Below are 112,643 nucleotides of genomic sequence, written 5' to 3' on the forward strand. Positions count from 1 at the left end.
GCGTGGCTTGCGCTGTGTTCTCCGCGCTATCGACGAAGCGCAGCGGGACGCCGAGTTCCGTTGCGGCCTGCGCGAGCGATGCATCGCGCGTGTGCGCAGCAGGGGCGACGAGCGCGGCGAGCGCGAGCGGCGCGAGGCCGTGCGCATCGAGCGCTCGGTGCACGTGATCGGCAATCGCCTCATGCGGCGCGCCCACGGCTGCGACGATGCTGCGCGGATGAATCACGAGGTCGTCGGGACTGCCGTCCCAGGCGTTCGCGCTCACGCGGATGGCATGGCGCGCCGCGGCGTCGCGCGGCAGATCGACGTTTTCCAACCACGATGCCTGGCCGTCCACGCGTGTCGTTGCGCCTGCAAGCAGATCGGAGACGAAGCGCTTGCCTTGCGCGAGGCTCGCGAGCGCATAGCCCGCGGGCGGATTGAGCAGGCAGGTGCCGAAGCGCAATTCGCCGCTCGTGGTGATGGCGGGCGCAACCGCGAGCGCCGCGCCAATTTCGCGCGCCATGACGTTCACGCCGGTGAGTCCACCGAGCAGCGGCACGACGGCGCTGCCGTCCTCGGCGAGCGCGAGCACCGGCGGCTCCGCGCCCTTGTTGGCAAGGAGCGGCGCGAGGCAGCGGATCACGATGCCCGCCGCGCACAGCGCGACGATGGGCAGGCCGCGCGTGTAGCATTCGCGCAAATGCGCGCCAAGCTCGCCGAACGCGAGATCGCCGGCCACGCGGCCCTGCAGCGCATGGACCTGCGCGCCGGGGTAGAGCGCCTGCACGCGCCGCGCCGTCGCGAGCGCGCCGGGCCCGAGGATGACGATCGCGGGCGGCGTCACGACTGCCATTTCGCCCCCGGCACGACGAGCAGCGAGAAGTAGGGCGAAGCCATCGGATCGACGTCGTCGAGCGGGACGATGCGCTGGTTCGCCATGGTTGCGCGCTCGACATACAGCGCGCGATGCGCGAGGCCCAGCTCGCCCAGCACGCGGCGCACCTTGTCGAAGTTGCGGCCCAGTTTCATGATCACGGCGGCGTCCGCGTCGGCCAGGCGCCGGCGCAATTCGTCTTCGGGCAGCACCCCCGAGAGTACGGCGAGGCTCTGGTTGCGGTAGACGAGCGGCACGCCCAGCACCGCCGCGCCGCCCAGCATCGAGCACACGCCCGGCACGACTTCGGCCTCGTAGTGCGCGGCGAGCCGGTCGTGCAGATACATGTACGAGCCATAGAAGAACGGATCGCCTTCGCAGATCACGGCCACGTCGCGTCCGGCGTCGAGATGGCGCGCAAGCATTTGCGCCGCGCCGTCGTAGAAGTCGGCGATGATCGCTTCGTACGAGAGCGGCGGTTCGAGCGCTTCGGTCGTCACGGGGTACACGAGCGGCAGGCGTTCCTGCTCCGCTTCGAGATGGGCCTCGACGATGCCGAACGCGTTGCCTTTCTTGCCCTTGGCGACGAAATACGCGACCACGGGCGCGGCCTTGAGCAGGCGCAACGCCTTGAGCGTGAGCAGTTCGGGGTCGCCGGGGCCGACGCCAATGCCGTGCAGACGTCCTTTGCGGATCATTTATTCGGTCTCCGAAGCGAGTGCGTTGACGGCGGCGGCGGCCATCGCGCTGCCGCCGCGGCGGCCGTGCACGACGACGAAGGGCACGCCGTGGCTTTCGGCTGCAAGCTGCGCCTTGGACTCGGCCGCGCCGACGAAGCCCACGGGAAACCCGAGGATCAGCGCGGGGCGCGGGGCGCCGGCGGCGACCATGTCGAGCAGATGAAAGAGCGCGGTGGGCGCATTGCCGATCGCAACGACGCTGCCTGCCAGATGCGGCCGCCACAGTTCGAGCGCGGCTGCCGAGCGCGTGTTGCCGATCGCGCGCGCGAGATCCGGGACGGCGGGATCGTCGAGCGTGCAGATCACGGCGTTGTTCGCGGGCAGGCGCGCGCGCGTCACGCCGTAAGCGACCATTTTCGCGTCGCAGAGAATCGGCGCGCCGCCCGCGAGCGCATTGCGGCCCGCCGTGCCCGCGCCTGCGGAAAACGCGAGGTCGGCGGCCACGTCGACCATGCCGCATGCGTGGATCACGCGCACGGCGAGTTTTTCGAGGTCGGTGGGGATGTGCGCGAGGTCGGCTTCGGCGCGAATCGTCGCGAACGACTCGCGATAGATCGCCTGGCCGTCGCGAATGTAATCAGACATCCTGGGTGCTCCGGGGCCGCTGCGCGAGTGCCAGCGCAGCGGCTTCGATCGTCAGGTTGCGCGCGACGAGCCGGCCGAAGCCGCTTCGCTTATCGTCGCGCTGGTACAGGTCGTAGTGGTCCGGGGCGCTGGCGAGCAACGTGAACGGCGCGCAATGCGCGGCCGCGCAGGAGCGCTCGCAGCCGCTCAGGTGGGCTTCGGCGCCGGGCGGCAACAGGGCGGCGAGGCGCTGTGCGTCGCCTTTCGTGTCCGCGCGGCTTTTCGCGCATCCGGTCGAGCCCGTGCACGCGATGAGGCGTGCGAGCGGGTTGGCGCGCGAGACGATCAGGCCGAGCGCGTGCAGGCGTTCGAGCGCGGCGGGCATCGCGTGCGCGGGCACGTTCGGCAGCAGCACGCCTTGCCATGGCGTCACGCGCAGCGTCGCATCGCCCGAGTCTTCCGCGAGCGCGGCGAGTGCGCGCAGCGTCGGCGCGTCGATACGGCCGAGCGCGGGCTGCGCGCCCACGTAGCCGCTGCCGTCGGCGTGCAGCGCGTGCGCGCCGAGGCGCAAGCCGGCGGGACTCTCCGCGCGGCGCCGCGCGCGCAGCGTGGTGTCGTCACGCATCAGCGTGAATTCGCCATGCTGTTGCGCGCGCTGCAGCAGCGCATCGAGCGAGTGAGCGGCCAGCACGTCGCGCATGCGTGTGGTGTCGGTGCCCGCGAGATCGAGGAACGCATGCAGCAGCGCGCGCATCGATGCGCGAACGTCTTCGGCGGCGAGCGTGCCGACTGGCTGCGCCGTGGGGCGGCCCGCGAGGCCCAGCGCGAAGCGCACGGTTGCGCCATGCGGCAGTGCGGCGAGCCAGATGTCGTGCGGATGCTCGAGCATCGCCACGCGCTCGCCGCCGTCCAGTTGCAACGCGAACTTGGGCGAGAGCGCGGCGAAACGCGGCTCGCGCTGCATCATGTCGATGAGCGCGGCGGCGAGCGCCGTCGTATCGCAAGAGGCGTCAGGGTCGAGGCCCGCGAGCGGGCTCAGCATCACGTTGCGCAATTCGTCGGCGGCGCACGCGCGCTCGACCGGACTCGCGGCGTCGATGCCGGCGGGGCCGAGGCCCGCGCCGATCAGCGCAGCGCTCAACGCCGCTTCCTCGCCCGCGCGCACGCCGCGAATCTGCACGTTCGCGCGATTGGTCAGTTCGAGCACGCCGCTCGCGTGCGTCGACGCTGCGTCGGCGAGCGCGCGCGCTCGCGCGGCGCTAAGCACGCCGCCGGGCAGACGGATGCGACACAAGCCGCCGTCGCGCGCGGCGACCGCGCGCACGAGCCCCGGGCACGCCGAGGGGCGGAGCACGGCCAATGCGGCAGCGGGCGAGACGGGCTTCGTTTCGTGTTTCAAGGCATTACCGGGTAAACATCACGCTGGAGCGGCGCGCTGCCCGCGCGGCAGGCGGGCAACGGCAGCGATATCGGTACACCCCGCCCGATTTGGGTTCGCGCGAACAGTCGGCCGGCAGGTCTCCTGGCTCACAGGTCGTCGACCGCATCGGCCTTCCCGGTAATACCAGTGGCTCGGGTGGATGCGGTCTCGCTGCTCACAGTCGCGGGGGCGGCCACAGCTTGCTGTGTTCCCTTTTATGCCTTAACGGCGCCGGCGGACACGGTATTATGCCCGTTTTCGCGCGTGCTCCGCCCCACCATCGGGCTGCGGGCCCGTGGCGGCGTAGAGAAACAGGCAACGAAACAGGCAACGGCGGGAGAGCGAATGCAGGGCAAGCAGGCATGGCTGACGGTGGTGGGCATCGGCGACGACGGCTACGCGGGGCTCCGGCGCGACGCGCGGCGCGCGCTGTTCGACGCGGCCATCGTGACGGGCGGCGAACGCCATCTCGCGATGCTGCCGTCACGTGTGCGTGCGCGGCGCGAGGCGTGGCCCCAGCCGTTCAGCGTGGAGGCGCTGCTCGCATACCGCGAGTCGAATGCGTCCGTATGCGTGCTCGCGAGCGGCGACCCGATGCTGTTCGGCGTGGGCGCGACGCTCGCGCGCCGCGTGCCGCCCGGTGAAATGCGCGTGCTGCCCGCGCCGTCGTCGCTCTCGCTCGCGGCAGCGCACATGGGGTGGGCGCTGCAGGATACGGCGATGGTCTCGCTCGTCGGCCGTCCGCTCGATGCGCTGCGCCGCCATCTCTACGCGCGCTCGCGCGTGCTCGCGTTGAGCGCGGATGGGCGCACGCCCGCGGCGCTTGCCGCGCTGCTCGCCGAAGCGGGCTTCGGCGCCACGCGTCTTGCGGTGTTCGAGCATCTCGGGGGCCCGCTCGAACGCCGCATCGAAGGTCGCGCCGATGCGTTGCACGTCGAACAAGCCGCGGCGCTCAATCTGGTCGCGTTCGAATGCGAAAGCGATAGTGCGCAGACGCCCGCGCGCGGCTGGACGCTCACGCCCGGCCTTCCCGACGACGCCTTTCGCCACGACGGTCAGATCACGAAGCGCGACGTGCGCGCGCTCACGCTCGCGCGTCTCGCGCCGACGCCCGGCGCGCTGCTGTGGGACGTGGGCGCGGGCAGCGGCTCGATCGGCATCGAGTGGATGCGCTCGCACGCCGCTTGCCGCGCGATCGCGATCGAGGCGCACGCCGAGCGTCAACGCTTCATCGAGCACAATCGCGCGGCGTTGGGCGTGCCGGGTTTGCAACTCGTCGCGGGCCGCGCGCCCGACGCGCTCGCAGGGCTCGCCGCGCCCGACGCGGTCTTCATCGGCGGCGGCGTGACCGTACCCGGCGTGCTGGACGCGTGCTGGTCGGCGCTCGCGAGCGGCGGGCGGCTCGTCGCGAACGCGGTGACGTTGCAGAGCGAAGCGGCACTCGCGGCATGGCGCGCACAGCACGGCGGCACGCTCACGCGTATCGGCATCGGCGAGGCGCAGCCGCTGGGCGGCTTCGACACCTGGCGTCAGGCCTTGCCCGTCACGCTTTACGAGGCCGTCAAGCCATGACGGCGCGCATCCTGCTGCTCGGCGGCACCGGCGATGCGCTGGCGATCGCGCGCACGCTAGGCCCGCAGCACGTGTACTCGCTCGCGGGCCTTGGCCGCGTGCCCGCCGATCTCGCCTGCGCGGTGCGGGTAGGCGGCTTTGGCGGGGCAGAAGGGCTCGCGCGCTTTCTCGCCGACGAAAACATCGCACTCGTCTTCGACGCCACGCATCCCTATGCCGCGCAGATCAGCGCCAACGCGGCGCGCGCATGCGTGGCGGCAGACGTGCCGTACTGGGCGCTGCGGCGTGCGCCATGGCAGCCGCAGCCCGGCGACGACTGGCACATGGTGAGCGGCTGGGGCGGGGTAGTCAAGGCGATTGCGCCGTTCGCGCGCCCGCTCTTCACGCTCGGGCGCGAGCCGCTCTCGCATCTGGACGAAGTGCCGCCGCAGCAGCACTGGACGATCCGTTGCCTCGAAGCGCATCCCGGCCACGCCCGCGCGTGCATCATCGACGCGCGCGGGCCGTTCACCGCCGTTGGCGAGCGCGTGCTGTTTACCGAAGCGCGCATCGACGTCGTGGTCAGCAAGAACAGCGGTGGCGCCGCGACCGAAGCGAAGCTCGCCGTCGCGCGCGCAATGGGCCTGCCCGTGGTGATGATGCAACGGCCGCCGCTGCCCGACGCGCAACGTGAATTCACGTCGGCGCAAGCGGCAATCGACGCGCTCGCGAACCCTGTTTAGCGGAGTTTCCACGCATGACCGTTTTCTTCATCGGCGCGGGGCCGGGCGATCCTGAACTGATCACCGTGAAGGGCCAGCGCCTCGTGCGCAGCTGCCCCGTCATTCTCTACGCGGGCTCGCTCGTGCCGCCCGCCGTGCTCGAAGGCCACCGCGCGCACAAGGTCGTGGACACGGCGCCGCTCACGCTCGACGAGATCGTCGCATTGCTCGAAAACGCGCATGCGCAGGGCTTCGACGTGGCGCGCGTGCATTCGGGTGACCCGTCGCTCTATGGCGCAATTGGCGAGCAGATCCGCCGGCTGCGCATGCTCGGTATTCCTTATGAAGTCGTGCCCGGCGTGACCGCGACCGCTGCGTGCGCGGCGGCGCTCGGCAGCGAACTCACGCTGCCCGGCATTTCGCAGACGCTCATTCTCACGCGCTACGCCACGAAAACGTCGATGCCCGAAGGCGAGCAGCTAGGCGAGCTCGCGCGGCACAGAGCGACGCTCGCGATTCACCTGGGCGTGCGCCATATCGCGCGCATCGTCGAGGAATTGCGGCCGCATTACGGCGAGGATTGCCCGGTCGCGGTGATCTATCGCGCGAGCTGGCCCGACGAGGAACGCGTGACGGGCACGCTCGCGGACATCGCGCAGAAGGTGCTGGCGACGGATATCGAGCGTACGGCGCTCATCCTCGTGGGGCGCGTGCTCGCGGCGGAGGGGTTTGCGGATTCGACGCTTTATGGGGCGCAGAAACGCTAAGGCTACGAAAGCGCGCGCAAGTGTGCTCGCAGCTTGTCCACCTCGCCGTCGGCGAATTCCTTTTCGATTTCGTCATGCGTTTGCTGCCAGAGCGGAAACGCCGCGTTGAGCAGCCGATGCCCCTCGTCCGTGAGGCTCAGCAAGCGGCTGCGCTTGTCCTCCGGGTCCTGCTCGATCACGACGAGACCGCGCCGCTCCAGCGGCTTGAGCGCGGCCGTAAGCGTGGTGCGGTCCATGGCCAGCAGCGACGCCACGTCTTTCATGCCGGGCGGATGCGGCCGGTTCAGCGACATCAGCAGCGAAAACTGTCCGTTCGTGAGATCGAGCGGCCGCAGCACGTCGTCGAAAATGCGCGCGAGATTGCGTGCCGCCCGCTGCATATGCAGACACAGGCAGCAATCGCGCACCAATAGCGTGGTTTCGAAGGGAAGTTTCTTTGCGCGTGCCATGTTGCAATTATGTTGATATCAACCTATTCTGTCAAGGCCGGATGGGCGACATGCCGTTGCTCCCGTTTTCAGACCAGCAACCAGACCAGCAGTTGGAGGACACATGAGCGATCAGAAACTGTTTCTCGCTGTTTTTCTCGGTACCAAAGACAACGCGCGCATGAAGGGGTGGGCGGCGCTTTCCGAAGCGGATCGACACGCAAAGGAAAAGGAGGGCATTGCAGCCTGGCACGCGTGGGTCGAAAAGCACAAGGCGTCGATCGTCGATATGGGCGGCCCGCTCGGCAAGACCAAGTCGATTGGCGAGCATGGCATCGCGGATACGTCCAACGCGCTAACGGGCTATACCGTGCTGCGTGCCGCATCGCACGAAGAGGCCGCGAAGCTGTTCGAAGGGCACCCGCATTTTTCGATTTTTCCGGGCGAGGGCGTCGAAGTAATGCCGGTTTTGCCGATTCCCGGTATCTGAACGGAGGCGCGTCATGAAACTCTACGGCTTTGCCGGCACCCGTTCGCAACGCGCGCTATGGGGCCTCAAGGAAGTCGACGCCGATTTCGAATTCATCTCGGTCAATCTGCTCGCAGGCGAGCACAAGCGGCCCGAATACCTGCGCATCAATCCCGCGGGCAAGGTGCCCGTGCTGATCGACGGCGACCGCGTGATTCCCGAATCGGCTGCCATCGTGCTGTATCTCGCGGATAAATACCCGGAGAAGGCGCTGCTGCCCGCCGATCTCGACGAACGGGCGCAGGCGTATCGCTGGACCCTGTTCGCGGTCACCGAGCTGGAGCAGCCGCTCTGGAGAATCACGCGGCATTCGTTCCTGTATCCGCCGGAAAAGCGCAGCCCCGCCGAAATCGAACTCGCGCGGGAGGATTTCAGGACCATGGCCGCGGTGCTCGAGAAGCATCTCGAAGGACGCGAGTTCATCGTCGGCAACCAGCTTTCGGTCGCCGACTGCGTGACGGTGTATCTGATGGACTGGGCCAACGAAGTGCAACTGCTGGACGGCTTCCCGCGTTTGCAGGCATATCTCGAACGCCTCTACGCGCGCCCCGAGGCGCCGCAGCGCATTGCCGAAGCGCGCAAGGCGGCATAAATGGAAAACGGCCCAACCGGATCACGCCGATTGGGCCGCCTCGCTGCCGCGTTACGCCATCTCAATGCGCCCGCGCATGCTCATGATCCACATGCGTGCGCGGCTGCGTCACCGTGCTCACCACCACGAGCACGATCACGTTCACGAACAGCGCAAGGAAGCCGATGTTGACGTCCTTGAGCGCGTCCGGCGCGAACGGAATCAGCTGAGCCACGCTCACATGCGTGAGCGTCGTGACGATCACCACGAGCACGCCCGCCACGATGCCGCAGAACGCGCCTTGCTTCGTCACGCGATTGCGTGCGGAGAGGCTGCACACCAGCGCCGGGAACAGCTGCGTGACGAAGTTGTAGCCCATCAGCAGCAGCGCGACGATGGTGTCGCCCCCCTTGAGCGTAAAGCCGACCGCCACGAGCGCGATAACCGGCACGAAAATGCGCGCGAGCTTCGCGACTTGCGCGTCGTCCGCGCTCTTCGAGAGTGCGCCGCGATAGACGTCGTTGGCGAGCAGCGTCGAAGCCGTGGTGAGGATCATCGAGCCCGGCACGAGTGCGGTGAGCACGCCCGCCGCGCCGATGACGCCCACGAACCACGGATCGAACGTCTGCAGCGCGAGACGGAACAGCGAGAGGTCGATGTCGGAGCCCTTGAGGCCCGGCACCTTGAGCACGGCCGCGAAGCCGCAGAAGAACACGAACAGCAAAATGAGCTGGTAGAGCGGCAGGATCATCGCGTTACGGCGGAAGATGCGCTCGTTCTTCGCGGTGTAGACCGACATGAACGTGTGCGGCCACATGAAGAAGCCCAGCGCCGTGAGCAGCACGGTGGACTGGAACCACGTCACGCTCTGGCCTCGCGCCGGGAACGTGAGGAAGCCGGGCTTGGCGGCGTCGATGGCGCGGAACATCTCGCTCAGGCTGCCATAGTGGTGGATCGGCAGGTAAATGCCGAGGAACACGGCAACGGCGAGAATCATCGTGTCCTTCACGACCGAGTTCCACGCGCAGCCGCGCACGCCCGAAACGATCACGTAGGCCGTGACCACGGCCGCGCCGATCCAGATCGCCGCCGTGGAGGAGATCGCGCCATAGGAGGCCGTCGTCACGATGATGCCGAGGCCCTTGAGCTGCAGGACGAGATACGGCACGAGCGCGAGCACGCCCACGCACGCCACCAGCACGCCCAGCGCGGGGCTCTGGTACTTGCGCGCGAAGAAGTGCGGCTGCGAGACGAGCCGGTGCTGCTTGGCGAAGCGCCATACGGGCGGCAGCATCCAGTACGAAAGAATGTATGCAAGCGTGCCGTAAGCCAGAATGTAGTAGACGGGCGCGCCCTTGCCATAGGCGAAGCCGCTGCCGCCGAGAAACGTGAAGGTGGTGTAGATCTCGCCCGCCATCAGCAGGAACACGAACGCAGTGCCGAAACTGCGGCCGCCCACGGCCCACTGCTCGAGGTTCATGTCGTGCCCGCGGCGGGCACGCATGCCGAGGTAGAGCGCGACGAAGGTCATCGCCGCGATGATGATGAGGGCGCTCATGATCGCACCTCCGCATCCGCTTCGCCCGAAAGCCGGTTGACCGGGTCGAGCCGGTAGACGATCCCCATGATCACCGCGGCCAGCACGACCCACATGACGATCCACGCGAGCACGAGCGGCATGCCGAGCACGAGCGGCTCGGTGCGATTGACGAACGGCACCCCTAACAGGATGCCGATAAAGGGCAAGGCAGCGAGCAACCGCAGTGACATGGCAACTCCTCTTTCATATGAGAAGAAAAGAAACGTCGCGTCGGGGTGCGAAGCCACCCACTCTATGCTTGTGAACGCGCCCCGTAAAGCTGCCAAAAAAACTGAAGGGCTTGCCGTAAAGTTTGGTGCAACGCGCCATTTTCCGGGGCATCGACCGACATCGATCCGGCACGCCTGACGCCGATCCGGCTACACTTCTCGCAGCCCGGCGCGCTTTTTGCGCATGCCCTTAACGGATCGACTCCATGATCGAGAGCCTGATTTCAGACATTCTGTTCGGTTTCACCGGACTCATCAGCATCATCAATCCCTTGAGCGGTGCTTTTGTTTTTCTCGATCGCACCACAACGCTTACCGACGAAGAGCGGCGCCTGCTCGCCAAACGCGTGGCGATCAACGCGTTCTTCGTGCTGGTCGGGGCTTTTTTCGTCGGCACGCCCATCCTGCATTTCTTCGGTATTTCAATGGAAGCGCTGCGTATCGGCGGCGGCCTCGCCGTAGCCGTGGCCGGCTGGCAAATGCTCAACGCGCCCGAGCCGGAGCCGCCCGCGGTCGATCATCCGGTCAAGCCCGTGAGCGCGAGTTCGGCTTCCGGCAAGGCCTTTTTTCCGCTGACCATTCCGCTCACCACCGGCCCCGGCTCCATCGCCACGGCCATTGCGCTGAATGCCAACCGCACGCACAAGCTTTCGGCGTGGCTGCTCTCGAGCTTCGCGTCGCTCGTGATCTCCGCGCTCGTCATGCTGGTGATCTATTACGTGTACAGCCGCGCTGCGCGGCTTTCGCAGTACCTGGGTGTGGAAGGCACGCGCGTGGCCATGCGCGTGTCGTCGTTTCTGCTCCTGTGCATCGGGGTGCAGATCATACTGACTGGCCTGACCGGCTTTCTCACGCCGATCGCCGACCTGCGCGCCGCGAAGTAGCGGCGCTGTCAATCGGGCCGGCGTACACAAGCGTTCTCACGCGAAGGAGACCATCATGTGCCGCTGGCTTGCGTATAGCGGGAACCCCGTGCAACTCGAAACCGTGCTGTTTCACGCACGGCATTCGCTGATCGATCAAAGCCTGCATTCCACCAAAGGCGCGACCACCACGAATGGCGACGGCTTCGGCATGGGCTGGTATCAGGACCCGCACGACATTCCGTATCGCTACCGCAGCGTGCATCCAGCCTGGAACGACCGCAACCTGCGCGAGCTGGCGCGCGCGGTGCGTGCGCCAATGTTCGTCGCGCACATTCGCGCGGCCACGCATACGCCGGTGCAGGAAACGAACTGCCATCCGTTTCGGCACCGGCGCTGGATCTTCGCGCACAACGGCCTGATCCGCAGCTATCCGCTGATGCGGCGCGACCTGTTGGTCGCGATCGATCCGGGGCGCTTCAATGCGCTCGAAGGGTCGACGGATTCGGAAACGATGTTCTATCTCGCGATGACATTCGGCCTCGAAGTCGATCCTGTACTTGCGCTGGAACGCATGGCGGGTTTTGTCGAGGCAACCGCGCAAAAGCATGGCGTCGAGCCGGCGCTCAACATGACGGTTTGCGCATGCGACGGCGAGCAGATCGTCGCCGTGCGGTATTCGAGCGAACGCAATTCCCGCTCGCTTTATCACACCACGGCGTTCCGGCATCTGCGCGAAATGTATCCCGACGACCCGCGCATCATCGCGGCCGGCGACGACGCGTATCTGCTCGTCTCCGAGCCGCTTGGCGATGCGCCCGATGTATGGGCCGAAGTGCCGGAATCGACGGCGATCGTCGTGCGCGGGCCCAAGGTCGAATACCGGCCGTTCGCACCTGTCTCACCTTGAATCGACCTCACGCGCTGCGGCGCCTTTGCCTTGCCGCCGCGAGCGCGAGCACCTCGTCGAACAGCGCGACGTCCACGGGCTTCACGAGGTGCATCTCGAAGCCCGCTTCGTGCGTGAGTTCGATGTCTGCGGCCTGGCCGAAGCCCGTCATCGCGGCGAACAGCGTGTGTTTGAGCGGCGGCAGCGCGCGCAGGGCACGCAGCGTCGCATAGCCGTCGATCTCGGGCATGGCGATGTCGATGAGCGCGGCGTCGGGCGTGAAGCCGTCCACTTGCTCGCACGCGTGGGCGGCGCTGTAGGCCACGCGCACGTCGTGCCCTTTGAGTTCGAGCAGCATGGCGAGGCTGTCGGCCGAGTCGCGGTTGTCGTCGACCACTAGCACGCGCAGCGGCGGCACGCCGGCTTCCGCCAGGGCGGCAAGCTCGGCGGTGTCCGGCGTGAGCGGCGCCGGCTGCACCGCATGCGCGCTCTCGCGCGCGAACGGCAGGCGGATCGTGAACGTGCTGCCTTTGCCGGGCCCGTCGCTCCTCGCGGAGATCGTGCCGCCATGCAGCTCGACGAGCGAGCGGCACAGCATGAGGCCGATGCCGAGCCCGTTTTCCGTGGGCCCCGGCACCGAGCGGTCCTGGCTGAAGAGGCCGAAGATCGACTCGTACGTGCCGGGCCGCAGGCCACGGCCTTCGTCGCGCACCTGGATCTGCACGGCGCGCGCGGCGGAACGTACGTCCACGACGATGCGGCTGCCGTCGGGCGAGAACTTCGAGGCGTTGTGCAACAGGTTCTGCAGCACCTGCACGAGGCGCGTGTGATCGCCCGTCATGGCGAGCGTCGCGTCGGGCATCTGCACGTCCACGTGCTGGCCGCGTGCCGAGGTGAAGGGCTGCGCCGCGTCGATGGCGTGCGCGACCACCTCGCGCAGGTCGAGCGGCGCCTCGCGCAACTCGATCTTGCCTGAGGTGATGCGCCCGACGTCGAGCAGGTCGTCCACGAGCCGCGTGAGGTGGACGATCTGGCGGTCGATCATTTCGCGGGCGCGCTCGATCTCGGGGCTCGGCGCATCCATGAGGCGCATCGTGGCCACGGCGTTGCGCACCGGCGCGAGCGGGTTGCGCAGTTCATGCGCGAGCAAGGCGAGGAACTGCTTCATCTGCTCGCTCGAATGCTCGAGTTCGTCGGTGCGGCGGCTTTCGGTCATGTCGCGCGTGACCTTCGCGAAACCCGTGAGGCGGCCGTGGCCGTCGTGCACCGCGGTGAGCGTGACGTTGGCCCAGAACATCGAGCCGTCCTTGCGCACGCGCCAGCCCTCGGTCACGACCCGGCCCAACTCCTTCGCGCGGCGCAACTCGCGCTCGGGCTGACCGGCGGCGACCTCGTCGGGCGGATAGAACACGGAAAAATGCTGGCCGACGATCTCGGCCGGGCGGTAGCCCTTCAGGTTGGTCGCGCCGGTGTTCCAGCTCACCACGTGGCCCTGCGGATCGAGCATGAAGATCGCGTAGTCGCTCACGCTTTCCACGAGCAGGCGAAAGCGCTCTTCGGTAAGGCGCAGCGCCTCGACCTGGCGGCGCTCCGCGGTGAGGTCGCGCGTGACCTTGGCGAAGCCGGAGAGCGAGCCGTCGCGCTCGCGCAGCGCAGTGATGACGACGTTGGCCCAGAACATCGAGCCGTCCTTGCGCACGCGCCAGCCTTCGTCGTTGAAGCGTCCGTGCAGCGCGGCCTGCTCCAGCTCGTGTTCGGGCCAGCGGCGCGCGTTGGCTTCGTCGGTGTAAAAACGCGAGAAATGCTGGCCGATGATCTCGTGCGCTTCATAGCCCTTGATGCGGGCCGCGCCGCGATTCCAGCTCGCGATGTAGCCGCGCGTGTCGAGCAGGAAGATCGCGTAGTCCTCGATCGGCTCCACGAGCGCCTCGAAGCGGCGTTCGTGGTGGCTTTCGGTCGCGGTGTCGTGCGGGGCGATGCCGGGGTCGGGCGTCGTCATGGTCCTCGGGTCTGTCATGGGGCCTGTTCACAAGTTTGACAGGCTTTGGCCTCTTGAATGGACGTCCCGCGCGCAGCGGGCGCCGCAGCTTACCACGCGCGCTGCCCCGAGCGGTCGTACTTTTCGGCCATTGCCGGAATGCCTGCGCGCACGTGGCGTTCCGCGCGGCGTACCTGGCGGGTGAGCAGCACGACGTGGGGCGGCACTACGCGGCGCGCGCGCAAGGTCCAGAACGCGCCGCGCAGCAGCGCCACGCCCGCGGGCCCGAGCGAGCGCTGGCGGGCGAACACGGCGAGCGCACGGCCGGTCGCCGCGATCGCATCGCGCGCGGGCAGGCGCATCCATGCCACCCAGGCGGTGTTGCGCGCGAGCGCGCATTGCTGCGCGCGCGTGAACCAGTGGTAAAGCGGCTCGCGATGCGCGAGCGCCTGCTCGCAATAGACGATCTGGTGGCCGGCCGACAGCATGTCGAGCGCGGCTAGCTCCTCGGCACCGCCGTGCGAAAGCCGCTCCTCGTAGCCGCCGAGCACGCGGAACACGGCTGCTCGGAAAATGCACGCGCCGGCCATGAAGTTCGCGAGCCCCGGCCCGGCCTCGCCTTCCGCGCCCGGCGACGTGGCGGCGAGCATCAGGCAGGCGGGGTGAATTTCGCGCTCGTCGCCGCTCACCACGCGCGCGTTGAGCACGGCCACCTGCGCGTGGGCGTCGAGCAGCTGCGCCGCGCGTGCGAGCGCGCCGGGTGCGAACCAGGTGCTGTCGTCGCAGCACGCGACATAGTCGGTGCGCGCGAGCAGCACGGCGCGATTGAAGCCGGCCATGCCGTGGTCGCCCAGCGACTGGACGATGCGCACTTGCGGAAAGAGTGACGCCAGCAGGGAGACGGTGGAATCGGTGGAGCCGTTGTCGGCCACGATGACGTCGGGGTGTTCGGGAAGGGCGGTGAGGCGCGCGACGGTATCGATGATTTGACGCACGTGATTGCGCGTGAGGACGACCACCGTCACGCGCGGCGCGCTGGGAGTTCCGGGGGCAGGGGCGGAGTCGTTCATCGCAGCAGGCGGCGGGAGCCGGCCGGTGAGTTGTCGAATTGACCTATGTCAGCATACGCCGATGGCGCGCGACATGCAGTACATGACATGCGCCAGTGGCGGGGCGGCGCGGCGGCGGTGCTGCACTGCACAGCCGGCAACTGCGCAATTTTCGCGCCGCGTGTGGCGGCGCGCGCGATCAACCCCGATCAACCCGATTCGCGGCTCGATCAGCCGCTCAATCGCGCGCGCAGACTTCGTCGAGGTGGCCGAGCAGGTCGGCGGGATCTTCGTACACGCGCAGCGCGCCCGCGCGCTCTAGTTCCTCGGTGCCGTAGCCGCCCGACTGCAGGCCGATGCCGAGCGCGCGGCAGCGCTGGGCCGCGAGCATGTCCCAGACGCTGTCGCCCACCACGAGGCAGCGCTCGATCGGCACGTTCAGCCGCAGCGCCGCGGCGATGAAAAGATCCGGGTCGGGCTTGGCATGGCGCACTTCGTCGCGCGTGACCACCGTCGTGACGGACGGGTCCACGCCGAGCGCCTGCAGGTTCACGGACGCCGTGGCGAGCCGCCCGCTCGTGGCGATCGCCCAGGGCACCTGTGCCGCGCTGAGCGCGTCGAGCAGCGCGCGAGCGCCGGGCAGCGGACGCACCTTGCCAGCGTGGCGGCGGTAGGCGTCGGCGTGTAGTTTTTGCAAGCGCGCGATGCGCTCGGGCGCGATCGACTCGTGGGCCTCGTGGGTCTCGCGCAGCAGCTGGTCCATGAAGAGCCCGCCGCTCATGCCGATGCGCCGGTGAATGCGCCACACCGAGAGCTCGATGCCGTCCGCGTCGAGCGCTTCCTTCCATGCGAGCACATGCTGATACACGCTGTCGACGAGCGTGCCGTCGAGGTCGAACAAAAAGGCCGTTTCGTTGCGCATGGGTGGCTCCTGTTGCTACACGACGATTAAGCGGTGGTGGCGCAAAAAGTGTACGCCGCGCGGCGACGGCGTGCGCCGCGGCGGGTGCGCGGCGTCGCCTCAGGGCGCGCTGGCCGCAGATGTGCCGGACGCCGCCGGTGCGCTTTGCGTAGTGCCCGTCTGCGGATACATCTGCAGCAGCACGCGCAGCACGCCGTTGGTCCATCCAAAGCCGTCCTGCAGCGGATATTCGCCGCCGCCCGCCGACGAGGCCCTGGTGGCCGACGCGCTCACGTCGTACTTCTCGACGAGCTTGTGCGTGCGGGTGTAGTAGGCGAGGTTCGTCGCGATCCAGCGCGTGGCGATTTCCTGAGCGAGGTCCTGCTTGCCGTAGCGGCGCAGCCCCACGACCGCGAGATATTGCAGCGGCGCCCAGCCGTTCGGCTCGTCCCATTGCTGGCCGGTTGCGACCTGGGTGGTGGCGAGGCCGCCGGGGCGCAGCAGTCCGGCGCGCAGCGCGGCAGTCACGTCCTGCGCCTGGGCTTTCGTCGCGACGCCCGCATAGAGCGGGTAGACGGTCGCCGCCGTGAGCCGGTGCGTGAGCGTGTGGTGTGCGAAGTCGTAGTCGCTGTACGCATGCAGTTGCGGGTCCCACAGCACGCGGTCGATGGCGTCGGCGCGTTGTTGCGCGCGCTTCGTCATCAGTTCGGCCTCGCGCGCGTCGCCCTTCAGGCCGTAGGCCTTCGCGAGCGTGCGTTCGAGGATCACCATCAGCGAATTGAGGTCCACCGGCGCGAGCGAGGTCACGTCGATGGTCGAGAGCGTGTGGCCGTCGGCGAGCCAGCGCGAGCTATAGTCCCAGCCCGTTTCCGCGCCCGCGCGCAGGTTGCGCCAGAGATCCGAGGCATCGCGCTGCGGCGTGGCGCGCGCGGTCAGGATGTCCTCGCGGTACGACTCGTCGCGCGGGCGGTTGCGCGCGTCCCAGTAGCGGTTGAGCAGCGTGCCGTCGGGCAGGCGCACGAGGTGGCGCGCGGCGTGGCCGGGCTTGAGGGTCTGCGCGCCGGCCATCCAGTAGTCGTATTCTTTGCGCAGTTGCGGCAGGTAATGGAGGTACACGGCGTCGCCGTCTTTCTCCGCGACGAGGCTCACCATCTGCGCGAAAAACGGCGGCTGCGAGCGGCTCAGGTAATAGGTGCGATTGCCGTTCGCGATATGGCCGTAGCGGTCGATCAGCGCGGCGAAGTTGTTCAGCTCGTCGAGCGCGAGTTCGTGGCGGCCGCTCGCTTCCAGGCCGAGCATGATGAAGTACGAATCCCAGTAGTAGATTTCGTTGAAGCGCCCGCCCGGCACGACGTACGCATAAGGCAGCGGCAGCAGCGACGAATACGGATTCGGCTTCGCGTCGGGGCGGCGGCTCAGCACGTTCCAGAGCGTGTCGATGTGGCCGACGACATCCTGGTTCGGATCGGAGACGTAGTGGTCTTCGGTTTGCGCCGGGGCCGTGAAGTACTGGTTCACGAACTGCGTGAGCGCGGCCTTGCGCGCGGCGTTGTCGTGCAGCCCCGCGCGCTGCTGGCGCCAGCGCTCGTAGGCCGCCGTGATCTGGCTCGGGCGCTCGTTGGGCAGCATGTCGGCAAACGTCTTGCTGTCGGCGAAGATCTGCGCGAGCTGCACGTCGTGATAGAGGCGGCCGTAGAGGTCGGCGGGTGTGGCGGGCTGGCTTTCTTTTGCCGCGTCATGCTGCGCTGGCGAGCGAACCGGCTTTGCCGCTCGCGCGGGCGGTTGTAATTCCTGCGCGTTGACGGGTGCGCTCGCGGAGGCTGCGATGTCGGCGGCCTGGGCGGTTTGCGCGAGCGGCCGAGCGAGGCACAGCGCAGCGGCTAGCGTGGTGGCAAACGGGATGAAGCGGGATTTCGTGGTGGATGCGGGCGTGTGGGAGCGCAACGGGAAAGACATGGTCTTGATGTTTTTGATGGGCGAAGAGCGCGCCCGCGCGAACCAGGAGCGCAGGCGAAGCGTGTCGAAGAGCAATTTCCGTTCCGCGCAACAGGCTGGCGCGGCGGCTGGCGACTGCGTCGCTATTCGAAATCGGGATAGTGCATATTCTCCATATCGCGTTGCGCGATAACGGGTGCAGCGGCGAAACTTGCGAAAAATCAATTCAAGCAACGCCGCATCAGGAGACATCTCATGCGCACTCAGGTTGGCATCATCGGCGCCGGGCCCGCGGGCCTGCTTCTTTCCCATCTTCTGCATTTGCGTGGCATCGACTCGGTCGTGCTCGAACTGCGTGGCCGCGAGCAGATCGAATCGACCATTCGCGCCGGCGTGCTCGAGCAAGGCACGATGGATTTGCTCACCGAAGCGGGCGTCGGCGCCCGCATGAAGGCCGAAGGCGCGCTGCATCACGGCTTCGAACTCGCGTTCGAAGGCAAGCGCCGCCGCATCGATCTCACCGGCCTCACGGGCAAAGCCATCACCGTCTACGCGCAGCATGAAGTGCTCAAGGACCTCGTGGCGGCGCGCGTGGCCGCGGACGGCAAGCTCTTCTTCAATGTCTCGGATACGTCGATTCATGGCGTCGACACCAGCACGCCGTCGATCCGCTTCATGCACGAACGCGAGGCGCACGAGTTGCACTGCGACTACGTGATCGGCTGCGATGGTTTCCACGGCGTATCGCGCGCCTCGATTCCGGCGGCGTTGCGCCAGGACTACGAGCGCGTGTTCCCGTTCGGCTGGTTCGGCATTCTCGTCGAGGCGCCACCCACTTCCGACGAGCTGATTTACGCGCGGCACGAGCGCGGCTTCGCGCTCGTCAGCACGCGCTCGCCGAACGTGCAGCGCATGTATTTCCAGTGCGATCCGAAGGACAACGTCGACAACTGGTCCGACGATCGCATCTGGGCCGAGCTGCACGCGCGCGTCGATTCGCGCGAAGGCCACCAGGTGGTGGAAGGCAAGATCTTCCAGAAGAACATCGTGGGCATGCGCAGCTTCGTCACGACCACGATGCAGCACGGCCGCCTCTTTCTCGCGGGCGACGCGGCGCACATCGTGCCGCCGACCGGCGCGAAGGGCCTCAATCTCGCGGTGGCGGACGTGCGCGTGCTGACCGCGGCGCTCGTGGCGTTCTACCAGGAAGGTCGCACCGACCTGCTCGATGGCTACAGCGAAACGGCGCTGCGCCGCATCTGGCGCGCGGAGCACTTCTCGTACTGGATGACGCGCATGATGCACCGCCTCGACGACGCCACGCCGTTCGAGCAGCGCCTGCAGGTTGCGGAGCTGGAACACGTCACGACGTCGCGCGCCGCCGCGACGGCGATGGCCGAGAACTACGTGGGCGCGGTTGTCGTGTGAGGTAAGCGCAACGCATGAAACGGCCGCGCGAGTCCCGCGGGGCTCGCGCGGCCTTTATGTTTACAGCGTCGCGTTGGACAGCCTCAAATCGCCTTGAGCGGCGCGATGGCCAGTTCGTTGGCGATATCGGCGAAAGGCTTTCTCACGGAGTCGGGCAGCGTGATGGTCTGCATGTGCCGCGCGCGATTCTCCGCTTCGTACTGGCCGGGATACTGCACTGGCTGCGCCGGATCCTGCGGCGGGCAGCTGAGCAGATAATCGAGGAACGATTCGACCTCCTGCGAGCGCCACGTCGTGTTGAAGTCCACCTGCGGATCGAGCACCAGCGCGAACAGATTATTGGTCGCCACGCCATTGCGCGGGTTGTCCGGATGGATCGTGCCGCCGCCCGAGAGCACGCCCGCGAGCAGTTCCGCCACGAGTCCGAGCGCATAGCCCTTGTGCAGGCCGAACGGCAGCAGCGCGCCGGGCGGGTCGGCAAACAGCACGTTGGGGTCGGTGCTCGGCTGCCCGTTCGCGTCGATCACCGAGCCGTCGGGTGCCGGCAGGCCGTTTTCGGCGAGCACGCGCGCCTTGTTCACGGCGATGGCGCTCGTGGCGATATCCACGACGAAGGGCGGCCGCCCGCCCGGCAGCGGGCCCGCGAAGCACAGCGGGTTGGTCGTGAGCCGGGGCTCGCGCCCGCCGAACGGCGCGACGGTCGGCGCGCGATTCACCACGTTGGTGAAGGCGAGCAGTACGTAGCCCTGCGCCGCGACCATTTCGCCGTAGTGGCCCATGCGCCCCAGGTGATGGCTATGGCGCAGCGTCACGATGCACTGGCCGTGTTCGCGCGCACGAGCGATTGCGTCATCCATCACGACCTTGCCGACGTGCTGGCCGAAGCCGCTGTGGCCGTCGTAGCCGATCAGGCTGCCGCGGTCGACGACACGCTCGGCGCGGCCGTCGGCGGTGACGAAACCCGCGGCCAGCACGCGCTTGTAATTCGGCAGGATCGACAGGCCGTGGCTCGCGTAGCCCACGCGGTCGGATTCGATCAGATGGTCGGCCACGTCGGCGGCGATGTCTTCGGGCACCGAGACGTTCGTGAGCACGGCCGTGGCGAAGCGGCGTGCGTCGTCGATCTTGACTTCCATGAGCGGCTCCTTGCTAACCGTGCAGCATTCGGGTGCAGCGTTCAGATCCAGCCCAGCCAGCGCCACCACGTCGCGGCGAACAGCAGCAGCAACACGTAGCCGACGATGGTCAGCACGATGCCCACGCGCGCGAACTGCTTCGCCGTGAACGTTTCGGTGGCGAGGCACACCATGTTTTGCGGCGCGTTGATCGGCAGGATGAAGCCGAAGCTCACCACGTAGCCGAGCAGCATGGTGAGACCGAGCCGGTTGAAGTCGCCCTGCATGGACTGCAGCACCGACACGAGAATCGGCAGCATCGCGGAGGTGAGCGCCGTTGCGCTCGCAAAACCGAGGTGGATGAGGATGAGGAAGGCCGAGAGAATCGCGAAAGCCATGAACGGGGTGGCGGTGTCGAGCCCCGTGTGATGCGCGACGAGGTCGCCGAGCCATTGGCCCGCCTTCGTCGTGAGCAGCGCCGTGCCGAGGCTGATGCCCACGCCGAACACGATCACCGTGCCCCATGGAATACGGCTTTGCACGGTCTTCCAGTCCATCACGCCAAAGCGCGGCAACAGCAGCAGCACGAGCCCGACGTAGGTGACGGAGGTGGTGTCGAACGGGTGCAGCTTGCCTTCGGTCGCCCAGAAGAGCAGCAGTCCGATGGACACCCCGAGCAGGCGCTTTTGCGGGCCCGTCATGGGGCCGAGTTCGCGCAGCGAGGCTTCGACAGCTTCCTTGCCGCCCGCGATGGCGTCGGCCTCGGGCGGCAGCATCTTCAGCACGATGAAGAGCAGCGCCGCCGACATCACGATCGCCCAGGGCGCGCCCGCAATGAGCCAGTCGAGCCACGTGACACGTGCCCCGAGCATCTTGTCCATGAAGCCCACGGTCAGCAGATTCTGTGCGGCGGCGGTCTGGATGCCGACGTTCCAGATGCTCGTCGCCTGCGCGACCACGATCATGATGCCCGCCGCGATGTTCGAGCGCTTGTCCACGCCGAACGCCGAGATCACGCCCACCATGATCGGCACGACGCAGGCGCTGCGCGCGGTGGCGCTCGGCACCACGAGCGAGAGCACGATGGTCACGGCGACCGCGCCGATCAGGATGCGCCGCGTGGTGGTGCCGATCAGCGAGAGCGTGACGAGCGCAATGCGCCGGTCGAGCCCGGTGACGGTCATCGCCGCGGAGATGAAGAGGGCGCCGGCCACGAGCGCGAGCGCGGAATTGGAGAAGCCCGCGAGCGCCATGCTGATGGCTTTGTTGGTGCCGTAATCGACAGCGGGGTTTTCGATGGTGGGCGCAGTGCCCACGAGAAATGCCATGAGCGAGGTGATGATGATGGCGCTCGCTTCGTACGAGACCGCTTCGGTGAGCCACACGACCACGGCGAACGCGAGGATGGCGAGCATGCGCTGGCCGGCGGGCGGGAGGCTATCGGGCAGCGGCAGCAGCAGCACGACCACGAGCGCGATCACGCCCGCGATCAGGCCCACAGGTATGCCTTTTTTCTGCGGCGCGGCGCCCGCGTTGGCGGCTGGCTGGGGTGCGTTCATGGCGATGACTCCATGTTGGGCATGCACGCGGCATGGCTCGCGTGTCGCTTCTGGCAGAGCGCATGCAGCATCGAAAAGCGGCGGTGTGGTGGCTTGCGAACGAGTCAGCGCATTCGCTTCGCGGATGGTACTGCCATTCCACTGATGAAGCGTTTAGTGTGTACAGCGCGAGCGTGAAGGCGGGGGAAGCGCAGCGTTGCAGCATGCTGCGGGTGATGCGGGCGAGTCGAGGGTGAAGGCGTTTTAACCGGCAAAACAGCCGGTTAAAACGGCCGCTGACGCGAATTACTGGCTGGCGCCAGCCGCAGCGTTAGCTTTCTTCTGTGCGTCCTGCAGGTTCTGCGGATAGTTCGGGTCGTTCAGCGCCGGCTTGTAGCCCGCGTCTTCCAGCTTCTTCAACTCGGCATTGTTCTTCGCGCGAGCCTGCTTGCGCTCGGCCTTGCGCTGCGCTTTGGCTTGAGCCTTGGCCTGTGCTTTCTGTTCCTTGGTTAGCGGTTGCGAGGCCGCGGCGGCGGCGGGTGCGCTGGCTTCCGTTTGTGCGAACGCCGGCGCGGCAACGCCGATCAGGAATGCGGCGGTAGCCGCGGCGAGAGTCAGCTTGCTGGTGGTGGAGCGCATTGATTCCCCTAATGTTGATTTGAACGACTTGCCCAGGGCTGGGAGGACGGGCGCCAACGGCTGCGGCGCGCCCGTCCCTCAATGTAATCGATCCCCACCAAAGACGGTAGCAAGCGCTGACCCTGGCTTGCTCGTCACCGCAGCGACGACCCCGGCGGCCTCAACGGGCGTTCAGACGCCGAGCTTCGCGGCCGCCGCCGCGACGACCCGCGCACGTTCGGCGAGCGACGCGGCTGTCTGCGCGCGCAACCTTTCCACGATCGCGCGCGGCGCGCTGGCGGGATCGCCCGCATCGAACGGCGGCGCGGGCGCGTACTCGAGTTCGAGCTGGAGCGCCTGGGCGGCTTCGTCTCCGATCAGCTCGGCGGCGAGCGTCAATGCGAAATCGATACCTGCGGTGATGCCGCCGCCGGTCAGCAGGTTCCCGTCGCGCACCACGCGCGCTTTCACGGGCAGCGCGCCGAGCGGCTCCAGCAGTTCGTGGAAGGCCCAGTGCGTGGTCGCGCGGCGGCCGCGCAGCAGCCCGGCCGCGCCGAGCACGAGCGCACCCGTGCAAACCGAAGTGACGTAGCGCGCCGTGCTCGCCTGGCGGCGCAGGAACGCGAGCGTCTCGTCGTCGGGAATCAGCTGGGAGACGCCGCTGCCGCCCGGCACACAGATCACGTCGAGCGGCGGGCAGTCCTCGAAGGTCGTATCGGGCGTGAGCATGAGGCCGGTGCTCGAGCGCACCGGATCGCGCGTCTTCCAGATGAGCCGCGCCCGGGTGTCCGGCATCGAGGCGAGCACGTCGTACGGACCGGTCAGGTCGAGCTGTTGAACGTTGGGAAATGCGAGAAATCCGATCTGCAGTGCCATGTAGTGTTCCCGGTCAAGGTTGGACGGTCGGAAAGGGCCGACGGTGCGCCGATGATGCGGAAATCACTCTAATCTCGCCCCGGTCCACAACCCTGCCAAAAACCGCGCAAAAACTGCCAGCGGCGCGCGAGCCGCAATCGGGAAGCACTCGGTGACCGGTACATGCGCCGCGTTCAGCCGCCGCTTAATTTGCGGCAGCGGAGGCAGCGCGTTTGCTGCTTCGAACTCAGGCCGGCAGCTTGCGGAACGTCACCGCGATGCGGTTCCAGCCGTTGATCGCGATGATCAGCAGCGTGAGGTCGGCGATCTCCTGATCGCTGAAATGCGGCTTTACGCGTTCCCACACTTCGTCGGGCACGTGCGTTTGCGCGAGCAGCGTGACCGATTCGGTCCATTCGAGCGCCGCACGTTCGCGCTCGGTGAAGAACGGCGTTTCGCGCCACACCGATACCGTGGCGAGCCGGCGATCGGTTTCGCCGCCCTTGCGCGCATCCGCGGTGTGCATGTCCACGCAATAGGCGCAGCCGTTGATCTGCGAAGCGCGCAGGCGCACCAGTTCCGCGAGGGGCTTTTCGATCGAGCTTTTGCTCGCGCGCTCCTCGAGCGCAATCATGGCCTTCGTGCCTTCCGGGTTGGCCTTGTAGAAATCCAGACGTGCTTGCATGAGCGTTCACCTGTCGAGTTGAATGTCGTGGCGCTGTCGGCGACAGCGAGGCTGACAACGATGCGTTGAACTTGCGAATAGCGTCACCACAGGGGCACTTTAGGCGTTGCGCTGGCGCGTTCACATAGCCATTCTGGCAATATTTCGGGTGACCACTTTCACCCTCGTCGGGCGCTACCTGCAGCATCATCATGGAACTCCACGTCACCGTGTCGGGCCGTCGCGACCTCGCGGGCCAGATCTATCGCCAGCTACGCGACAGCATCGTCGATGGCCGGCTGGCCGGCGGCACCCGCCTGCCGTCCACGCGCGATCTCGCCTTGCAACTCGGCGTTTCGCGCAAGACCACGCTCGACGTCTTCGAACGGCTGCTCGCCGAAGGCTATCTGAACTCGCGGCGCGGCTCGGGCACATTCGTGGCGCAGACGCTCGAACGCCTGCCCGCGCGCGAGCACGGTCATCCGAATCCGCAGATACGCGCGGCCACTGCGGCGATCACTTCTGCGCGTACCGGGAAGGTGCCGCGCGTGGCGCAGGCCACGCCGTGGTGGCAGGCGCAAGCCGAGGCGCTGCACGGTTCGTTGCCGCGCCTCGATACGCGGCTCGCCTGCGATTTCGCGGGCGGCGTCACAGACAAGTCGCGCTTTCCGTTCGACATCTGGCGGCGCTGCATCAACGACGCGCTGCGCGTGCAGGCGCGCGGTTACGGCATGTATCGCGATCCGGCGGGCGAGGAGAGGCTGCGCCTTGCGGTGTCGCGCTATCTCGCCTTCAACCGCGCGGTGCAGGGCAACTGGCAGGACGTGATCGTCACGCAGGGCGCGCAGCAGGCGCTCGATCTGCTCGCGCGCGTGATGCTCACGCCAGGCGACGTCGTCGTCATGGAGGACCCGGGCTACCCGCCCGCTCGCGATATCTTTGCCGCACTGGGTGCGAAGGTCGTGCCGGTGCCGGTGGATCGCGACGGGCTCGTCGTCGCACGGCTGCCGAAAGCGGCGCGGCTCGTCTACGTGACGCCCTCGCACCAGTTTCCGCTCGGCATGCCGCTGAGTCTCGAGCGGCGCGTCGCGCTGCTCGAATGGGCGCAGGCGTGCGGCGCGCTCGTGATCGAAGACGACTACGACTGCGAATACCGCTTCGAGGGGCGCTCGATGGAGCCGCTCAAAAGCCTCGACAACGCCGGTCTCGTGGCTTACGTCGGCACGTTTTCGAAGACCATCTTCCCCGAGCTGCGCGTGGGCTACGTGGTGCCGCCTGCCGCGCTGGCCGCACCGCTCGCCCGCGCACGGCAGATCGGCGACGCCCACGGCTGCGTGCTTACGCAGACGGCGCTCGCCGACTTCATGCTCAACGGCCATTTCGCGCGTTATTTGCGGCGCATGCATCAGATGTATGCGCAGCGCCGCGACGTGCTGCTCGCGCATCTGCGCGGACCGCTTGCGCCATGGCTCGAACCCGTCATGCCGAACACGGCGGGGTTGCACCTGGCGGCGCGGCTCGTCGCGCCGCTCGACGCCGCGGCGGTGGCGCAGGCCGCGCGCCGCGCGTCGATCGGCCTGCACCCGCTCGCGCCGTTTCATCTCGAAGCACCTGTGCAGAGCGGTTTTCTTTTCGGTTACGGTGGGGTCGACGCCGAGCGTATCGACGCAGCGCTGACATCGCTCGCCACACTGCTGCGCTCGCTTTGACTGCATTTTGCCGTCGCGGCGACACCGGCATCGCCGCCGAAATCGCGCAAAAACGCCATACGTGTGGCGCTTTCCTGACGAACGCGCCGTGCGCTACGCCCACCGAAGCGTATCGTTCCTCAGTGATCCGGCTACGCCAGGTGCATGTTTACCCCTGTAAACAGGCGTCAAAATGTGATCGGGAGTCAGCGCCGCGCAACAAAATCGTAACGACAATGCAAAAGCTTCACGCAAAACGCTTGCGCGTATGTAGAATCCGCCGTTGAAGCACGTGCATTCCGCAGTGCTTCTTCGATTCACTGACCAACACTGGTAGGAGAAACATGCCGACTTCCGCAAAGAAAGTGGCCGCAAAAAAGGCAGCTGCCCCGGCCAAGAAGGTTGCCGCAAAGAAAGCGCCCGCCACCAAGACGGCCGCAGCTAAGAAGGTCGCCGTGAAGGCGTCCGGCGCACCGACGCCGATCAAGGACACCTTCACGAAGGCCTCGCTGGCTACCCACGTCGCTGAACGTGCAGGCGTCGAGCCGAAGGCTGCCAAGGCCGTGCTCGCCGCGCTGGAAGACACGATCCTCGGTTCGGTCCACAAGAAGGGCGCTGGCGAATTCACGCTGTCGGGTCTTCTGAAGATCGTCGTCCAGGCCGTGCCGGCGAAGAAGAAGCGCTTCGGCAAGGATCCGTTCACGGGTGAAGAGCGCTGGTTCCCGGCGAAGCCCGCGTCGGTCCGCATCAAGGCGCGCGCCCTGAAGAAGCTGAAGGACGCAGCAGCAGCCTGATTGCGCTTGAAGCCGCGACCTTCGGGTAGCGGCTTCCCGTCAGTACCAAAAAATCCCCGTTGGCGTCGAGCCCGCGGGGATTTTTCATTTGGTGCGTGCAATGCGCGCGGGCGCTGCCATGCTATGTTCTTATGTTATGGTAGACATCCGGTATGCTGTTCCAACTATTCAGGAATAGTTGTCACCTGTATCGTATGTAAACGATGCTGTATACCCAATAATTCGAATATCCATAACACAGTGTTATGCAGGCAGCCGACCTCAGTTTGCGCCAGGTGGAAGCGTTTCGCGCGTTGATGCAGTGGCGCACCGTCACGCGCGCGGCACACGCGCTCGGCATTTCGCAGCCCGCGGTGAGCCGTTTGCTTGCCGACTTCGAAGCAAAGATGGGGTTCGCGCTTTTCGAGCGGCGCCATGGGCGTCTGCTGCCGACCGCCGAGGCTCAGACGCTGCAAGATGAAGTCGAGCGCGCGTTCTTCGGCTTCGAGCGCGTGGCCCAGGCGGCCGCGCAGATTCGCGCGCAAAGGCGCGGCACCGTGCGCGTTGCCGCTTCAGCCGATCTTTGCGCCGACTTTCTGCCGCGCGTGGCCGCCGCGTTTGCGAGCGAGCACGAAGGTGTCGATTTCGAACTGCTGACTGGCGAAGCCGCGGATATTGCCGAGCGCGTGGCGGCACAACGCTGCGATCTCGGCTTCGTCGCGCAAGCCGTCGCGCATCCTGGCGCGCGTCTCGAGTATCTGGGCGAATGGCCGCTGCGCTGCATCGTGCCGCGCGGACACCGGCTCGCGCGCAAACGCGTGATTCATGCACAAGACTGCGCGGGCGAACGCTTCATTTCGTTTGCCGCGGCGAGCGAGGCGCGCCTCTCCATCGACCGGCACTTTGCCGAATGCGGCGTGGCGCGCGAGCCCGGCGTCGAAGCGGCGCTCGCGCAATCGGTCGTGGCGATGGTGGAAGCGGGGATGGGCATCGCGCTCGTCGACGCGCTGACCGCCCAGCATGCGAGCGTGCGGGTGAGCGTGAAGCGCTTCACGCCCGCGCTGTCCAGCGCGCTCCATGTCGTGCGCGGCACGCAGCGCGCAGCGACGGCGCTGGTCGACGCGTTCGTGTGGCACGCCGCGGCCGCGCTGGCGCGGCTGCGCTGAACCTTTCGCGCGTGTAAAAGGCGCGTAAACGGCGCGAGTCGTGGCCGTGCGCGAACACGCCCTGGAGGATCGCTCCTAAAACCCCGCGGGCATAAAAAAACCAGCCAGGGCTTGCGCCCGAGGCTGGTTTGTGCAGCGTGTCGTTTGTAGCTGCGCGGTCTCGCTCGCTGCGCCGGAGTGGCTCGTCAGCCAGTTCCGGCGCCGGGCCGAAGCCCGGAGTAAAGCGTTGCTTAGAACTTGTGGCGGATGCCGACGCTGACCAGGGTCTGCGAGCTCGAAGCCGAGTCGAAGCTGTACGAGCCGATTGCTGCGCCAGCGATCGACGTCGTGCCGTCCGCGTTGCGCTGCGTGCCGTTGGCGTGCTGGTAGGCAGCCACAGCGTAGAAGTCGGTGCGCTTCGAGAGGTTGTAGTCCGCGCCGAGCGAAACCTGGTTGTACGTGTTCGACGTGTCGCCAGCGCCGTGCGTCCAGGTGTAGCCGAGGCCGAGCAGCAGGGCCGGGTTCAGCTGGTAGCCGAAGAAGCCAGCAGCAACGTTGTAGCGCTGGTTCGAAGCGAATGCCGAGGCCGAGTCCCGGCGCATCTGGACGTTGCTGTAACGGCCGCTCATCGTGAACGGACCAGCAACGTATTGAATTGCGACCGAAGCGATGCCGACCGACTTCGCCGTGTTGTAGCCAGCGGTGATCTGGTTGTCGCCGAAGATGCCGTCCGACGTTGCGGTCGACGACCAGCCCGTGCGGGCGACTGCCGACGCTGCGTTGTCCATGCGGAAGTAGCCCGCAGCGACGTTCAGCGAGCCGATGCCGTACGTAGCTGCGCCGCCCCAGCTCTGACCCGAGCCGGTTGCGCCAGCGACGCCGCCAAATGCGTACATGCCTTCGAACTGGAAGCCTTGCAGAACCGGCGAAACGTACTTGACGGCGCTGTTCGTACGCGACGTGTTGTCGTTGTTGTCGACGTCACCCGGCGTTGCGAACGTGCTGCCGAAGTAGTTGTCGGCGGTCAGCGGCTGAACCATGTCGACCAGCGGGTCGTACTGGCGGCCGAACGTAACCGTACCGAACTGGTCGTGCGACAGGCCGACGTATGCCTGACGGCCGAACATCTTGCTGCCCTGGCCGAGCTTGCCGGTGTTGATGTCAAAGCCGTTTTCCAATTGGAAAATCGCCTTCATGCCGCCGCCCAGATCTTCCGTACCCTTCAAGCCCCAGCGGTTGCCCGACAGGTTGCCGCCGGCGAGGCCGACCTGGTTTGCATTCTTGCCGTTGGCGTCCATCGTGTTGTGGGCCCACTGGATCGATTCGTCGATCACACCATAGAGGGTCACGCTGCTTTGAGCGTGCGCGGTGCCAGCTGCGGCCAAGAGGGCCAGCGAGAGGGTCGAGAGAGCGACTCGTTTCATTCTGTTTTCTCCACGCAGAAATTGTGTAGTTGTTGCGCGTTGGAGAATAACGCAGCAGGCCAGACGACCTGAAATGAAAAAATAAAGATTGTCGCGAAAACCTGACACCGGCCAGAACCCCTTGTCAGACGGGGCCTCCGTCCATTATGCCGTTTTAAGAAATATTGGATTGTTGACCGAGCATTATTGTTGTTTTTGATAAAAGTTCCGTAAACAACCGTTATTTTTTCGCCTTGCCGCGACCTTTGGTAGCAGCCTCAATTGGCCCGGCGGCGTTGGGATGGCGGCGCCTGCCGGCGGCCGTCATGGCGAGGGCCGCGCTCGCGACGAACAGGACCGAACCCCACGGATGGCGCTTCACATAACGGTCGGCGGCGGCGACCGTGCGGCCCGCGTGGACCAGCGTGAGCGCGGCCGCGTAGGTCGCGCTATCCTCCATGCGCACGACCGAGCGGCGAATCTGCAGCCCCGATGTCAGCCTTCCGAACGCGCCGCCGTGCGCGCTCGCGCGCCCGATTGCGCCCAGCGGCGTTTCCGATCGTGTCGATTTGTCTGCCGAAACAGCCGCCGCCAGGGCCGCAGGCATTGCCGCAGCGGGTGCACTGCCGTTTCCGATCGGCACGGCCGACGGCGCCAGCGCAGCGGCGGGACGGTCCGCTCGCTTCGTGTCGTGCCGCGCGACGATGGTGGAGGCGGCGAGCACCGAGGCCAGCTTGGCGCGGCTGCCGGGCGGTGTTTCCTCAAGGAAACCCCACGCGCCGCGCGGGTCGTGCATGCGCCCGCGCGCGGCGGAGAATTCCGCGCCGAGCAGGAGCACCGCCGCTGAAAAATAGAGCCACATGAGCAGCACCGCGAGCGAGCCGGCGGCGCCGAAGGCCGTGGCCATGCCCGCGTGCGCGAGATAGAGCGCGAACAGCTTCTTGCCCGCCGAGAAGAGCACCGCCGCGACGATGCCGCCCACCATCGCGTCGCGCCAGCGCACCCTGGCGTCGGGCAGGAAGCGCAGCAGGGCGCCGAACGCGACGGCCAGTACCACGAGCCCCACGCCAAGCTGCATCAGGTTGCCGATGATCACATAAGGAGAATCGCCCCAGAGCCACTGACCGACGAACGTAATGGCCGTGTCGAGCACGAGCGAGACGATCAGCAGGAACGCGACGCCCAGCACGAGGCTGAACGAAATGAGCCGCACGCGCACGAGCGCCATCACGCTGGAGGGACGCTGCCCGTCCGGCGGCCAGACGATGTTCAGCGCGGAATTGAGCGAGGAGAAGGTTGCGGACGCGCCGATCACGAGCAAGGCGAGCGAGATGATCGCCGCGACGCCGCCCTTGCCGCCCGCCCGGTGCGCGTTCTGCACGATGGTGGTGATGCCGGCGGCCGCGTCGTCGCCGAGCACATTGTGGACCTGGCGGAAAAGTTCGCCGCGCGCGGCATCGACGCCGTAGAACCAGCCCGCCACGGCAATCACCATCACGAGCGTCGGCGCGAGCGAAAACGCCGAATAGAACGCGATGCTCGCCGCGAGCGACGGGCAGCGATTGGCGATGAACTGGCGCAACGCGCCCACCACCCACGACGCTTCCTTGCGTGCGGCGGACTGCAGTCGTTCGGTGGAAAGCGTTGACATGACGGAGTGCCCCGCGGTGGTGCTTCAGTGGTTCGTTTTCGTCACAAAGATGGCTCGTTCGCCATTCAATACTAGCAAGCGTGGTTCCCGGGCGAGCTCGCGCTGCACGCGCGTCACGCTCGCGAGCATCCAGCGCGATCCGTCTCCCAAAACGTCTTATACTGAAAAAACCCACAACCAAGCCGAGGACGAATCATGCTGCAGATGTCCCGGCGTCAGTTCCTCAAGGTCACGGCAACGTCGCTGGCGGGTTCCAGCCTCGCGTTGATGGGTTTCGCGCCCGACAACGCGCTTGCCGAGGTCCGACAATACAAACTGGCGCGCACCACTGAAACCCGCAATACCTGCCCGTACTGCTCGGTTGGTTGCGGGATCCTCATGTACGGTCTCGGCGATGGCGCGAAGAATGCTACGACGAGCATCATCCATATCGAGGGCGATCCCGATCACCCCGTCAATCGCGGTACGCTGTGCCCGAAGGGCGCGAGCCTGATCGATTTCATTCATAGCGAGAGCCGCCTCAAGTACCCCGAGTACCGGGCGGCCGGCTCGAACGAGTGGAAACGCATTTCGTGGGATGAGGCGCTCGACCGGATCGCGAAGCTGTTGAAGGAAGATCGCGACGCGAACTTCGTCGAGAAAACCGCCGACGGCAAGACCGTGAACCGCTGGTTGACGACGGGCATGCTGGCTGCGTCGGCAGGCAGCAACGAAGTCGGCTATCTCACTCACAAAGTGGCCCGCTGCATGGGCCTGCTCGCATTCGACAACCAGGCGCGTGTCTGACACGGCCCGACGGTGGCAGGTCTTGCCCCGACGTTTGGCCGTGGAGCGATGACGAACCATTGGGTCGACATTCGCAATGCGGACGTGATTCTGGTGATGGGCGGCAATGCGGCCGAGGCGCACCCGTGCGGCTTCAAGTGGGTCACGGAGGCGAAGGCGCACCGCGGCGCGCGGCTCATCGTGGTGGATCCGCGCTTCACGCGCACGGCATCGGTCGCGGACTTCTACGCGCCGATCCGCACCGGCACGGACGTCGCCTTCCTTGGCGCGGTGATCAACTATTTGCTCACCAACGACAAGATCCAGCACGAGTACGTGAAGAACTACACAGACTTCTCGTTCATCGTGCGCGAAGACTACGCGTTCAACGACGGTATTTTTTCGGGCTACGATCCGCAAAAGCATTCGTACCCGGACAAGTCGTCGTGGAACTACGAGCTCGGCGACGACGGCTTCGTGAAGACCGATGACACGCTGCAGAATCCGCGCTGCGTGTACCAGTTGCTCAAGCAGCATTACTCGCGCTACACGCCCGAGATGGTCGAGAAAGTGTGCGGCACGCCGAAGGACAAATTCCTCAAGGTGTGCGAAATGCTCGCGACCACGGCCGTGCCGGGCCGCGCGGGCACGATCATGTATGCGCTCGGCTGGACCCATCACTCGATCGGCTCGCAGAATATTCGTACCGGCGCGATGGTGCAGCTTCTGCTTGGCAACATCGGCATTGCGGGCGGCGGCATGAATGCGCTGCGCGGCCACTCGAACATCCAGGGGCTGACCGACCTCGGGCTCATGTCGAACCTGCTCACGGGCTACATGACGCTGCCGTTCGAAGCGGAGCAGGACTATGACGACTACATCAAGAAGCGCGCGTCGCAGCCCATGCGGCCGAACCAGCTCAGCTACTGGCAGCATTACGGCGCGTTCTTCGTGAGCTTCATGAAGTCGTGGTGGGGCAATGCGGCCACGAAGGACAACAACTGGGGCTACGACTGGCTACCCAAGCTCGACAAGCCGTACGACCTGCTGCAGACCATCGAGCTGATGAATCAGGGCAAGGTCAACGGCTATATCTGCCAGGGCTTCAACGTCATGGCGTCCTCGCCGAACAAGGCCAAGACCGTCTCGGCGCTCAGCAAGCTCAAGTGGCTCGTGATCATGGACCCGCTCGCCATCGAGACGGCCGAGTTCTGGAAGAAGTACGGCGACTATAACGATGTCGATCCGACTTCGATTCAAACCGAAGTGTTCCGTTTGCCCACTACGTGCTTTGCGGAAGAAAACGGCTCGCTCGTGAGCTCGAGCCGCGTGCTGCAGTGGCACTGGAAGGGCGCGGAGCCGCCGGGCGAGGCGAAGAGCGACCTCGAGATCATGTCGGGCCTGTTCCTGCGCATCCGCGCCGCGTATCAGAAGGACGGCGGCAAGCTGCCCGATCCGATCGTCAAGCTCGACTGGCCGTATTCGGATCCCGCGAGCCCCACGCCGGAAGAACTGGCGAGGGAGTACAACGGCAAGGCTCTCGCCGACCTGACCGACGCGAAAGATCCCACCAAGGTGCTCGTGAAGAAGGGCGAGCAGCTCTCGGCGTTCGCGCAATTGAAGGACGACGGCACGACCGCGAGCGGCTGCTGGATCTTCTGCGGCGCGTGGACCCAGGCGGGCAACCAGATGGGCCGGCGCGACAACGACGACCCCACGGGTATCGGGCAGACGCTCAACTGGGCCTGGGCGTGGCCGGCGAACCGGCGCGTGCTGTACAACCGTGCCTCGTGCGACGTGGCGGGCAAGCCCTTCGATCCCACCCGCAAGCTGATCGCCTGGAACGGCAGCGCATGGGCGGGCGCGGACATACCCGACTACAAGGTCGATGAAGCGCCCGATCAGGGCATGGGGCCGTTCATCATGAACCCCGAGGGCGTGGCGCGTTTCTTCGCCCGCGACGGCATGAACGAAGGTCCGTTCCCTGAGCATTACGAACCGTTCGAGAATCCGCTCGGCTATAACCCGTTCCACCCGAACAACCCGCTCGCCACGAGCAATCCGGCGGCGCGCGTGTTCCCCGACGACCGCAAGACGTTTGGCACTGCGCAGCAGTTCCCGCATGTGGCGACCACGTACCGGCTGACCGAGCACTTCCACTTCTGGACGAAACACGCCCGGCTGAACGCGATCATTCAGCCGCAGCAGTTCGTCGAGATCGGCGAGGCGCTCGCGAAGGAGGTGGGCGTGGTGGCGGGCGAGCGCGTGAAGGTGTCCAGCAATCGCGGCTACCTGGTCGCGGTGGCGGTGGTCACCAAGCGCATCAAGCCGCTGACCATCGAGGGCAAGACGGTGCATCAGGTTGGCGTACCGCTGCACTGGGGCTTCAAGGGACTCACGCACCCGGGCTATTTGACGAATACGCTCACGCCGCCCGTGGGCGACGGCAATTCGCAGACGCCCGAGTTCAAGTCGTTCCTCGTGAAGGTCGAAAAGGCATAGGGGGCGACGACATGGCATGGCAATCACTTGACGTCAAACGCCTCTCCGCGACCACCTCGGAGCCGCCCGGCGTGCGCGAGCCGGTGACGGGCACGGTCGCGAAGCTCATCGACGTTTCCAAATGCATCGGCTGCAAGGCGTGTCAGACCGCGTGCATGGAGTGGAACGATCTGCGTGACGAAATCGGTGTCAATACGGGTGTCTACGACAATCCGCACGATCTCACCGAGCACTCGTGGACCGTGATGCGCTTCACGGAGTACGAGAACTCGCAGGGCAACCTCGAATGGCTCATCCGCAAGGACGGCTGCATGCATTGCGAGGACCCGGGCTGTTTGAAGGCGTGTCCCTCGCCGGGCGCGATCGTGCAGTATACGAACGGCATCGTCGACTTCCACCAGGAAAACTGCATCGGCTGCGGCAATTGCATTACCGGCTGCCCGTTCAATATTCCTCGCATGTCGAGCGAACGTCGCGTATACAAATGCACGCTCTGTTCGGACCGCGTGGCCGTGGGGCAGGAGCCTGCATGCGTGAAGACCTGCCCGACCGGCGCGATCGTCTTCGGCACCAAGGAAGACATGAAGCAGCACGCGGCCGAGCGCATCGTGGACCTCAAGGAGCGCGGCTTCGAGAACGCCGGACTTTATGACCCGCCGGGCGTGAGCGGCACGCACGTGATGTACGTGCTACATCACGCGGACCGGCCTTCGCTCTATGCCGGACTGCCCCAGGATCCGCACATCAGCCCGATGGTGCGGATCTGGAAGGGCGTGGCCAAGCCGATCGGGCTCGCCATCATGGCGCTCACCGCGCTGGCCGGTTTCTTCCATTACACGCGGGTAGGCCCGAACGAAGTGACGGCTGAAGACGAAGCCGCGGCGCGCGAAGAGGCGCGGCGCATGCGTGGCGAACCCCCCGAGGAGCGCGGCGATGAAAGACGATGAACCGCAACTGATCGAGCGCTACACGCCCAACGAGCGCAGCAACCACTGGATCACCGCAATCTGCTTCATCCTGCTCGCGCTCTCGGGCCTCGCGATGTTTCACCCGGCCATGGCATTTCTGTACGCGGTGCTCGGCGGTGGCCAGTGGACGCGCATTTTGCACCCGTTCATCGGCGTGGTGATGTTCGTCTCTTTCCTGATTCTTGCGCTGCGCTTCTGGCATCACAACTATCTGGACAAGGATGACATCCAGTGGATGAAACAGATGGGCGACGTGCTGAACAACCGCGAAGACAGGCTGCCCGAGATCGGCCGCTACAATGCGGGCCAGAAGCTGTTATTCTTTGTGATGGTGGTTTGCCTCGTGCTGTTGCTCTTGAGCGGCATCGTGATCTGGCGGCGATATTTTTCGGTCTACTTTCCGATCGAAATTATCCGGCTCTCAGCGTTGGTGCATGCGGTAGCGGCATTCGTGCTGATCTGCGGCATCATCATTCATATTTATGCAGCGATATGGGTGAAGGGCTCGATCGGCGCGATGACGCGCGGTTACGTCACCTGGGGCTGGGCGAGAAAGCATCATCCGCGCTGGTTCCGCGAGAGCATCAAGTAACGCACAGGCTGCGCGCCGCCTGCCGCGCCGTTTGGCCTGGGCAGTGGCGGCGCTAGCGGCAAACCGCCGGCGCCCGCGAGGGCACGGCGGTTTTTTCTTTGTGAAGCCGTTCTGGAGCCGACCCGACGTGACGCAACGCATTCTCGACCCGCAGCAAATCGAATCGCTCGATCCTTCGGCCATTCCACGCATCCGTCTGCCCGAACGGGTCGCCTTTTTCAGCACGCGCGCCGTGCGCTTGCGGCACCTCGCGGACCACAATCCCATTGGCGGCTACGTGCGGCTCATGGCGGCGCTCGTCGACGCGCAGCAGGAGGCCCTCGAACATTGCAGCGCGTCGATGCCCTCGCGCGAAGCCATCGCGAACGCGCAGCATCACTCCATGCCGATCCTGCCGGCGCTTTCGGGCGAGCGCGACCCGCAATGGCGCGTCGTGCTATTGTGTCTCGCCGATCAGGTCGAAGCCGCAGGGGCGGTCGCGCCTGCGCTCGCGAAAGTGCTGGGCGAGTTGCGCGCCATGACAGATACGCAACTCGATGCCCAGGCCGATGCGGTTCTCGCCCAGCGCTACACCGAAGTCGCGCCCGCCACCGCGCCGTTCATCATGGCCGCGCTGCAGGTGGTGTGGACCGACCTCGCGAGCCGCATCGACGTGCGCGACGTGCCCTATGTCGACGCACCGGGCGCGTGCCCCGTGTGCGGATCGCCGCCCGTTGCCAGCATCGTGCGCATCGGCGGCGTGTATCAGGGCTACCGGTTTGCGCAATGCGGCCTGTGCGGCACCGAGGCTCACGTGGTGCGCGTGAAGTGCACGAACTGCGATTCGACCAAGGGCATTGCGTATCACGGCATCGAAGGCGGCAATGCTGCACTCAAGGCCGAATCGTGCGACGAATGCCACACCTACCGCAAGATCGGCTATCAGGAGAAGGACCTCGACTTCGAGCCGCTGGCCGACGACCTGGCGAGCCTCACGCTCGATCTGCTGATGAGCGATGCGGGCTACCGTCGCGCGAGCCCGAATCCGTTGCTTTGGCCCGAAGTGCCTGGCGACCAGTAAGGAGCCGCGCACGCCATGAGTGAAGCCGTGGGACAGACAGCGGAGCACGATGCGCACGCGCTTCATGCGTTGCTCGCGAAAATGCCGGCGGTGGAGCGTGTGATTGCCTCGGAGCAAGCGCAGCCGCTGATAGCGCAGTACGGACGCACCCAGGTGCTCGACGCGATACGCGCCACGCAGGACGGCTGGCGTCGCGATGTGCGCACTGGCGTGCTGGCGCATGAAAACAAGCATACCGAACCATTTTCGCTGGAGCGCGTGATCGAAGCGACCGCGCAACGGTTGACCGAACGCGCGCAAAGCCGCCTGCGTTCCGTCTTCAATCTCACGGGCACGGTGCTGCACACGAATCTCGGCCGCGCGCTGCTGCCCGACGAGGCCGTCAAAGCCGTGGTGCAGGCACTCACGCAACCCGCAAACCTCGAATTCGATCTCGCGAGCGGCAAGCGCGGCGACCGCGACGACCTGATCGACTCGCTGATCTGCGAACTGACGGGCGCCGAAGCCGCGACCGTCGTGAACAACAACGCGGCGGCCGTGTTGCTGCTCTTGAGCGCACTCGCCAATCGCAAGGAAGTTGTCGTTTCGCGCGGCGAACTCGTCGAGATTGGCGGCGCGTTTCGCATTCCCGACATCATGAGCCGGGCGGGCGCGCGCTTGCGTGAGATCGGCACGACGAACCGCACGCATCTCAAGGACTACGAAGCGGCGATCAACGCGCACACCGCGCTCCTGATGAAGGTCCATTGCAGTAACTACGCAATCAGCGGCTTTACCAGGAGCGTCGAACTCGATGAACTTGCGCCGCTGGCGCGTCAGCACGGCCTGCCCGTAGCGGTCGATCTGGGGAGCGGGACGCTCGTCGATCTCGCGCAGTGGGGCTTGCCGGCCGAGCCCACGGTGCGCGCGACCGTGGAAGCGGGCGCGGACCTCGTGACCTTCAGCGGCGACAAGCTGCTGGGCGGCCCGCAGGCGGGGCTGATCGTCGGCCGCAAGGAACTGATTGCGAAGATCAAGAAGCACCCGCTCAAGCGCGCGTTGCGGGTCGGCAAGCTCACGCTCGCTGCGCTCGAACCGGTGTTGCGGCTTTATCAGGCACCCGAATTCCTGCGCGAGCGTCTCACGACGCTGCGCCTGCTCACGCGGCCCGCCTCGCAAATGCAGGAGGCCGCGCAGCGTGGGCTGCCCGCGTTTCAGCGCGCCATCGGCGAGGGGTATACCGCGAGCGTCGAGCCGATGTTCAGCCAGATCGGCAGCGGCGCGCTGCCCGTAGACGTGCTGCCGAGCAGCGGGCTCGTCGTGCGCCATGCCGGGAAGGGCGGCAGTGGCCGCGCGCTGCTCAGGCTCGAGCGCGCCTTGCGCGAGCTGCCGCGGCCCGTGATTGGCCGCATTGCCGACGATGCCTTGCGTCTGGACCTGCGTTGCCTCGAACCCGCAGACGAAGCGGCGTTCTCGGCGCAACTCGTGGAGCTGCGTCTGTGATCGTCGGCACGGCGGGGCACATCGACCACGGCAAGACCACGCTGGTCCGCGCGTTGACCGGCGTGGACACCGACCGCCTGAAAGAAGAGAAGGCGCGCGGCATTTCGATCGAACTGGGTTACGCGTACCTGCCGCTCGCCAATGGCGACGTGCTGGGCTTCATCGACGTGCCCGGCCACGAAAAGCTCGTCCATACGATGGCAGCGGGTGCGTGCGGCATCGACTTCGCGTTGCTCGTGATTGCGGCCGACGACGGCGTGATGCCGCAAACGCGCGAGCATCTCGCCATTCTGCAACTGCTGGGCGTGCAGCGAGGCGCCATTGCGCTGACCCGGTGCGATCGCGTGGATGCGGCGCGGCTCGACGCCGCGCGTGCCGAAGTCGCCGCGTGGCTCCCTGACACGATGCTGGCGGACGCACCGGTATTCGAGACCAATGCCACGCAGCCGCATGACGAAGGCGTGGCGCAACTCGACGCCTGGTTGCGCGAGCGCGCGAGTACATGGCGGGCGAGACGAGACGACGGACTCTTTCGCCTCGCCGTGGATCGCGTATTTACGCTGACCGGCCAGGGGACGGTGGTGACGGGCACCGTATTCGCCGGACGCGTTCAGGCGGGCGACGCGCTCGTGCTGGCACCTGGCGGCACGCCTGTGCGCGTGCGCGGCCTGCATGCGCAGAATCGCGCGGTGCAGGCGGGCGATTCAGGCCACGCCGGCCAGCGTTGCGCGCTCAATCTTGCGGGCATCGACAAGGAGCAGATTGCGCGCGGCGACTGGATCGTCGATGCGCGGCTGGCCGAGCCGGCCGTGCGCCTCGATGTCGAACTGCAATTGCTCGACGATGCGGGCATCACGTTGCAGCACTGGTCGCCGCTCCATGTGCATCTCGGCACGACGCATCGCGTTGCGAACGTCGCGTTGCTCGAAGGCGAAACGCTCGCGCCGGGCGCGGCTGCCCGCGTGCAGCTCGTGTTCGAAGCGCCGTTGCACGCGTTGCCGGGAGACCGCTTCATTGTCCGCAACGCGCAGGCAAATCACACAGTAGGTGGCGGGCGTGTGCTCGATCCGTTCGGCCCATCGCGGCGGCGCCGGACGCCGGAACGGCGTGCGTGGCTCGACGCGTTGCGCGCGTGGCTCGACGAAGCCAGCCTGGCGCCGCTGATCGAAGAAGCGCCGCGCGGCATTGCGCGCGCGACGCTGGTGCAGTTGACCGGTTACGGCGAAACTGCGCTCGCTTTGCCTGCCGATGCGATTGCCATCGCACCGCAAGGACGCGACGACGAAGGCGCAGTGATCGCACACGCGCACTGGACGAGGCTCACCGGGCGCATTGTCGAAGCGCTCGCCGAGTTTCATGCGCGCTCGCCCGATGAGCAGGGGCCGGACGCGGCACGGTTGCGCCGCATGGCGGCGCCGCTCGTGAGCGATGCCGTGTGGCGCGCCGCGATTGAAGCGCTCGAGCGCGAGGGGCGTGTGGCGCGCAGCGGGCCGTGGCTGCATCTGCCGTCGCACGCGGTGACGCTCGACGCCGATGATGAAGCGCTCGCCGCGCGCCTCATGCCGCTGCTCGCGCGGGGGCGATTCGATCCACCGTGGGTGCGGGATCTCGCGCGCGAGACGCGGCAGCCGGAAGAGAAGGTGCGTGCGCTGCTGCGCAAGCTCGCGCGCCTGGGTATGGTTTATCAGGTCGTGCGCGATCTCTTTTACGATCGCGACGTGGTGCAGACGCTCGCGCGTGCCGTCGCACAGATTGCCGCGGAGCAGGGGGGCGCAGTCAACGCCGCGGCGTTTCGCGACGCCACGGCATTGGGCCGCAAACGTGCGATCCAGATTCTGGAGTACTTCGACCGCGTTGGATATACTCGCTTTCAGCGCGATACGCATCTGCTACGGCACGATAGCCGGATGCGAGAATGGTTGTAGGCACATCGATATGTGTGTGCGGTTGCGGTTGGTTGGGTTTGGTGAAGGAAGGCATTCGTATCCGGTGGTACGGCCGGGCTTCAAACCCGGTTGGGGGCGTCAGCCGCTCCCGGGTCAGTTCGACTCTGGCTGCCTTCCGCCAGTTTTTTTGTGGGGACCACGATCCCCATCATCATGTGGAGTTCATCAATTAATGTCGTTTACGACACGAATTGGTTGAACTAGTGAGGGATATTTGCCGGCGGGTAGAATGGGGCGACGTGTTTCTCCAGCAGACCGACATCGGGCGCGGCGGCTGGCTCAAGCGGAGCGCGTCGAGGCGTGGTGAATTGCCTTACGGCTGCCACGACGAATTGGCTATTGCCCAGAACGCGGCTTTCGGTTTCAGGTTCGCGTCGAATAGCAGCGGCAGATTGGTACGCGGCACCGGTATCGAGGTCAGCCACGTGTGCTTGTCCGAATAGCCCCAGAAGGTGACGGCCTTGATGCTCGGCTCGTGCTCGAACAGATCGAACACCGCGCGATACCGCTGCGCCTGCGCACGCATCACGTCGTTCGGCACCGGCTGGCCGAAATCGGGCAAACACGCAGGCGGATGGCTCCAGCATGCGCCCGGGTCGCTGTAGAGACTGACATCGAGTTCCGTCACCTGGTTTTCGAGTCCGAGGGCGGCGACGTCGTCGAAAGCCTGCTTCATATTTTGCAGCGGCGGCCAGTTGATGCTGATATGCATTTGATGCCCGACGCCATCGATCGGCACGCCCTGAGCACGCAAATCGCGTATGACGGAGAGCAGTTTCGCGCGCTTGGCCGCGTCGTCCGTGCTGTACTCGTTGATATAGAGCTTGACGTCAGGGTCGGCCGCGCGCGCGGCGCGGAACGCAATTGCAATGTAGTCCTTGCCGAGCGCGCGATACCACGGGCTGTCTTCGCGATAGACCTGATGCGGGTCGTCGCTGATGACTTCGTTCACGACGTCCCATGCATAAACCTTGCCGCGAAAATGCGTGACGACATCGGTCACATAGCGTTGGAGCCGTGCCGCGACGATATCGTGGTAATGCGGATCTTTGGCGTCGCCTGTAAAGAACCAGTCCGGCGCCTCGGTCCATTCGCCGCTCCTGTAATGCCACACCAGCGTGTGCCCACGCACGGCCAGGCCGTGCGCCTGCGCGAACGCCACGATCTGGTCGGCCGGCGCGAAGTGGTACTCACCTGCGGCCACGCCTATCGTGCCCGGTTTCATTTTGTTCTCGGCGGTCAGGCTCGAGAACTGGACGGCCAGCAGCGCGGCGTCGGCGGGACTGTCGATGGAATCGGGTTCAATTGCCGCGCCTACCTTGAAATGCGCGGCCATCACGCTTTTCAGTTGCGGCACGGCCTGCGTGGGAGCGGCTGCGAGCGGCAATCCATCGCGGGTGGCAGCCGTTTGGTTGTGCGCGCAACCTGAGATCGACGCAATCGTGAGCAATGTGACGCCTGCGTATAGTGCACGCACGGCGATCCCCGATGGACGCATTCCCGTCTCCTTATAGTGGTGTGCCTGGCCAGAAAGCATGTTTGCGTACCATGCGACGTTACCGGTAACGTCGTGGGATGTTAAACATCGGACTTCAAGGTTGCCATGCGGGGTTTACCTGACGCACGCGAGGTGCAGCGGCGGGCTTTGACGAGAGAACGTATGAGGAGGCGGGGAGAGGCCGGGCAGGCCCTGATGCGCTCGCAACTCATTGGGCTGACCTTTTTCACCGGACGTCCTATGCTAATAAAACTGAACGAGGGTCGGAGCTATGGGTACCTTGCGAGTCATGAGGGGCCTGCTTTTGCTCGTCGTTACGCTGGTTGCGGGTTGCCACGGTGGAGGTGACAACGGCACGGCGTCGGTGGCGCCGGCCGGGCTGACCGAACGCGATGTAGCGGTTGTGTACGCGCAAGGCGCTGAAATCGTTCCCGATACCTTCAGCAGCGGCGGAGGAACCATCACGCAATGCAGCGTGTCACCGCCGCTGCCTGCGGGGCTCTCGATCGATCCGCAGACCTGCGCGATCACCGGCACGCCAGGCGGCATCTCCCCGGACACGGTCTACACGATCACAGCCGACGATCCAGCAGGCAGCGAATCCGTGCGGGTCGAAATCGAGGTCAAGCCCGAAGCCGTTGCACCGGAAACTCTGAACTATCTGGACACGTCCGTGATCTTCACGGCCAACACGCCGATCATTCCCGATACACCGATCGCCACCGGCGGAGAAATCACCCAGTACAGTATCTCGCCTGGCCTGCCCGCGGGGCTCTCCTTCGACCCGCAGACGGGCGTCATTTCTGGCACACCCTCGGCGTCAAGCCCACCGACCGTCTACACGATAACCGGCAGCAACAGCGTCGATTCTGTCGAGGTGCAGCTCACGATCGAGGTGCACGCCCAGACCCAGCCGCCGACAAGCCTCAGCTACCGGGATCTGGAGCCCGTCTACGTGGTTGGCCAGCCGGTCTCATATGACGAGCCGCTGTCCACCGGTGATGAGATCACCTTCTTCTCGGTGTCGCCCGCACTACCACCCGGGTTGAGCCTCAATGCCCAGACAGGCGCGATCAGCGGTACGCCGACCACGGCACAGCCACCGACGACTTATACCATTACGGGAAGCAATAGCGCCGGCAGCGTCACGGCGCAGATCGTCATCGGCGTCGACGATCCGGTGACAGGCGAGTGGATGCCTGCTGACTCGATGAATCAGGCGCGTTTCCAGCACACCGCCACGCTGCTGCCCAATGGCCAGGTGCTCGTTGCTGGAGGACAAAGAAAGCAGGTCACTGCCTCTACCGAGCTATACAATCCGGCCTCCAACACCTGGACAGCGACCGGCAGCCTGACCCAGGGACGGCAATCCCATTCGGCGACGCTGCTAAGCGACGGCCGCGTGCTTGTAGCGGGTGGATTCAAAACAGGCGCGGGCAGTGAGCAGTCGACGGCGGAGTTGTACGATCCGTCCAGGGGTAGCTGGTCTGCGACCGGCAGCATGAACGACGCGCGCGATGCACATACCGCTACGCTGCTGCCCAACGGCCTGGTGCTTGTAGCAGGTGGCGAGGGCAAGGCAGGAGCCCTGGCCTCGGCCGAACTGTACAACCCGACCACGGGAAGCTGGTCGCCAACAGGCAGCATGGCGCAGGCGCGCTTTTCCCATACCGCCACGCTGCTGGCCAATGGCCTCGTCCTCATCGTAGGTGGCGCGAGCGATTCAGGCGCCCAGTCTTCGGCGGAACTCTACAATCCGGCGACGGGCACGTGGTCGGCGACGGGGGGCCTCAGTCAGGTACGCATCAACTTCGCTGCGGCGTTGCTACCTGACGGAACGGTGCTGGCAATAGCGGGAACGGACGGAAACGCCGAGCTGTCGTCAGTCGAACGGTACGATCCGGCCACAGGGACCTGGTCACCCACGGGTAGCCTGAACCATGCGCGCGACTACCTGACCGCCACATTGCTGCCCAACGGCCGGGTGCTCGCCGTCGGCGGTCTGGTTTCCGGAAGTGCTCTCTATTCGGACGAGCTATACGATCCCGCTACGGGTACCTGGGCGCTGACGGCCAGCATGAGCCGTGCGCGCGAGCAGCATACGGCCACCCTCCTGCCCGATGGCAGTGTACTTGTTGCGGGAGGCATCGGTCGCGGCATTCTGGCTACAGCTGAGCTGTTCCACTAAGGCGGGGATCCCATTCGAAATAATGATGTGGGTGACGCAAATGGCACTTCTGAGCGGGTGCTTGCCCCACCGCAACGGCAGGCGACCAGGAGCGCGTGAAGCTGTCTTTCCTGGGACTGTGCCAGGTGCACGAGAAAGTATGTTCGCGGGTGAACGCAGTCAGCGGGGAACTGTCGGCCATGGGGGCTTTGACGCGGTACCAGAAGGCCGTTAGCCTTGCTGCCGCGCCTTCGCCATCGCCCTGGCGCGCATGGCCTCGGCCTGGGTGATGAGGCGGTATGAGGTGTAATACTTGTAGATGTTGCGAACGTACGTGGTCGTTTCCATGCCGATCTTCTCAGCGACGACGATCTCCACATTGTTGAACCACTTGTTGGGATCGAGTCCGCGCTTTGCCGCCTCCTTGCGCATTCTGGCAATATTGGCCGGCCCCGCGTTGTAGCTCGCGAAGGCGAACAGAGTCCGGTCATCCTCGCTGAAACGGGCGTCCGGGAAGTAGCGGGTCATCAAATGATCCATGTACTTCGTACCCGCATGGATATTGGACTCCGCCACCCTGATATTCCCCACGTCCATCTGCTTGCCGGTGGCGGGCGTGATTTGCATGATGCCAATTGCCCCGACGGGACTGCGCGCACGCTGGTCGAGCCTGGACTCCTGATAACCCTGCGCAGCCAGCATCAGCGGATCGAACCTGTACTGGTTGCCGTATTGCCGGAAAATCGCCAGGGTTTGCTCAAAACGCTTCAACTCGGCTGCCCTGGAGCTGTTGGAGATCTGCTTGAAGCGGCGCATGTACTGCTCGAGCCGGTATTCCGCAACGCTGCGCAGGTCGACATAGTTCCTGTCGAATCCGGCAATGGCGTCCCGCAACTGCGGGCTGTTCTTGCGGATCGCCCAACCGGTTTTACCTTCCGTTCGCAAGGCGAGGTCATCATGCACCTTGATGTCCGGCAGTACCTGCGCCCACATATCGGCCTTCCAGTTGTCGACCACGAGGATTTGCAGCAGGCCCGCGTTGAGCATTTCTAGCGCGTCCTCGTCTTCGAGCGCATCGGGCAGCAGTACCAGCTTGATCGGCGGCCTGCGGCTTGCACGGAACTGCCTGTCTAGTGCGCTCAGGCTCTCGTAATAGCTCGACGAGCGCCGCACGTGCACCGTCTTGCCGGCGAGGTCATCCACCGTGGCGAGCACGGGGGACTTTGGTCCAGTTACCACCACCTCGCGCACATCGGGACCCTCGATTGAAGCCACGAAATCGACCAGCTTTTGCCGCTCGTCGGTCACCGTGAGGTTGCCTGCCGCGATGTCACCCAGGCCAGCGTTCAGGTCCGGTAGCAGCCGATCGCGTGTGGTAGGGATCAGGACCACGGTGAGCGGGCGCTTGTCGAGACGGTCGGGGTAGGTGTCGTTGACATAGCGCTCGAAATCGCGCACAAGCTCGGCCGTCAGTCCATGCTCGTGGCCCTTGTCGATGAAATAGAGTGTTCGGCTATAAGGCACCAGCACGCGGATCCAGTGACGCTCCAGCATCGCGTCAAAGTCGCCGCGCCAGGGTTTGTTGGTCAGGCTCAGTTGCCTCGCGGCAGGAGGAATTACACGCGGCGGTGCGGCAGGCGGCTCGGCACCGGGCGTCCCGCTCAGGGCAAACGTGCATAGCAGTCCAGCAAGGAGTTGAGTCAAGGAACCGGGTCGCACCGCGAGCCCCCTACACAACGAAATACCGCGTCACACCTCGCCAACGCGCCGCCCGAACGCGAGGTGCGCATGCCTGTCAGCGGCGCGCACGTCATCGGCACCGTTGCGCTGCGATCTGGAACCACTGTTCGGACGGAATGGCGCTCCGGAAACCGGAGGAACCCTGTCCACGTCAGCGCACAACCATGCGGCGCAGGAGTCTATCGGACCGAGCGTGGTTGATCACGAGTCCCTGCGGTAGTGACGCCGCAAGGAACCATATGGTGGCCACAGGAGGAGTTTCCGTCTGGTTTTCGTCAACGTGATCCCAAATTAATTATGGTACGGGCGCAGGCCAGAATCCAGCGCATGCACTTAATGCGGCAGATCTTGCGTCCGTGATTTGCTTGCAAACGTTCACTCGGGCATGGCACAGGCGGTTGTGCCGAATCCGGCAGGTGCAGGGCATTTTCCAGCGCTTTCGCATTAAATAAGGGTATCGAACTGTCGTCTCTTTCATATACTGCTCGTACCAGCAGTCCACGTTGGCAGCTAACGCGAAGTCTCGTTGTCTACCTGGAGGCGAGGCCACATGAGCACGATCACCCCGGCCGGACGCGCCGAACCCGAACGTCGCGAACCAATTCTCAATACGGTTGATCGCGTCTGCGAAATATGTTTTGGTCTGTTCATGGCCCTGACGTTCGTCGGCGCCGTCAAGGCTGTCACCGCGGGCGAAGACGAGGGGTACAAGATGTTCTTCGCCGCGCTCGGATGCAACCTTGCGTGGGGCCTTGCCGACGCCGTGATGTATCTCGTACGCACGCTCGCTGATCGAGGGCAGCGCCTGAAACTCGCATTGACTGTGAAACAGGAGCAGGACCAGGCGGCCGCCGTGCGGGTGTTGCGCGATGCATTGCCGGAAAAGCTGGAGCCGCTCGTCGAGGATGCCGACCTCGAGCGGATCCGCGCGCGTCTGGCGGCCGCGTTGACGCTGCCACCGCGGGCAAATTTTGTGAGTGCTGATTTCGTCGGCGCGATGGGCATCTTTGTGCTTGTTGTTCTAGGAACCTTCCCGGTCGCGGTGCCGTTTCTCGTTTTCAGGGATGTGACAACGGCACTCATCGCCTCGCGCGTGCTCACACTCGCGATGCTTTTCGTCGCCGGCTTTGCTCTTGGGCGCTACACCGGCGCAGGGGCGATGAAGGCAGGCGCAGTAATGATTGCGCTTGGCATTCTGCTTACGATGGCGATCATCAAACTGGGTGGCTAACCGACCCTTCTACACCCCGCCGGACCACTTTCCAGGTGCGAGTGGGGTCCCAGCAGGGCGACCTGCAATATTGTGGGAGGTTTAGCGTCATGAAGAACGCCAGCAATTCCGCGCACACTACGCTGCTTGCTCGCTGTGTCGTGGCAGAATTTCCCAAGGCCCTTTGGCAGCTTCGTGCCCCGATCGCATTTCTGTTTGCGCTTTACTTCGCGCTTGCCGTCGTCATGTACCACTTCGGTGGCCCGGTCGAGTCGGCAAGCGGATTGCCATGCTCCTTTTGGGGAAGCCCTCTATCTTTGCGCGATGAGGGCGATCACGATCGGTTACAGTGGCATCGTGCCCACCACAAGCGTTGGCCATATCGTCTCAGGGTCGCTGGGGGTGCTGGGCATACTGTTGGTGGGTTCCGTTGCTGCTGCGGCGCTCCGCGGTGTCGATGAGGCGATACAAAGAGCTGGCACACGGCGCTAGGTCAGTTGCCGCTGCTGGTAAAGAGTTAGTCCCGGCTCGAATTCTCACGGTTGACGACCCCGATGGAAATCGTCTTCACCGTTTTAATCCTGCTGCTCGCGGTCGCCGTATCGGGCGTCGTCGTACGCCTTCTGCATGGCCTGTTGCCATTGCCGCTCGTCCAGATCGCAATCGGTGCACTGCTTGCCTGGCCAAAGTTCGGTCTATACGTCACCTTCGACCCCCAACTGTTTCTGCTGCTCTTCATCCCGCCGTTACTCTTCGCGGACGGATGGCGTACACCAAAGCGCGAGTTCTTCATGCGGCGCCGGTCGATCCTGCTGCTTGCGTTTGGCCTGGTGTTCATGACGGTGCTCGTGGTCGGCTACTTCGTGCATGCGCTCGTGCCGACAGTTTCGCTCCCCATCGCGTTTGCGCTCGCAGCCGTGCTGTCTCCGACCGACGCCGTCGCGCTGGCCGGGATTGCCGGCAAAAACCGCATTCCGTCGCATCTCATGCATATTCTCGAGGGCGAAGCGCTGATGAATGACGCCTCGGGTCTCGTCGCGCTCAAATTCGCGATCGCTGCCGCGCTGACTGGCATGTTCTCGCTGCGCGAAGCGTCGATCAGCTTCGTGATCATCGCCGCAGGCGGCCTTGTAATGGGCGCCGGAGTGAGCTGGGTGTTCAGTCTCGTGATACGGCGCCTGCGCAGCGTTACACGTGAGGGCGACCCGGCGCCCGGCGTTGTATTGACGCTGCTGATCCCGTTTGCAGCCTATCTGTTCGCCGAACATTTTCATTGCTCAGGTATTCTCGCAGCGGTCGCGGCAGGGATGATGTTGAACTACATGACCCTCGCCGGCGCCGGCACGGTATCGGCACGGGTGAGGGCGAACAGCACGTGGACAATGGTCGAATTCGTCTTCAACGGAATGGTGTTCATCCTGCTGGGACTGCAGTTCCCGCACATCATCGGTCGTGCACTGCTCGACGCTCACGAGACGGGTAATGGTGACGTGTGGCGGCTGATCGGCTACGTCGCGGCAGTCACCTTCGCGCTTTATGCGATGCGCTTCGTATGGGTCTGGCTGCTACGCTGGTTTGCAAGCCTCGGTGCGGCCAGGCACGGAATGATCAATGCAGTGCCGGGGCTCCGTACGGTGACGATCATGACTGTCGCTGGAGTGCGCGGCGCGCTGACGCTCGCGGGCGTATTGTCGATACCGGTTGCGTTATCCAGCGGTGAGGCGTTGCCTGGACGTGACGTGGTGATCTTTATCGCGTCGGGTGTGATCCTGACATCGTTACTGGTCGCAGTGTTCGCACTGCCGCAGTTGCTATACGGCGTACGCGACGGGCACGATGAACATGCGGCTGAAGAAATGCACGCGCGCAAGGTCGCCGCGCAAGCGGCAATACGCGCCATCGACGACATTCATCGGACCGTCGCAGGGAATGTCGACGAGTCGGCAACCGCCTTCGCTGCGGATGCGATTGCGCGCGTGATGGACCTCTACCGTCGGAGGCTCGCCACACTCTCCCATGACAGGATATCCGCCGACGAAGTGCGCCGGGCGGAAGCACTGGAAATTCAGATCAGCCTTGCGGCAATGCGCGCGGAGCGCGGGGCGCTGCTCGAGCTGCGCAGCACGCACGAGATCAATGACGAGACGCTGAGCAAGCTGATGCGGGAAGTGGATCTTTCGGAGACGGCGCTGACCACCCGCGAACCGGCGGCTACGTAACGGAACAGATTGGTCGGCTTTCGAACGCGCTTCGGCCGACGGGAAACATGCGGCGACTGTTGCTCGTGGCCCGACCGACTAATCACGCTTGCCCGGTCGTCACCGGGACAGTTCCACTCGTTATGTACAGGCATACCACGCGCGTCAGATAGCTGCTCCAGGCACTCAGGCGATGCGTTGGCAGTGTCACGTGCCTTCCTGGAGTTTTGGCATGGCCTCGCAGGCAGATGGCATTCTGGAGCGACCGGCGGGAATGGTTCATTTGCAACTATTCGTGCCTGCAAGTAGTTTCGTGGCTTCAGCAGATCTATCGGACGAAAGTCCGATATCACCCCCGACTGCGGGCGCGTAACCTGAGCAATGGCGCCGGAATTTTCCTGTCAGCGCGCTGAAAATCAGATCGACCGCGTTCCTGAAAACGCTTTCCGCCCGCTTCGCCTTTCCGTTTGTGCACTGCCAGATCGTCGCGGTTGCGATGCGCGCCCGGATGCCGGCTGGAAAGAGCAGGGCTCGCGGTCAGAGGGAGGTGAGATGAAGACAAACGATGCTGTCAATCCGATCGAATGTCGTGAGGTCATTCGACAAAAAGCATTCGAGCTTGCGGACAGCGGCATCTTTGACGACTGTGAAGCGGTCAGACGGGTGCTTCATAAGAGTTTTCACGTAGCACATCTGCATCAGATATTCTCCAGCCCGTTCTGCCGTATGGACATCGACCAGCGCTGCCAGGTCGCCCGTATGAGCGGCGCGCCCAATGGACGCGCGCACGCAGCGGATGGCAATTCAAAGCACATCAAGCCGCATCTGGCTGAATGGGCCCTGCTGACGTCGTCGCGACCGCTGGCCGGTTGTCCCCGGCAACGATCCCGTGCTCCGGTGACGCGCAGCGACTCGACGGCGCTGGCGAGCGCAATCTCTGGCCTGCTGGCCGACGGTAAGGAACTGACTGCGATGCAGATGGCACAGCAACTCGACGCTGGGCAGCGCGAAGTGCGGCGCGCCTTGCGGGAAATGCTGGCCAGTCAGGAGGTGTTTGTCGCACGACGCACCCCGCGTTGCCCAAGCAGTCGTCCGGCGCGCATTTTCGCGCTTGCGGTTCGGGTTGACGGGAGCGCTGCAGTTGGCGCCGGCCTGCCTTCCTGTTGGCCGAACGCGGATCTGGTGGTGCTGCGTGCCATGGATGCATTCGTCCGCCACGGATGAAGCATCGTGCTGCGGCCAGAGTCATCATCCGGGAGAGGCCTGCATGAGTTTCGGCCATCCTTCCCTCACGTGGTCGGCCTGTCTTTGATAACAAACTTCCCACGTGGCGCGCTGTGTCAGGAGGGACGCGTGTCTGTCGCGATGCACGAGCCGGCTCCTGGGTGCTCGCCATGGACGAACGACATGTCTGCAAGGTATCTTGCAGCCGAGTATTAGAATTGTGAATTCCGGGTTCTGCACCACCCCCCACGTTTGCACGGGTATCGGGATGGCTAAGGACCGGCATGCACCTACCACCACGTACGTTCCACCACCCAATGTGTTTATCGTCGACGACGACGAGCACGTGCGGAACGCCCTGAACCGTCTGTTGCGGTCGAGCGGCTACATCGTGCACGCGTTCGATAGCGCCGGGGCTTTTACTCGTGGCCGAGGTCCTCGGTGCCGCCGAAAAGACAATCAAGATTCATCGGGGGCGCATGATGCAGAAAATGGAAACCAGGACACTGGCCGAACTTGTCAGTCTCGTCACAAATGCGGGCTTTGAACTTCCGGATCCCCTCGTTCTCTCGCAGACGCACAGGAACCACGTACAGCGCCAACGTCAGGCTTGAACATCCGGTGAGCGCTGGTCCAGCTTCGTGCGTTGCAGTAGCCTGAGTGATAGCTCAAGCTGAACAGCGTCTCGCCGAGCAGTCAATTCTTGCTGGATGCGGTCGAAGTGCTGACGTGCTTCACGAACTTTCTTTGCCTGTCGCGGGTAGCTGATTCCCAGGACCTGATGGAGCCAGTGGTTTTGATTCCGTGGTCTCCGGGGAAAGCAGCGTAGCGAGACGGACACAGTTGCGTCCCGCGCTCTTGGCGGCATAGAGCGCAACATCGGCGCGCTCTTGTGCGCCCACGAGGTCAGCTTCGCCCTTACGATATGAAGCGATGCCAATACTCACGGTCTGCGAGATGGTCTGTCCAGCCTCCACGACAATCGGCGTATTCTGGATGGCGGCGCGAATGCGTTCGGCAACTATCTGCGCTTGCTCTGCTGTGGTGTTGGGCAGTATAACGGCAAATTCCTCGCCTCCGAAGCGCGCTGCCAGATCATGCTCGCGCAATGCGCCTTCGAGGACGCGTGCCACCAACTTCAGCACGCAATCGCTGGCTGCGTGACCGTACGTGTCGTTGACACGCTTGAAGTGGTCCAGATCCAGTGCCAGCAGCGAGAGCGGACTGTGCCGGTCCTGGGCGTCGCCAACCGCGTGTGCAGCGGCCCTGACGAAGCTGCGGCGGTTTGCCAGCCCCGTGAGCGCGTCCACTTCGGCTTCGGTGCGTAACTGCGTGAGTTGCTGTTGTTGATGACTGACGTCGACGAGTGATATCAGGAGCGCGTCGGATGCGTCGGCTTGTATGTCGACGGGGAGTCGCGTGCTGTCCAGCAGCATATGTCGGGGTCCATCGCGCGTGAGCATCGCGACCGCCTCGTTGGCGTTGACCGCGTGGGTCGCGGTCCACGCAGTGGGGGCGACAAACAGTTGCCCCTTGTCCGCGAACTGCTGCGTGCCGTCCAGCGGGGAACGCGAAAAACGGGTCATCGGCGTGGGGCCGGCCGTCGCACGAGAACGTCCGTTCATGGCCGAACCCGGTCCGACACGTCCGGCTCAGTTCGACCCGCCACCGCCGTTCAGCGCCTTCCCTCGGGTGTCCCATGTGCGCTCCAAAGCCGACTCCCGGTAAAGCATTCGATCGTTTGTCAAGATGCGAGCGCTGCCACCTGGACCGCGGACGCAATATGGACACGCGCACAGCCGTTTGCCAATGCCACTTCGTGGTGTGACGAGAGGCCTTTGACGGCCGCCGCCGCGTGCTCGCGCTGCGACGCTCGGTGATGTCGGCAAACCTCGATTGATAACGACAGAACATCAATCGTTCCGAAATTTGCACTTATCGTTTTGCCGGCTCCGGGCGAACATTGCCAAAGCCACGATCGACCGGAACGCCGCGTATGTTCCGGAATTCAGGAGACACCTCGATGCACCCGTCGTCTAACCTTTCGACCAGACATTCAAAGGTCACCGCGGTTTTCCGCGTAACAGCCGGGAATTTCCTGGAGCAGTTCGACTTCTTCCTGTTCGGCTTCTACGCCACGCAGATATCCAACGTTTTCTTTCCCGCCAAGAGCGAGTTCGCCTCGTTGATGATGACGTTCGCGGTCTTCGGTGCAGGCTTCCTGATGCGGCCGCTGGGCGCGATCGTGCTTGGCGCGTACATCGACGACGTCGGCCGCCGCAAGGGCCTCATCGTCACGCTGTCCATCATGGCGAGCGGCACCATCCTGATCGCGTTCGTACCGGGCTATGCGACGATCGGACTTCTCGCTCCCGCGCTCGTGCTGCTCGGGCGGCTGCTACAGGGCTTCTCGGCGGGCGCCGAGCTGGGCGGCGTGTCGGTTTATCTCGCCGAGATGGCCACGCCCGGCCGCAAAGGCTTCTTCACGAGCTGGCAGTCCGCAAGCCAGCAAGTAGCGATCGTCGTCGCTGCGGGTCTCGGCTTCGCGCTCAACCAATGGCTGAGCGCACCGGCCATCGCCGCATGGGGCTGGCGCGTACCGTTCTTCGTCGGCTGCATGATCGTGCCGTTTATCTTCATGCTTCGTCGCAATCTGGAGGAAACGCAGGAGTTCAAGGCGCGCCAGCATCGTCCGGGCATGAAGGAAGTATTCGGCACGCTGGTCCAGAACTGGGCTGTCGTCGTCGCTGGCATGATGCTGGTGGCGATGACCACCACGAGCTTCTATCTCATCACGGTCTACGCGCCGACTTTCGGCAAGGCGGTCCTGCACCTGAGCACTGCCGACAGTCTGCTCGTGACGCTGTGTGTCGGCGTGTCGAACTTCGTGTGGCTACCGATCGGCGGGGCGCTCTCCGACAAGATCGGCCGCCGGCCGCTCCTCGTCGGCATGACGGTGCTCGCCATCGCGACTGCTTACCCGGCATTGTCGCTGCTCGCTCACGCGCCGAGCTTCGTGAACATGCTGCTCGTCCTCCTTTGGCTCTCGTTCATGTACGGAATCTATAATGGCGCGATGGTCGTCGCGCTCACGGAAGTGATGCCGGTGCAGGTACGCGTTGCTGGCTTCTCGCTCGCCTATAGCCTCGCTACGGCCGTGTTCGGAGGCTTCACGCCGGCGATCTCGACGGCGCTCATTCATATGACCGGCGACAAGGCCGCACCCGGCTACTGGATGAGCCTCGCCGCAGCGTGCGCCCTTTTGGCGACGTTCGCGCTCTATCGCCGCCGCGCATTGACACTGACGCCGACGCACTGATGCGCTTCCCCCGCACCCATCGCAACCTGCACGACCACAACCATGAGAAATCTGCTTCTGAAGCTTTGCGCGGCAGCGCTCGTCGCAATCTCGGCCGCTGCGGCGAACGTGCAGGCTGCCGACCTGCACGTCATGAGCTCGGGCGGCTTTACCGCCGCGTACAAGGTGCTCGGCCCAAGGTTCGCTTCCCAGACGGGCAACACACTCGACACCGCGCTCGGCCCGTCGATGGGCAAATCGCCTGAAGCGATCCCCAACAGGCTCGAGCGTGGCGAGCCTGCGGACGTCGTCATCATGGTCGGCTACGCACTTGACGAGCTGATCAAGCAAGGCAAGGTCATCCCCGGTTCGCGGGTCGACCTGGCCGATTCGCGCATCGGCATGGTCGTGCGTGAAGGTGCGGCGAAGCCCGACATCGGCTCTGCCGAAGGCCTCAGGCAGACGTTGCTGCATGCAAAGTCGATTGCCTACTCGGACAGCGCGAGCGGCGTCTATATCGAGCGAGAGTTGTTCAGGAAGCTCGGCATCGTAGCTCAGGTCAGGTCGAAGGCGAAGATGATTCCGCGCATTCCCGTGGCGTCGGTGGTGGCGAACGGCGATTACGAAATCGGCTTCCAGCAGGTGAGCGAACTGCTGCCCGTCCAAGGTGCCACGTTCGTTGGCAAGATTCCCGAGTCTCTGCAGTCCGTCACGCGTTTCGCCGGCGGCATCCCCGTGGGCGCGCAGCATCCGAAGGAAGCGAAGGCGCTCCTCGACTATCTCGCATCGCCCGATGTGCAACCCGAAGTGAGATCGACCGGGCTCGATTCCGTCTCCGCCGATTGAGGCAGAGCCATGGGAAGGCCTGTCTCAGCCAACCTCACGATGCGGTCTTCCTTCTTGTTTTCGTCGTCGTCGCGCTGTTGCCCACGGCATCACCGCGTGCGACGCTGGCGCGCTTCGTCTCGATGATCGTCCGGTGAAACTCCTGTGCGGCCGGTGTGAGCGGCCGTCCGCGCCGTCTTACGATTCCCACGCGTCGTTTCACCACCGGTTCGACGAGCGGCACGCTCGTGAGGATTGGGTGGTCATGTCCGGGCAAGGCCATCGACGGCACCGCGGCGACACCGAGCCCCGCTTCAACCAGCCCGAGCATCGTCGTGACGTGCCGCGTTTCGCAAACGCTCGGCGCTCGCGGCGCCACGGCAGTGAGCGCCTGGTCGAGCAGCAGGCGGTTACCGGAAGTCTTGTCGACCGAGACGTAGTCGTGTTCGTAGAGTTCGTCCCAGGTCACGCGCTTCTTGCGTGCGAGGGGATGATCGCGCCGGCAGGCAGCAACAAACCGCTCCTGCAGCAGGACTTTGAACTCGATCTCGGACTCTTGACTGCCCATGAAGCTCACGCCGAAATCAGCCTCGCCGCTGATGACGGCGCCAAGCACCTCGTTAGCGCTCGAATCGAGGAGCTTGACCCGGATGCGTGGAAAGCGGCGATGATAGCTCGCGATAACGCTCGGCAGAAAGTAATACGCCACCGAAGGCACGCACGCGATAGTCACATGACCCAGGTGGCTCGATGAAACATCGCGAATGCCGAGCAGCGCGACGTCAAGATCATCGAGCAGTTGTTCTGCGCTTTGGGCGAACACGCGGCCGACGGTAGTGAGCGTGACGCTGCGCGTAGTGCGCTCAAAGAGACGCACGCCGAGCGCTTCCTCGAGCTTGTCGATCCGCCTGCTCAACGCTGGCTGGGATATGCTCACCGCCTCAGCGGCCTTTCGGAAGCTTCCCATCTCCACCACTGCGCGAAACGCCTGCAAGTCATTCAAGTCAAAGTTAACGCCCACGACCGGCCTCCTCATCCTGGATGCCGGCTATTTTGCATGATTCAGCAGAGATCCCCTTCAGCCAAATGATGCTCGTATCCGCAGGCCTTTGATGGGGTGCCACTGGCATGAGTGTGACGGACGGGTTTCGCACAATCGGCCGGCATTCATGTTCGGGAGGCAGTTGTCTCTTTGTGGCCGACGGTCCGACGTGGGGGGTAGTAGGGGACCCTGAACAGCCACCACTCGTCGGTCATCCCGGCGCGAGCGTCCAGGTCCACTGGCATCAGCGTAGGCTCGGACGTTGTCCGCGTGTCAAGGCGACAGGGATTGCTTGTATTGGGCGGTCTCGACTCGTCATTGGGTAGGCATTCGCGCTTCAAAACGACAGGGATTGGTGACATGTCACGGATCCGCGAGCGCATGTGTCGATCCGCAGTTCATGTCGAATTTGCTCGCGGGCGATCTCGGCCACGCGCTTGCGCGTGTCGCCCCCGATGTCCGTCTGGAGATGGCATCGATCGCTCCGGCCGGCTTCGCCACAGGGTTCGCCGCGGCGCTGGGCGTCGCCGGTTGCCTCGCGCTGGCGGTCGCCGCGCTGATCTGGCTGCTCGCGGGACGCAACCGGGCGTCCACGCGCTCAGACGCCGTACGACTTTAGGCGGTCAGTCCAGCGAGTTCCCGCGCCACGGCGCCTCGCGCAGGGCATCACCCTGATAAAACGTGGCGAAGCGTTGGAGCTGGCGAAGCGATGTCCCTTTCAGTCGAACTTCAGAGTGATTGATCTACGGGAACCAGCATCATCGCCTTACCGCCCAATTTGGGCGCAAGCTTCTGCTGGACTGCGACCACCGCCGGAAGCGGGCGCCATGCCACGGTCATGCTATCAACGAGGCCCGCATCGTCTAGATGCATATGATCCATGCCATCGATCACGTCGTCACCGAGCCTGATCGTGAAAACGGCAACAAAGTCAGGCCCGTCACGCAGGAGAAGCTTCGGCTCGAAGGCGTCCACCACGTCAAGAAGCTGGGTGAGCACGTTTGCCACACTTTCCCTCCCTTCGAAGGGGGCGGGAGCGATTGGGCTGCGTAGGACGACGTTATCTGCCAGATGGACCTTGGTCCCTTCGACGTCGCGTCTGCCCATGGCTTTGAGGTAGGCGTCGAGATGTTCAGTGGTGGCCATAAGGATTCTCTCCTGATAGAACCGGCGCGCCGGCTCAGCGCGTTCAGTTGCCGAAACTCTGGTGCCTGTGGCGTTCGCTTGGTCCACACAGATGCGCCAGCAGCTAGGAAAGCGCGGACGATACCTCCTACGGGGAGGCGAACCGCCTTTCAAGTCCATAGTAATGCGATTGACTCAGCATCATTAACAGGGGTAGCGTTCATATCCACCATGACAAAAATGTCACTAGTGAAACATCAGGGAGTCCATCGTGGAGAGTTTGAGCGCCTTGGGAGGGCTAGAGGTCTTTGTCCAGACTGCGCAGACCCGGAGCTTTGCCGCAGCGGGGCGAAGTCTCGGGGTCTCAGCATCAGCCATCAGCAAAAGCATTTCCCGACTTGAAGAGCGCGTTGGCGTGCGGCTCTTTCAACGCAGCACGAGGAGCGTCCGTCTTACGTCCGAAGGCGAGGTGTTCCTGGAAAGGTGCAGACGAATCTTCGGGGAGGTTCAGGCTGCGGAAGATGAGCTCAGCGCAATGGCACAACACCCGCGAGGGAGGCTAAGGGTGGGGCTGGCACTTTCGGCGGGGCTACCACTGCCCGTGCTTTCAGCGTTCATGGAGCGCCATCCCGAGATTGAACTCGATCTTGATTTCACTGATCGACTGGTCGATGTAATCGATGAAGGGTTCGACGTAGTCATTCGCGGGAGCAAGCTTCGAGATTCGCGCCTGGTGTCTCGCCCGCTGGGTCCCTGGCGCGCCTGTCTGGTGGCGGCACCAGCGTATCTGGAAAGAATGGGGACCCCCACGAAGCCCGACGACCTCTTGAATCATGCATGTCTGCACTATCGCTGGACACCTACTGGAAAACTCTATCAATGGCCGCTGCGGCATTCCCCATTCACAGCCGCTGGCTCGTCGCTGCCTTTGACGATGGTGTGCAACAGCCTGGACGTCATGCTTTATTTCGCGTTGGCGGGGCGCGGGATCGCATGCGTGCCTGACTTTTCTGTCAAGAACGCGGTCGCAGATGGACGCCTGAAAACTGTGCTGGACACCTATGTGTCGGACTCCAACACTATTCACGTGGTGTGGCCCAGCAATCGAAAAATGACGCCAAAGGTGCGCGTCTTCGTGGATTTTGTGCGTGCCAATTTTGGCAAGCATCTAGTCACTTGGAAGTGGTGACTGGCCTTCCCCCGCTTTCCCGGACGGGTACGCAACTCACGTTCGTCCGCGCTGAATTGCTGGGGGAAGTTGATGTGACGACGAGCAGCCTGGATGTGCCTGAACCTATTGAACGTCGTGACGACGTATTCCCGCTGTTGTGACGGGAAGGCCTATCCTACTAGTCGCGAGGTGCTTCACATTCCGGTGCATGAAAGCTTGGCCACGCCAGAGTTCACCGACCTCCCGCCCGCGCTGGTGCGCTGCAGGGACGATCACCATGCCGATGCCGGAAAATCGGGAATTGGTGATGATGTCGGTAAGAGCTGGCGATACCTGTTTCGAAAACGCAGGATCAAGGCCGACTACCGTGCGCTTGCGCAGGATTGCGGTTCGCGAAGGAGCGAGTGTTTCATTCATTTGCCGCCGTCATCTGTCTGCGCAGGTGCACAGACACGTGTTAGACAGGGGCATGCTAGCAATTCGGTCGCTTCAGGCTCCTGTGCACTTCGAGTGCACTTCGCTCCACCCAGTTGTGCTGGAGCAGACCGTCGTCGCGGACATGCAGAATCGCAGTGCCAGTCATTTCGATCGGCGACCCGCACGGATCGGATCCCATGAAGCCATTATTTTTCCCGGTTACACGCCAGCGGCTGACGACCCGGTCACCGGTTGCATTCTGAAACGTCTCGATGACCTCGAATCCAAAGTCGTCGATGCTCGCGAGGAACGCTGCCACCCACTTCTTGAATTCGGCGCGTGAACTGATCAGCACGCCACCCGACGTGATGCCGAAGTCTTCGGCAACCAGTTCGTCCACGGCGTCGGGGTTGCGCGACTGCCAAACCTGCCGCCAAAAATTATCGACAACCTCGATTGAGTTCCGCTTGTCCATCTTTACACCCCCTAAAGCTATGACCTTGATGCATTGCGGGATCTTCGAACCACCTGAATATCAGGTGCGAGGACGCATTGTGCGGCGTTGCGAACAAGAAGACAAACGACTAATATCAATACCATCTAGTTGATATTCGAATAAATAAAGGTATGACTCTCGATCTGGATTTGCTACGTGCGTTCGTCGCGGTAGCGGAGTCAGGCAGCTTCACCGCAGCCGCCTGTGTCGTCGGGCGTTCGCAATCCGCGGTGAGCCAGAAGGTGTTGCGGCTCGAAGACGCATTGAATATGCGTGTATTCGAGCGCACCAGTCGCTCGCTCAAACTGACCCACGAAGGCGAGCGCGTGCTCGCCGCCGGGCGCCGTCTTCTCGCGCAGTACGACGACTTCATGCGCGAGTTGCGAGAACCCGTGCAGCCGACGCGCTTGCGACTGGGCGTATCCGAAAACCTGGTGCAATCTCAATTGCCGCTCATTCTCGCGCGCTTCACCGAGCGCTTCCCGTCGGTTCAACTCGAGCTGACCACGGGGTCGAGCAACGGGCTCATTGAAAGCCAGCAAGCGGGGCTTCTCGACGTGGTGTTTGCAAGACGCAAGCGCGAGGGCTCGGCTCATCGCGGGCGGGTGATCTGGCGCGAACCCCTGGTCTGGCTCGCCGCGAAAGGCTACCGAAACGACGCGTCGCGGCCAGCGCGCCTCATCATGATGCCGCCACCGTGCGCCTATCGCGAAGTAATGACCGACACGCTGGACGCCGCGCGCCGCGCATGGACGGTGGCATGCACGGCCAGCAATTTGATCGGCGTGCAGGCCGCGGTTGCCGGAGGATTGGGCGTCACGGTACTGGGCAGATCCTTCCTGCAAAGCGGTATGAAAGTTCTGCCTGTATCCGCGCAATGGCCGGCGTTACCCGCATCCGAAGTTGCGGTCATCGGCGAGGATCCCGCGACTCAGTTCATCGTGGAGCCGCTGGTTTCCATGTTCATCGAGGTGTTGACGACAGGGTCGTCCGTGACATCGGACGAAGAGACCGCGTCGGTGAACAAGCCTGTTTGAAAGAATCAATGTTTCGATCAATTGAAGCTCTGGCCCGCCGGGCGCTTGAGCAGCGGGGATATCGCCTGATCTGGCCGTTACGCTGCTAGCATGGCGTCAAGCAAACGACCGTTCGAATCGATGTGGAAAGAGGCACATGAATCGACGGGGGAAAGCACCGATAAAAGCATGCAAAAAAGCGCCGCGCACGCGCGGCGTCATGCAAAGGGTGAGCGAGGCGCGCGTAAGATGCGGAACAAAAAAACGGGCCAAAGCGGCTCGTAGTCTGGTTGCGCATTGCCTGCAAAGAGCGATGTGCACATGGATATGACTCAACGGAGACAAAACGGTATGAAGAGGATCTGAGCTAGGGATATTCCAGTTTGCCGTGCTCATCGTGCTGCTTCTCGTCAGCCAATGGCGCAAACCAGAACGGAAAATCGCGCGTGCGGTCGCCGACTCGTAGCTGCGAATTCAGTCATGTGAACAGGTGTACATGTTCTCCAGGCGCACGGACGCCTACGCCGAAGCGATGTACCAGCACGTTTCGGGTCACCAGTACGTCGCGTTCATCGACACCGCCGGCGGCGCATCGTCAACGGGGAATCACGTCGTGGCAACGGTGGGCTTCCGCACGCGGTTCTAACCTGCCTTTGGGCGCGGCGGTCCGACGCCATTCGGACGTTGGCAGGTCCACGTCACATCGTTCCGCTGCCACTGCCAGTACCGCCAGCGCCGGAAGTGGGGGCGGACGTCGCGGTAAGCGGATGCGCGGCGCCCGCCGCGGACAGCAGCGAGACGGCGGCGGGATCGGGCATGCCATTCGCGTCGATCGCTCCTGCCGCCGCCAGCGTGCCTAGATCGCTATCGACGCCTGGCTGGCCAACCGTAAAGGATGTCGTTAAAAATGCCGGCACCGTCAGCGTGACCGCGTAGTGCTGCTGCAGATTCGTGACGACTGCGGATTGCGCTGCCTGCACGTCGGACGGGTTACCCAGTACCTGCTGGTACTGCGAGTTGGTCGGGAAGCCCGCTATCAAACCACTCTCGCTCGTGCCGAGTTGTGCAGCGAGGTAGACGAGCATCAGCTCGGTCTCCGGCGTCGTATTGAAGGTGCCCGCGGCAAACGCCACCGAATGCAGGCTCACGCCGCCGGAACTTACGCTGAGGATGCAGGAAGGCGTGGCATTGAACGTGATCGCGTAGTGTCCACCGCCGTCGGACAGGGTGGATCCCGAGCCCTGAGCGCAACTGAGGTTGACCGTCGCGCTGGCGATCGCTGTGCCGGTCGCGGCCGTGCCGGAGATGGTGACGTTCGGCGTCACGATTGTGCCGCCGCAGCCGTTGAGGCCAATGCATGCGCTTCCGCCGCAATCGGCCAGCATTGCGAGTGAAACCGCGCACACGGCAGCTCGCGCCGGGCGAACGAAACACGCCTGCTGAGCGTTCATGGTTTCTCACCGCTTCCTTCATTCACGCTCCGGATGACGCAATCGCGAATGATGCCGGCCATACGACATGTAGATCAGCATGCCGATGAGCAGCCAGACGATCAGCCGTACCCAGGTGATGAGCGGCAGTCCCACCATCAGCAGCACGCAAAACGCGATTCCGAGAATGGGGACGATCGGCACGCCGGGCGCACGGAATGGACGGCTCGCGTCGGAGTCGCTGCGCCGCAGGTACATGACGGCGCCGCACACGAGCACGAACGCAAACAGCGTACCGATGCTGACCATCTCGCCTAGTACGCCGATCGGCGTGAGGGCTGCCACGATGGCGACGACCGTGCCGATCATGATCTGGCTTCGATGCGGTGTGTGCAGGCGCGGATGGACGGTGGAGAACAGGTGGGGAAGCAGTCTGTCCTCCGACATCGTGAAGAAGATCCGGCTCTGCCCGTAGAGCAGCACGAGTATCACGGTGGTGAGCCCGGTGAGCGCGCCGATCTTGATCAGTATGGAGAACCAGGTGAAACCAATGGCGTCTACGCCTTTGGCGATCGGATCGGGTACGTTCAGCTGTGCGTATGGAACGAGTCCGGTGAGCACGGCGGCCACGAGAATATAGAGCAAGGTGCAGATGACGAGCGAGCCGAGGATTCCGATCGGCATGTCGCGCTGTGGCCGTTTCGCCTCCTGCGCGGCGGTCGATACCGCATCGAAGCCGATGAACGCAAAGAACACGACTGCGGAGCCACGCAGAATGCCGCTCGCCCCGAAGCTGCCGAACGCACCGGTGTTGGGCGGAACGAAGGGATGCCAGTTGGCGGGATGCACGAAGAATGCGCCGATGACGATGAAGGTCGCCACGACCGTCAGCTTGATGACGACCATCACGTTGTTGACGCGTGCCGACTCGCGCGTGCCGAGCACCAGCATCGTCGTCAGAATCGCGATGATCAGCACGGCGGGGAGATTGATGATGCCCGCAACAGTCGAACCGTCAGGCAGCTGGACCGTCGTGCCGGGTGCGGCAGCTAGCGTAGGCGGGATATTGATTCCGACATTGCGCAGCAGGCTGACGATATAACCTGACCAGCCGACGGCGACCGTCGCGGCACCCATGGCGTACTCGAGAATCAGGTCCCAGCCGATGATCCACGCAAACACTTCGCCGAGCGTCGCATAAGTATACGTGTAGGTGCTGCCGCATACGGGGAGCATGGCGGCCAGTTCGGAGTAGCACAGGCCGACAAACGCGCACGCAATGCCGCCCAGCACGAAGGAGAGGATGATGCCCGGTCCGGCAAATTGTGCCGCCGCCGTGCCGGTAAGGACAAAGATACCCGCGCCGATAATGGCGCCGATGCCCATCGCCGTGATGCTGGGCGCCCCCAGGGTCTTCGACAGTGCGCGGCCGCCTTCGGCTTCGGCGCTTCCCACTATGTCGGCGACGGACTTGCGCGCCGTGTAGCTCGTGTCAGCCATGATAGGTTGTCCCATTCGACTGTGACTGGAAACGACTCGATTCGGCTTGCTTTACTTCTTTAGAATAGACACAGGCGCGAGTGGGCGAAGGGTAAGTTTTCAGTTAACCGAACAGCGACGACCGGCTTGCGTGGACAAAGATGTTTCGGAACGCTTCATGTGCATCTGCAAGATGTGGGATCCGGACTATGCGCCACGCGTATCGCAGGATTCGTCGGCATCATCGATGGTTCGCCGTCCTGGCAAAGTCCACGCTCGCGCGGGCAGCTCAGCCGGACGGCAGCCAGGAGAAGTGGAATGGACAACGACAAACCGTCGCCGCGGCGCGCGACATTCGAGAAAGGGATCCGGATCGGCGAATACGGATGGTTTGGCCGGCTTGCGGCCGTCGTCGTGAGCACAATCGTGCTGGTGGTGGCAGCGATGCTGTCGCTGGTGCTGCTTGCCGTGCTGTTCGGCGTGGGCGCAATTGTCGTCGGCTATCTCTGGTGGAAGATCCGCGCGCTGCGCAGGCAGGCGCGCGAGTTCGGCGACGACGGCCGGACCGTCGACGTCGAGGTCGTCTATAAGGACTCGCACGGCGACGATATCGCGAAACGCTGACCTGTGATGCCTGCGCGAGCGCCTCCAGCGTACGCGTAAACGACAGTTGGAATCGTCTTTGCGCGAATTATAAATACACAAGGCCGCGCAAGATATATCAAACGATTTCGGCCAATCGTAAGCATTCGACTTCCGCCACGCCTACTCACGCGTGTCGGTCCAGCACGCATGCGCAATGCTGGCCAATTCGCGTGAAAGCCTTGCCTCTCTCGGGTTCGCCGTTCTTCAAGGGACACGGCGCGAGACTCCGCTTCCGCCATGTTCGCCACGGTTAGGAGATTCTACGATGAAGACTCAAAATATAGGAATGCTACTGATTGTCGGTGCGAGTGGTATGTTCGTCGGCGGAATCGCCCACAGCGATCCGCACGGCCCGCAACCTGGCCAGCGGGGCGCGGGCTTCATCAAGAGCTTTCAGATTATTGCTGCCGAACCGGCGTTTGGCGGTGCGACGCCTGCCGGCGCGGCTGGGCCATACGAGGTCATCACCGCCGTCGTGCACGGCGCCCTCGATCCGCGCTCTCCGCTCAACGCGGGCATTGTCAACATCAGGAACGCGCCGGTCGGCGTCGATGGCTACGTCGACTATTGGACCGATGTCGTGATCCTGCGTCCGCAAAGCGCGGCGAATGCCACGCGCGTGCTCTTCTACGACGTCGTGAATCGCGGCAACAAGCTCGCCGACGGGTCGTTCATTGGCGGAGGTGCGCTCGATACCGGGGCACCCCCGCCGTCCACATTTCCTTCGTTGCTGCGCCATGGCTATACGATTCTCTGGAGCGGCTGGCAGGGCGACATTCCGCTCAACGGTACGAGTACGCTTGCCGGTACCGGGCTGGTCGGCACGAGGTTCCCCGTGGCCACCAACAAGGACGGTTCGCCGATGACTGCGCTATCGCGCGAAGAGTTCATTCCCGACTATGCGGGAGGCGACCCGACGACGATTCCGCTCACGTACCCGCCCGCCGATCTCAACGATACGGGCAGCGTGACCTTCACCGCGCGGCAATCGTGGCTATCGGCCTACGGCAGCATTCCGGGCGGCGTGCAAACCTATACGGCGCCTTCGACCAAGGTGACGGCGTGGAGCTATATCAGCACGCCGAACAACGTCTATGAAGGGAATTACTCGGTCAAGTTCACGCCGCCCGCGTCGGTGCCGGGTCCCAACGGCAGGACCGTCGCGCCCGATGCCGGGACGATTTACAGCTTCGTCTACAAGGCTGCGGCGCCGACCATCGACGGCATTGGCTTTGCGGCGCTGCGCGATCTCGTCTCCTGGCTGCGCTACGACAGGGCCGATGCGCGTGGCGTTCAGAATCCGCTCAACGATCTGAAGGATGCGGCGTGTGCAGCGTCGAAGTGCTCCCGGGATACGAACTTCGACGTCGCGATCGGGGAAGGCATTTCGCAGTCGGGCCGCTTCATCAAGGACTTTCTCTATCAGGGGTTCAACGAGGACAAGCACGGAAGGATCGTTTTCGACGGACTATTTCCGATCATTTCCGCTGCACGCCGCACGTGGACCAACGCTGCGTTCGCACAGCCGGGACGGTGGTCGAAACAGCATGAAGACCACTTCATGCCGGGTTTCCAGTTCCCCTTCACGTACGCGGTTACGACCGATCCGGTCAGCGGCGCGACCGATGGCCTGCTTAAGCGTTGCGAGGCCTCCGGTACGTGTCCGAAGATCATGCAACTCGACGGCGCATTCGAATGGTGGGGCGGGGCCGCTTCGCTGGTCGTCACCGATGGACGGGGCAACGACATCCACTTGCCGCCGAATGTACGTTACTACCTCGTACCGGGCACGCAGCACGGCGGCGGCAGCGGCGTGACCACGGGCAACTTCACGGTGCCAGCGACAGGCAGTCTGTGTCAGTTGCCGGGCTCGCCCGTGGAAGAAACGCCCGTCGAGCGCGCATTGATTCCCGCGATGGTCGCGTGGGCCGGCAAGGGCACGGAGCCGCCCGCCTCGCAATATCCGACCGTTGCATCGGGCAATCTGGTCGCGCCGACGCAAGCCGCGACGGGCTTCCCTAATCTCGAGAGCGTGACCGTGCCGAGCGGACCCGCCGCGACGCCGACAGCGCTCAGTCTCACGTTCAACGGCGAATACAATCAGGTCTTCGTGACCGACTACAGCAAGGCCGTGCCGGTCGTGAGCACTGCGCAGCCCTACACGATTCTCGTGCCCAAGGTCGACGCCAACGGCAACGAAACCACGGGCGTACTCGTGCCGGATGTGAGCGTACCGCTCGCGACCTACACCGGGTGGAACTATCGCGGTGCCGGCCACGCGATCGGTGAAGGCTGCATCTCCAACGGCGCGGCGATTCCGTTCGCGGTGAACGCGTCCGCGCAGTCAGGCGGCGTCGATAGCCGAGCCACGCTGAACGCGCTCTATGGCGGCAGCCGATCGCGCTATCAGGCGGCGGTTGCCGCGGCGGCGAACGCACTCGTCAAGCAAGGCTACTTGCTGCAGGACGATGCGACGAACGTCTTCATCAGCAACGCAGCGCAGATTTCGCCGACCCTGCTGCCGAATCCTTGAGCTGCGAACAAGCGTCGTCGCGTCGCGCAAGCGAGTTGGAACAAGCGCGACGACGCATCGGCACCGGTCTCTACTGCACCGTAATGGTCGCCTTCATATACGGGTGAATTCCGCAGAACACCTTGTACACCCCCGGCTTGTCGAACTTGAACTGATACGTATCGTTCTGGTCGAGCGCGGCGGAGTGAAAGACGCCTGCATCGTTGACGACTGTATGGGGTTCGCCATCCATATTTTTCCAGGTTACCGTGGTGCCCGCCTTGACCGTGAGCGCCATCGGCGAAAACATGAAATTCTTGATGTCGATCTCATTGGGCTCCTGCGCGTGCGCGGCAGGCACGCCAAGGGAGGCCCCCGCCATGAGCATCCCGATCCCGTAGAAGAGGGCGAACGCGCGACGATAGTGAATGGAGAGCATGGCTCGGATCCTTGTTCAGTGAGCGAGACGCGAGGTCAGGCGAGGGACGTGTCGGAAAGCGTCGCCGCGAGAGGATGGCGCGTGATCCGGATGCTGGTGACGCCAAGCATCTTCGGCAGCTGATCGCTTGCCACCTTGAGCGGCCCGGGTCCGGGTCCGTCGCCGGCCGTCGGTTGCGGATAGGCGGTCGAGCGTGCCGTGTGGAAGGTGATATTGCCCTCCACCTTGGAAACGATCTGATGTATGTGGCCATTGAGCACGGTCACCGAGCCGAAGCGCTTTAGATAATCCATGGCCTGGCCCGCATCGCCGGTACCCCAACCCCATGGTTCGTAGATCGTCCACATCGGCATGTGCGTAAACACGACGATCGGCGTGCTCGACGTGCGGCCCTTCAGATCGTTTTCCAGCCAGGCGAGTTGGTCCTCGCCCAGATTGCCCAGCCCGTTCGGCTTGAAATGCATCACGTTGACGAGCGCGATGAAGTGCACGCCATTGTGGTCGAAGCTGTAATAACCCCGGTTGTCCGATGCCTTGCCGAAACGCTTGAAGTATTCGCCTTGCGGTCCATCTGTCACATCGTGTTCGCCGGGCGTGGTGTGCAACTCCGTAATGTCGAGACCGGAAAGTATTTGCGCCGCCAGATCGAATTCCTCAGGTTTGGAGAGATGGGTGATATCGCCCGTGTGAATCGCCAGGGCGGGTTTGACCGGCATCGCGTTCACATAGTCGATGGTCTGTTTGAGCGTGCCCGCGACATCGGGATTGGCTTCCTTGTTGAAGCCAATATGCGAGTCGCTGATCTGCAAAAAGAGCGGAACGCCGGCGTTTTCTTTGCTGCTCGCCGCCAGTGCCAGCTCCATGGGCGTGAGGACGCCTCCGGCCAGAACGAACACGGTGCCGGCGCCACCGAAGGCGAGGCATTTCAGGGCGTTGCGGCGTGACGGTTGGGAAGGAAGATCTGACGACATGATGTCCTCTCGACTGAGTTCAGAAAGTCGACCGCCGGCGCAATTCGGAGCGCCTCCAGGGCGGGCTTCACGTGCAATACCGCGAGCGCCGCTGTTTTATTCCCGTTTTTTTCTGCGAGTCGAGCACGGGAATAACCGACGTGGGTTCGCGGTATGGCAGGCGTGGCACACGAAATGGCGGAAACCAATATGGACATCGTCGGCTTGACCCGTCGCCGCGCGAGCGAAGCGAGGGTCAACGTTCAATTCTTGCTGCGCCGGCTTCAACTCACGTCGGGCCTCGTGATGCTGACGTATCTCTTTCTGCATCTGGTCAATCACGCGCTCGGCATCTGGTCGATCGAGCTTGCCGGACACGGTCTCGTACTCGCGCTGCGGCTTTGGCGCAGCGCGCCCGGCACGATCGCGCTGTATGGTGCCGCGTCGGTGCATTTCGCGCTGGCGCTGCACACAATATATGGGCGGCGCCACTGGGCGCTGCCGCCTGCGGAATGGATCCGCCTGTGGGCGGGGCTCAGCCTCCCGCTCCTGCTGATCCGGCATGCGGTGACGACCCGGCTCGCGTCTTCGCTCTATGGTTTCGAGCCGAACTACGAGCGCGTCATCGTCGTGCTGCTCACGAGCGGCACGCAGGGGCTGCAACTCGCGTTGCTAGCGCCTGGTTGGATACACGGATGCCTCGGGCTGTGGTTCCGGTTGCGCCACCGTGCGTGGGCGCGTCGCATGCGGCTCACGCTGCTGAACCTCTTCGTCCTGTTGCCGCTGCTTTCGGCAGCGGGCTTCATCCACATGATGCGAGCCGTCGAGGGAGCGGGCCACCTGCTTCCGCCTGTCGATGCCGCACTCGTGGTCCATCAGGCCGCCCTCAACGGTGCACGTCACACTCTCGTCACGCTCTATCTCGCGCTGATTGCCAGCACGCTGATCCTGGGCCAGTTGCGCAACGCGCTGGAGCGCCGCAGGCTGCGCAGAGAGTCGGTGGGCGTCCGTTTGCTGACCCGCAGTGCATCGTGCCAACAGGATGTTCAGGAATGACTTGCGATGTCGAATTTGTTCCGATACGAAGGCGAAAACTTTATATTCAGCGCATGCGGAGAAGGGCGAATATACGGGTTCCAGTCGGTGGCGAGAGCGGGGGACGCTTCGTCAGCGAGTCGCCAGCATCCGGGAGGAGACATGTCCGCAGTTTGTGCGATCCACAGGGATTTGCGTTCCGACACGTTGAGTTCGGTCGCTGCGCGATTTAAAGGCAGGACGGTGCGCCTGTGTTCTGGCGGGCCCCTTGCGCATCGAATTGCTCGCGGAGCTTCGAGTCTGCCTTGCGCGCCACGCCGCGGTGCATGGCCACGATGATCGCGCAGAAAGCAATTAGAAAGACCGATAAGGTAAACATCATGTAGCCCCTGTCTGATCAGATCAGACCGGATATCTGTCTGTCTACGGTGCGCACGATGATGCGCATACCCGAGGCCTGACCGGCGCCAATGGCGTCCGCCCCTGCTGCCAGGACGTTCACGATTTATCATTCGTGACGTGAGATGCCAAAATACCCAGATAACCCGTAACGAGGCGTTGACCCGCCGACTGTACGGGATGATCCGCCCCTCTTTGCCGCGCCGCGCGCCCGCACATCGAAGACGAACGGACACCCTTGAGACCAGGACGCCGAATCCCATCTATCTGTCGTGAACCCGCGTATCCGTCCCCCCTTGCCGCCTGAATGGCCGTTTCCGCCGTATCGCGACGTTTCCGGTCGCGCGTTCGGCGATCTCGTCGCGCTTCAATATCGCGGCGCCGGCGTGTGGCTCTGGCGGTGCCGCTGCGGCGCCCACGTCACGGCCGCGCTGGATGCGGTGGAGAGCGGCCAGACGCGCGATTGCGGCTGCGGCGAGCAGCGTCGCGTGTGGCGGTCGCGGCCGGGCTCGCCTGCGCTGAAGGGCGGCGAGGTGTTCGGCCAGTTGACGACGGATCGCTACGCCGGCGATGGCAAGTGGGTTTGCCGGTGCGATTGCGGCAATGAGGTGACGGTGAGCGCCGGGCGCCTGCGACTGGGCCAGGCGCGTTCGTGCGGCCGCTGCCTCGGCGCTTTAACCGGCTAAGCGATGCGCACTCGTCACGACTTGACCGGAACCCCGTAGGCGCTGACGATGCGCGCGTCCTGCTCGGCAGCCGAAAACAACTCCCATTCGAGACCGTTCACGTCGAAGCTGCTCGAATAGCCGGTTGCCGCGTCGTCCTCGAATCCAACGTGGCGCAACATTCCCGCTTGCGCCGGCTGCTCATTGATCGAAAAGTTGAGGAGATCGGTACGCCACATCGCGTACTGGCCGGGCACGACGGCTGACGGTGGCTGTCCGAGCCGCTGGCTATAGTCTGCGATCGAGGCTTCGAGGTTCGAAACGGCCAGTGCGATATGAAAGCGCTTCATGATGGGCTCCGTGATTGTCCGCACATCGTAAGCCGGGCGCAGCCGCATAAACAGTTCAGCAGCCATTCTGGTATGCGGACTACTCGTCATGCTCCCGCGAGGCGAGCCACCGCTTCGCCCTCGCTTTCACGCTGCAGAAAACCGGCCACTACCGAAGCCTCCATCGGGCGCGAACAATAGTAGCCCTGAATAAGTGTTGCCCCGAGCGCCGCGACCGTCCGCAGTTCGGCCGCCGTTTCCACCCCTTCGACGATGCAGTCGAGCGACATCTGCCGGCTCAGATTGAGCAGCGTGCGAACCACGGTGAACGCCGTCGTGCGTTCCCTGAGACCGCTCACGAACATCCTGTCGATCTTCAGGCGCGTGAGCGGAAGTTTGCACAGGTACGAGAGGCTCGAATAGCCGGTGCCGAAATCGTCGACCGACAAACCGCAGCCCAGCGCGCGCAGCACCTTGGCCGCTTTCTGGACCTGGTCGAAGTCCTTGGCCATCGCGGTTTCGGTGATCTCGAAGTCGAGCCGGGCCGGATCGATGCCGCTGCTGACGATGCACCGGGCCAACTCTTTCACCGCGGACTCACTGGCAAAATCATGCGCGGACAGATTGAAGGACAAGCGGATATGCGCTGGCCATTGCTTCGCGCAGGCCAGGGCCTTGGCAAACAGCGCGAGGGTCAAGCCGTTGATGACACCGTTGCGCTCCGCGGCGGGAATGAATTCGCCGGGCGGGACCGTGCCGAGCGACGCGCTGCGCCAGCGCGCCAAGGCTTCGAAACCGACGGTGCGCTGGCGTTCGAGCGAGTAGATCGGCTGGAATGCGAGATCAAGTTCGCTGGCGAGATCGGGGGAGCGTAGCGCCTGGGCAATCTGCGACTCGCGAATGATGGCGTTGCGGTGCGTCTCCGAAAAGATGGTCACCGAGCCGCGCGAGCGGCGCTTGCCTTCGTAAAGCGCGTAGTCTGCCGTTTCGAATAAATCCGCCTTGCTGCGTGAAATGTGCGGATAGGTGGAAAAGCCGATCGTCGCTCCGAGCCGAACGGAAATCTCGCCGACCTGTACGGGACAGTGAAAAACATCGCAAATGGTGCGGCCGAGCTGCGAGAGGCCGGCGTCCGTGCAGTCGTCCTTGACGATGATGCCGAATTCGTCGCCACCAAGCCTCGCCAGCGTGATCGTGCCGCGCGCCGCTTTGGCGAGGCGCGACGCGACTTCGGCCAGCACGTGGTCGCCCAGCGAGTGGCCGTGAATGTCGTTGACGGACTTGAAGCCGTCGAGATCGACGAGGCCCACCGCGAGCCGTCCGCCCGATGCCATGGCGGCATCGAATTGCTTGTCGAGCGAGGCGAAAAACGCCCGCCGGTTGGGGAGATTCGTGAGACTGTCGATATTCGCAAGACGCTTGTTTTCGCGTTGCGTAGCCACGAGATCCGCGAAGTTCTTGTATTGCGTGAAGGCAACGACCAGCATCGCCAGCGAAACCAGCGACGTATCGATTGCGATTGCCTGGAATACACCGTTTCCCGAACTCAGGAACGTGATGACGAGGGCGCCGTTGACGATGGCGGTGACAGTGAACGCTGCCTTGATGACGTTCATCAGGCAGAAGATGACGCCGACGACCGTGATGGCCATGTAGAAGGCGACATGAAGCTTGAATGCCGCGCCGCCATGAGGCAGCAGGGACAGCGACCATACCGTGAACGAGATGGAGAAGACCCAGGCGAGCCTGCCGGAATTGCGCAGGATCGTAGCCGCGTCTTCCGCACTGACACGCATCCTGGAGAGCCGCAGCCAGGAGACGACGCGTACGAAGCAAAATGCCGTGAGCACGAGCGGACAGATCACGCCCTGCCAGGCGGGAATCTCGTTCTCGTGGGGCAGCACCATGCCCCACGTGTTGACGATCAGCAGCCCATACATCATGGGAAGCTGATAGATCATCACGCGCAACTGCGCCAGCTTCAGGGCCGCGCTGTTTCCGGCGAGGAAAGTGCGCCGAATCGTTCCCCAATACTGGGCCAGTACGTTGAACATTATCTTGCGAGTCGGTGCGGTCCCGCTACGACTGCCGGGAACGAAATGTAATACCTCGGTTTACGACCGCTCGCATTATTTCTGGAGGCAACGCGCGTGCTTTTCATCGTCGTCGCGTGTCCCATTTTTCATCAGGCTTTCAACGCGGCCGCCGGGGTTCGCGCCTTTCGTTTCTTCAACGATGCGACGACCTCGTCGACCATCGGATGGTGACGATGCGTGTTCCACAGCAGCGCAGCCGTGACCACCGCAATCTTTTCTTTCAGCGGCCGCACGACCACATTGCCGGGCGCGAGCTTGCGCATCGACGACGGCACGAGCGCCACAGCCGACATAGGACGGCCGCGGCGTCACGATGATCAGCGCGCGCAATCGCTTGGTCCAGATCGACTCGGGCAAGCCGGTGCAAATGGCGGGTGTCATCGTGCACGAAAACGACTACCTGATTGCGGATCGATGCGGCACGGTGTTCGTTCCCGAAGGCCATATCCAAGCGGTGCTGGCGCTTGGCGAGCGGATCGCGCGCCGCCAGGACGGCATGGTGGCGGCGGTGCGCGCCGGGCGCCCGGTTGCGGACGTCATGCCTTGCGTGAAGCGATTGCCGGCAAGTTCCAGCGTGAAAACAGGCTCGAGGTGGACTGGCGCGATACGCTCGTATGCAGCGGCGGAAAGCAGGTGATCTTCAACGCACTCGCCGCGACGCTCAATGAGGATGACGAAGTCATCGTCCCCGCGCCGTATTGGGTGAGCTACCCCGAGATCGTGCAGTTGTGCGGCGCCCGCGCGGTGATCGTGCCATGCGGCGCGCAGAGCATCATCGAGCGCACGCGCCATGCACCGGCCTAAGCGAGTGCCCTCTATGCCGCGAGTTTGCGCTACATCGCGAGCAGGGCGTGGCATTGGCCGAAATTGCGGATTGCGGGCACTTTCCCATGTATTCGAACCCGGTCGCGATGTGGCGGGCCATTGCCGAATTTCAGCGGCGCGTTTGACGAGCCGCGCGTTGCGTACGAAACGATCCCGCCGCGGTTACTCATGATGCGCATTGGATAATAGCGGCCCTGGTGGCAGCAATACGGCCAGCCGCGATGCAATGATCCTGGCGCAAACGTTTGGCATCCTCAGCGATATGGGCGTGCCGCCGGTCGCTCGCTCCCGCGGCCTAAAGTTCGCGTAGCCATTGCCGAAATACGAGCTATGGCGCGCAAACATCCCGACTATCCCGACAAACCTCCCATCTGGGCAGAGGCGCGCGCGCTCGAGGCGAGCATTCGCGTCATCCGCCGCGCGCAAGGCAAGAAGAACCCCGAGGACTTCCCGGCGGGAAGCCCGGAGTGCACGGCTGCCATGGATGAGTTCGTGCGCGACGTCTGCCGCGCCCTCGAGATCGATATCAACACGCTCGGCAAGGACGCCGGCAACTTCTAAGGCTTGCCGTCCCGCTGGCCGGCGCTGGGCGGCCGTTCGTCCCCTGCACGCGCGGGAATGCGGTTTGCGCGCCCCGCAACGACCGCTGACGAGTTCACGAGGTTGCGCGTGAAAACGACTCTTACGCTCGCGTTGTCGTCCTGTCTCGGCTTGGCGTTGCTCACGACGCAGCCAGCACATGGCGCAGATCCCACCCCCACTCTCACACCCGATGCCGCGCCGCCGTGCGGCAAGCTCGTGGGGACCAACGCCGCCGGCGGCTTCGCACTACGCAGCGGCGAACCGGTCGATTTCGTTTCCGCGGGGCAGGCCACGCACGGCACGCTGCTCGTTTTCAGCGATGGACCCGTATTTCGCGCGTACTGGCAACCCGAAGGCAGCGAAGAGAAGTACGCACTCGCCAACGCCGGTCCAGACAGCGTGCGCCTCGTTTCGACGCCTCCGCAGGGCACACCGACCCTCGGCGCCCAGCCCGGCGTCGCCACGCAGCCATTGCAAGTGCTTTCCTGTCCGAAGCTTTAACTCCGCTGTCATGCCGTTTCCGGTCCATATCCCACCATGTGAACCGTGCTTTCGTATCGCGCCGCTTGCGACTAGTCTTTAACGATTCCAAACGGACGAACGGTCCGGCCCGTGACTGGTGCACCGCACCGCGCCGCGCAGCCGGCCTCGAAGGAGACAGAGATGGAACTCGAAACCCGCACCATGGCGCGCGTGATGGCCAGGCTCGTGCCGTTTCTGATCGTTTGCTATTTCGTGGCGTATCTCGATCGGGTCAACGTCGGCTTTGCTGCACTGCAGATGAACAAGGCACTCAATCTTTCCGCGAGCGCGTTCGGCTTTGGCGCAGGGATCTTCTTCATTGCCTATTTCTTCTTCGAGGTGCCGTCGAACCTGCTGCTGGAACGTTTCGGCGCAAGGCGCTGGATCGCGCGCATCATGTTTACGTGGGGCATTATCGCGGGCGCAATGGCGTTCATTCCGGACCTCGCCCGCATCACCGGCATGTCGAACGCGCACGTATTCTATGGACTGCGTATCTTGCTCGGCATCGCCGAGGCGGGTTTCTTCCCCGGCATCATCTTTCTGCTGACACTTTGGTTTCCCGCCAAATACCGCGCGCGCGTGGTGGGCTATTTCATGGCGGCCATTCCCTTGTCGACGGTGATCGGCGGCCCGGTTTCCGGCTCGCTGCTTTCGCTCGACGGCAGAGGGGGGCTGGCGGGCTGGCAGTGGGTCTACCTGATCGAGGCGATACCCGCGCTCGTGCTCTCTGTGTGCGTGCTGTTCTATCTGACCGACAAACCCGCCGACGCTCGCTGGCTCGCCGACGACGAGCGCCGCTGGCTCGTCGATCGCCAGGCGCAGGAGCGCCGTCATCGCGAGAAGGTGCGCACGTTCAGCGTGCTGGAGGCGCTCATCAATCCGCGCGTGCTGGCGGTCGCGCTGATCTATTTCGGTGCGAACGCAACGAATTACGGCCTGAGCTTCTTCCTGCCGCAGATCGTCAAGGCGTTCGGACTCACGAATGTGCAGACGGGCTTCGTGACTGCGCTGCCCTACGCGGTAGGCGTCGTTTCGATGGTGCTGTGGGGGCGGCATTCCGACCGCCGGCTGGAACGCAAGCGTCACGTCGCATTTGCGCTCGCCGTTGCGGCCGCCGGGATTGCGGCTGCTGCGGGACTCGACAACCCCGTGCTCAAGATGCTGGCGCTTTCCATCGCGGGCTTCGGTATTTTCGGTTGCCTGCCGGTGATCTGGACGCTGCCGGCCGCGTTCCTTTCAGGCGCGGCCGCGGCCGGCGGCATTGCGGCCGTCAATTCGCTCGGCAATCTGGCGGGCTTTTTCGGCCCCTACGCGATGGGCTGGATCAAGGACAGCACTGGTGGCTTCGGCGCGGGCCTGCTATGTCTGGCGGGAGCCGGGCTCGTGGGCGCGGGCGCGGCGCTCGTCCTCCATCACAATCCGGCGCTGGAAAGGCTCGACGATGCGCCGCAACCCGAAACGCACGGCGAGGGCGGTGTGGTGAGGCAGTGAGCGGCGTCTATGGACGCTATTGGCTCATTTCAGGCGCGCCATCACGAGCGTCGTGACTTTTCGATAGACGCGCCTCGCCTGGGCCCACGACAACGCCAGCTCGATGAGCCGCCCGCGTGCATTGAGCACGACGATGCGCGATTCGTGCCTGGTTTCGCGATCCGCCCAACGCACCTTGTAGTCGCCATGCAGCGGCCGAAAGTCGAAATCGCGGTCATGGGCCTGGGCCCATTGCGCGATGAATTCGATCAGCAGGTTCCCCACCGAAAACACACTGAACGCCTCGTCATAGGTGGTGATCAAATACTCGACGCTGCGCGCGCCGACGAGATTGACCGATGCCGCCACCGGCTGCCCGTTGACCTGCACATAGGCGACGAGCGGCAGGGTGGTCAGGTCGGTTCGCTTCGCAAGCCCGATGAAGAAATCGCGTACGCGGTCGTCCATCAAATAGGGCGATTCGATGCCGCGCTTGAGCGCCCATTGGCGTTTGTTGGCGAATAGCCACCTCAATACGCGCTCGGTGTCCTCGGCGCTGTTGCACCACCCAAAACTGACTTCGCCTTCGCGCCGCAACCGCTTCGCGCTCGAACGCAGCGCGGCGCGCAGCGTCGAGTGCCGCGTTGCGAGGAAGTCGTTCCATGTGGGCGCGGCGCGCAGGTTGATCGAATAACCGGGCATCACGCGCCAGCGCTGCGGCAGCGCACGCTGCACCCAGGACTGCGGGGCGGCGTCGAGCGAGCGTTGCAGCGTGCTGCCGTTTTCGAGCATCGGAATGTGGAGCACGTCGGCGTGAATCCGCAAGACGGCCTTGACTGCCGCGTCGTAAAGTTCCGGGCGCCGGGTGTCGGCGATCAGCGGGCCGCCGTATTCCTCGCCGCATCCGCAGCCCAGCGCCTGGGCCGTTCGCCACGCGCCTTTGCGCGTGATGACGACGGGCCATAGCGCCAGAAGGTCACGCGCGTCGTGCACCGTCGCGACTTCGACCTTCGCGCCGCTTTTCAGCGCCGCCGCGACGGCTGCCTCGCAGTAGGCAAAACTGATGAAAGGCGAATACGCCTCGGTTCCGGATAAAAGCGCACGCCATTGGGGTTCGAATGCACGAAACGCGTCGACGGTCTCGCACGTGCGCAACGCGTAACGGAAGGAAGCGGCCGGCGACGACTCGTATATCGCCACGACGGAGGTCGGCACTTGCGTCTCCTGAATGAATTCGTGGTGCTTGTGATTCAGCCTTCAATGGAAGTGCTGAGGCGGTCTTTCGTCGTAATGCGGCGATTGCGGTCCGCGAATGTGTCAGGGCGCGCGCCGCGCACGCTTTGCCAGACGACGACGTTTTCGTGGTCCTCGGGTCCGAAGCCGACTTCGTCGTGATCGTACGGAAATACGCCGGCGAACCAGCGCTGCAACTGGCGGGAGCCGTCGAAGACTTCGCCGCACACGGGGTTATCGTAGACGATGAAAAGATGTTCGATGGTGCCGCTCGCGAGGCCCGCTTCGAGTTTCTCGAGCAGCGACGCCATCAGTTCCGGCCCGAATGGATTGAACAGGAAGACGACTACCTTGCCCGCCGGCACTTTCAGATCGGCGACATTGGCGTGCAACGCGCGAATGGGCGGCCGTTGCGGAAAGCGCCGCGCCATGACGGCCGCGTTCGCGTTTGCCGTTCGCACGAGGTCCGCGCTGATGTCGTAGCCTAGCGCCAAAGAGAACGGATACTCGGAGGCGACGATCATCGGCCGGCCTTTACCGCAACCGATGTCCATGAACGTATAGCCGGTGATATCGCCGAGGGTGTCCAGCGCGCGGCGGATGATGGTCGGCTGCGAGCCCATGTATGGCCTGAGCTGGACGGCGAGATCGGCGTCGCGCTGCAGCGCGTTGGAGTCGACCAGTCCGCTCGTGTTCGTGCCGTACAGGAGATCGATGGGGTGGCGCCGCAGGCAGCCGGAATACACCGCGCGCAATACCGGAACGCGAATGCAGATGCGCCGTATCGGCGGGATGAACATTGCGCGCTGTACGCCGTCGGGCAACCGGGCCACTACATTCAGCAACGGTTGCTTCAGTGCGCGTCCGAGCGCGAATCGGGGGCCGCCGTGTGTCGTTGTTCGCATGGATCGATGCGCTGTGAACCTTCTGGACAGGAATTGCGATTCGTCATGATCGCGCGGTGCGTCGCCAGGTCGCCGCCATTCATCGGTTGTATTTCGACAAAAAGGCCCGAATTCGTGGCTTACTAACGAGTGTCATATGGCCGGCGTAATGTGGTCAGCAGAGAGCCAGATCGTCGTGGGTGGCGTGCCCTTTTTCCCGTCGTCCGGCGAAAGCGCTTTCATGGCGACTGCCTCAATACTCTCCCTGATGTTTCCGCCTTTATTTCCGTGCCTTAATGAGCGTTCTCGCCTGGTTCGGTGGGAGTCATGCTCCGGCTTCGCAAGGTTTCGGTGCAGGTGGGTCCCCAGGTTTTTGTCTACGCAATACCCAACTGGAAGAGGCGAGACGATGAACGCGCGAATGGATGCTGAAGCGCGCCGCAAGCGGTATGCAATGCACCGCCTTGGCCTGGCAATGAAGCGGCTGATGAATGCCGAAGCAGAACCCGAAACGATGATGGCGACGCGCTGGGTGAATGCCTGGAGCGCTTCCGTCGGCGAGCGGTGGTTCGCGGCAAGCCCGTATGGCAGGCTGAGTCAGGCGGCGTTAATGCGTGCCCCGTCAAAAGGCGCGACAGGTTCCCGTAATGTACTGAAATCGGGACGGCAATCGTCAATATGAAACAAAACGCATATTTAATTGACCAATGGGGCCGCGAAACGATATTGTCATAATTTAGACATTTCCGCGTTTACCTTGGCTCTTGCAGAATACGAAACCACCCATCCCCTGAGCGTCGAACTGGATGGCGTGAACTACGCGGGTGCTTACCGCGTCATGGCCGGAAGTGTCATCGTCTACTTCGAAAACGAAATCAAGTTCGCGCAGTATGGAACGAATCGTCCGGAGATCATCGCGCGCTGGGTGTTGACGGACCTTTGCCGTAAATCCGATTCCCGCCGGCGCAAAGCAGGCAAGCGTTGATTCGTGCGCGTGGCATCGACATGACGCCACGATTTCCTGCAGCGTATGTGGACGCTACTGCGTGCTAACGGTTTTGGGCGCGACGTCGTTGCTTTTATCGTCGTGCCATAGCGCGCGGATTTTCGTCACGACCACGGCAGGCAGCGGAATATAGTCCAGTGCCTGAATCGTCGGCTCGCCGTGCGTGAGCGCCCAGTCGAAAAACTTCAGCGTTTCAGCGTTGCGCGTCGAGTCTTCCGGTGTCGCCTGCAACAGCACGTAGGTCGCGCCCATCACGGGCCATGCGTCCTTGCCCGGCTGATTGGTGAGCACCTGAAAGAGCGAGCTTGACCAGTCCGCATTCGCGGCCGCCGCGCTGAAACTCTCGATGCCCGGCTCCACGACTGCGCCTGCCGCGTTGGTCATGGCCGTGTAGGTCAGATGATTCTGCTTCGTGAAGTCCCACGCGACATAGCCAATCGCGCCGGGCAGGTAGCCCACGAACGTCGCGACGCCTTCGTTACCCTTGCCACCTATCCCCAGGGGCCAGTGAACACTGGTGCCTTCGCCGACTTTGCGTTTCCATTCGGGGCTCACCTGCGAGAGATAGTGCGTCCAGATCAGCGTCGTGCCCGAGCCATCCAGACGCCGCACGACCGCGATCGGCGTGTCGGGCATCTTGATCTTCGGATTGAGCCGCGCGATGGCCGGGTCGTCCCAGTACAGGATCTTGCCGAGAAAGATCTGGCCCAGCACCTCGCCGTCCAGCATCAGCTGCCCGGCCTTGATGCCCGGAAGATTCACGACCGGAACCACGCCGCCGATCGCGGTGGGAAACTGCCGCAAGCCGTCCTTGCTCAATTGCTCGCTCGTGAGCGGGGCATCGGAGCCGGCGAAGTCGACCGTGTGCGCGACGATCTGCTTGATGCCGTCGGTGGAGCCGGTGCTGCGGTAGATCACCTTGCCGCCGCCGGACTTCTGGTAGGCGGTGGCCCAGTGGCTGTAGAGGGGCGCGGCGAGCGTGCTGCCGCATCCGGTCACGCCGTCGGCGCGGGCCGACAACGTGCAAACGCCGCAAACGAGCGCGGCAATCAGGGGGCGTAATGGTCTCACGAGCCTCTCCCGTTATTCATGTTCTCTGGGGAAGTCGCGGAGTCTGTATGGTCCGCGTACTGTCAATTACAGGATGGTGACAGGCAGGATTCAAATTGAATCGTGCTATCGTGCGGCGGTTTTATGACGAAGCGTTGCGTCTGTATGCGCGAATAGATGATGAGGATAACAAACGAAATCTCCCGCATCGGAAAACAGGCTGAGCCGGTCGATTTCCGCTGAGGAAATCGCGTGAACGAAGCCGCATTGCCTGCAACGAATCTTTCACAAAATTTCGCTACGGTAAGCGGGATTGACCCCAAGTTCGTCTTGACAAAACGCTTGTAAATCCTTTCGGAGACGCTACAGATGGCCATCAATACCCTTCGCCCGGCATTTTGCGGCGCCTGTTTTGCCGCGCGTCCTTCCCGTCTTGCCATTGCCGCCGCTCTGGTTTGCGCCAGTGCAGGCGCAGCCGCTGCCTCGCACGACACCGACGCATTTCTCGGTGGTTCGGGCCTGCTCGTCGTGAGCCGCAGCGTCTATGACAATGTGTCGGGCAACGTTACCCCCGGCATGACGCTGCCGCCCAATTGCAATAGCGCGCAGGCGAGCTGCCCCACGGGCGGCGCGCCCACGGACGGCACCTATCCGGCAGTCTGGAACAACGCGCTCTACGATCCGAGCTTCGGCATCACGGCGCGCATTTTCCTCGACATCATTACGCCGGGCGGCCAGGTCGTGCACACGCTGGAAGTGCCCAACAGTCTGCATCCGGGCCATGGCCACGACCAGCTCGTGACGAGCTTCAGCTCCAAGTCCGAACTCGCGCTCAACCTCTCGAGCGACGGCCGCTACCTGACGTTCATGGGCTACGTTGCGCCGGTCAACACGGTCGACGTATCGAACTCGAACACGCCGGGCGCGATCGATCCGACGAATCCGGACGGGCAGTCGTTCTATCGCGCGGTGGCGCGGCTCGATGCCGAAGGGCGCTTCTCGTTTACGGAGACGAATGCATACAGCGGCAATAACGGCCGCGCCGCATTGCTCAACAACGGCAAGGACGACGGCGAAGGCAACGGCTTTTACTACACGGTGGGCAACGCAGGCAACGGATCGAACCCGCAGCCGGCAGGCGTGATTCTCGGGGCGGGTGCGCAATTCATTGCGGCGACGCACCAGCATGAGGCGCAGCAAACGCCGGGCACGCCCACGCCGCTCGCGAGCTTCTCTGTCACGCAACTCGGTGCGAAGGCCGACAAGGTGGGCAAGGACGACAACTACCGCGGGCTCACCGTCTTCAACAACGTGGTGTACTTCACGAAGGGCAGCGGCAGCAACGGCGTGAACACGGTGTATTTCGTCGACACCACGGGCAAGGCGTGCCCCTCGGGCGGCGTAGGCGTGCCGGTGGCGGGCGCGAAACTGCCGTCCAACCCGCTTGCGTACGACGCCTCAACGGTGACGACCAGCGGCTTGCCGAGCAACGTATGCGTGCTCGCGGGCTTCCCGGCTACGCCGAACAAGACCGCGACGACGCTCTCGTACCCGTTCGGCCTGTGGTTCGCCGACGCGAATACGCTCTATGTGGCCGACGAGGGCGATGGTTATTCGGGCGGCACGGACCTGTACACGCACGCCGCGCAGCAGACTGGCGCGGGCCTGCAGAAGTGGGTGTACAACGCCGGAACGAAGTCGTGGAAGCTCGCCTACACGCTCCAGAACGGCCTGAATCTGGGGACTTCGTACACCGTGGCCGGTTATCCGATGGGCACGAACAGCGCGACCGGCCTGCCGTGGTCGCCCGCCACCGACGGCCTGCGTAACATCACGGGCCACGTCGGCCAGGACGGCACGGTCACGATCTGGGCGATCACCTCGACGGTGAGCGGCAACGGCGATCAGGGCGCGGACCCGAATCGCCTCGTCGCCGTGCGCGACGTGCTGCGCAACACCACGGCCTCGGGTGTTGCGAACGAGCGCTTCGTGACGCTGCGCGATGCGGGCTTCGGCGAAGTGCTGCGTGGGGTGTCGCTTGCGCCGGGCAGCCAGTTCGGCAAGTGGTTCTGATTGCTGTGTAGTCTTCCGGGAACGGCCGGGCGCGCGTAGCGCCCGGCCGTTTTTTTCTCATCGCGGCGTGCGCGCTACTGGCTGTTGAAGTTCGCAACGAGTGGGCCGAACACGTCGCTCAACGCGGTCGTGCCGAAGCGCCGCTCGCTGCGGCTCGCTTCGACGTCGATGCGGCCGGTGTTGTAAACGTCGTACAGTTCGGTGATGAGCCGGCCGTGCTTCTCGCTGAGTCCGGCTTCGAGAAGCATGGGTGCCCACGCTTCGCGCGGCAGCGCATGAGGCGTGATCGTGCGGCCGCTCGCAACGCTCAGTGCCGCCGCGATGTCGTTCACGCCGACCCTCTGGGGTCCTTCAATGCTCACGATTCTCGGCGCGCCGGACTGATGCGATTCGAGCAGCAGCCCGGCGCTCGCTGCGCCGACGTCCTGTGCGGCGACCGTGGGAAAGCGGCGCTCCAATGGCAGATGGAGGCTCGGCAGCGTACCGGTTGCGAGCGCGCCGGGAATGAACGCTGCCCAGTTCTGCATATGTTCCGCCGAGCGCAGCAACACCAGTTTCGTAGCAATGGGCTTCAGCTGCTTTTCCAGGTAGTGATAGAGCCGCGTGATGCCCGTATTCACCGGCAATTCCGCGCCATAGTCGGAAATGGCGAGCAGTGTGGCGGGCGGGTTTTCGCGCAAGGCGTCGGTCGCGACGTCGATCATCGTGCGCATCGTCGCTTCGGGATCCGTATCACCGGATGGAACGGGGCATAGCAACTGAACGGCGTGAGCGCCCTTGATCGCGGCCGCGACCGATTGCGCGTCGGTCAGATCCGCGAGCGTGATTTCGCAGCCCAGCGCCGCGAGACTCTCGCCCTGGCGAGCGTGGTGCACCACGGCGCGCACGGGCTTGCCCGCACGGCGCAACGCGGCGGCGGTGACACGCCCGGCTTTTCCTGATGCTCCAAAAATCACGAACATGATCGCTTCCTCCTGGTGTGCGTGGTCTGCGTCATCGTAGGCAGACGCACCCCGCATGGCGCGCAGGAACGGATGGCGTTGCGCGGAAACGGATGATTGAATACGTCTACCATTGCGCGGTGCGCGAGCGTGGCCGTAATCCAGTAAACTGGCCGCAAACATCGCACGAATTCCCGCACGGCTTGAGCGTCGAAAAGGATTGCTATGAGCGCACTGACTGCAGATTCGAACCGGCACGCTGGAACGAGCGTCATCCTGCGTTCGAGCGCCGGATTGGGCTGGCAGGGCGGTGGCGCCGAACTGCTGCGTGTGAGTGCGGGGCAGCATCGCTTTCCCGCGATGGCGTATCACCGCATCGGCATTCATGTCGGCATGCCGGTGCGTGCGCGATGCGCGTGCGACGGCCGGCGCCAATCGCGGCTTCAGGCGCACGGCGATGCGGATGTGGTGCCCGCCGGGGTCGAAGGCGAATGGACCGATGACGCGGACTGCACGATTCTGCGCGTGTGGTTCGACGACCGCTTCGTGCGATCGATTGCGGAACAGATGGAGAACCCGCAGGGTAAGCGCGAGATCCGGCCGTATCTCCAGTTGCGCGACCCGCGCATCAATTCGCTGGCGGGCGCGCTGCTGGCCGAGATCGATGCGGGAACGGCTTGCGATCCGCTATTCGCCGAGAGCATTTCCACGGCGATGGTCGTGCGGCTGCTCGGTGGCACGGGCGCATCAGAAGGCCGGGGCGCAGCCGTGCTTGCGGCACACAAGGCGGCACGCGTGACCGACTACATCGAGAGCCATCTCGATCAACGCCTCACGCTCGGCGAACTCGCCGCGCTCGCCGACCTGAGCGTGCCGCATTTCAAGGCCCTGTTTCGCGAAACGCTGGGCATGCCGGTGCATCAATATGTCGTGCGGCGGCGTGTCGAACGCGCGCGGGCGCTGCTCATCGAAGGCAAACTCAGCCTGAGCCAGGTGGCGCTCGAAGCGGGGTTCGCGCATCAAAGCCATATGGCGCACTGGATGACGCGGCTTCTCGGCGTCACGCCGCGCGCGTTCGCGAAGGGTTCGTGAACGCGGCGAGATCGTGCGGCGTTGAATCGCCGCGGCTGCGCACGTTACCGGTTGACGTCCACCACGAGCCGCCCGCGCACATGTCCGGCGAGCAGATCGCTCGCGGCCGCAATGGCCTCGGCCAGGCCGATCTCTCGCGTGATCGTGTCGAGCTGCTTCAGATCGAGCGTCTCTCCCAACGCGTGCCACGCCTGCTGCCGCTGCGCAAACGGACGCGTGACGCTATTGATGCCGAGGAGGCTCACGCCGCGCAGAATGAATGGCGCGACCGTCGCGGGGAGATCCATGCCTTGTGCGAGGCCACAGGCAGCCACCGCTCCATCCGCGCGCAGGCTCGCGCAGACATTGGCCAGCGTGTGGCCGCCAACCGAATCGATTGCGGCGGCCCAGCGTTCTTTTTGCAGCGGGCGGCCCGGCTCCGATAGCGAGGCGCGGTCGATGACTTCGACGGCGCCGAGCTGCTGCAGATACTCGGCCTCTTGCAGCCTGCCGGTCGACGCCACGACGCGATAGCCTCGGCGCGTGAGCAGTGCGATGGCAAAGCTGCCCACGCCGCCGCTCGCGCCCGTGACGAGCACGTCGCCGTGCGCGGGCGTGATGCCGTGCCGTTCCAGCGCGAGAATGCAGAGCATGGCCGTGTATCCGGCCGTGCCGACGGCCATCGTTTGCCGCGGCGTGAAGCCCGCCGGCAGCGGAATGAGCCAGTCGCCCTTGACGCGCGCCTTCTGCGCCAGGCCGCCCCAATGTTGTTCGCCAACGCCCCAACCGTTGAGTACGACCGCTTCGCCCGCTGCGTAGGCAGGGTTCGCGCTTTGCGCGACCGTCCCCGCGAAATCGATGCCCGGAACCATGGGAAAGCTGCGCACGACCGGGCCTTTGCCCGTGATCGCGAGGCCGTCCTTGTAGTTCAGCGTGCTGTAGCCGACGTCGACGAGCACGTCGCCTTCCGGCAGGCGCGCGTCGTCGAGTTCGGCAATGCGCGCTTCATACGATCCGGATTCCTTATCAACGAGAATGGCCTTGAACATAATGGATCCTGCTCCTGAAACAGTGGACGGTTAGCGTTGCCGCAGCCTCACGCGCGCGGCAACCCCGCGATGAAACCTCTAAAAAATGTGTCGAGTGGAGCGGCGCTGCGCACGAGCCTCGCGCGCAGCACGGCGCCTTCCCAGCCTATCCAGAAGAAAGCGGCCAGTGACGCAAGGTCGACCCGCTTTGCGAGTACGCCTTCGCGCTGGGCCTCGCGCAGGCACGCCACGATGCGCGCTTGCCAGCCCTCCAGAATGCGTTCGAGCGTTTCGCGGAAGTCGTCGGGCAGGATGTCCACTTCCACGCCGAGGTTGCCGACGAGGCAGCCGCGTGTATAGCGGTGGCGGGCCATGCCTTTGCTGGCGTCGTCAACGAAGGCGCCGAGCCGCTCCAGGGCAGGGCGCGTGTCGTCCTGCAGCCAGCGGTCGAGTTTCGCGCAGAAGTATGCGTCGTACGCGGTCATCAACTCGCGCCCGAAGGCTTCCTTGCTGTCGAAGTAGTGATAGAACGAGCCCTTGGGAATGTTCACCCGCTTGAGCACGGCATCCAGCCCCGTGGCCGCGAAGCTCTGTTCGGTCAGCATTTCCATGCCGGCGCGAATGAGCGATGTGCGTGTGTCGGCGTGCGCGCGCGGGTCTTTCGGCGGTCTGCCGCGACGCGGTTTGGCGATGGTCGGTTCCATGTCGCCGATATTAGACCGATCGTCTATAAAATTCAAGGGCGCCGTTGTGTTCGGGTTGCTAATGGGCCAGCGCTTCCAGTTCTCCCCGCAGCACACCCCACAACGTGCGGGCGGCCAGCAGGAGCAGCAGCGGCGTGACCGTCGCGAGCAGAAAGATCGCGATGCCATGCGTGATGGGGCCCGGCGCATGATCGGCGTAACGCTCGGCGCAACTCACCGAGCCCGCGAGCGGAAAGCTCACGGCCCACCACGAGAGCCGGAAAGGGCAGGTGATCGCGAGATAGCGCAACCGGCCGACGAGCACCGTGAGCAGAAACAGCGTGAGCATGTAGAGCGCGTCGGCGAAGCGGTCCACTTCGCCCGTCACGGTCACATAGGCCGAGAAGCCCACGGCGAACGGCGCGAGCAGAATGAGGAGCGTCGGCTGCAGATTGTTGGCCATGGGCTCCTCGAACATGAGACGCGAAAAAATCAGCGTGAAGAGCGGCACGGCGAAAAAGAGCCCCACGGCCAGCGCGAGCAGCAGGACGCCGCCCACGCCCGTGATCTGGATGGCGGGTGTGGCGAGCGGAATGTCGATGAGCCCGACGACGGGCACGATCCACGCGGGCGTGGCGTGGGACGGTTGCTGACGCTGACTGAGCCAGCGCATGATCACGAACCACGCAAACACGACCATGCCGATCGTGCCGACGATCCACACCGCGCGCGCGAACGGCACGCTCAAGTCGGCGAGCGGGATGGGCAGCAGAAGCAGGCTGATGAACAGGGTTCCAAAGAGATTGCCCGCGATGGGATGATTGAATTCGGCTTTCACGGCATCGGGGCCGGTAACCCATTTCACGGCGTAGCCGAAGCCGATCATCAGGAACGCCAGCACGGCGAGCACGCCGATCAACTGCGCGATCCACAGCGGCGTGCCGTACATGCGATGCGCGAGCCGCCATGCCGACGAGAGCCCGGCAAGCCCCATGACCGAGCCGAACAGCGCTACAGGCAGGTAACCGAGTCGTCCGGCTTGCGCGGTCGCCTTGGGGCTGCCAAATGAGGCCGGCGTATCGAGATCGCTCATGCGTGGCTCCTGGCCGTTTGAAAACACCGTGTTGGATGTTTTCAAATATCTGCAATGCGAAATATTCGTGGCGACTTCACGCCACACGCGATCATAACGGCCTGATCGCGTTGGCGCGCTTACGCGAGTTCGCGCGCCTTGATCGTGTCGCTGGCGCGCACGAAATTGCCGGCGCCCAGATGGTGGATCGTGTGCAGGTCCGCGTTGCTGCTGTCGAGTTCCCAGTGGCCATTGCGGAAAGCGCGCGGGTCGGCCGCGGCGGCGATCACTTCGGCGAAGCACGTATCGTAGGCGTCTTCGCTGTGCTGTTCGGGAATCAGGCGGCATTCCATCCACGCGGAGCAGCCTGCTTCGAGCAGGGGCATGCCGAGCTTCGGGCCCGTAATGGCGGCGATCTCGAAGCGCTGGAACTTGTCGGTCTCGCGGCCGCTTACGCTGCCCACGGCATAGGTCAGGTCGATTGCGGCGGCGCCCGGAATGATCACACCGAACGTGCCACTCGCGTTGATGAGTTCGCGCGTGAACGTGCGCTTGTCGATCACGATCGCGATGCGCGGTGGCGTGAATTCAACGGGCATCGACCACGCGGCCGCCATGATGTTGCGGCGCTCGCCGTCGCTGCTGGTGACGAGCACGGTGGGGCCGTGATTGACGAGGCGGCTCGCGTGTTCGAGCGCCACGGGCGTGAAAGTGGAGAGGGTTCGCATCGGGTGCTGGAATCGCTGTGAGTCGGAACCCGAGCGACTTTACCTCAGAAAGCTCAGGCGTGCGGCGAGACGCCGTCACGCTGGCGGCAAATTCGCCTGCAGATAAATCGACATCGGCGTTTGCAACGGCAGGCTCGCGGCTGCACCGCGGTTGTAGTGGGCGAGGATCACCTCCACGGCGCGCACGGCTTCGACGAATGGGCTTTGGTCCAGCACGGCGTCCATCACGCCTTCGGCAAGCAGCGAGCGGCTGATCGCGGTGAGTTCGTGGCCGATCAGGACGGTTGCGTGCTCACGCTTGAGTGCCTTCAGTGCGCGCACAATGCCTTCGTCGCCCACCGAAAGGTTGTAGATGCCGCGTAATGCCGGGTACTTTTTAAAGGCGTCGCGCGTGAGGCGTTCGGTCGAAGCGGCGTCCTCGCGGCTTTCCACCGTGGCCACGACTTCGCAGGCCGGAAAGCGGCTGCGCAGCGCCGAGCGGAATGCGCCGTCACGCTCTTCGTGGCCGAGGTAAGTGCGCAGGCCCGCGATCACCATGACCTGGCCGCCCGCATCGCCCAGAAAGCGGCCCATCAGTTCGCCCGCCGTGCGCCCCGCGCAGCGGTTGTCGATGCCCACGTAAGCGAGGCGGCCGGTGTCGGGCAGATCGCTCGCAATGGTGACGAGCGGCATCTTGCGCGCTACGCGCGAGAGCGCGTCCACCACCACGGGATGCTCGTACGCCACGACGATCATGGCGTCCGCTTTCTGCGCGGAGCGCTCGATTACGCGCGCGAGCGACTTCGGTTCGAGGTCGTCGAAGAACGTGAGTTGACACATCACGCGGTAGGTTTCGAATGACTTCTGCGCCAGTTCGAAGCCGTGACGCAAGGCGATGTAGTAGGGCGAATCGGGCTTCTGCGTGACGATGGCGATGCGCAGCCAGCGCACGGACACTTCGTCGAGCGCCCGATCCATCTTGAGCTTGCGCGCCCATTCGAGTACGCGCGCTTCCTTGTCGCGCGCCACGCCGCCTCGCCCGTTCAACACACGCTCGACCGTGGAATAGCTCACGCCCGAGGCCTTCGCGACGTCTTCCATCGTGGGTTTGCGTCTCGTGTTCATACGTGCTTTCCGTGCTTTTCATTAGAGGATTCGTTTTGAGGACTTCTCCTCAAGAATCCGTTTGAGAGCGGAAATTCATTCAACTACATTCTAAGCGTCCTGCACGGGCATCGACACTACCAAACTGGAGACCTCCCCATGAACATGACGAGATTTCGCGTGGGCCGCGTGTGCGCGGCTGCGCTCGTGGCAGTGGCGCTAGGTAGCGGATTCATGGCGCATACGGCGCGCGCCGAAGAGCGCTTCGTGATGGTGAGTCACGGCTCGGATTCGAACGTGTGGTGGAATACCGTGAAAAACGGCATGCGCGACGCGAGCGAAGATTTCGGCGTGCCTGTCGATTACCGCAATCCGCCCACCGGCGACACCGGCGACATGGTCCGCATACTCGAGCAGGCCTCGGCGCGCAATTACGCGGGCGTCATCACGACCGTGCCGAATCTGGAGATGATCCAGACGGGGCTGGCAGGCGTGAAAGCCAAGCACATTCCGCTCATCACGATCAACGGTGGCCCGGAGGCGGGCATGAAGCTCGGCGCGATCCTGCACATCGGTCAGCCCGAATACGAAGCCGGCAAGGCCGCGGGCGAGCGCGCGAAAGCGGCCGGCATTCACGACTTTCTCTGCGTGAATCACGGCGCGGACATCCAGGCGCTGTGGGACCGCTGCAAGGGCTTTGCCGACGCCATCGGCGCCGACTACAAGAAGTCCACGTTGGATAGCGGCGAAGACCCGACCGTCATCGAAAGCAAGGTGGCCGCCTTTCTGCGTTCGCATCCCAATACCCAGGCGATTCTCGCGCTCGGCCCCGATCAGGCCATGGGCGTGCTGCGCGGCGTGAACGACGCCGGCAAGGCCGGCAAGCCCTATGTCGCGACGTTCGATCTTTCGCCGGACATCCTCAAGGCGATTCAGGCTGGGCAGATCCAGTTCGCCATTGATCAGCAGCCCTATCTTCAGGGCTACCTCTCGGTGGCGGCCATGGCGATCGCGGTGCGCGACAAGACGAATGACGCGGCCCATATCGTCGCCGCGCTCAAGGTCGACAGGAAAGTCGCGGCGCATCTCGCGAAGTACGACCTCAAGCCCGTTTATACCGGTTCGACGGTGAGTTCCGGCCCGAGCTTCGTCACACGCGACAACCTCGCGCCTGTGCAGAAGTACGCGGGTTCGTACCGATGAAGGCAGGCATGGAAGAGACCCTCTCGCGCGGAGCACGGCAAATGAACATCGACATGAATGCGTGGTACCGGGTGGAAATCGACCGCAAGCGCTTCAAGGCATTCTCCACTCGCACCGACGCGCGCGGGCTGCTTCAGGTGGGCGGTTTCCTCGCGCTCGTCGTGGCGACCGGCGTGCTCGCGTGGTACTCGCTCGGCACGGCCTGGGCGATTCCCGCTTTCTTGCTGTACGGCACGGTGTTCGCATTCAGCGAGGCCGCAGCGCACGAACTCGGGCATGGGACCGCGTTCAAGACGCGCTGGATGAACGAAACCGCTTACTGGATCATCTGCTTCATGTCGTGGCGCGAGCAGGTGTATAGCCGCTGGCTGCATGCACGGCACCATACCTTCACGCATCTGACCGCCGAGCCATATAAGGACCCCGAACTGGCGTTCAAGCGGCCACTCAGCTACGTGAAGCTCGTGACGGACTTTTTGCGCATCTCGCATGGCATCCAGTTTCTCGGCGCGATCGTGCTGCACAGCTTCGGCATCGTCACAAAGGGCGCGAAGGAGGTGGTGCCAGAGGCCGAGTACCGCAAGATGTGTGCGAATTCACGCGTGCTGCTCGCGTGCTATGTAGCGGTGTTCGCCTGGGCGATCGTCGCGCATAGCTGGCTGCCGATCCTGTTCCTGTTCGTCTCGCGTGCCTATGGCACCTGGCTGCACGAACTCTGCGCGCTCACGCAGCACACGGGGCTCAAGGAGAACGTGCTCGATCACCGCGTGTCGAGCCGCACGGTGATGCTCAATCCCCTGGTGCGCTTTCTCTACTGGAACATGAACTATCACATCGAGCATCACATGTTTCCGAGCGTGCCGTTTCATGCGCTGCCCGGTTTCCATGATGCGGTGGCCTCGCAGATGCCGAAGCCGTATGCGGGACTGTGGCCCGCGTGGCGCGAGATTCTGGCGATCTTTGCGCGCCAGCAGCGGGACCCCGAGTATGTGGTCGTGCGCGAGTTGCCGGTGGGCAAACGTGGCGATGCGGTGGCCTAGCCGCGCAGGACTGCAAACACGCGGCGGGGGATCGAATCAGGAAGCCTGAGCGCCGTTCGCGTTGGCGGCACGGCGGCCGAACGCCTGGCGGACCCAGCTTTGCGCGTTCACCACCAGCAGGCCGAGCAGCACGAGCGCCGAGCCGATCAGGAACGCGGGCTCCACGCGCTCGTGCAGCAGCACGACACCGAACGCCACGCCGAACAGCGGCGTCATGAACGACAGAATGCCGATGCGCGCGGCCAGATAGCGGCGCAGCAACCAGAACCACACGAGATAGCTGACGAACGAGACGAGCAGGGTCTGGAACGCGAGGGAGGCCAGCGCGAGCGGCGTGCCGTGAAAGTGCGCCTGGCCGGTCAGAAACGCGAACGGCACCAGCACGACGAAAGCGCCCGCCAGTTGATAAAAGAGCGTTTGCGTGGCGGGCGCCTCGCTCAAGCGGCTCGTACGCACGACGACGGTGGTGAGCCCCCACGCCGCGCCCGCACAAAGACCCATGAAGTCGCCGAGCAGCCAGAACGGCGAGCCCGGGATGTCGGCGCCGAGCAGCGCGGGGCCGAGGAACGTGATGGCGATGCCCGTGAAGGCGATCGCAATGCCGGCCCATTGCAGCCGCGCGAGGCGCTCGTCGGGCAGACGCACATGCAGGCCTATTGCCGCGAACATCGGTGCGGTATAGAGGAACACGGCCATGTGCGAGGCGTTGGTCCAGCGCAGGCCCATGGCGACGAACACGAATTCGAGCGCAAACAGGCCGCCTGTGACGAGCCCTGCGCCGCGCGCCACGCCCGGCAGCCAGCGCTCGCGCGAAACGAGCTGGTTGAAGAGCCACACGAGTGCCGCCGCCACGCCCGAACGCAGCCCGATCTGCAGCATGGGCGGGATGTCCCCGGCCACCGCCTTGATCGCCACCTGTTGCAGACCCCATGCGAGGCAGAGCGCCACCATGATGGCCACGGCCGTTGCGTCGACTTGCTTTCTCATTGCGGGCTCACTGAATTGAAGGATTCGGCTGAAGTTTGGTGGCAGTGGGCGTAGTATTGATGCGACGGGATGCGCGCATATAGCGCAAAACTGACAATCGATAGCCCCAGACCGCCATGCCCAAAACACCTGTCCGTGCTCGCCCGGCGCGCTATCTGCGCCTGCCGCCCTTCACCGACGTGCTGCCCACGCCCGTGTTCTTCCGCATGGAGCACATGCCTTCGCACGCCACCTATCCGCAGATGTGCCACCCGTGGGGCGAGTTCGTCTACGCGTTCAGCGGCACGACCGAAGTGAAGGCGGGGGACGAGCACTACATCACGCCGCCGCATCTCGGGCTCTGGATCGCGCCGGGCACCGAGCACGTGGGCTTCAACGAGCAGGAGACCGTGCATTGCTCGGTCTACATCAGCCGCGACCTGTGCACGCGCATGCCGGCGACGAGCTGCGCAGTGATGGTGTCACCGCTCGTGCGCGCGATCCTCGAGCATCTGCGCGTGACGCCGGCGCAGGAAGAGGGCGAAGCGCAGCGCGCGCGTCTGTTGCGCGTGCTCGTGGATCGGCTGTCGACCTGCGCGACCACGGGCAGCTTCGTGCCGCACACCGAAGACGCCGATCTCAATGCGATCCTCCAGGTGCTGCGCGAGAATCCCGCCGACAATCGCTCGCTTGCGGAGCTTGCCGATGCGTTTCACATGAGTGAGCGCACGCTCATGCGCCGCGCGCAAAACGAGCTGGGCATGTCGTTGACCGAATGGCGCCAGCGCATCCGGCTCGTCAACGCGCTGCCGATGCTGCATGCTGGGCGCAGCGTCGAGGCTGTGGCGCTGGATCTGGGGTACGCCACGTCGTCGGCTTTCATCGCAATGTTCCGACGATTGACGGGCACGAGTCCCGGGCAGTTCGTGGCGCGCACGCGTTGAGCATAGGGCAGCGCGCAACGCTTACCAGCCCTCACGAAACCCCACAAAACGCTAAAGATTCCCCGTGCGCGCGCCGTTAGAGCAGGCATGAAAGCCCTACTCACCCAAACCGACGCACGCTTCATCCTGTCGATCGCCCTCGAGCTGGCCGAGAGCCAGGCCGCCGCGGCCGGGGTTCAGCTCGAATCGGCGGCAGGATCGGCGATTACCGACGACGTGATCGTCGCCACACTCTCGCAGTTCGCACCGACCGTGACGATCGACGAGTTTTACGGTCTGCTGGACCGGCCCGAGGTGTTGCACTGAGCGGCCACGCGGCCGCCAAAAAGCAGCGGGCGCTCAACGCATGAGCACCCGCGGATGTCGTTGCGCGAGCAACGAAGAATCAGGGTATTAGAACTTCTGACGCAAGCCCACGCTCACGATGGCTTGCGACTGCGTGGCCGACGAGTGGCCATTGCCCTTGTCGGACACCGAAGCGGTTGCCGCGACCGGATTGCCGGCGGCGTCGAGCGTCATGCCCGATGCATGCTGGTAGCCCGCGAGCAGATACACCGTCGAGCGCGTCGAGAGATCGTAGGTCGCGCCCACCGAAACGTTGTGGTACTGCGCGTCCTGATCCACGCCTTCCACGGCGCTGCCACGCGTGTAGCTGTAGCCCGCGAACAGATGCGTGCGCGGCTGCACGTTCCACTGCGTGAAGATGCCCGCGATATTGAAGATCGCATTGCCCGAGAACAGCGAATTCGCGCCCGAGCGATATCGCACGTTGCTGTAGTTCACGCCGACCACGGCGGGACCGAAGTCCCACGTTGCGCCCGCGGCCACCACCTGCTGCGATTGCGCGCTCGCATAGCCTTCGTTGATCGACGAATTGAACGTGCCGTCGTACGTGCTTTGCCACTTGCCGTAGGTGGGATCGTCGATGCCGGTCTTGCTGTTGTCCGAGCGCTCATACCCCACGCCCATGCGCAGCGGGCCGTTCGCATAGCCCGCGCCCACGCTCCAGGTGTTCTTGCGCTTCATGCTGCCCGCCTGGCCGCCGAAACCGTACAGCGCGCCGAACGTGAAGCCCGCGTAGTTCGCGCTCGTGTACTTGATCGAGTTGTCCACGCGCGTGGTCTGGTCGAGGTCGTCGATGTCGCCCGGATGCGCGCCGAAGCCGCCGATGAAGTTCACGGGCGCGGCCGGCCCGACGAAGTCGTCGAGCGAGGTGTACTGGCGGCCCATGGTGAGCGAGCCGTAACGCTGGTCCGAGAGGCCCACGAAGGCCTGGCGGCCGAACAGGCGCCCGCTCTGGCCCGAGGTGCCGTTCGTGATGTCGAAGCCGTCTTCGAGCAGGAAGATGGCCGCGAGCCCGTTGCCCAGATCTTCCTTGCCCTTGATGCCCCAGCGGCTGCCCGAGAGGTTGCCGGTGGAGAGGCCCACGTTCGAATGGCCCGTGTAGGCGCCGGTGGTGCCGGTGCGCTCGTTGCTGCGATACGTGATGCCGGCGTCGGCGATGCCATACAGCGTAACCGACCCTTGCGCCGAGGCGATGCCGGCGAGCGAGAACAGGACTGGTGCGGCGAGCAGGTGTTTTCTCATCATTCGTTGTTTCAACGTCTAAAGATCGCCTGGTGAGCGATTTCTGGTTATGCGCGCACGCGCCTGCGGCCTCGCGAACGAGACGGCAGGCGTGAAACGCGGGGAAGGGAAAAGGGCGGCGCGGGGTGCGTCAGCGCTTGAGCGTTGCGCCGGACGGCAGCGCCGGCGTGCTCACGGTGAGGGTCTTGCGGACCTTCGCGACGTCTGCGGCGCTCACTTGCGCGCCGGTGTTGCCCCAGCTCGCACGCACGAAGGTCGACACGTCGGCCACTTCCTGGTCGGACAGACGCCAGCCGAACGGCGGCATCGTGAACGACGAGGGCGCGGATTGCGTGCCTTCGAGCGCGCTGCCCGCGAGCAGCACGTGAATCAGCGAAGTGGGGTCCTTGCCCTGCACGACCGGGTTGCCGCCGAGCGCCGGGAAGACGCGCGTATAGCCGCGTCCGTCGCTGCGGTGGCAGGCCATGCAGTTGTCGCGATAGACCGCTGCGCCGCGTGCGCTCGCGTCGCCGTTCTGCAGCTTGTGCGCGGCGGCGGGATCGTAGGCGTACGCGGTTTCCTTCGGATCGCTGGAGGGCAGCGTCTTGAGGTAGCGCGCGATGGCGAGCAGGTCCGCGTCGTTCATGTGCTGCATGCTGTGCTGAACCACGTCGGTCATGCCGCCGAAGGCGGCCGTATGCAGATTGCGGCCCGACTTGAGGAACTGCACGATGTCGTCCTCGCTCCAGTTGCCGAGGCCCGTGCGCGGGTTGCCGCGCAGGCTGGACGGGACCCAGCCGTCGATCGCGCCGCCGCCTGCGAGGAAGTCGTCGCCTTCGAGGTCGGTCAGCGCGAGTTCCTGCATCGTGCGGGCGCGCGGCGTGTGGCACGCGCCACAGTGGCCGAGGCCCTGCACGAGATACGCGCCGCGCGCGACGATCGCATCGTTGTAATGCGAGCCGTCGAACGCCTGCACCTTCGGTGCGAACAGCACGCGCCAGGCGCCGAGCGGCCAGCGCATCGAGAGCGGCCAGGGAATGTCCACGGAGCGGTTCTGCGCCTGCACGGGCCCGACGCCGTGCATGAAGTACGCGTAGAGCGCCTTCATGTCGTCGTCGGAGAGGCGTGCGTACGAGGGGTAGGGCATCGCGGGGTAGAGCGTTTCGCCATTCGGCCGCACGCCCTGGCGCACCGCCCTGGCGAAGTCGTCGTAGCTCCACTTGCCGATGCCCGTATTCGTGTCCGGCGTGATGTTGGTCGAGTAGATCGCGCCGATCGGCGTGTCGAACTTCAGGCCGCCCGCGAACGGTTTGCCGCCCTGTGTGGTGTGGCAGGCAATGCAGTCGCCGGCGCGCGCGAGGTATTCGCCATGCGCGACGAGTGCAGCGTTCGATTGCTCGGCCGCGTGTGCCGAAAATGCCATGAACGCCGCACATGCTAAAGTTGCGCGTGCAACGTTCGCGCCGATGGAAAAAATGTTCTTCTTCATGCGGCTCTTCACACGCTCACCAGGGGACCGGGGTTCTTCAGATACTGGTTGCGAATGGCTTTTGCGCTCCAGTAAGCGAGGGCGGCGACGAGGCCGGTCGGGTTGTAGCCGATCCCCTGCGGGAACGCGGAGGCACCCATCACGAACACGTTGGGCACGTCCCAGCTCTGCAGATAGCGGTTGATGACGCTGGTGTTCGGATCGGTGCCCATCACGGCCCCGCCCACGAGGTGAGTGGTCTGGTAGCGGCGCGAGTCGAAGTGCACGCCGAATTCGCGCGTGTAGACGTTGAGGGCCTTCGGGCCCATCGCCTCGGCGATCTTCTGCATCTGGCCCGTCACGTACTGCGCCATCTTGATGTCGTTGTCCTTCCAGTCGAAGGTCATGCGCAGAAGCGGCTGGCCGTACGAATCGCGATAGGTCGGATCGAGGTCGAGGTACACGTCGCGGTACGACATGTTGGAGCCGTGCGCGTCCATCGAAATGGTGTGCGCGTAGTGGTCCTTCACGGCCTTCTTCCACCCGGCGCCCCAGTTCGGCGTGCCCGCGGGCGTGGCGATGCCGCTGATCGGCTTCACGCCCGCCTGGTTCACCCAGAGCGGCGAGCCGCCCACGAAACCGAGCGGCCCGTGGTCGAAGTTGTCGGCGTTGAAGTCGTCCACGGCCACGCCGTTGCCGCCCGCGCCGATGAACGGGTTCGTCCACGTGTCCTTGTCGAAGAACGCCGTGATGGTCGAGAGGTTCTGGTACGCGAAGTTGCGGCCCACCACGCCTTCGCCCGAAACCGGGTCATAGGGCTTGCCGATGCCCGAAAGCAGCAGCAGGTGCACGTTGTGATACTGGAACGCCGAGACGATCACGAGATCGGCAGGCTGGAACACTTCCTGGCCCGCCGGATCGATATACGTCACGCCCGTGGCGCGCTTTCTGGTGTCGTCGAGTTCGACGCGCAGCACGTGGCATTTCGAACGCAGTTCGAAGTGTTTTTCCTGCTTGAGCGCGGGCAGGATGTTGAGGTTCGGCGAAGCCTTCGAGTACATGTAGCACGCGTAACCGCTGCAGAAGCCGCAGAAGTTGCACGGGCCCATCTGCACGCCGTAGGGGTTCGTGTACGGCCCCGACGTGTTCGCCGAAGGCAGGCGATAGGGGTGCAGGCCGAGAGACTTCGACGCGTCGAAGAAGCGCTGCGCCGAATAGGTGTTCAGTTGCGCGGGCAACGGGAAATTGTCGCTGCGGGCGGCTTCGAACACATTGCCGTCGCCGACCACGTTGCCCTTCACCTTGTACGCCTGGCCCGAAGTGCCGAACACCTTCTCCGCGAAGTCGAAGTGCGGCTCCAGTTCGTCGTAGGTGACGCCGTAGTCCTGGATCGTCATGCCTGCGGGGATGAACTTCCTGCCGTAGCGCTCTTCGTAGTGGCTCTTCAGGCGCAGCTCTTCGGGCGTGATGCGGAAATGCACGCCCGACCAGTGCAGGCCCGCGCCGCCCACGCCTTCGCCGGGCAGAAACGCGGCGAGCTGGCGGTAGGGCAGGGCCGTGTCGTTCACGCCGTGGCGGATCGAAACCGTGGTCTTCGAAAGATCGAGGAAGAGCTTCTTGCGGATGTTATGCGTGAGCTCGTCGATGGTGTTCGGGTACGCGCCATCCGGGTAGGTGTCGCGATACTCGCCGCGCTCGAGCGCCACCACTTTCAGACCGGCTTCGGTCAGTTCCTTCGAGAGGATCGCGCCGGTCCAGCCGAAGCCGACCACGACGGCATCGACATGAGGTTTTTTGATTGCCATTTACGTACGCTCCCCGTTGATCGAGACCGGGCCGTACGGATAGGGCTTGCCGTTCTGGTTCACGAAATCCATGAAGTCGGCGCGTGCGCCGGGAAAGCCGATCATCTTCCACGCAGCCATGTTGCGGTTGCCGCCGTGAATCGGGTCGCAGAAGTAGCCTTCGCGCGTGTTCTGCAGCAACTGCCCGAAGAACACGGAGGCAGGCACGCCGTCCAGCTCGACCTTGCCCGCTTCGAGCGCGGCCAGCACGCTGTCGCGCGTGCTGGCGTCGAGCGCGTCGAAGTCCTTGCCGTAGGCCTTCGTGCAGTACGCGTTCACGGCCTTGATGCCGAGGCGGTAGATGTCGCGCGGCACGAGCTTCAACTGATAGCCGAGTTCGGGCACGCCTTGCTGGAACGGCCCCTGCATGTACCAGAGCGCGCCGTGCGCGTAGGGTGTGTCCATCTGCCGGTCGATGAATTCGGGCACGCCGGCTTCGAGCGCACCGGGGCCTTCGGAATCGGCGGGAATCAGACGGTCGGTGGCGGCTTCGACGAAGGCCCACTCGCGCGCGTCGAAGAAGCGCGGCTTGTAGGCGACGGCCTGCGCGGCTTCAGGCCTGGCGTTGGGCGCAGAGGCGGCGCTGCCGGCCGCGGCGGTTTCGCTCGACGGCTGCTTGCCGCCCTCGCAGCCCGCCAGCGCGCCGGCGGGCACGAGCACCGCTGCCGTGCGCAGGAAGCCGCGGCGTGTCGTGAGAGGAGATTCAGACATTGTGGGATTCTGTATGAGTTCGGCGCGGTGTGGTTCGACGGTGTCCGCGTAGCCATCCTGTGCGCTGTGCGTGACATCCGCCGCGGCGGCACGGAACCGAGATGGTAAATGGAACCGGTTCCACGATTGGAGCGCGATTCTACAATATTCCTTTACGTGGCCGGTACCGGGCGCGCAAGGGCGGGCGGATCCCGGTTGTCGGATCCCCGGAACAAACCCTAACAAATGCGACAAGTTGTTTGACAACTACGATGGGCCGATGCTACTGTTGTCGGTATTGACAACCCTCCATTCCCAGCACGAGGCCTCATGAACGTGTCCCCGATTGTCGAGAGCGAATTCGCCTCGACTGTGATGGCAGTGCCGCCGCTCGCACGCCGCCCCGACTTCTCCCTCGACGTCGAACAGAACCGCAAGCTGATCCGCCATATGGAAGCGGGCGGTATCCGCACGCTGCTGTACGGCGGCAATGCGAACCTGTACCACGTCGCCGTGAGCGAATTCCGCGAGTTGCTTGACATGCTCGCCGACCTCACCGCGCCCGAAACGCGCGTGATTCCGGCCATCGGTCCCGACTACGGCAAGATGCTCGACCAGGCGCGCGTGCTCGCGCAAACGCAGTACAAGACGGCCATGGTGCTCCCGCTCTCCGGCTTCACGACGTCCGCAGGCGTCGAAGCCGGTCTCACGCGTATCGCCGACACCGCCGGCATTCCGCTCACGCTCTATATCAAGAGCGAAGACTACGTCGACGTCGACACGCTCGTGCGCCTGATCGACCGCGGCACGCTCATTGCGGTGAAGTACGCCATCGTGCGCAAGGACCCGGCGAACGATCCGTACCTGCGCCGCCTGCTGGAAAGCGTGCCGGCCTCGAAGGTCGTCTCGGGCATGGGCGAGCGTCCGGCGCTGGTCCACGTGCGCGACTTCGGTCTGGCTGCCTGGACCACGGGCTCGGGCTGTATCGCCGCGAACGCCATCATGGCGCTCCTGAAGGCCGCGAAGGAAGGCCGCGCGGAAGAAGCGCAACGCCTCTACGATGCCTTCATGCCGCTCGAAACGTTGCGCGACAACATCTCGCTGATCCGCGTGCTGCATGACGCCGTGACGCTCTCGGGCATCGCCGACATGGGTCCGATCCTGCCGCTGCTCTCGCAGTCGCCCGCTGAGGCGCTGCCGGCGATCGGCGACGCGGCCAAGGCGCTGCTCGCGTTCGAGCAGAAGCTCGCCGCAACGGCCCAGACCGCCAACGCGTAAACCGGCAGATAGCAATTGAACGGAGCGAACATGCAGATTACTGGAGCCATGCTGCTCGGCGCGCAAGCGGTGCGCGGCGAGGCGGGCGAGATGCGCGCCTTCGCACCTGCGCTCGGCAAGGAAATCGAGCCGTGGTTCGGCCTCGGCGGCAAGGCCGAAGTCGCGCGCGCCTGCGAACTCGCGGCGCAGGCGTTCGATGCCTTCCGCGCCGCGCCGCACGAAACGCGTGCACGCCTGCTCGAAGCGATCGCCGAACGCATTCTCGGCATCGGCGACGCGCTGATCGAGCGCGCACACCTCGAATCCGCGCTGCCCAAGGCGCGCCTCGAAGGCGAGCGCGGCCGCACGGTCGGCCAGTTGCGTCTTTTCGCGTCGCTCGTGCGCGACGGCCGCTGGTGCGGCGCCGTGCTCGACTCGGCGCTGCCGGAGCGCAAGCCGCTGCCGCGCTCGGACCTGCGCGCGCATCGCATCCCGCTCGGCCCCGTGGCCGTGTTCGGCGCGAGCAACTTCCCGCTGGCGTTTTCGGTGGCGGGCGGCGACACGGCGTCGGCGCTGGCTGCCGGCTGCCCGGTCGTCGTGAAGGCGCACCTCGCGCATCCGGGCACCTCGGAACTCGTGGGCCGCGCGATCCAGCAGGCCGTGGCTGACGTCGGCCTGCCCGAAGGCGTGTTCTCGCTCGTCTTCGGCGGCGGCAACGAAGCGGGCGAGACGCTCGTGGCGCACCCGGCTATCAAGGCCGTGGGCTTCACGGGTTCGCGCCGCGGCGGTCTCGCGCTTTCGCACATCGCGGCCACGCGCCCCGAGCCGATTCCGGTCTACGCCGAAATGAGCAGCATCAACCCGATGTTCGTGCTGCCCGCGGCGCTGGCCGCACGCGGCGATGCGCTCGCGCAGGGCTTCGTCGATTCGCTCACGCTCGGCGTGGGCCAGTTCTGCACGAACCCGGGCCTCGTGCTCGCGATCGACTCGCCGGAACTCGACCGCTTCGTGAAGGCGGCGAGCGCCGCGCTCACGCAGAAGCCCTCGCAAAGCATGCTGACGGCCGGCATCGCCTCGACCTACGGCGAAGCGGTAGCGGCGCGCAAGCAGCTGCCGGGCATCGAGAATCTGGCCGAAGGCACGAAGACGGACGCGCATTGCGACGCGCTGCCGGTCCTCTTCAAGGCGAGCGCCGAGCAGTTCCTCGCCCAGCACGCGTTGTCGGACGAGATCTTCGGGCCGACCTCGGTCGTCGTGGCGTGCCGCGACGAAGCCGAACTCGCGCGCGTGGCGGAGCACCTCGAAGGCCAGCTCACGGCGACGCTGCACATCGATCGCGACGACAACGCGATGGCCGCGCGCCTGCTGCCGGTTCTCGAGCGCAAGGCCGGCCGCATTCTCGCCAACGGCTTCCCGACGGGCGTCGAAGTCTCGTATGCGATGGTTCACGGCGGCCCGTTCCCGGCCACCTCGGACGCGCGCGCGACTTCGGTGGGCGCGATGGCGATCGAGCGCTTCCTGCGTCCGGTCTGCTACCAGGACCTGCCGGCCGAACTTCTGCCGGTCACACTGCAGAACGACAATCCGCTCGCGCTGTGGCGTTTGCGCGACGGCAAGCTGGTGAAGCAGTAATCCCGCGAAAGCGGTCAGGAAAGCGCCTGCAGAAGCCTTGCAGGCGCTTTCTCCAAAAGGAGTCCGACAAGAGGCTCACAGTAATCTCACAAAGAGCCTGACGTTGCTTGACAACTTGGTGCGTGGTTCGGCATCCTGTGTCCGGCCCAGGGCAAGACAGGAATGGTCGCGTTAGAACAAATTCCATAAACAGGTGTGAGGAGATGCGATGTTCGATGGACGCTTGAAGGCCAGCGTGCTGGCCGTGTGTGTGGCGGCCGCCGCGGCGCTCGGCATGAGCGCGGCAAAGGCTGATCCCGTTTCCCTGAACATAGTCGACGTGGCCGGTAACCTGCAGCTCACGCAGAAAGCCTTCGAAGCGTTCAAGGCGAAAAACCCGAATCTCGTCTCCAACATCACCTACACCAACGCGCCCGCACCGCAGTTGCCTGGCAAGATCAAGGCCATGCAGGCCGCCGGCCGCGCCGACATCGATCTCGTGCTGACAGGCACCGATGCGCTCGCCGCCGGCATCGAACAGAATCTGTGGATGAAGCTGCTGCCCGATCAGCAGGCCGCGCTGCCGGGCGTGCTCGACAAGTACGCGCCGGGCCCGCGCAAGATGCAGGACCTGGCGCAAGGCTACGGCCTCGAAGTGTCGTACATGCCGGCCGGTCCGCTGATCGAATACAACCCGGCCAAGGTCGCCAGGCCGCCGCAGACCCCGCAGGAACTGCTGGCGTGGTGCAAGGCGAACCCAGGCAAGCTGATCTATGCGCGTCCGGCCAACTCGGGTCCGGGCCGCACGTTCCTGATGGGCCTGCCGTACCTGCTCGGCGACAAGAACCCGCAAGACCCGATCAACGGCTGGGACAAGACCTGGGCGTACCTGAAGGAGCTGAACGCGTGCGTGCCGTACTATCCGGGCGGCACCTCGGCGGTGATGAAGGAGCTGGGCGAAGGCACGCGCGACATGACCGTGACCGTGACGGGCTGGGACATCAACCCGCGCGCGCTCGGCATCGTGCCGGCCGACTTCAAGGTGCAGGCATTCAACAACATGACGTGGGTGAACGACGCCCACTACATGGTCGTGCCGAAGGGCGTTTCGAAAGAGAAGCTGGCGGTGCTGCTCAAGCTCATGAACTTCATGCTCGAGCCGCAGCAGCAGGCTATGACCTATGACGACGGCTACTTCTATCCGGGCCCGGCAGTGAAGGACGTCACGCTGCAGATGGCGCCGAAGGAAAGCCAGGACGTGATCGCGAAATACGGGCGCCCCGAGTACGCGAAGTGGCTCACGGCCTATCCGCATGTCCAGCCGCTTTCGGCCCAGGCGATGGTCGCGGCGTTCCAGAAATGGGACCGCGAAGTCGGTTCGCAGAAGTCGCAGTAACGAGAGGAAGGGTCAGCAATGGACGGACGGTGCTTGCGTACCCCATTCGGTTTGAGTGCCGTCCGCGTTTCATTCGTACGTAGTTGATGATGTTGGTCAGGAACGTGTTATGAAGCATTCTTTCGATCGTCTGCGCCTCGACTCGGTATGCCGTAGCTTCGCCAACGCAGAGGGGACGCAGCTCGCCGCGCTGCGCGGCCTCGACCTCGACATTCGCCGCGGCGAATTCATCGCGCTGCTCGGGCCGTCGGGCTGCGGCAAATCCACGGCGCTCAATTGCATCGCCGGTCTGCAACCGCTCACGAGCGGCAGCATCTGGCTGGACGACCTGCGCATCGACGTGCTGCCGCCCGAGAAGCGCGGTTTCGGCATGGTGTTCCAGAATTACGCGTTGTTCCCGCATATGACGGTGCTGGAAAACGTCGGCTTCGGCCTGAAAATGCAGGGCGTGCCGCGCGACGAGGCGAAGCGCCGCGCGCGCGAGGCGCTGCAGCTCGTGCAGCTCGTCGGCCATGAAAACAAGCTGCCGGGCCAGCTTTCGGGCGGCCAGCAGCAGCGCGTGGCGATTGCCCGCGCCATCGTCATCGAGCCGCCGCTCGTGCTGATGGACGAGCCACTCTCGAACCTCGACACCAAGCTGCGCATCGAAATGCGCGCGGAAATCCGCCGCATTCACGGGCAGCTCGAACGCGCCACGATTTACGTGACCCACGATCAGGACGAAGCGCTCTCGATGGCGGACCGCATCGTCGTGATGAAAGAGGGCGTCGTGCAGCAGGTCGCGACGCCGAAGGAAGTGTATAGCCGCCCCTCGAATCTGCACGTTGCGCGCTTCATGGGCTTTCGCAACGTGCTGCCGTTCGCCATTACGGGCGAGCAGGGCGCGCATGTCGCGATGTCGTCGTCGGGCATCACGCTCACAGGCGTGCCGATGGGCGAACTGAACGGCGGCGAAATTTCCGTAGCCATGCGCCCCGAAGACTTCGAGCGCGCCAACGCGGGCGACGCGAACGCCTTCGACGTCGAAGTGGAAATGGTCGAATACGGCGGCCGCGATTCACTGCTGCTCGCCAACGCGCCGTTCGGCAAGCTGTGGGCGCGCGTGGAAGGCGAATTCGCAGCGGGCGAGCGCGCCACGCTGCGCGTCGCGCCTTCGCACGTGCTGGCCTACGCGGAGCGTGCGTCATGAGCACGTTCATTCCGTCGCTGGTCAAGGCGCCGCGCGATTCGCGCGGCTGGCTCATCACGCCCGCGCTCGGCTTCATCATCGCGATGTTCCTCTATCCGTTCGCCTACGGTCTCGTGCTGTCGTTCAAGCCGATGAACGGCGGCGGCATGTTCGCGAATTACCTGCAGTTCGTTCACGACCTTTCGTTGTGGCCCACGGTGTTCGTCACGCTCAAGCTGGCGGTGCCCGCGACGATCATCAACGTCGGGCTCTCGCTGCCGGTGGCTTTCGCGCTGCGCCGCAAGTCGCCGTACCAGAAGCTCGTGACCACGCTGCTCGTGATTCCCGTCACGCTCGGCACCGTGCTGATCGCCGACGGCATGCTCAGCTACTTCGGCCCGAACGGCTGGTTCCCGCAAGCGCTGCACGCGCTGCATCTGTATACGAACGAAGAGATCCGGCTCACGCACAACTATTGGGGCGTGCTGATCTCGCTGATCGTTTCGGGTTTCCCGTTCGCGTTTCTGCTTACGCTCTCGTACGTCACCGGCATCGACCCGACGCTCGCGCGGGCGGCCGCCACACTTGGCGCAGGCCCGTGGCAGCAGTTCCGTCAAATCTATCTGCCGCTGCTCGCGCCCGGTCTCACGATGGCCGCGTGCCTGTCGTTCGTGCAGGCGTATTCGGTATTCCCTTCGGCGGTGCTGCTCGGTGCGCCCGCGGGTCCCACGCGCGTGATCTCCATTGCGGCAGCGGAGGCGGCGTTCGAAAGCTATGACTACTCGCTCGCCTCGACCATCGCCATCGTGATGGGCTTCGTGCAGTTGATCGTCGTGGCCGCGATGTTGAGCGCCAAGCGCTTCTTCTACTCGGGCCCGGTGAGCGGGGGGAAAGGCTGATGAGCGCCCATCAACGTAACGCGGCCGGCCTCGGCGGGGGGGCGCAGGCGGGCGAGGAACGTGGCGCTCCTGCCGCCAACGTTGCGCAGGCCAGGCCCGCTTCGCGCCTGCCCGACGTGCTCTGGAAAGTGTTCGTCTGGGGCGGCGTGGTGTTCTTCCTGCTCAACGTGGTGCTGCTGATCGCTACCGTGGGCGTGAACTCGATCGCCACGCGCTGGTTCGGCACGCCGCTGCCGCAAGGCTTCACGCTGCACTGGTATGCGCAGGCGTGGCGCGACTTCCAGTTGTCGAGCGTGCTGTGGGTGACGTTCGAAGTGGTCGGCTCGGTCGTGCTGCTCTCCATCGCGCTGGGCGTGCCCGCCGCCTACGCGCTGGCGCGCGCGCAGTTCCCGGGCAAGCGCATTGCCATGCTCGTATTCCTGCTGCCGCTCATGGTGCCGCCCGTCACGTACGGTATTCCGATGGCCACTGCCATGTACCAGATCGGCCTCGCGGGCACGCTGCCTGGCGTGATCCTCGCGAACCTGGTGCCCGCACTGCCGTTCGTGATCCTCGTGATGACGCCGTTCATCGAGCAGATCGATCCGAACCTCGAGTCGGCCGCGCGCATTTTCGGCGCGAACACGCTGCGCTATTTCCGCTATGTATTGCTGCCGCTCCTCGTGCCGGGGATGCTGGCGGCGGGGCTGCTCGTGCTGGTGCGCACGATCGGCATGTTTGAACTCACTTTCTTTACCGCCGGACCCGACACGCAAACGCTGGTGGTTGCGCTGTACTACGCCGTCTTTTCGACGGGCGTGCGTGCACCGCAATCCATCGACGCGATGGCCATGATCTACATGGTCATCACGCTTGCGTGGGTGCTGGTCGCCCTGCAGTTCGTCAGCCCGACACAGCTCGTGTCGCGTGTGAAGGAGCAACGCTAGGCCAACGCCGGCGGCTTTACTGGAAACACCTGGAGCAACGCAAGATGAGCAAGAAGCGAAAGACCCCCGAAGAACTGCGCAGCCACCGCTGGTATGGCGTGAACGACCTGCGGTCGTTCGGCCATCGCTCGCGCACCGCGCAGATGGGGTACAGCCGCGAGGAGTACGCGGGCAAACCGGTGATCGCCATCCTCAATACCTGGAGCGAGATCAACCCCTGCCATACGCACTTCAAGCAGCGCGTGGAAGAGGTCAAGCGCGGCATCTGGCAGGCGGGTGGTTTCCCGATCGAGCTGCCCGTGCAGACGCTTTCCGAGCCGTTCCAGAAGCCGACCACGATGCTCTATCGCAACTTCCTCGCCATGGAAGCGGAAGAGACGATCCGTTCGTACCCGGCCGACGGCGTCGTGCTGATGGGCGGCTGCGACAAGACCACGCCCGCGCTGCTGATGGGCGCGATCTCGATGGACCTGCCGACCATCTTCCTGCCCGCGGGCCCGATGCTCAACGGCAACTGGAACGGCGTGACGCTCGGTTCGGGTTCGGACACCTGGAAGTACTGGGCCGACCTGCGCGCGGGCAAGATCACCGACGAGGACTGGAAGGGCGTGGAGGGCGGCATCGCACGCTCGCCGGGCCACTGCATGACGATGGGCACGGCATCGACGATGACGAGCGCTGCGGAAGCACTGGGCTTCACGCTGCCGGGCTTCGCCTCGATTCCCGCGCCGGACTCGCGCCACGCGCAGATGTCGGCGAAGACGGGCATGCGCATCGTCGAGATGGTGTGGGAAGACCTGAAGCCTTCGGACATCATCACGCGCAAGTCGGTCGACAACGCCGTGACCACGTGTCTCGCGCTCTCGGGCTCGACCAACGCGATCGTCCACATGATCGCGCTGGCGCGCCGCGCCGGTGTCGATCTCACGCTCGCGCAGTACGATGAAATCGCGCGCCGCACGCCGGTGCTCGCGAACATTCGCCCGACCGGCAAGTACCTCATGGAGGACTTCTACTATGCCGGCGGCCTGCGCGCGATGCTCAAGGAACTCGGCGAGCTGATCGACGGCACGCAGATGACCGTGAACGGCAAGACGCTCGGCGAGAACATCGCCGACGCGGAGATCTACAGCGAAGAGGTGATCTATCGCCGTGCCAAGCCGCTCATGCCGGATACGGGCCTCGCCGTGCTGCGCGGCAATCTCGCGCCGGACGGCGCCGTGATCAAGCCGGGCGCGGCCGAAAAGCGCCTGCACGTGCATACGGGCAAGGCCGTGGTGTTCAAGGACTACAACGACATGGCTGCGCGCATCGACAGCGAAGATCTCGACTGCGACGAGAACAGCGTGATCGTGCTCCAGCACGCGGGTCCGGTTGGCGCGCCCGGCATGCCCGAGTGGGGCCAGCTGCCGATTCCGCAAAAGATTCTGCAGAAGGGCGTGCGCGACATGTTGCGTATTTCCGACGCTCGCATGAGCGGCACGAGCTATGGCGCGTGCGTGCTGCACGTGGCGCCGGAATCGTTCATCGGCGGTCCGCTCGCGCTCGTGCAGGACGGCGACCTGATCGAGCTGAACGTGCCGGAGCGCCGCCTGAACGTGCTGATTCCGGACGAGGAAATGGCGCGCCGCAAGGCCGCGTGGGTCGCACCGGAAGCGCGCTTCAAGCGCGGCTACGGCGCGATGTACCAGATGCACGTGATGCAGGCCAACAACGGCTGCGAGTTCGACTTCCTGCAGCGTGACGGCGTGGGCGGCTCGTGCGCCAGCGCCGGCGGCGAACCCGAGATTCACTAAGGAGACACATTTGGCCGGGAGCGCTTCAGGGGCGCTGCGCTCCTGGCCGGACAGGAGGCAATGTAGCAACCAGGGTTTTAACGAGTATCAAACCACAACGACTAAAGACAGGACGACTGATGAAAAAAACTATCCTCGCTTCCGCGCTTGGACTCGCCGCGCTTGGACTCGCCGCGCTGGGCGCTCACGCGCAAAGCAGCGTCACGCTGTACGGTATCGTCGATAACGGTATTGGTTATCAAAGCAGTTCCACCTCGCTGGGCAAGACTTCTGGCGGACGTTCGGTCGTCAAGATGGCGCAGGGCATCTGGGCCGGTTCGCGCTTCGGCTTGAAGGGCGGCGAAGATCTGGGCGGCGGCACGCGCGCGATCTTCACCCTCGAAGAAGGCTTCAATTCGGCAACGGGCGCACAGCAAACCACGAACCTGATGTTCAGCCGCCAGGCGTTCGTGGGTGTCACGAACGCGAACTACGGCACGCTGACGGCCGGCCGCCAGTACGCCCCGTACTACACGCTGCTCTCGCCGTACAGCCCGACCACGTGGCTGACCGGCGCATACGGCGCGCACCCGGGCGATATCGATTCGATGGACACCATCTATCGCATCAACAATTCGATGGTCTATACGTCGCCGAACATCGCGGGCCTGACCGTGAGCGGCATGTATGCACTGGGCGGCGTGGCGGGCAGCACCGGCGCAGGCCAGACGTGGAGCCTTGCCGCGCAATATCTGCACGGTCCGGCAGGCATCGCCGTAGGCTTCGAGCGCCTCCACAATTCGACGCCTGGCGGCGGCGCGTGGGGCGATAACTCGACGGCGAACAGCGCTGGCGAGCCGGGCGTGTCGGCTCTCACGAACGGCTTCCGGACGACACAGTCGCAGCAGCGCCTGGCGGTGACGGCTGGCTACCAGTTCAGCTCGCAGTGGGACATTTCGGTGGCCTACTCGAACGTCCAGTACATTCCGGGCACGAATTCGTCCTTCCACGACACGCAAATCTGGAACACGGGCGGCGTGGTGCTGCACTACAAGCCGATCACCACGCTCGATCTCGCGGCTGGTTTCGCCTACACGCGCGCGACCAAGGCCAACGGCATCCAGAGCTCGGCTTCGTACGCACAGTACAACCTGTCGCAGTACTACACGCTGTCGAAGCGCACGGGTCTGTACTTCGTCGAGGCGTACCAGCGCGCAGGCGGCCAGACGCTTGGCACGAACGGCGCGGGCAACATCATCAACGCGACTGCCGACATCGGCGACGGCCAGAACAGCGCGCCGTCTTCGTCGCGCAGCCAGGTGGCAGGCGCGATCGGTATCATTCACCGCTTCTAGGTCTTCACGCTCCGAAAGCAGTATGTTCGGCGGCGCCGGGTCTATACCCGGCGCTGCCGTTTTTTTTTGCGGGCAGAGGTAGTAGAACATCTAATCTTTGAATGTCTGGCTGAATCGATAAGATCCTGCGATGCTCCGAGGAGAATCGGCATGACATTCACGACTTCCGCACTTCATCTTTCCAACGTCAGGCTGGCCGATGGCCAACGCGTTTGCGTCCCGTTCGCCAATGGCCGCATCGAGGCAATCGGGCCCCATATCGCGGCACAACCGGGCGTACCGGTCGTGGACGGCGGCGCAGGGCTGCTGCTGCCCGGTTTCGTGGAAGGCCACACGCACCTCGACAAGAGCAACTGGGGCCGCCCGTGGTATCGCAACGAGGTTGGGCCGCTACTGACCGACCGCATCGCCAACGAGCGCGAATGGCGCAAGACCTCGGGCCACGATGCCGGCGCCCAGTCGCTCGCGCTGGCGCGCGCATTCGTGCATGCCGGTACGACGCGCCTGCGGACCCATGTCGATATCGATACCGAAGCGCGACTGCGCTATCTCGAAGGCGTGCTCGCCACACGGCAGACGCTGCGCGATGTCCTCGACCTGCAGATCGTCGCGTTTCCGCAGTCGGGCATGCTGATCCGGCCGGGTACGGTCGAACTGCTCGACAGCGCGCTGGCGGCCGGCGCCGACGTGCTCGGTGCGCTCGACCCGGCGCTGATCGACGGCGATCCCGTGGCCTCGCTCGATGCCACGTTCGCACTGGCGGAGCGCCATCGCAAGCCGATCGATATTCATCTGCACGAGCCCGGCGAGGTCGGGGCGTTCACGCTGAAACTGCTGCTCGATCGCGTGCAGGCGCTCGGCATGCAAGGTCAGGTTGTCGTGAGTCACGCGTTTTGTCTGGGCGCGTTGCCGGAGCGCGCGCGCGACGCATTGATCGACCGGATTGCGCAACTGCGCGTGGCGCTGCTGACGAGCGCGCCGCCTTCGTGCCCGGTTCCGCCGCTCAAGGTCTGCCGCGACAGGGGCGTGACGGTGTTTGGCGGCAACGACGGCATTCGCGACACGTGGTCGCCGTATGGCGTGCCCGACATGCTCGAGCGCGCCATGTTGATCGGCTTGCGCTACGACTTGCGGCGCGACGACGATATCGCGATCGCATTCGACTGCGTGAGCGATGCCGCCGCGCGTGGCTGCGGGTTCTCCGACTATGGCCTGCAGGTTGGGGCGCGGGCGGACCTTGTCGTCGTGGACGCGGAGAGCGTCGCGCAGGCCGTCGTCGCGCGGCCGAAGCGCAAGCTGGTTGTCGCGAACGGATGCGTCGTTGTGCGTGATGGGGAGTGGATCGTGTGAGCGATCGGTGGGACATGCTGCACGCCGGCGCGTTCGGTCCGCCTAAAAGCGCTTCGCAGATTGCCAGCTTAGGGCTCGGTTCGACCCGATGCTGCCGTTTAGACCGACGGCTTCGCCGGGGTCGCTCATGGCTCGGAAACGGCCATTCAGCAGATTTTAGCCAGGAGTAATGCTTTTCGACCGGGCTATGCTACCCACGCTTTCGAAGCCTGAGCAGCAACAGGCCACCTACTACGATGGAAGTTGCTCCAGTCCATCGGATCGCAGCGCGGAAATTCTCGTATTCACGATTGAGCCAGTCTTGTGTCAGCTCGAAAACGACTGTTCCGGACACGTTCAGCTTTGAAAGGTGTTGGCCACAAAATTCCGCTTGCGCAGTTGCGCCAGTGAGTTGTCGAAACGAGCGATCCGGAGTCTGACAACCTGTCTTGCCACCACAGCGGTCGATGACCACATTGTCGGCGTGAGAGCGCTCCAGGTAGTAACTACGTTCAAAGTAGCGAAGAACGCCGTCGACATGGCGATTAGGCACGGCATCCCCGTGTGCATCCGTCTCGCAGATATCTGTCAACTTCTCAGCTTGCCACGGCGTGAAAACCGATACGATTACAGCCAGCGCACCAATGCAGATGAAGGCCCGGGCCATCTGCTCGCGTTTTTTTTTCGTTTGTGTCATGGAAGCGAACCAGTTGGACACCGGCAAAGCCTTTTGCGACATCGCGCAAACGAGGCGCGGCGCCTGAATTGTGAATAACACATATACCAACACCGCTCCGCACGTGCAAGGGATGAAGTCGGCGTAGCGGCCGCGATTCACCCTCTTTCGGTCATCGTAGGGACGCGGAAATGCCGTTGGCGAGCGGCGGAACCTGGCCGCACTGCTGCGCGACACAGTGCGGACGGCGACCCGAACTGGCCACGTAGTTTAGCGACAGGGCACGCCGCGCTCAGAGGAAGTTCCTGATTAGCATCGTCACCCACCACCAGGCACCGCCGCAGCCGGCGGCCCGGCAGCGCGCATCGGGATCCGCCAGAAGGCGGCCATTGGCGTCGCTCACCGAACTTGAGTTGCTCAGGAAGTACGCCACGCTGTCTTGCAAGGGATCGAGCCCGTCCTCAGGAATATCTATCCACAGGCCGTTTTCGGTATTCAAGCGGGCCGACAGCGAATCGAAATTGAAACTGCCGAGATAATATCGATGGCCGTCGATGAGGACCAGCTTGGCGTGCATCATGCGGTTCTCTCGGTCGGAATATTCGCGCACCTCGATCCCCGCATTCACCAGGCCGGGCAGATCGTCGGCATAGGCGCGCCCGACTGCGGGGAATTCCTGCGTGATGCTCGCCAGCGAGGCGCTCACCAGGATCACGTGGACACCTTCGCGCCGCTTGCGCTCAAGCGCCTCGCGCAGTTCCGGCACCAGGATCAGGTAGGGGTTGATGATCAGGATTTCGTGCTGCGCCGTATCGAATGCTTGTAGCATGTCCTGCAACGTGCCTGGCGAGCGCTTGTCGGGCCAGTCGTGGACATAGTGCAGGCGCTCGCAGGCGATCGGCATCCAGGCGGGATCAAAATCCGCCCCGGGAGCGGGCGGAGCGGCGGGATCATTGGGCGTATCGGTAGCGGCCAGGTCTGTCGCCAGGGCAGCAGCTTCGAGCGGAGCCTGCAGCCATTCGCGCCAATAATGGATGCGCGCCGGGTCCAGCGTCGGATAACCCTGCGAGTCTCGATAAGGACTTTCGACTTTGAGGAATTTTTCCGGCTCGGGGCGAACCACTTCCGGGCTATTCCAGAACAAGGCGAAATGCTGGTACATGGCGTGCAGGGAGGAAGCCTCCTGGCCGGCGTCGCCCGACACCATCAGATCGCGCTCGCTGAGCCAGTTGCGGAAGCTCTCATCCCAGATCGAGGTACTGCCGATCACGGCCGTGTCGCCAACCAGGAACAGTTTGTCGTGCATGCGATGCGAAATCTCGACGAGATCGGATCGTGGATGGAAGATTCGGAGTTCAATGCCGGGCGCCACCTCGTGCAGGGCGACGATGAGCTCGTCCTCGAACGGGTAGTGCGGCTCGGGGCCGATGCCGTCGATCAGCAGCTTGACCGGCACGCCTCGGCGCGCAGCCTCGACCAGATGACGCAAAAGCAGGCCGCCGGTCTGATCGATTTCGAAGATGTAGGCGAGGATGCGGATCTGTTCGGTAGGCGTGGCACGGTCGACCAGCGCAATCCGCGACTGCATCAACTGACCGTCATCAAGACTGGCGACCAGGTCGACACATTGCGCGTGACCTTGCTGAGAAGCGGCAAACACGCATGCCAGAATGAGCGCCAGGCTTCTTGTTGTGGTCATGATGTGGCGAACTGGTTCGATGTGTCTCCGGCCCTACGTCCTTGAAGGTCTGGAAGGCTTTGTCGCGACGCGCTCCGCCATATCAACGACTTCCATGCACTTCTGGCCAATGGTTGTGCCAGAATACCCCGCTCGAATTCCGACCATTCCTGGCTGAGTCTTGCCACCTCATTGCAAGGCTGGAATCAGGGAGGATTCGAAGCGCCTCATGCACTAAGGAGCTATCCCGGCGACTTCAACCATTTCGCATGCGTGCAACCAATGCGACCAAGCGCGCACCCATTTCCTTGGCCGGCAAGTGCGCGAGCCAGCCGTGACCAGGAAGCAGCCATTCGAAACGATACACGGCCAGCTTGCTGAGCGATTCGGTGAGCTCGGTCCATGAGTACCAGCACGCGTCCCTGAATGCGACGAGGTCCTGCTCGCGTGGGCTCCAGGCAAGCGAATCACCCGAGCAGAGAATGCGATCGTCGAGGAGATACACGACGCTACCCCGAGTGTGACCTGGCACGGGGACTGCTTGTACGCCGACCGCAATGGTCGGCGCCGACACGTCGTCGAGAAGATCCGTTGCATAGGGGGCAGCCGAGCTGTCCTCCCGGTGAATCCAGACGCGCGCGCCGAATCGACGCGCGTATTTGTCCGCGTCTGCTACGTCGTCACGATGCGACAAAAGAATGTGTGCGATGCCACCGGCGTCGTCGAACCATTTGACGAGCTCTGCCACATAGCGCGGTGAATCGATCAGCAGATTGCCGTCCGCACGCGAGGCAAAATAAGAATGTGCGCCAAACGATGAGCGTGAGTTGAATCCGCAGCGCCACACGCCCGATGTGATCTGCTGTGGAAAGATCACCGCGTTCGGACGAAGCTGCTTCGTTTCGCTGCGTACCGATGCTGTCGGGCATACGAACACCGCACGCCAGGCAGCAAGCTGCTCTTCCGGCGTGCCGGGCTGCCGAACGAAGATGCTTTTGTCGTTTCGCTCGACGATCAGCCCGGGCGCGACATGACGCGATGCACCGCAATTGATGCACGCTGTGTCGATATACCACGCTCCAGGCGCGGAGTCGGTATTGCGTGGTGGCTTCATTCGATGCTCGGGTCCTGACAACGCATGGCAACCTCACAGTCCCATCATAGACCTTTCAACCACCAATACGCGACCGGAGCAACGTGATTCGTTAGCGCATATCGGGTCTTTACCCATGCCCTTTGGAGTGGTTGCCGACTTCCAGTCATATCCATCCGCGCAAGAATGACATGACCGTCGCCGACGGGGGGGTGCCCCTATGTGGTTCGTCAAGCGCTAGGGGCTGACTTGGGTTCGTAAAAGGTGCCGTCTCGCAGCATGGCAAACAGGACGTCGCAGCGTCGCCGTGCCAGTGCGATGAGCGCCTGGTTAT

General features: G+C 64.3%; 100 protein-coding genes, 1 tRNA gene, 5 pseudogenes and 1 riboswitch. Of the genes and pseudogenes, 57 read left to right on the forward strand and 49 right to left on the reverse strand.

Features of this window, described 5'->3' with window-relative positions; translation table 11 throughout:
* The 4 genes and pseudogenes from AB4Y44_RS22835 to cobG form a co-directional block, all read right to left on the reverse strand.
* Positions 1-835, reverse strand: a pseudogene (locus AB4Y44_RS22835) (cobalamin biosynthesis protein CbiG); the annotation flags it as partial.
* Positions 823-1,554, reverse strand: a complete 732-nt coding sequence (locus AB4Y44_RS22840; RefSeq protein ID WP_342922563.1) for a precorrin-2 C(20)-methyltransferase — start codon at positions 1,552-1,554, stop codon at positions 823-825. The pseudogene AB4Y44_RS22835 and the gene AB4Y44_RS22840, both read right to left, overlap by 13 nt.
* Entirely contained in the window at positions 1,555-2,181 is a 627-nt protein-coding gene (locus tag AB4Y44_RS22845) for a precorrin-8X methylmutase (RefSeq protein ID WP_342922564.1), read from the reverse strand.
* Positions 2,174-3,559 (reverse strand): precorrin-3B synthase, encoded by a 1,386-nt coding sequence (cobG, locus tag AB4Y44_RS22850; RefSeq protein WP_368700955.1) that lies wholly within the window; start codon positions 3,557-3,559, stop codon positions 2,174-2,176. Before cobG ends, AB4Y44_RS22845 begins: the two co-directional genes overlap by 8 nt.
* Positions 3,560-3,654: 95 nt before the next feature.
* Positions 3,655-3,831, reverse strand: a riboswitch (cobalamin riboswitch).
* A 94-nt stretch (positions 3,832-3,925) separates the two neighbouring features.
* On the opposite strand from cobG, the gene cbiE reads away from it, so the two are divergent.
* From cbiE to cobM, 3 genes are read left to right on the forward strand one after another with little or no spacing between them, the layout of a single operon-like run.
* Positions 3,926-5,152, forward strand: coding sequence for a precorrin-6y C5,15-methyltransferase (decarboxylating) subunit CbiE (gene cbiE, locus AB4Y44_RS22855; protein WP_368700956.1), 1,227 nt, complete (start codon positions 3,926-3,928; stop codon positions 5,150-5,152).
* Positions 5,149-5,874 carry a cobalt-precorrin-6A reductase gene (locus tag AB4Y44_RS22860; protein ID WP_342922567.1) on the forward strand — a complete coding sequence of 242 codons (726 nt, stop codon included), beginning with the start codon at positions 5,149-5,151 and terminating at the stop codon, positions 5,872-5,874. The genes cbiE and AB4Y44_RS22860 overlap by 4 nt, the downstream gene beginning before the upstream one ends.
* Positions 5,875-5,888: 14 nt before the next feature.
* Positions 5,889-6,620 carry a precorrin-4 C(11)-methyltransferase gene (gene cobM, locus AB4Y44_RS22865; protein ID WP_368700957.1) on the forward strand — a complete coding sequence of 244 codons (732 nt, stop codon included), beginning with the start codon at positions 5,889-5,891 and terminating at the stop codon, positions 6,618-6,620.
* A 2-nt stretch (positions 6,621-6,622) separates the two neighbouring features.
* On the opposite strand, the gene AB4Y44_RS22870 is transcribed toward cobM, so the two are convergent.
* Positions 6,623-7,069, reverse strand: coding sequence for a MarR family winged helix-turn-helix transcriptional regulator (locus AB4Y44_RS22870; protein ID WP_368700958.1), 447 nt, complete (start codon positions 7,067-7,069; stop codon positions 6,623-6,625).
* Positions 7,070-7,172: 103 nt separating this feature from the next.
* On the opposite strand from AB4Y44_RS22870, the gene AB4Y44_RS22875 reads away from it, so the two are divergent.
* Both AB4Y44_RS22875 and AB4Y44_RS22880 read left to right on the forward strand, forming a co-directional pair.
* Complete coding sequence (locus tag AB4Y44_RS22875; protein ID WP_342922570.1) at positions 7,173-7,538, forward strand: hypothetical protein; 366 nt, start codon at positions 7,173-7,175, stop codon at positions 7,536-7,538.
* A gap of 13 nt (positions 7,539-7,551) precedes the next feature.
* Positions 7,552-8,169: a glutathione S-transferase family protein gene (locus AB4Y44_RS22880; protein ID WP_342922571.1), complete on the forward strand. Its 618-nt coding sequence runs from the start codon at positions 7,552-7,554 to the stop codon at positions 8,167-8,169.
* A gap of 61 nt (positions 8,170-8,230) precedes the next feature.
* Here AB4Y44_RS22880 and AB4Y44_RS22885 read toward each other — a convergent pair whose 3' ends face one another.
* Together AB4Y44_RS22885 and AB4Y44_RS22890 are read right to left on the reverse strand one after the other, a co-directional pair.
* Positions 8,231-9,706 (reverse strand): sodium:solute symporter family protein, encoded by a 1,476-nt coding sequence (locus AB4Y44_RS22885; protein WP_342922572.1) that lies wholly within the window; start codon positions 9,704-9,706, stop codon positions 8,231-8,233.
* Positions 9,703-9,918 carry a DUF3311 domain-containing protein gene (locus AB4Y44_RS22890; protein ID WP_028205546.1) on the reverse strand — a complete coding sequence of 72 codons (216 nt, stop codon included), beginning with the start codon at positions 9,916-9,918 and terminating at the stop codon, positions 9,703-9,705. Before AB4Y44_RS22890 ends, AB4Y44_RS22885 begins: the two co-directional genes overlap by 4 nt.
* Before the next feature lie 245 nt (positions 9,919-10,163).
* On the opposite strand from AB4Y44_RS22890, the gene AB4Y44_RS22895 reads away from it, so the two are divergent.
* Together AB4Y44_RS22895 and AB4Y44_RS22900 are read left to right on the forward strand one after the other, a co-directional pair.
* The gene (locus AB4Y44_RS22895; RefSeq protein ID WP_069266235.1) at positions 10,164-10,841 is read left to right on the forward strand and encodes a MarC family protein; all 678 of its coding nucleotides are present in this window, start codon (positions 10,164-10,166) and stop codon (positions 10,839-10,841) included.
* A 55-nt stretch (positions 10,842-10,896) separates the two neighbouring features.
* Entirely contained in the window at positions 10,897-11,730 is an 834-nt protein-coding gene (locus tag AB4Y44_RS22900) for a class II glutamine amidotransferase (RefSeq protein ID WP_342922573.1), read from the forward strand.
* 7 nt (positions 11,731-11,737) lie between these two features.
* Here AB4Y44_RS22900 and AB4Y44_RS22905 read toward each other — a convergent pair whose 3' ends face one another.
* The 4 genes from AB4Y44_RS22905 to treF all read right to left on the reverse strand — a co-directional run bounded on the left by AB4Y44_RS22905 (position 11,738) and on the right by treF (position 17,593).
* A complete protein-coding gene (locus tag AB4Y44_RS22905) occupies positions 11,738-13,708 on the reverse strand; it encodes a PAS domain S-box protein (protein ID WP_342922574.1) in 1,971 nt (656 codons plus the stop codon).
* 89 nt (positions 13,709-13,797) lie between these two features.
* A complete protein-coding gene (locus AB4Y44_RS22910) occupies positions 13,798-14,757 on the reverse strand; it encodes a glycosyltransferase (RefSeq protein ID WP_342922575.1) in 960 nt (319 codons plus the stop codon).
* A 217-nt stretch (positions 14,758-14,974) separates the two neighbouring features.
* Positions 14,975-15,658: an HAD family hydrolase gene (locus AB4Y44_RS22915; protein ID WP_342922576.1), complete on the reverse strand. Its 684-nt coding sequence runs from the start codon at positions 15,656-15,658 to the stop codon at positions 14,975-14,977.
* Between the two features lie 99 nt (positions 15,659-15,757).
* The gene (treF, locus tag AB4Y44_RS22920; protein ID WP_368700959.1) at positions 15,758-17,593 is read right to left on the reverse strand and encodes an alpha,alpha-trehalase TreF; all 1,836 of its coding nucleotides are present in this window, start codon (positions 17,591-17,593) and stop codon (positions 15,758-15,760) included.
* A gap of 234 nt (positions 17,594-17,827) precedes the next feature.
* On the opposite strand from treF, the gene AB4Y44_RS22925 reads away from it, so the two are divergent.
* Positions 17,828-19,000: a 4-hydroxybenzoate 3-monooxygenase gene (locus tag AB4Y44_RS22925; protein WP_342922578.1), complete on the forward strand. Its 1,173-nt coding sequence runs from the start codon at positions 17,828-17,830 to the stop codon at positions 18,998-19,000.
* 83 nt (positions 19,001-19,083) lie between these two features.
* Here the strand turns inward: AB4Y44_RS22925 and AB4Y44_RS22930 are convergent, their stop codons facing one another.
* The 5 genes from AB4Y44_RS22930 to AB4Y44_RS22950 all read right to left on the reverse strand — a co-directional run bounded on the left by AB4Y44_RS22930 (position 19,084) and on the right by AB4Y44_RS22950 (position 23,811).
* Positions 19,084-20,136 carry an Ldh family oxidoreductase gene (locus tag AB4Y44_RS22930; protein ID WP_342922579.1) on the reverse strand — a complete coding sequence of 351 codons (1,053 nt, stop codon included), beginning with the start codon at positions 20,134-20,136 and terminating at the stop codon, positions 19,084-19,086.
* Between the two features lie 41 nt (positions 20,137-20,177).
* Positions 20,178-21,674: a DASS family sodium-coupled anion symporter gene (locus tag AB4Y44_RS22935; RefSeq protein WP_368700960.1), complete on the reverse strand. Its 1,497-nt coding sequence runs from the start codon at positions 21,672-21,674 to the stop codon at positions 20,178-20,180.
* Between the two features lie 285 nt (positions 21,675-21,959).
* A complete protein-coding gene (locus tag AB4Y44_RS22940) occupies positions 21,960-22,292 on the reverse strand; it encodes a DUF4148 domain-containing protein (RefSeq protein ID WP_254318105.1) in 333 nt (110 codons plus the stop codon).
* A gap of 171 nt (positions 22,293-22,463) precedes the next feature.
* Positions 22,464-23,147: a DJ-1/PfpI family protein gene (locus AB4Y44_RS22945; protein WP_342922582.1), complete on the reverse strand. Its 684-nt coding sequence runs from the start codon at positions 23,145-23,147 to the stop codon at positions 22,464-22,466.
* A 226-nt stretch (positions 23,148-23,373) separates the two neighbouring features.
* The gene (locus AB4Y44_RS22950; RefSeq protein ID WP_368700961.1) at positions 23,374-23,811 is read right to left on the reverse strand and encodes a carboxymuconolactone decarboxylase family protein; all 438 of its coding nucleotides are present in this window, start codon (positions 23,809-23,811) and stop codon (positions 23,374-23,376) included.
* Positions 23,812-24,002: 191 nt separating this feature from the next.
* Between AB4Y44_RS22950 and AB4Y44_RS22955 the strand changes: the two genes are divergently transcribed.
* The 3 genes from AB4Y44_RS22955 to AB4Y44_RS22965 all read left to right on the forward strand — a co-directional run bounded on the left by AB4Y44_RS22955 (position 24,003) and on the right by AB4Y44_RS22965 (position 27,417).
* Positions 24,003-25,499, forward strand: a complete 1,497-nt coding sequence (locus tag AB4Y44_RS22955; protein WP_368700962.1) for a PLP-dependent aminotransferase family protein — start codon at positions 24,003-24,005, stop codon at positions 25,497-25,499.
* 323 nt (positions 25,500-25,822) lie between these two features.
* Entirely contained in the window at positions 25,823-26,272 is a 450-nt protein-coding gene (locus AB4Y44_RS22960; protein ID WP_028205533.1) for an HU family DNA-binding protein, read from the forward strand.
* A 245-nt stretch (positions 26,273-26,517) separates the two neighbouring features.
* Entirely contained in the window at positions 26,518-27,417 is a 900-nt protein-coding gene (locus AB4Y44_RS22965; RefSeq protein ID WP_342922586.1) for a LysR substrate-binding domain-containing protein, read from the forward strand.
* Between the two features lie 230 nt (positions 27,418-27,647).
* Here the strand turns inward: AB4Y44_RS22965 and AB4Y44_RS22970 are convergent, their stop codons facing one another.
* Both AB4Y44_RS22970 and AB4Y44_RS22975 read right to left on the reverse strand, forming a co-directional pair.
* On the reverse strand, positions 27,648-28,820 hold the full coding sequence (locus AB4Y44_RS22970; RefSeq protein ID WP_342922587.1) for a porin: 1,173 nt from the start codon (positions 28,818-28,820) through the stop codon (positions 27,648-27,650).
* Positions 28,821-29,040: 220 nt separating this feature from the next.
* Positions 29,041-30,450 carry a YihY/virulence factor BrkB family protein gene (locus AB4Y44_RS22975; RefSeq protein ID WP_368700963.1) on the reverse strand — a complete coding sequence of 470 codons (1,410 nt, stop codon included), beginning with the start codon at positions 30,448-30,450 and terminating at the stop codon, positions 29,041-29,043.
* Positions 30,451-30,645: 195 nt separating this feature from the next.
* Here AB4Y44_RS22975 and fdnG point away from each other — a divergent pair, with 195 nt between their 5' ends.
* The 7 genes from fdnG (at position 30,646) to AB4Y44_RS23010 (ending at position 39,886) form a co-directional block, all read left to right on the forward strand.
* On the forward strand, positions 30,646-33,717 hold the full coding sequence (gene fdnG, locus AB4Y44_RS22980; RefSeq protein ID WP_342922589.1) for a formate dehydrogenase-N subunit alpha: 3,072 nt from the start codon (positions 30,646-30,648) through the stop codon (positions 33,715-33,717).
* Between the two features lie 11 nt (positions 33,718-33,728).
* The gene (gene fdxH, locus AB4Y44_RS22985) at positions 33,729-34,664 is read left to right on the forward strand and encodes a formate dehydrogenase subunit beta (protein WP_368700964.1); all 936 of its coding nucleotides are present in this window, start codon (positions 33,729-33,731) and stop codon (positions 34,662-34,664) included.
* Complete coding sequence (locus AB4Y44_RS22990; protein WP_069266254.1) at positions 34,651-35,277, forward strand: formate dehydrogenase subunit gamma; 627 nt, start codon at positions 34,651-34,653, stop codon at positions 35,275-35,277. Before fdxH ends, AB4Y44_RS22990 begins: the two co-directional genes overlap by 14 nt.
* A 127-nt stretch (positions 35,278-35,404) precedes the next feature.
* The gene (gene fdhE / locus AB4Y44_RS22995; protein WP_368700965.1) at positions 35,405-36,337 is read left to right on the forward strand and encodes a formate dehydrogenase accessory protein FdhE; all 933 of its coding nucleotides are present in this window, start codon (positions 35,405-35,407) and stop codon (positions 36,335-36,337) included.
* Between the two features lie 15 nt (positions 36,338-36,352).
* Entirely contained in the window at positions 36,353-37,819 is a 1,467-nt protein-coding gene (gene selA / locus AB4Y44_RS23000; protein ID WP_368700966.1) for an L-seryl-tRNA(Sec) selenium transferase, read from the forward strand.
* Positions 37,816-39,744 carry a selenocysteine-specific translation elongation factor gene (selB, locus tag AB4Y44_RS23005; protein WP_342922593.1) on the forward strand — a complete coding sequence of 643 codons (1,929 nt, stop codon included), beginning with the start codon at positions 37,816-37,818 and terminating at the stop codon, positions 39,742-39,744. The genes selA and selB overlap by 4 nt, the downstream gene beginning before the upstream one ends.
* Positions 39,745-39,790: 46 nt before the next feature.
* Positions 39,791-39,886, forward strand: a tRNA-Sec gene (locus AB4Y44_RS23010).
* A gap of 192 nt (positions 39,887-40,078) precedes the next feature.
* Here AB4Y44_RS23010 and AB4Y44_RS23015 read toward each other — a convergent pair.
* Positions 40,079-41,263: an endo-1,4-beta-xylanase gene (locus tag AB4Y44_RS23015; protein WP_368700967.1), complete on the reverse strand. Its 1,185-nt coding sequence runs from the start codon at positions 41,261-41,263 to the stop codon at positions 40,079-40,081.
* 271 nt (positions 41,264-41,534) lie between these two features.
* On the opposite strand from AB4Y44_RS23015, the gene AB4Y44_RS23020 reads away from it, so the two are divergent.
* Complete coding sequence (locus AB4Y44_RS23020) at positions 41,535-43,451, forward strand: kelch repeat-containing protein (RefSeq protein ID WP_368700968.1); 1,917 nt, start codon at positions 41,535-41,537, stop codon at positions 43,449-43,451.
* A gap of 210 nt (positions 43,452-43,661) precedes the next feature.
* Here the strand turns inward: AB4Y44_RS23020 and AB4Y44_RS23025 are convergent, their stop codons facing one another.
* A complete protein-coding gene (locus tag AB4Y44_RS23025) occupies positions 43,662-45,134 on the reverse strand; it encodes a transglycosylase SLT domain-containing protein (RefSeq protein ID WP_368700969.1) in 1,473 nt (490 codons plus the stop codon).
* Between the two features lie 586 nt (positions 45,135-45,720).
* Between AB4Y44_RS23025 and AB4Y44_RS23030 the strand changes: the two genes are divergently transcribed.
* The 5 genes from AB4Y44_RS23030 (at position 45,721) to AB4Y44_RS23050 (ending at position 50,416) form a co-directional block, all read left to right on the forward strand.
* Positions 45,721-46,401 (forward strand): hypothetical protein, encoded by a 681-nt coding sequence (locus tag AB4Y44_RS23030; RefSeq protein ID WP_342922597.1) that lies wholly within the window; start codon positions 45,721-45,723, stop codon positions 46,399-46,401.
* Positions 46,402-46,638: 237 nt separating this feature from the next.
* A complete protein-coding gene (locus tag AB4Y44_RS23035; protein ID WP_368701004.1) occupies positions 46,639-46,872 on the forward strand; it encodes an ion channel in 234 nt (77 codons plus the stop codon).
* 62 nt (positions 46,873-46,934) lie between these two features.
* On the forward strand, positions 46,935-48,599 hold the full coding sequence (locus tag AB4Y44_RS23040; protein ID WP_342922599.1) for a Na+/H+ antiporter: 1,665 nt from the start codon (positions 46,935-46,937) through the stop codon (positions 48,597-48,599).
* 531 nt (positions 48,600-49,130) lie between these two features.
* Positions 49,131-49,802 (forward strand): hypothetical protein, encoded by a 672-nt coding sequence (locus AB4Y44_RS23045; protein WP_368700970.1) that lies wholly within the window; start codon positions 49,131-49,133, stop codon positions 49,800-49,802.
* A 425-nt stretch (positions 49,803-50,227) separates the two neighbouring features.
* Complete coding sequence (locus AB4Y44_RS23050; protein ID WP_368700971.1) at positions 50,228-50,416, forward strand: LuxR C-terminal-related transcriptional regulator; 189 nt, start codon at positions 50,228-50,230, stop codon at positions 50,414-50,416.
* 120 nt (positions 50,417-50,536) lie between these two features.
* Here the strand turns inward: AB4Y44_RS23050 and AB4Y44_RS23055 are convergent, their stop codons facing one another.
* Positions 50,537-51,427: a GGDEF domain-containing protein gene (locus AB4Y44_RS23055; RefSeq protein WP_368700972.1), complete on the reverse strand. Its 891-nt coding sequence runs from the start codon at positions 51,425-51,427 to the stop codon at positions 50,537-50,539.
* Positions 51,428-51,825: 398 nt separating this feature from the next.
* Here AB4Y44_RS23055 and AB4Y44_RS23060 point away from each other — a divergent pair, with 398 nt between their 5' ends.
* Together AB4Y44_RS23060 and AB4Y44_RS23065 are read left to right on the forward strand one after the other, a co-directional pair.
* Positions 51,826-53,121 carry an MFS transporter gene (locus AB4Y44_RS23060; protein WP_368700973.1) on the forward strand — a complete coding sequence of 432 codons (1,296 nt, stop codon included), beginning with the start codon at positions 51,826-51,828 and terminating at the stop codon, positions 53,119-53,121.
* A 42-nt stretch (positions 53,122-53,163) separates the two neighbouring features.
* Positions 53,164-53,946, forward strand: coding sequence for a substrate-binding domain-containing protein (locus tag AB4Y44_RS23065; RefSeq protein WP_342922602.1), 783 nt, complete (start codon positions 53,164-53,166; stop codon positions 53,944-53,946).
* Positions 53,947-53,980: 34 nt separating this feature from the next.
* Here AB4Y44_RS23065 and AB4Y44_RS23070 read toward each other — a convergent pair whose 3' ends face one another.
* The gene (locus AB4Y44_RS23070; RefSeq protein WP_342922603.1) at positions 53,981-54,946 is read right to left on the reverse strand and encodes a LysR family transcriptional regulator; all 966 of its coding nucleotides are present in this window, start codon (positions 54,944-54,946) and stop codon (positions 53,981-53,983) included.
* A gap of 421 nt (positions 54,947-55,367) precedes the next feature.
* On the opposite strand from AB4Y44_RS23070, the gene AB4Y44_RS23075 reads away from it, so the two are divergent.
* Positions 55,368-55,586 (forward strand): hypothetical protein, encoded by a 219-nt coding sequence (locus AB4Y44_RS23075; RefSeq protein ID WP_342922604.1) that lies wholly within the window; start codon positions 55,368-55,370, stop codon positions 55,584-55,586.
* Positions 55,587-55,696: 110 nt separating this feature from the next.
* Here AB4Y44_RS23075 and AB4Y44_RS23080 read toward each other — a convergent pair whose 3' ends face one another.
* The gene (locus tag AB4Y44_RS23080) at positions 55,697-56,113 is read right to left on the reverse strand and encodes a nuclear transport factor 2 family protein (protein ID WP_342922605.1); all 417 of its coding nucleotides are present in this window, start codon (positions 56,111-56,113) and stop codon (positions 55,697-55,699) included.
* A gap of 259 nt (positions 56,114-56,372) precedes the next feature.
* On the opposite strand from AB4Y44_RS23080, the gene AB4Y44_RS23085 reads away from it, so the two are divergent.
* A complete protein-coding gene (locus AB4Y44_RS23085; protein ID WP_368701005.1) occupies positions 56,373-57,281 on the forward strand; it encodes a LysR family transcriptional regulator in 909 nt (302 codons plus the stop codon).
* Between the two features lie 105 nt (positions 57,282-57,386).
* Here AB4Y44_RS23085 and AB4Y44_RS23090 read toward each other — a convergent pair whose 3' ends face one another.
* Positions 57,387-57,680, reverse strand: a complete 294-nt coding sequence (locus AB4Y44_RS23090) for a hypothetical protein (protein ID WP_368700974.1) — start codon at positions 57,678-57,680, stop codon at positions 57,387-57,389.
* 55 nt (positions 57,681-57,735) lie between these two features.
* Complete coding sequence (locus tag AB4Y44_RS23095; RefSeq protein ID WP_342925500.1) at positions 57,736-58,155, reverse strand: ester cyclase; 420 nt, start codon at positions 58,153-58,155, stop codon at positions 57,736-57,738.
* Between the two features lie 152 nt (positions 58,156-58,307).
* Between AB4Y44_RS23095 and AB4Y44_RS23100 the strand changes: the two genes are divergently transcribed.
* A complete protein-coding gene (locus AB4Y44_RS23100) occupies positions 58,308-59,213 on the forward strand; it encodes a LysR family transcriptional regulator (protein WP_368700975.1) in 906 nt (301 codons plus the stop codon).
* 457 nt (positions 59,214-59,670) lie between these two features.
* Positions 59,671-59,838: pseudogene (locus AB4Y44_RS23105) on the forward strand (porin); the annotation flags it as partial.
* Between the two features lie 52 nt (positions 59,839-59,890).
* Here AB4Y44_RS23105 and AB4Y44_RS23110 read toward each other — a convergent pair.
* On the reverse strand, positions 59,891-60,643 hold the full coding sequence (locus AB4Y44_RS23110) for a hypothetical protein (protein WP_368700976.1): 753 nt from the start codon (positions 60,641-60,643) through the stop codon (positions 59,891-59,893).
* Between the two features lie 18 nt (positions 60,644-60,661).
* Positions 60,662-62,122, reverse strand: coding sequence for an amino acid permease (locus AB4Y44_RS23115; RefSeq protein ID WP_342924838.1), 1,461 nt, complete (start codon positions 62,120-62,122; stop codon positions 60,662-60,664).
* A gap of 297 nt (positions 62,123-62,419) precedes the next feature.
* On the opposite strand from AB4Y44_RS23115, the gene AB4Y44_RS23120 reads away from it, so the two are divergent.
* Positions 62,420-62,725 (forward strand): hypothetical protein, encoded by a 306-nt coding sequence (locus tag AB4Y44_RS23120; RefSeq protein WP_342924839.1) that lies wholly within the window; start codon positions 62,420-62,422, stop codon positions 62,723-62,725.
* 286 nt (positions 62,726-63,011) lie between these two features.
* The gene (locus AB4Y44_RS23125; protein ID WP_368700977.1) at positions 63,012-65,279 is read left to right on the forward strand and encodes an alpha/beta hydrolase domain-containing protein; all 2,268 of its coding nucleotides are present in this window, start codon (positions 63,012-63,014) and stop codon (positions 65,277-65,279) included.
* A gap of 70 nt (positions 65,280-65,349) precedes the next feature.
* Here the strand turns inward: AB4Y44_RS23125 and AB4Y44_RS23130 are convergent, their stop codons facing one another.
* Together AB4Y44_RS23130 and AB4Y44_RS23135 are read right to left on the reverse strand one after the other, a co-directional pair.
* The gene (locus tag AB4Y44_RS23130) at positions 65,350-65,646 is read right to left on the reverse strand and encodes a cupredoxin family copper-binding protein (protein ID WP_342924877.1); all 297 of its coding nucleotides are present in this window, start codon (positions 65,644-65,646) and stop codon (positions 65,350-65,352) included.
* A gap of 86 nt (positions 65,647-65,732) precedes the next feature.
* Positions 65,733-66,668 (reverse strand): metallophosphoesterase, encoded by a 936-nt coding sequence (locus AB4Y44_RS23135; protein WP_342924841.1) that lies wholly within the window; start codon positions 66,666-66,668, stop codon positions 65,733-65,735.
* Positions 66,669-66,953: 285 nt separating this feature from the next.
* Between AB4Y44_RS23135 and AB4Y44_RS23140 the strand changes: the two genes are divergently transcribed.
* Both AB4Y44_RS23140 and AB4Y44_RS23145 read left to right on the forward strand, forming a co-directional pair.
* Positions 66,954-67,703, forward strand: coding sequence for a hypothetical protein (locus AB4Y44_RS23140; RefSeq protein WP_368701006.1), 750 nt, complete (start codon positions 66,954-66,956; stop codon positions 67,701-67,703).
* A 650-nt stretch (positions 67,704-68,353) separates the two neighbouring features.
* A complete protein-coding gene (locus AB4Y44_RS23145; protein WP_342924842.1) occupies positions 68,354-68,767 on the forward strand; it encodes a hypothetical protein in 414 nt (137 codons plus the stop codon).
* Positions 68,768-68,781: 14 nt separating this feature from the next.
* Here AB4Y44_RS23145 and AB4Y44_RS23150 read toward each other — a convergent pair whose 3' ends face one another.
* From AB4Y44_RS23150 to AB4Y44_RS23160, 3 genes are all read right to left on the reverse strand, one after another.
* Positions 68,782-69,096 carry a hypothetical protein gene (locus AB4Y44_RS23150; RefSeq protein ID WP_342924843.1) on the reverse strand — a complete coding sequence of 105 codons (315 nt, stop codon included), beginning with the start codon at positions 69,094-69,096 and terminating at the stop codon, positions 68,782-68,784.
* Between the two features lie 86 nt (positions 69,097-69,182).
* Positions 69,183-71,129, reverse strand: a complete 1,947-nt coding sequence (locus AB4Y44_RS23155) for a putative bifunctional diguanylate cyclase/phosphodiesterase (protein WP_368700978.1) — start codon at positions 71,127-71,129, stop codon at positions 69,183-69,185.
* A gap of 131 nt (positions 71,130-71,260) precedes the next feature.
* Positions 71,261-71,464 carry a hypothetical protein gene (locus tag AB4Y44_RS23160; RefSeq protein ID WP_368701010.1) on the reverse strand — a complete coding sequence of 68 codons (204 nt, stop codon included), beginning with the start codon at positions 71,462-71,464 and terminating at the stop codon, positions 71,261-71,263.
* A 5-nt stretch (positions 71,465-71,469) separates the two neighbouring features.
* Between AB4Y44_RS23160 and AB4Y44_RS23165 the strand changes: the two are divergent.
* From AB4Y44_RS23165 to AB4Y44_RS23190, 6 genes and pseudogenes are all read left to right on the forward strand, one after another.
* Positions 71,470-71,808 (forward strand): annotated as a pseudogene (locus tag AB4Y44_RS23165) (hypothetical protein); the annotation flags it as partial.
* A pseudogene (locus AB4Y44_RS23170) lies at positions 71,712-71,936 on the forward strand (aminotransferase class I/II-fold pyridoxal phosphate-dependent enzyme); the annotation flags it as partial. The pseudogenes AB4Y44_RS23165 and AB4Y44_RS23170, both read left to right, overlap by 97 nt.
* Positions 71,937-71,945: 9 nt before the next feature.
* Positions 71,946-72,121 (forward strand): annotated as a pseudogene (locus AB4Y44_RS23175) (alpha/beta hydrolase); the annotation flags it as partial.
* 205 nt (positions 72,122-72,326) lie between these two features.
* On the forward strand, positions 72,327-72,557 hold the full coding sequence (locus tag AB4Y44_RS23180) for a hypothetical protein (RefSeq protein ID WP_368700979.1): 231 nt from the start codon (positions 72,327-72,329) through the stop codon (positions 72,555-72,557).
* A 237-nt stretch (positions 72,558-72,794) separates the two neighbouring features.
* Positions 72,795-73,079 (forward strand): hypothetical protein, encoded by a 285-nt coding sequence (locus AB4Y44_RS23185; RefSeq protein ID WP_368701007.1) that lies wholly within the window; start codon positions 72,795-72,797, stop codon positions 73,077-73,079.
* A 162-nt stretch (positions 73,080-73,241) separates the two neighbouring features.
* Positions 73,242-74,594 (forward strand): MFS transporter, encoded by a 1,353-nt coding sequence (locus AB4Y44_RS23190; protein WP_368700980.1) that lies wholly within the window; start codon positions 73,242-73,244, stop codon positions 74,592-74,594.
* A 24-nt stretch (positions 74,595-74,618) separates the two neighbouring features.
* Here AB4Y44_RS23190 and AB4Y44_RS23195 read toward each other — a convergent pair whose 3' ends face one another.
* The gene (locus AB4Y44_RS23195; protein ID WP_342924847.1) at positions 74,619-75,788 is read right to left on the reverse strand and encodes a GNAT family N-acetyltransferase; all 1,170 of its coding nucleotides are present in this window, start codon (positions 75,786-75,788) and stop codon (positions 74,619-74,621) included.
* 35 nt (positions 75,789-75,823) lie between these two features.
* On the reverse strand, positions 75,824-76,606 hold the full coding sequence (locus tag AB4Y44_RS23200; RefSeq protein ID WP_368700981.1) for a class I SAM-dependent methyltransferase: 783 nt from the start codon (positions 76,604-76,606) through the stop codon (positions 75,824-75,826).
* 493 nt (positions 76,607-77,099) lie between these two features.
* Between AB4Y44_RS23200 and AB4Y44_RS23205 the strand changes: the two genes are divergently transcribed.
* Positions 77,100-77,372, forward strand: coding sequence for a hypothetical protein (locus AB4Y44_RS23205; RefSeq protein ID WP_368700982.1), 273 nt, complete (start codon positions 77,100-77,102; stop codon positions 77,370-77,372).
* Positions 77,373-77,390: 18 nt separating this feature from the next.
* Complete coding sequence (locus AB4Y44_RS23210; protein WP_368700983.1) at positions 77,391-77,675, forward strand: hypothetical protein; 285 nt, start codon at positions 77,391-77,393, stop codon at positions 77,673-77,675.
* A 54-nt stretch (positions 77,676-77,729) separates the two neighbouring features.
* Here AB4Y44_RS23210 and pstS read toward each other — a convergent pair whose 3' ends face one another.
* Entirely contained in the window at positions 77,730-78,767 is a 1,038-nt protein-coding gene (gene pstS / locus AB4Y44_RS23215; RefSeq protein WP_342924850.1) for a phosphate ABC transporter substrate-binding protein PstS, read from the reverse strand.
* Between the two features lie 348 nt (positions 78,768-79,115).
* Here pstS and AB4Y44_RS23220 point away from each other — a divergent pair, with 348 nt between their 5' ends.
* Complete coding sequence (locus AB4Y44_RS23220) at positions 79,116-80,819, forward strand: hypothetical protein (protein ID WP_368700984.1); 1,704 nt, start codon at positions 79,116-79,118, stop codon at positions 80,817-80,819.
* A gap of 74 nt (positions 80,820-80,893) precedes the next feature.
* Here the strand turns inward: AB4Y44_RS23220 and AB4Y44_RS23225 are convergent, their stop codons facing one another.
* The gene (locus tag AB4Y44_RS23225; protein WP_368700985.1) at positions 80,894-81,781 is read right to left on the reverse strand and encodes an NAD(P)H-binding protein; all 888 of its coding nucleotides are present in this window, start codon (positions 81,779-81,781) and stop codon (positions 80,894-80,896) included.
* Positions 81,782-81,985: 204 nt separating this feature from the next.
* Here AB4Y44_RS23225 and AB4Y44_RS23230 point away from each other — a divergent pair, with 204 nt between their 5' ends.
* Positions 81,986-82,852, forward strand: coding sequence for a helix-turn-helix domain-containing protein (locus AB4Y44_RS23230; protein WP_368700986.1), 867 nt, complete (start codon positions 81,986-81,988; stop codon positions 82,850-82,852).
* Between the two features lie 44 nt (positions 82,853-82,896).
* Here the strand turns inward: AB4Y44_RS23230 and AB4Y44_RS23235 are convergent, their stop codons facing one another.
* The 5 genes from AB4Y44_RS23235 to AB4Y44_RS23255 form a co-directional block, all read right to left on the reverse strand.
* Positions 82,897-83,880: an MDR family oxidoreductase gene (locus tag AB4Y44_RS23235; RefSeq protein WP_368700987.1), complete on the reverse strand. Its 984-nt coding sequence runs from the start codon at positions 83,878-83,880 to the stop codon at positions 82,897-82,899.
* 47 nt (positions 83,881-83,927) lie between these two features.
* Positions 83,928-84,563 (reverse strand): TetR/AcrR family transcriptional regulator, encoded by a 636-nt coding sequence (locus AB4Y44_RS23240; protein WP_342924855.1) that lies wholly within the window; start codon positions 84,561-84,563, stop codon positions 83,928-83,930.
* A 58-nt stretch (positions 84,564-84,621) separates the two neighbouring features.
* Positions 84,622-85,635 carry an SLAC1 anion channel family protein gene (locus AB4Y44_RS23245; protein WP_368700988.1) on the reverse strand — a complete coding sequence of 338 codons (1,014 nt, stop codon included), beginning with the start codon at positions 85,633-85,635 and terminating at the stop codon, positions 84,622-84,624.
* 119 nt (positions 85,636-85,754) lie between these two features.
* Positions 85,755-86,342, reverse strand: a complete 588-nt coding sequence (locus tag AB4Y44_RS23250; RefSeq protein ID WP_368700989.1) for a flavin reductase family protein — start codon at positions 86,340-86,342, stop codon at positions 85,755-85,757.
* A gap of 75 nt (positions 86,343-86,417) precedes the next feature.
* Positions 86,418-87,446, reverse strand: coding sequence for a LacI family DNA-binding transcriptional regulator (locus AB4Y44_RS23255; RefSeq protein WP_368700990.1), 1,029 nt, complete (start codon positions 87,444-87,446; stop codon positions 86,418-86,420).
* Between the two features lie 138 nt (positions 87,447-87,584).
* On the opposite strand from AB4Y44_RS23255, the gene AB4Y44_RS23260 reads away from it, so the two are divergent.
* Together AB4Y44_RS23260 and AB4Y44_RS23265 are read left to right on the forward strand one after the other, a co-directional pair.
* Positions 87,585-88,628, forward strand: a complete 1,044-nt coding sequence (locus AB4Y44_RS23260) for a sugar ABC transporter substrate-binding protein (protein ID WP_368700991.1) — start codon at positions 87,585-87,587, stop codon at positions 88,626-88,628.
* A gap of 41 nt (positions 88,629-88,669) precedes the next feature.
* The gene (locus tag AB4Y44_RS23265) at positions 88,670-89,668 is read left to right on the forward strand and encodes a fatty acid desaturase (RefSeq protein ID WP_368700992.1); all 999 of its coding nucleotides are present in this window, start codon (positions 88,670-88,672) and stop codon (positions 89,666-89,668) included.
* A 36-nt stretch (positions 89,669-89,704) separates the two neighbouring features.
* Here AB4Y44_RS23265 and AB4Y44_RS23270 read toward each other — a convergent pair whose 3' ends face one another.
* The gene (locus tag AB4Y44_RS23270) at positions 89,705-90,655 is read right to left on the reverse strand and encodes a DMT family transporter (RefSeq protein ID WP_342924861.1); all 951 of its coding nucleotides are present in this window, start codon (positions 90,653-90,655) and stop codon (positions 89,705-89,707) included.
* Between the two features lie 116 nt (positions 90,656-90,771).
* Between AB4Y44_RS23270 and AB4Y44_RS23275 the strand changes: the two genes are divergently transcribed.
* Complete coding sequence (locus AB4Y44_RS23275; protein ID WP_368700993.1) at positions 90,772-91,578, forward strand: helix-turn-helix domain-containing protein; 807 nt, start codon at positions 90,772-90,774, stop codon at positions 91,576-91,578.
* An 87-nt stretch (positions 91,579-91,665) separates the two neighbouring features.
* The gene (locus tag AB4Y44_RS23280; protein ID WP_028207581.1) at positions 91,666-91,884 is read left to right on the forward strand and encodes a hypothetical protein; all 219 of its coding nucleotides are present in this window, start codon (positions 91,666-91,668) and stop codon (positions 91,882-91,884) included.
* An 87-nt stretch (positions 91,885-91,971) separates the two neighbouring features.
* Here the strand turns inward: AB4Y44_RS23280 and AB4Y44_RS23285 are convergent, their stop codons facing one another.
* From AB4Y44_RS23285 to AB4Y44_RS23300, 4 genes are all read right to left on the reverse strand, one after another.
* Positions 91,972-93,165 (reverse strand): porin, encoded by a 1,194-nt coding sequence (locus AB4Y44_RS23285; RefSeq protein ID WP_368701008.1) that lies wholly within the window; start codon positions 93,163-93,165, stop codon positions 91,972-91,974.
* A gap of 130 nt (positions 93,166-93,295) precedes the next feature.
* Entirely contained in the window at positions 93,296-94,567 is a 1,272-nt protein-coding gene (locus AB4Y44_RS23290; protein ID WP_342924880.1) for a cytochrome c, read from the reverse strand.
* A 74-nt stretch (positions 94,568-94,641) separates the two neighbouring features.
* Positions 94,642-96,417, reverse strand: coding sequence for a GMC family oxidoreductase (locus tag AB4Y44_RS23295; protein WP_368700994.1), 1,776 nt, complete (start codon positions 96,415-96,417; stop codon positions 94,642-94,644).
* Entirely contained in the window at positions 96,418-97,167 is a 750-nt protein-coding gene (locus AB4Y44_RS23300; RefSeq protein ID WP_342924864.1) for a gluconate 2-dehydrogenase subunit 3 family protein, read from the reverse strand.
* 309 nt (positions 97,168-97,476) lie between these two features.
* On the opposite strand from AB4Y44_RS23300, the gene AB4Y44_RS23305 reads away from it, so the two are divergent.
* The 9 genes from AB4Y44_RS23305 (at position 97,477) to AB4Y44_RS23345 (ending at position 108,883) form a co-directional block, all read left to right on the forward strand.
* Positions 97,477-98,424 carry a dihydrodipicolinate synthase family protein gene (locus AB4Y44_RS23305; RefSeq protein WP_368700995.1) on the forward strand — a complete coding sequence of 316 codons (948 nt, stop codon included), beginning with the start codon at positions 97,477-97,479 and terminating at the stop codon, positions 98,422-98,424.
* Positions 98,425-98,454: 30 nt separating this feature from the next.
* Positions 98,455-100,035, forward strand: a complete 1,581-nt coding sequence (locus tag AB4Y44_RS23310; RefSeq protein WP_368700996.1) for an aldehyde dehydrogenase (NADP(+)) — start codon at positions 98,455-98,457, stop codon at positions 100,033-100,035.
* A 274-nt stretch (positions 100,036-100,309) separates the two neighbouring features.
* The gene (locus tag AB4Y44_RS23315) at positions 100,310-101,410 is read left to right on the forward strand and encodes an ABC transporter substrate-binding protein (protein ID WP_368701009.1); all 1,101 of its coding nucleotides are present in this window, start codon (positions 100,310-100,312) and stop codon (positions 101,408-101,410) included.
* A gap of 109 nt (positions 101,411-101,519) precedes the next feature.
* On the forward strand, positions 101,520-102,599 hold the full coding sequence (locus AB4Y44_RS23320; protein WP_342924867.1) for an ABC transporter ATP-binding protein: 1,080 nt from the start codon (positions 101,520-101,522) through the stop codon (positions 102,597-102,599).
* Entirely contained in the window at positions 102,596-103,477 is an 882-nt protein-coding gene (locus AB4Y44_RS23325; RefSeq protein WP_342924868.1) for a sugar ABC transporter permease, read from the forward strand. Before AB4Y44_RS23320 ends, AB4Y44_RS23325 begins: the two co-directional genes overlap by 4 nt.
* A complete protein-coding gene (locus tag AB4Y44_RS23330) occupies positions 103,477-104,403 on the forward strand; it encodes an ABC transporter permease (protein ID WP_368700997.1) in 927 nt (308 codons plus the stop codon). The genes AB4Y44_RS23325 and AB4Y44_RS23330 overlap by 1 nt, the downstream gene beginning before the upstream one ends.
* Positions 104,404-104,447: 44 nt before the next feature.
* Positions 104,448-106,199 (forward strand): L-arabinonate dehydratase, encoded by a 1,752-nt coding sequence (araD, locus tag AB4Y44_RS23335; RefSeq protein ID WP_368700998.1) that lies wholly within the window; start codon positions 104,448-104,450, stop codon positions 106,197-106,199.
* A gap of 119 nt (positions 106,200-106,318) precedes the next feature.
* A complete protein-coding gene (locus AB4Y44_RS23340) occupies positions 106,319-107,533 on the forward strand; it encodes a porin (protein ID WP_368700999.1) in 1,215 nt (404 codons plus the stop codon).
* A gap of 150 nt (positions 107,534-107,683) precedes the next feature.
* Positions 107,684-108,883, forward strand: a complete 1,200-nt coding sequence (locus AB4Y44_RS23345) for an amidohydrolase family protein (protein WP_368701000.1) — start codon at positions 107,684-107,686, stop codon at positions 108,881-108,883.
* A gap of 190 nt (positions 108,884-109,073) precedes the next feature.
* Here AB4Y44_RS23345 and AB4Y44_RS23350 read toward each other — a convergent pair whose 3' ends face one another.
* The 3 genes from AB4Y44_RS23350 to AB4Y44_RS23360 all read right to left on the reverse strand — a co-directional run bounded on the left by AB4Y44_RS23350 (position 109,074) and on the right by AB4Y44_RS23360 (position 112,330).
* Positions 109,074-109,580: a hypothetical protein gene (locus tag AB4Y44_RS23350; RefSeq protein WP_368701001.1), complete on the reverse strand. Its 507-nt coding sequence runs from the start codon at positions 109,578-109,580 to the stop codon at positions 109,074-109,076.
* Between the two features lie 250 nt (positions 109,581-109,830).
* Positions 109,831-111,237, reverse strand: coding sequence for a phosphatidylserine/phosphatidylglycerophosphate/cardiolipin synthase family protein (locus tag AB4Y44_RS23355; RefSeq protein WP_368701002.1), 1,407 nt, complete (start codon positions 111,235-111,237; stop codon positions 109,831-109,833).
* A 235-nt stretch (positions 111,238-111,472) separates the two neighbouring features.
* On the reverse strand, positions 111,473-112,330 hold the full coding sequence (locus tag AB4Y44_RS23360; protein WP_368701003.1) for an MBL fold metallo-hydrolase: 858 nt from the start codon (positions 112,328-112,330) through the stop codon (positions 111,473-111,475).
* Positions 112,331-112,643 lie beyond the last annotated feature (313 nt).

Source organism: Paraburkholderia sp. BR10937, assembly GCF_040965695.1.
In the GTDB taxonomy this organism is placed as follows: domain Bacteria; phylum Pseudomonadota; class Gammaproteobacteria; order Burkholderiales; family Burkholderiaceae; genus Paraburkholderia.

What these genes read in the sequence shown, in the direction of transcription:
- AB4Y44_RS22840 (WP_342922563.1), bottom strand. Translation starts at nt 1,554, where the DNA reads ATGATCCGCAAAGGACGTCTGCACGGCATTGGCGTCGGCCCCGGCGAC.
- AB4Y44_RS22845 (WP_342922564.1), bottom strand. Translation starts at nt 2,181, where the DNA reads ATGTCTGATTACATTCGCGACGGCCAGGCGATCTATCGCGAGTCGTTC.
- cbiE (WP_368700956.1), top strand. Translation starts at nt 3,926, where the DNA reads ATGCAGGGCAAGCAGGCATGGCTGACGGTGGTGGGCATCGGCGACGAC.
- AB4Y44_RS22860 (WP_342922567.1), top strand. Translation starts at nt 5,149, where the DNA reads ATGACGGCGCGCATCCTGCTGCTCGGCGGCACCGGCGATGCGCTGGCG.
- cobM (WP_368700957.1), top strand. Translation starts at nt 5,889, where the DNA reads ATGACCGTTTTCTTCATCGGCGCGGGGCCGGGCGATCCTGAACTGATC.
- AB4Y44_RS22870 (WP_368700958.1), bottom strand. Translation starts at nt 7,069, where the DNA reads ATGGCACGCGCAAAGAAACTTCCCTTCGAAACCACGCTATTGGTGCGC.
- AB4Y44_RS22875 (WP_342922570.1), top strand. Translation starts at nt 7,173, where the DNA reads ATGAGCGATCAGAAACTGTTTCTCGCTGTTTTTCTCGGTACCAAAGAC.
- AB4Y44_RS22880 (WP_342922571.1), top strand. Translation starts at nt 7,552, where the DNA reads ATGAAACTCTACGGCTTTGCCGGCACCCGTTCGCAACGCGCGCTATGG.
- AB4Y44_RS22885 (WP_342922572.1), bottom strand. Translation starts at nt 9,706, where the DNA reads ATGAGCGCCCTCATCATCATCGCGGCGATGACCTTCGTCGCGCTCTAC.
- AB4Y44_RS22890 (WP_028205546.1), bottom strand. Translation starts at nt 9,918, where the DNA reads ATGTCACTGCGGTTGCTCGCTGCCTTGCCCTTTATCGGCATCCTGTTA.
- AB4Y44_RS22895 (WP_069266235.1), top strand. Translation starts at nt 10,164, where the DNA reads ATGATCGAGAGCCTGATTTCAGACATTCTGTTCGGTTTCACCGGACTC.
- AB4Y44_RS22900 (WP_342922573.1), top strand. Translation starts at nt 10,897, where the DNA reads ATGTGCCGCTGGCTTGCGTATAGCGGGAACCCCGTGCAACTCGAAACC.
- AB4Y44_RS22905 (WP_342922574.1), bottom strand. Translation starts at nt 13,708, where the DNA reads ATGACGACGCCCGACCCCGGCATCGCCCCGCACGACACCGCGACCGAA.
- AB4Y44_RS22910 (WP_342922575.1), bottom strand. Translation starts at nt 14,757, where the DNA reads ATGAACGACTCCGCCCCTGCCCCCGGAACTCCCAGCGCGCCGCGCGTG.
- AB4Y44_RS22915 (WP_342922576.1), bottom strand. Translation starts at nt 15,658, where the DNA reads ATGCGCAACGAAACGGCCTTTTTGTTCGACCTCGACGGCACGCTCGTC.
- treF (WP_368700959.1), bottom strand. Translation starts at nt 17,593, where the DNA reads ATGTCTTTCCCGTTGCGCTCCCACACGCCCGCATCCACCACGAAATCC.
- AB4Y44_RS22925 (WP_342922578.1), top strand. Translation starts at nt 17,828, where the DNA reads ATGCGCACTCAGGTTGGCATCATCGGCGCCGGGCCCGCGGGCCTGCTT.
- AB4Y44_RS22930 (WP_342922579.1), bottom strand. Translation starts at nt 20,136, where the DNA reads ATGGAAGTCAAGATCGACGACGCACGCCGCTTCGCCACGGCCGTGCTC.
- AB4Y44_RS22935 (WP_368700960.1), bottom strand. Translation starts at nt 21,674, where the DNA reads ATGAACGCACCCCAGCCAGCCGCCAACGCGGGCGCCGCGCCGCAGAAA.
- AB4Y44_RS22940 (WP_254318105.1), bottom strand. Translation starts at nt 22,292, where the DNA reads ATGCGCTCCACCACCAGCAAGCTGACTCTCGCCGCGGCTACCGCCGCA.
- AB4Y44_RS22945 (WP_342922582.1), bottom strand. Translation starts at nt 23,147, where the DNA reads ATGGCACTGCAGATCGGATTTCTCGCATTTCCCAACGTTCAACAGCTC.
- AB4Y44_RS22950 (WP_368700961.1), bottom strand. Translation starts at nt 23,811, where the DNA reads ATGCAAGCACGTCTGGATTTCTACAAGGCCAACCCGGAAGGCACGAAG.
- AB4Y44_RS22955 (WP_368700962.1), top strand. Translation starts at nt 24,003, where the DNA reads ATGGAACTCCACGTCACCGTGTCGGGCCGTCGCGACCTCGCGGGCCAG.
- AB4Y44_RS22960 (WP_028205533.1), top strand. Translation starts at nt 25,823, where the DNA reads ATGCCGACTTCCGCAAAGAAAGTGGCCGCAAAAAAGGCAGCTGCCCCG.
- AB4Y44_RS22965 (WP_342922586.1), top strand. Translation starts at nt 26,518, where the DNA reads ATGCAGGCAGCCGACCTCAGTTTGCGCCAGGTGGAAGCGTTTCGCGCG.
- AB4Y44_RS22970 (WP_342922587.1), bottom strand. Translation starts at nt 28,820, where the DNA reads ATGAAACGAGTCGCTCTCTCGACCCTCTCGCTGGCCCTCTTGGCCGCA.
- AB4Y44_RS22975 (WP_368700963.1), bottom strand. Translation starts at nt 30,450, where the DNA reads ATGTCAACGCTTTCCACCGAACGACTGCAGTCCGCCGCACGCAAGGAA.
- fdxH (WP_368700964.1), top strand. Translation starts at nt 33,729, where the DNA reads ATGGCATGGCAATCACTTGACGTCAAACGCCTCTCCGCGACCACCTCG.
- AB4Y44_RS22990 (WP_069266254.1), top strand. Translation starts at nt 34,651, where the DNA reads ATGAAAGACGATGAACCGCAACTGATCGAGCGCTACACGCCCAACGAG.
- selA (WP_368700966.1), top strand. Translation starts at nt 36,353, where the DNA reads ATGAGTGAAGCCGTGGGACAGACAGCGGAGCACGATGCGCACGCGCTT.
- AB4Y44_RS23015 (WP_368700967.1), bottom strand. Translation starts at nt 41,263, where the DNA reads ATGCGTCCATCGGGGATCGCCGTGCGTGCACTATACGCAGGCGTCACA.
- AB4Y44_RS23020 (WP_368700968.1), top strand. Translation starts at nt 41,535, where the DNA reads ATGGGTACCTTGCGAGTCATGAGGGGCCTGCTTTTGCTCGTCGTTACG.
- AB4Y44_RS23030 (WP_342922597.1), top strand. Translation starts at nt 45,721, where the DNA reads ATGAGCACGATCACCCCGGCCGGACGCGCCGAACCCGAACGTCGCGAA.
- AB4Y44_RS23040 (WP_342922599.1), top strand. Translation starts at nt 46,935, where the DNA reads ATGGAAATCGTCTTCACCGTTTTAATCCTGCTGCTCGCGGTCGCCGTA.
- AB4Y44_RS23045 (WP_368700970.1), top strand. Translation starts at nt 49,131, where the DNA reads ATGAAGACAAACGATGCTGTCAATCCGATCGAATGTCGTGAGGTCATT.
- AB4Y44_RS23055 (WP_368700972.1), bottom strand. Translation starts at nt 51,427, where the DNA reads ATGAACGGACGTTCTCGTGCGACGGCCGGCCCCACGCCGATGACCCGT.
- AB4Y44_RS23060 (WP_368700973.1), top strand. Translation starts at nt 51,826, where the DNA reads ATGCACCCGTCGTCTAACCTTTCGACCAGACATTCAAAGGTCACCGCG.
- AB4Y44_RS23065 (WP_342922602.1), top strand. Translation starts at nt 53,164, where the DNA reads ATGAGAAATCTGCTTCTGAAGCTTTGCGCGGCAGCGCTCGTCGCAATC.
- AB4Y44_RS23075 (WP_342922604.1), top strand. Translation starts at nt 55,368, where the DNA reads ATGTCGAATTTGCTCGCGGGCGATCTCGGCCACGCGCTTGCGCGTGTC.
- AB4Y44_RS23080 (WP_342922605.1), bottom strand. Translation starts at nt 56,113, where the DNA reads ATGGCCACCACTGAACATCTCGACGCCTACCTCAAAGCCATGGGCAGA.
- AB4Y44_RS23090 (WP_368700974.1), bottom strand. Translation starts at nt 57,680, where the DNA reads ATGAATGAAACACTCGCTCCTTCGCGAACCGCAATCCTGCGCAAGCGC.
- AB4Y44_RS23095 (WP_342925500.1), bottom strand. Translation starts at nt 58,155, where the DNA reads ATGGACAAGCGGAACTCAATCGAGGTTGTCGATAATTTTTGGCGGCAG.
- AB4Y44_RS23100 (WP_368700975.1), top strand. Translation starts at nt 58,308, where the DNA reads ATGACTCTCGATCTGGATTTGCTACGTGCGTTCGTCGCGGTAGCGGAG.
- AB4Y44_RS23110 (WP_368700976.1), bottom strand. Translation starts at nt 60,643, where the DNA reads ATGAACGCTCAGCAGGCGTGTTTCGTTCGCCCGGCGCGAGCTGCCGTG.
- AB4Y44_RS23115 (WP_342924838.1), bottom strand. Translation starts at nt 62,122, where the DNA reads ATGGCTGACACGAGCTACACGGCGCGCAAGTCCGTCGCCGACATAGTG.
- AB4Y44_RS23120 (WP_342924839.1), top strand. Translation starts at nt 62,420, where the DNA reads ATGGACAACGACAAACCGTCGCCGCGGCGCGCGACATTCGAGAAAGGG.
- AB4Y44_RS23125 (WP_368700977.1), top strand. Translation starts at nt 63,012, where the DNA reads ATGAAGACTCAAAATATAGGAATGCTACTGATTGTCGGTGCGAGTGGT.
- AB4Y44_RS23130 (WP_342924877.1), bottom strand. Translation starts at nt 65,646, where the DNA reads ATGCTCATGGCGGGGGCCTCCCTTGGCGTGCCTGCCGCGCACGCGCAG.
- AB4Y44_RS23135 (WP_342924841.1), bottom strand. Translation starts at nt 66,668, where the DNA reads ATGTCGTCAGATCTTCCTTCCCAACCGTCACGCCGCAACGCCCTGAAA.
- AB4Y44_RS23140 (WP_368701006.1), top strand. Translation starts at nt 66,954, where the DNA reads ATGCTGACGTATCTCTTTCTGCATCTGGTCAATCACGCGCTCGGCATC.
- AB4Y44_RS23150 (WP_342924843.1), bottom strand. Translation starts at nt 69,096, where the DNA reads ATGAAGCGCTTTCATATCGCACTGGCCGTTTCGAACCTCGAAGCCTCG.
- AB4Y44_RS23155 (WP_368700978.1), bottom strand. Translation starts at nt 71,129, where the DNA reads ATGTTCAACGTACTGGCCCAGTATTGGGGAACGATTCGGCGCACTTTC.
- AB4Y44_RS23160 (WP_368701010.1), bottom strand. Translation starts at nt 71,464, where the DNA reads ATGTCGGCTGTGGCGCTCGTGCCGTCGTCGATGCGCAAGCTCGCGCCC.
- AB4Y44_RS23180 (WP_368700979.1), top strand. Translation starts at nt 72,327, where the DNA reads ATGGCGCGCAAACATCCCGACTATCCCGACAAACCTCCCATCTGGGCA.
- AB4Y44_RS23190 (WP_368700980.1), top strand. Translation starts at nt 73,242, where the DNA reads ATGGAACTCGAAACCCGCACCATGGCGCGCGTGATGGCCAGGCTCGTG.
- AB4Y44_RS23200 (WP_368700981.1), bottom strand. Translation starts at nt 76,606, where the DNA reads ATGTTCATCCCGCCGATACGGCGCATCTGCATTCGCGTTCCGGTATTG.
- AB4Y44_RS23205 (WP_368700982.1), top strand. Translation starts at nt 77,100, where the DNA reads ATGAACGCGCGAATGGATGCTGAAGCGCGCCGCAAGCGGTATGCAATG.
- AB4Y44_RS23220 (WP_368700984.1), top strand. Translation starts at nt 79,116, where the DNA reads ATGGCCATCAATACCCTTCGCCCGGCATTTTGCGGCGCCTGTTTTGCC.
- AB4Y44_RS23225 (WP_368700985.1), bottom strand. Translation starts at nt 81,781, where the DNA reads ATGTTCGTGATTTTTGGAGCATCAGGAAAAGCCGGGCGTGTCACCGCC.
- AB4Y44_RS23230 (WP_368700986.1), top strand. Translation starts at nt 81,986, where the DNA reads ATGAGCGCACTGACTGCAGATTCGAACCGGCACGCTGGAACGAGCGTC.
- AB4Y44_RS23235 (WP_368700987.1), bottom strand. Translation starts at nt 83,880, where the DNA reads ATGTTCAAGGCCATTCTCGTTGATAAGGAATCCGGATCGTATGAAGCG.
- AB4Y44_RS23240 (WP_342924855.1), bottom strand. Translation starts at nt 84,563, where the DNA reads ATGGAACCGACCATCGCCAAACCGCGTCGCGGCAGACCGCCGAAAGAC.
- AB4Y44_RS23245 (WP_368700988.1), bottom strand. Translation starts at nt 85,635, where the DNA reads ATGAGCGATCTCGATACGCCGGCCTCATTTGGCAGCCCCAAGGCGACC.
- AB4Y44_RS23250 (WP_368700989.1), bottom strand. Translation starts at nt 86,342, where the DNA reads ATGCGAACCCTCTCCACTTTCACGCCCGTGGCGCTCGAACACGCGAGC.
- AB4Y44_RS23255 (WP_368700990.1), bottom strand. Translation starts at nt 87,446, where the DNA reads ATGAACACGAGACGCAAACCCACGATGGAAGACGTCGCGAAGGCCTCG.
- AB4Y44_RS23260 (WP_368700991.1), top strand. Translation starts at nt 87,585, where the DNA reads ATGAACATGACGAGATTTCGCGTGGGCCGCGTGTGCGCGGCTGCGCTC.
- AB4Y44_RS23265 (WP_368700992.1), top strand. Translation starts at nt 88,670, where the DNA reads ATGAACATCGACATGAATGCGTGGTACCGGGTGGAAATCGACCGCAAG.
- AB4Y44_RS23270 (WP_342924861.1), bottom strand. Translation starts at nt 90,655, where the DNA reads ATGAGAAAGCAAGTCGACGCAACGGCCGTGGCCATCATGGTGGCGCTC.
- AB4Y44_RS23275 (WP_368700993.1), top strand. Translation starts at nt 90,772, where the DNA reads ATGCCCAAAACACCTGTCCGTGCTCGCCCGGCGCGCTATCTGCGCCTG.
- AB4Y44_RS23280 (WP_028207581.1), top strand. Translation starts at nt 91,666, where the DNA reads ATGAAAGCCCTACTCACCCAAACCGACGCACGCTTCATCCTGTCGATC.
- AB4Y44_RS23285 (WP_368701008.1), bottom strand. Translation starts at nt 93,165, where the DNA reads ATGAGAAAACACCTGCTCGCCGCACCAGTCCTGTTCTCGCTCGCCGGC.
- AB4Y44_RS23290 (WP_342924880.1), bottom strand. Translation starts at nt 94,567, where the DNA reads ATGGCATTTTCGGCACACGCGGCCGAGCAATCGAACGCTGCACTCGTC.
- AB4Y44_RS23295 (WP_368700994.1), bottom strand. Translation starts at nt 96,417, where the DNA reads ATGGCAATCAAAAAACCTCATGTCGATGCCGTCGTGGTCGGCTTCGGC.
- AB4Y44_RS23300 (WP_342924864.1), bottom strand. Translation starts at nt 97,167, where the DNA reads ATGTCTGAATCTCCTCTCACGACACGCCGCGGCTTCCTGCGCACGGCA.
- AB4Y44_RS23305 (WP_368700995.1), top strand. Translation starts at nt 97,477, where the DNA reads ATGAACGTGTCCCCGATTGTCGAGAGCGAATTCGCCTCGACTGTGATG.
- AB4Y44_RS23310 (WP_368700996.1), top strand. Translation starts at nt 98,455, where the DNA reads ATGCAGATTACTGGAGCCATGCTGCTCGGCGCGCAAGCGGTGCGCGGC.
- AB4Y44_RS23315 (WP_368701009.1), top strand. Translation starts at nt 100,310, where the DNA reads ATGAGCGCGGCAAAGGCTGATCCCGTTTCCCTGAACATAGTCGACGTG.
- AB4Y44_RS23320 (WP_342924867.1), top strand. Translation starts at nt 101,520, where the DNA reads ATGAAGCATTCTTTCGATCGTCTGCGCCTCGACTCGGTATGCCGTAGC.
- AB4Y44_RS23325 (WP_342924868.1), top strand. Translation starts at nt 102,596, where the DNA reads ATGAGCACGTTCATTCCGTCGCTGGTCAAGGCGCCGCGCGATTCGCGC.
- AB4Y44_RS23330 (WP_368700997.1), top strand. Translation starts at nt 103,477, where the DNA reads ATGAGCGCCCATCAACGTAACGCGGCCGGCCTCGGCGGGGGGGCGCAG.
- araD (WP_368700998.1), top strand. Translation starts at nt 104,448, where the DNA reads ATGAGCAAGAAGCGAAAGACCCCCGAAGAACTGCGCAGCCACCGCTGG.
- AB4Y44_RS23340 (WP_368700999.1), top strand. Translation starts at nt 106,319, where the DNA reads ATGAAAAAAACTATCCTCGCTTCCGCGCTTGGACTCGCCGCGCTTGGA.
- AB4Y44_RS23345 (WP_368701000.1), top strand. Translation starts at nt 107,684, where the DNA reads ATGACATTCACGACTTCCGCACTTCATCTTTCCAACGTCAGGCTGGCC.
- AB4Y44_RS23355 (WP_368701002.1), bottom strand. Translation starts at nt 111,237, where the DNA reads ATGACCACAACAAGAAGCCTGGCGCTCATTCTGGCATGCGTGTTTGCC.
- AB4Y44_RS23360 (WP_368701003.1), bottom strand. Translation starts at nt 112,330, where the DNA reads ATGAAGCCACCACGCAATACCGACTCCGCGCCTGGAGCGTGGTATATC.